Annotated in this window: 101 protein-coding genes (2 of these 101 running past the window's edge); 39 read left to right on the forward strand and 62 right to left on the reverse strand. The window is 50.2% G+C overall.

Annotation, left to right across the window (positions count from 1 at the left end):
* Positions 1–695, reverse strand: partial view of a LuxR C-terminal-related transcriptional regulator gene (locus tag JFL75_RS13775; protein WP_215627252.1) — the 5' portion only. The gene continues 1 nt to the left of window position 1, outside the view; the window shows 695 of its 696 coding nt (coding positions 1–695); its start codon is at positions 693–695; the stop codon is cut by the window's left edge — 2 of its three bases fall inside, at positions 1–2.
* A 26-nt stretch (positions 696–721) separates the two neighbouring features.
* Between JFL75_RS13775 and JFL75_RS13780 the strand changes: the two genes are divergently transcribed.
* Both JFL75_RS13780 and JFL75_RS13785 read left to right on the forward strand, forming a co-directional pair.
* Positions 722–2005 carry a sensor histidine kinase gene (locus JFL75_RS13780; RefSeq protein WP_215627253.1) on the forward strand — a complete coding sequence of 428 codons (1284 nt, stop codon included), beginning with the start codon at positions 722–724 and terminating at the stop codon, positions 2003–2005.
* A gap of 21 nt (positions 2006–2026) precedes the next feature.
* Positions 2027–2707 carry a response regulator transcription factor gene (locus JFL75_RS13785; protein WP_215627254.1) on the forward strand — a complete coding sequence of 227 codons (681 nt, stop codon included), beginning with the start codon at positions 2027–2029 and terminating at the stop codon, positions 2705–2707.
* 37 nt (positions 2708–2744) lie between these two features.
* On the opposite strand, the gene JFL75_RS13790 is transcribed toward JFL75_RS13785, so the two are convergent.
* Positions 2745–4649 (reverse strand): response regulator, encoded by a 1905-nt coding sequence (locus JFL75_RS13790; RefSeq protein WP_215627255.1) that lies wholly within the window; start codon positions 4647–4649, stop codon positions 2745–2747.
* Between the two features lie 238 nt (positions 4650–4887).
* On the opposite strand from JFL75_RS13790, the gene JFL75_RS13795 reads away from it, so the two are divergent.
* From JFL75_RS13795 to JFL75_RS13815, 5 genes are all read left to right on the forward strand, one after another.
* The gene (locus JFL75_RS13795) at positions 4888–5952 is read left to right on the forward strand and encodes a hypothetical protein (RefSeq protein WP_215627256.1); all 1065 of its coding nucleotides are present in this window, start codon (positions 4888–4890) and stop codon (positions 5950–5952) included.
* Between the two features lie 22 nt (positions 5953–5974).
* Positions 5975–6973 (forward strand): M48 family metallopeptidase, encoded by a 999-nt coding sequence (locus JFL75_RS13800; RefSeq protein WP_215627257.1) that lies wholly within the window; start codon positions 5975–5977, stop codon positions 6971–6973.
* Positions 6974–6993: 20 nt separating this feature from the next.
* Positions 6994–7968 (forward strand): ankyrin repeat domain-containing protein, encoded by a 975-nt coding sequence (locus JFL75_RS13805; RefSeq protein WP_215627258.1) that lies wholly within the window; start codon positions 6994–6996, stop codon positions 7966–7968.
* A gap of 83 nt (positions 7969–8051) precedes the next feature.
* Positions 8052–8828 carry a DNA alkylation repair protein gene (locus tag JFL75_RS13810; RefSeq protein ID WP_215627259.1) on the forward strand — a complete coding sequence of 259 codons (777 nt, stop codon included), beginning with the start codon at positions 8052–8054 and terminating at the stop codon, positions 8826–8828.
* Positions 8828–9805: a hypothetical protein gene (locus tag JFL75_RS13815; protein WP_215627260.1), complete on the forward strand. Its 978-nt coding sequence runs from the start codon at positions 8828–8830 to the stop codon at positions 9803–9805. Before JFL75_RS13810 ends, JFL75_RS13815 begins: the two co-directional genes overlap by 1 nt.
* A 10-nt stretch (positions 9806–9815) precedes the next feature.
* Here the strand turns inward: JFL75_RS13815 and JFL75_RS13820 are convergent, their stop codons facing one another.
* From JFL75_RS13820 to JFL75_RS13845, 6 genes are all read right to left on the reverse strand, one after another.
* Positions 9816–13523 (reverse strand): ATP-binding protein, encoded by a 3708-nt coding sequence (locus JFL75_RS13820; protein WP_215627261.1) that lies wholly within the window; start codon positions 13521–13523, stop codon positions 9816–9818.
* A 110-nt stretch (positions 13524–13633) separates the two neighbouring features.
* Positions 13634–14857, reverse strand: a complete 1224-nt coding sequence (locus JFL75_RS13825) for a VWA domain-containing protein (protein WP_215627262.1) — start codon at positions 14855–14857, stop codon at positions 13634–13636.
* Positions 14854–17346, reverse strand: a complete 2493-nt coding sequence (locus JFL75_RS13830; protein ID WP_215627263.1) for a DUF5682 family protein — start codon at positions 17344–17346, stop codon at positions 14854–14856. Before JFL75_RS13830 ends, JFL75_RS13825 begins: the two co-directional genes overlap by 4 nt.
* Positions 17307–18404: an AAA family ATPase gene (locus JFL75_RS13835; protein ID WP_215627264.1), complete on the reverse strand. Its 1098-nt coding sequence runs from the start codon at positions 18402–18404 to the stop codon at positions 17307–17309. Before JFL75_RS13835 ends, JFL75_RS13830 begins: the two co-directional genes overlap by 40 nt.
* Before the next feature lie 10 nt (positions 18405–18414).
* On the reverse strand, positions 18415–20016 hold the full coding sequence (locus JFL75_RS13840; RefSeq protein WP_215627265.1) for a HEAT repeat domain-containing protein: 1602 nt from the start codon (positions 20014–20016) through the stop codon (positions 18415–18417).
* Positions 20017–20025: 9 nt separating this feature from the next.
* Entirely contained in the window at positions 20026–21474 is a 1449-nt protein-coding gene (locus JFL75_RS13845) for an SWIM zinc finger family protein (protein WP_215627266.1), read from the reverse strand.
* 256 nt (positions 21475–21730) lie between these two features.
* On the opposite strand from JFL75_RS13845, the gene JFL75_RS13850 reads away from it, so the two are divergent.
* Positions 21731–22213: a pyridoxamine 5'-phosphate oxidase family protein gene (locus JFL75_RS13850; protein WP_215627267.1), complete on the forward strand. Its 483-nt coding sequence runs from the start codon at positions 21731–21733 to the stop codon at positions 22211–22213.
* Here JFL75_RS13850 and yqeK read toward each other — a convergent pair.
* The 5 genes from yqeK to JFL75_RS13875 are packed head-to-tail and all read right to left on the reverse strand — an operon-like array spanning position 22206 to position 25760.
* Positions 22206–22811, reverse strand: coding sequence for a bis(5'-nucleosyl)-tetraphosphatase (symmetrical) YqeK (gene yqeK / locus JFL75_RS13855; protein WP_215627268.1), 606 nt, complete (start codon positions 22809–22811; stop codon positions 22206–22208). The two genes, JFL75_RS13850 and yqeK, sit on opposite strands and share 8 nt — an antisense overlap.
* A gap of 12 nt (positions 22812–22823) precedes the next feature.
* Positions 22824–23585: an SDR family NAD(P)-dependent oxidoreductase gene (locus tag JFL75_RS13860; RefSeq protein WP_215627269.1), complete on the reverse strand. Its 762-nt coding sequence runs from the start codon at positions 23583–23585 to the stop codon at positions 22824–22826.
* Between the two features lie 58 nt (positions 23586–23643).
* Complete coding sequence (locus JFL75_RS13865) at positions 23644–24234, reverse strand: Crp/Fnr family transcriptional regulator (protein WP_215627270.1); 591 nt, start codon at positions 24232–24234, stop codon at positions 23644–23646.
* A 29-nt stretch (positions 24235–24263) separates the two neighbouring features.
* The gene (locus JFL75_RS13870; RefSeq protein WP_215627271.1) at positions 24264–25214 is read right to left on the reverse strand and encodes a hypothetical protein; all 951 of its coding nucleotides are present in this window, start codon (positions 25212–25214) and stop codon (positions 24264–24266) included.
* A 57-nt stretch (positions 25215–25271) separates the two neighbouring features.
* Positions 25272–25760 carry a hypothetical protein gene (locus tag JFL75_RS13875; protein WP_215627272.1) on the reverse strand — a complete coding sequence of 163 codons (489 nt, stop codon included), beginning with the start codon at positions 25758–25760 and terminating at the stop codon, positions 25272–25274.
* A gap of 201 nt (positions 25761–25961) precedes the next feature.
* On the opposite strand from JFL75_RS13875, the gene JFL75_RS13880 reads away from it, so the two are divergent.
* Positions 25962–26894, forward strand: a complete 933-nt coding sequence (locus tag JFL75_RS13880; protein ID WP_215627273.1) for an AraC family transcriptional regulator — start codon at positions 25962–25964, stop codon at positions 26892–26894.
* Here the strand turns inward: JFL75_RS13880 and JFL75_RS13885 are convergent.
* Positions 26885–28102 (reverse strand): GNAT family N-acetyltransferase, encoded by a 1218-nt coding sequence (locus JFL75_RS13885; protein WP_215627274.1) that lies wholly within the window; start codon positions 28100–28102, stop codon positions 26885–26887. The genes JFL75_RS13880 and JFL75_RS13885 overlap by 10 nt on opposite strands.
* A 254-nt stretch (positions 28103–28356) precedes the next feature.
* On the opposite strand from JFL75_RS13885, the gene JFL75_RS13890 reads away from it, so the two are divergent.
* The 3 genes from JFL75_RS13890 to JFL75_RS13900 all read left to right on the forward strand — a co-directional run bounded on the left by JFL75_RS13890 (position 28357) and on the right by JFL75_RS13900 (position 37016).
* Positions 28357–34089, forward strand: a complete 5733-nt coding sequence (locus tag JFL75_RS13890) for an alpha-2-macroglobulin family protein (protein ID WP_215627275.1) — start codon at positions 28357–28359, stop codon at positions 34087–34089.
* The gene (gene pbpC / locus JFL75_RS13895) at positions 34082–36433 is read left to right on the forward strand and encodes a penicillin-binding protein 1C (RefSeq protein WP_215627276.1); all 2352 of its coding nucleotides are present in this window, start codon (positions 34082–34084) and stop codon (positions 36431–36433) included. The genes JFL75_RS13890 and pbpC overlap by 8 nt, the downstream gene beginning before the upstream one ends.
* Before the next feature lie 82 nt (positions 36434–36515).
* Positions 36516–37016 (forward strand): hypothetical protein, encoded by a 501-nt coding sequence (locus tag JFL75_RS13900; RefSeq protein WP_215627277.1) that lies wholly within the window; start codon positions 36516–36518, stop codon positions 37014–37016.
* Between the two features lie 7 nt (positions 37017–37023).
* On the opposite strand, the gene JFL75_RS13905 is transcribed toward JFL75_RS13900, so the two are convergent.
* Positions 37024–38400: a mechanosensitive ion channel family protein gene (locus JFL75_RS13905; protein WP_223292656.1), complete on the reverse strand. Its 1377-nt coding sequence runs from the start codon at positions 38398–38400 to the stop codon at positions 37024–37026.
* Between the two features lie 220 nt (positions 38401–38620).
* Here JFL75_RS13905 and JFL75_RS13910 point away from each other — a divergent pair, with 220 nt between their 5' ends.
* Positions 38621–39865 (forward strand): right-handed parallel beta-helix repeat-containing protein, encoded by a 1245-nt coding sequence (locus JFL75_RS13910; RefSeq protein WP_215627278.1) that lies wholly within the window; start codon positions 38621–38623, stop codon positions 39863–39865.
* Between the two features lie 118 nt (positions 39866–39983).
* Here the strand turns inward: JFL75_RS13910 and JFL75_RS13915 are convergent, their stop codons facing one another.
* The 3 genes from JFL75_RS13915 to JFL75_RS13925 form a co-directional block, all read right to left on the reverse strand.
* Positions 39984–40442, reverse strand: coding sequence for a GNAT family N-acetyltransferase (locus tag JFL75_RS13915; protein ID WP_215627279.1), 459 nt, complete (start codon positions 40440–40442; stop codon positions 39984–39986).
* A gap of 159 nt (positions 40443–40601) precedes the next feature.
* Positions 40602–41189 carry a hypothetical protein gene (locus tag JFL75_RS13920; protein WP_215627280.1) on the reverse strand — a complete coding sequence of 196 codons (588 nt, stop codon included), beginning with the start codon at positions 41187–41189 and terminating at the stop codon, positions 40602–40604.
* A 39-nt stretch (positions 41190–41228) separates the two neighbouring features.
* Entirely contained in the window at positions 41229–42335 is a 1107-nt protein-coding gene (locus JFL75_RS13925) for an Acg family FMN-binding oxidoreductase (RefSeq protein WP_215627281.1), read from the reverse strand.
* 134 nt (positions 42336–42469) lie between these two features.
* Here JFL75_RS13925 and JFL75_RS13930 point away from each other — a divergent pair, with 134 nt between their 5' ends.
* From JFL75_RS13930 to JFL75_RS13940, 3 genes are read left to right on the forward strand one after another with little or no spacing between them, the layout of a single operon-like run.
* Complete coding sequence (locus JFL75_RS13930; RefSeq protein ID WP_223292657.1) at positions 42470–43084, forward strand: TetR/AcrR family transcriptional regulator; 615 nt, start codon at positions 42470–42472, stop codon at positions 43082–43084.
* Positions 43081–43530, forward strand: coding sequence for a DUF2141 domain-containing protein (locus JFL75_RS13935; RefSeq protein WP_215627283.1), 450 nt, complete (start codon positions 43081–43083; stop codon positions 43528–43530). The genes JFL75_RS13930 and JFL75_RS13935 overlap by 4 nt, the downstream gene beginning before the upstream one ends.
* A gap of 11 nt (positions 43531–43541) precedes the next feature.
* Positions 43542–44303: an EFR1 family ferrodoxin gene (locus tag JFL75_RS13940; protein WP_215627284.1), complete on the forward strand. Its 762-nt coding sequence runs from the start codon at positions 43542–43544 to the stop codon at positions 44301–44303.
* 7 nt (positions 44304–44310) lie between these two features.
* Here JFL75_RS13940 and JFL75_RS13945 read toward each other — a convergent pair whose 3' ends face one another.
* On the reverse strand, positions 44311–44907 hold the full coding sequence (locus JFL75_RS13945; RefSeq protein ID WP_215627285.1) for a YkgJ family cysteine cluster protein: 597 nt from the start codon (positions 44905–44907) through the stop codon (positions 44311–44313).
* A 169-nt stretch (positions 44908–45076) separates the two neighbouring features.
* Between JFL75_RS13945 and JFL75_RS13950 the strand changes: the two genes are divergently transcribed.
* Both JFL75_RS13950 and JFL75_RS13955 read left to right on the forward strand, forming a co-directional pair.
* The gene (locus tag JFL75_RS13950) at positions 45077–47155 is read left to right on the forward strand and encodes a serine hydrolase domain-containing protein (protein WP_215627286.1); all 2079 of its coding nucleotides are present in this window, start codon (positions 45077–45079) and stop codon (positions 47153–47155) included.
* Between the two features lie 55 nt (positions 47156–47210).
* Positions 47211–47966, forward strand: coding sequence for a DNA/RNA nuclease SfsA (locus tag JFL75_RS13955; RefSeq protein ID WP_215627287.1), 756 nt, complete (start codon positions 47211–47213; stop codon positions 47964–47966).
* A 26-nt stretch (positions 47967–47992) separates the two neighbouring features.
* On the opposite strand, the gene JFL75_RS13960 is transcribed toward JFL75_RS13955, so the two are convergent.
* Positions 47993–49192 (reverse strand): MFS transporter, encoded by a 1200-nt coding sequence (locus JFL75_RS13960; protein ID WP_215627288.1) that lies wholly within the window; start codon positions 49190–49192, stop codon positions 47993–47995.
* Between the two features lie 124 nt (positions 49193–49316).
* Here JFL75_RS13960 and JFL75_RS13965 point away from each other — a divergent pair, with 124 nt between their 5' ends.
* From JFL75_RS13965 to JFL75_RS13975, 3 genes are all read left to right on the forward strand, one after another.
* The gene (locus tag JFL75_RS13965) at positions 49317–50228 is read left to right on the forward strand and encodes an AraC family transcriptional regulator (protein ID WP_215627289.1); all 912 of its coding nucleotides are present in this window, start codon (positions 49317–49319) and stop codon (positions 50226–50228) included.
* Positions 50229–50346: 118 nt separating this feature from the next.
* On the forward strand, positions 50347–51267 hold the full coding sequence (locus tag JFL75_RS13970; protein WP_215627290.1) for a hypothetical protein: 921 nt from the start codon (positions 50347–50349) through the stop codon (positions 51265–51267).
* Between the two features lie 89 nt (positions 51268–51356).
* The gene (locus JFL75_RS13975; protein ID WP_215627291.1) at positions 51357–52145 is read left to right on the forward strand and encodes an esterase/lipase family protein; all 789 of its coding nucleotides are present in this window, start codon (positions 51357–51359) and stop codon (positions 52143–52145) included.
* A gap of 62 nt (positions 52146–52207) precedes the next feature.
* Here the strand turns inward: JFL75_RS13975 and JFL75_RS13980 are convergent, their stop codons facing one another.
* From JFL75_RS13980 to JFL75_RS14015, 8 genes are all read right to left on the reverse strand, one after another.
* On the reverse strand, positions 52208–52903 hold the full coding sequence (locus JFL75_RS13980) for a hypothetical protein (RefSeq protein WP_215627292.1): 696 nt from the start codon (positions 52901–52903) through the stop codon (positions 52208–52210).
* Between the two features lie 34 nt (positions 52904–52937).
* A complete protein-coding gene (locus JFL75_RS13985; RefSeq protein WP_215627293.1) occupies positions 52938–53333 on the reverse strand; it encodes an SRPBCC family protein in 396 nt (131 codons plus the stop codon).
* 56 nt (positions 53334–53389) lie between these two features.
* Positions 53390–54184 (reverse strand): class I SAM-dependent methyltransferase, encoded by a 795-nt coding sequence (locus JFL75_RS13990; RefSeq protein ID WP_215627294.1) that lies wholly within the window; start codon positions 54182–54184, stop codon positions 53390–53392.
* A complete protein-coding gene (locus JFL75_RS13995) occupies positions 54181–54870 on the reverse strand; it encodes an SH3 domain-containing protein (RefSeq protein WP_215627295.1) in 690 nt (229 codons plus the stop codon). Before JFL75_RS13995 ends, JFL75_RS13990 begins: the two co-directional genes overlap by 4 nt.
* 3 nt (positions 54871–54873) lie before the next feature.
* Positions 54874–56049 (reverse strand): MFS transporter, encoded by a 1176-nt coding sequence (locus JFL75_RS14000; RefSeq protein ID WP_215627296.1) that lies wholly within the window; start codon positions 56047–56049, stop codon positions 54874–54876.
* Between the two features lie 167 nt (positions 56050–56216).
* Entirely contained in the window at positions 56217–56837 is a 621-nt protein-coding gene (locus tag JFL75_RS14005) for a hypothetical protein (protein WP_215627297.1), read from the reverse strand.
* A gap of 39 nt (positions 56838–56876) precedes the next feature.
* Complete coding sequence (locus JFL75_RS14010) at positions 56877–58190, reverse strand: hypothetical protein (protein WP_215627298.1); 1314 nt, start codon at positions 58188–58190, stop codon at positions 56877–56879.
* Positions 58191–58238: 48 nt separating this feature from the next.
* Positions 58239–59396, reverse strand: a complete 1158-nt coding sequence (locus tag JFL75_RS14015) for an acyltransferase family protein (RefSeq protein WP_349629687.1) — start codon at positions 59394–59396, stop codon at positions 58239–58241.
* 134 nt (positions 59397–59530) lie between these two features.
* On the opposite strand from JFL75_RS14015, the gene JFL75_RS14020 reads away from it, so the two are divergent.
* From JFL75_RS14020 to ccsA, 5 genes are all read left to right on the forward strand, one after another.
* Entirely contained in the window at positions 59531–60385 is an 855-nt protein-coding gene (locus tag JFL75_RS14020) for a glycoside hydrolase family 16 protein (RefSeq protein WP_215627300.1), read from the forward strand.
* A 194-nt stretch (positions 60386–60579) separates the two neighbouring features.
* Positions 60580–62454 carry an FAD-dependent oxidoreductase gene (locus JFL75_RS14025; RefSeq protein WP_215627301.1) on the forward strand — a complete coding sequence of 625 codons (1875 nt, stop codon included), beginning with the start codon at positions 60580–60582 and terminating at the stop codon, positions 62452–62454.
* Between the two features lie 291 nt (positions 62455–62745).
* The gene (locus JFL75_RS14030) at positions 62746–63279 is read left to right on the forward strand and encodes a cytochrome c3 family protein (protein WP_215627302.1); all 534 of its coding nucleotides are present in this window, start codon (positions 62746–62748) and stop codon (positions 63277–63279) included.
* Positions 63272–64066, forward strand: coding sequence for a cytochrome c biogenesis ResB family protein (locus JFL75_RS14035; RefSeq protein WP_223292658.1), 795 nt, complete (start codon positions 63272–63274; stop codon positions 64064–64066). The genes JFL75_RS14030 and JFL75_RS14035 overlap by 8 nt, the downstream gene beginning before the upstream one ends.
* Positions 64063–64854: a cytochrome c biogenesis protein CcsA gene (gene ccsA / locus JFL75_RS14040; RefSeq protein ID WP_215627303.1), complete on the forward strand. Its 792-nt coding sequence runs from the start codon at positions 64063–64065 to the stop codon at positions 64852–64854. The genes JFL75_RS14035 and ccsA overlap by 4 nt, the downstream gene beginning before the upstream one ends.
* A gap of 9 nt (positions 64855–64863) precedes the next feature.
* On the opposite strand, the gene JFL75_RS14045 is transcribed toward ccsA, so the two are convergent.
* The 10 genes from JFL75_RS14045 to JFL75_RS14090 form a co-directional block, all read right to left on the reverse strand.
* Positions 64864–65253: a Sec-independent protein translocase subunit TatA/TatB gene (locus JFL75_RS14045; protein ID WP_215627304.1), complete on the reverse strand. Its 390-nt coding sequence runs from the start codon at positions 65251–65253 to the stop codon at positions 64864–64866.
* Complete coding sequence (tatC, locus tag JFL75_RS14050) at positions 65253–65969, reverse strand: twin-arginine translocase subunit TatC (RefSeq protein ID WP_215627305.1); 717 nt, start codon at positions 65967–65969, stop codon at positions 65253–65255. The genes JFL75_RS14045 and tatC overlap by 1 nt, the downstream gene beginning before the upstream one ends.
* A gap of 50 nt (positions 65970–66019) precedes the next feature.
* Positions 66020–66202 (reverse strand): twin-arginine translocase TatA/TatE family subunit, encoded by a 183-nt coding sequence (locus JFL75_RS14055; RefSeq protein ID WP_215627306.1) that lies wholly within the window; start codon positions 66200–66202, stop codon positions 66020–66022.
* Positions 66203–66292: 90 nt separating this feature from the next.
* A complete protein-coding gene (locus JFL75_RS14060; protein WP_215627307.1) occupies positions 66293–66454 on the reverse strand; it encodes a hypothetical protein in 162 nt (53 codons plus the stop codon).
* Between the two features lie 20 nt (positions 66455–66474).
* Entirely contained in the window at positions 66475–67362 is an 888-nt protein-coding gene (locus JFL75_RS14065; protein WP_215627308.1) for a DUF4421 family protein, read from the reverse strand.
* Positions 67349–68548 carry an AI-2E family transporter gene (locus JFL75_RS14070; RefSeq protein WP_215627309.1) on the reverse strand — a complete coding sequence of 400 codons (1200 nt, stop codon included), beginning with the start codon at positions 68546–68548 and terminating at the stop codon, positions 67349–67351. The genes JFL75_RS14065 and JFL75_RS14070 overlap by 14 nt, the downstream gene beginning before the upstream one ends.
* 59 nt (positions 68549–68607) lie before the next feature.
* Positions 68608–68907: an MGMT family protein gene (locus JFL75_RS14075; protein WP_215627310.1), complete on the reverse strand. Its 300-nt coding sequence runs from the start codon at positions 68905–68907 to the stop codon at positions 68608–68610.
* An 80-nt stretch (positions 68908–68987) separates the two neighbouring features.
* Positions 68988–72917 carry a transglutaminase domain-containing protein gene (locus JFL75_RS14080; protein WP_215627311.1) on the reverse strand — a complete coding sequence of 1310 codons (3930 nt, stop codon included), beginning with the start codon at positions 72915–72917 and terminating at the stop codon, positions 68988–68990.
* Positions 72895–74124 (reverse strand): DUF58 domain-containing protein, encoded by a 1230-nt coding sequence (locus JFL75_RS14085; RefSeq protein ID WP_215627312.1) that lies wholly within the window; start codon positions 74122–74124, stop codon positions 72895–72897. The genes JFL75_RS14080 and JFL75_RS14085 overlap by 23 nt, the downstream gene beginning before the upstream one ends.
* Positions 74093–75040: an AAA family ATPase gene (locus JFL75_RS14090; RefSeq protein ID WP_215627313.1), complete on the reverse strand. Its 948-nt coding sequence runs from the start codon at positions 75038–75040 to the stop codon at positions 74093–74095. Before JFL75_RS14090 ends, JFL75_RS14085 begins: the two co-directional genes overlap by 32 nt.
* Before the next feature lie 147 nt (positions 75041–75187).
* Here JFL75_RS14090 and JFL75_RS14095 point away from each other — a divergent pair, with 147 nt between their 5' ends.
* Positions 75188–75919 (forward strand): hypothetical protein, encoded by a 732-nt coding sequence (locus JFL75_RS14095; RefSeq protein ID WP_215627314.1) that lies wholly within the window; start codon positions 75188–75190, stop codon positions 75917–75919.
* 76 nt (positions 75920–75995) lie between these two features.
* Here the strand turns inward: JFL75_RS14095 and JFL75_RS14100 are convergent, their stop codons facing one another.
* The 6 genes from JFL75_RS14100 to dnaA all read right to left on the reverse strand — a co-directional run bounded on the left by JFL75_RS14100 (position 75996) and on the right by dnaA (position 83592).
* The gene (locus JFL75_RS14100; RefSeq protein WP_215627315.1) at positions 75996–76640 is read right to left on the reverse strand and encodes a peroxiredoxin; all 645 of its coding nucleotides are present in this window, start codon (positions 76638–76640) and stop codon (positions 75996–75998) included.
* Positions 76641–76908: 268 nt separating this feature from the next.
* The gene (locus JFL75_RS14105; RefSeq protein WP_215627316.1) at positions 76909–78993 is read right to left on the reverse strand and encodes a methyl-accepting chemotaxis protein; all 2085 of its coding nucleotides are present in this window, start codon (positions 78991–78993) and stop codon (positions 76909–76911) included.
* Between the two features lie 175 nt (positions 78994–79168).
* Entirely contained in the window at positions 79169–79648 is a 480-nt protein-coding gene (locus JFL75_RS14110; protein ID WP_215627317.1) for a DciA family protein, read from the reverse strand.
* 147 nt (positions 79649–79795) lie between these two features.
* Positions 79796–80878, reverse strand: coding sequence for a DNA replication/repair protein RecF (gene recF / locus JFL75_RS14115; RefSeq protein ID WP_215627318.1), 1083 nt, complete (start codon positions 80876–80878; stop codon positions 79796–79798).
* A 4-nt stretch (positions 80879–80882) separates the two neighbouring features.
* Positions 80883–81986 carry a DNA polymerase III subunit beta gene (dnaN, locus tag JFL75_RS14120; RefSeq protein ID WP_215627319.1) on the reverse strand — a complete coding sequence of 368 codons (1104 nt, stop codon included), beginning with the start codon at positions 81984–81986 and terminating at the stop codon, positions 80883–80885.
* A gap of 208 nt (positions 81987–82194) precedes the next feature.
* Positions 82195–83592 carry a chromosomal replication initiator protein DnaA gene (gene dnaA, locus JFL75_RS14125; protein WP_215627320.1) on the reverse strand — a complete coding sequence of 466 codons (1398 nt, stop codon included), beginning with the start codon at positions 83590–83592 and terminating at the stop codon, positions 82195–82197.
* Positions 83593–84045: 453 nt separating this feature from the next.
* Here dnaA and gyrB point away from each other — a divergent pair, with 453 nt between their 5' ends.
* The 7 genes from gyrB to JFL75_RS14160 all read left to right on the forward strand — a co-directional run bounded on the left by gyrB (position 84046) and on the right by JFL75_RS14160 (position 93806).
* Entirely contained in the window at positions 84046–85953 is a 1908-nt protein-coding gene (gene gyrB / locus JFL75_RS14130) for a DNA topoisomerase (ATP-hydrolyzing) subunit B (protein ID WP_215627321.1), read from the forward strand.
* A 335-nt stretch (positions 85954–86288) separates the two neighbouring features.
* Complete coding sequence (gene gyrA, locus JFL75_RS14135) at positions 86289–88844, forward strand: DNA topoisomerase (ATP-hydrolyzing) subunit A (RefSeq protein ID WP_215627322.1); 2556 nt, start codon at positions 86289–86291, stop codon at positions 88842–88844.
* 141 nt (positions 88845–88985) lie between these two features.
* Positions 88986–89969 carry an extracellular solute-binding protein gene (locus JFL75_RS14140; protein WP_215627323.1) on the forward strand — a complete coding sequence of 328 codons (984 nt, stop codon included), beginning with the start codon at positions 88986–88988 and terminating at the stop codon, positions 89967–89969.
* Entirely contained in the window at positions 89957–90733 is a 777-nt protein-coding gene (locus tag JFL75_RS14145) for an ABC transporter ATP-binding protein (RefSeq protein ID WP_215627324.1), read from the forward strand. Before JFL75_RS14140 ends, JFL75_RS14145 begins: the two co-directional genes overlap by 13 nt.
* The gene (locus tag JFL75_RS14150; RefSeq protein ID WP_223292659.1) at positions 90730–92313 is read left to right on the forward strand and encodes an ABC transporter permease subunit; all 1584 of its coding nucleotides are present in this window, start codon (positions 90730–90732) and stop codon (positions 92311–92313) included. The genes JFL75_RS14145 and JFL75_RS14150 overlap by 4 nt, the downstream gene beginning before the upstream one ends.
* Positions 92313–93209, forward strand: a complete 897-nt coding sequence (locus JFL75_RS14155; protein WP_215627325.1) for a phosphocholine cytidylyltransferase family protein — start codon at positions 92313–92315, stop codon at positions 93207–93209. Before JFL75_RS14150 ends, JFL75_RS14155 begins: the two co-directional genes overlap by 1 nt.
* 108 nt (positions 93210–93317) lie before the next feature.
* Positions 93318–93806, forward strand: a complete 489-nt coding sequence (locus JFL75_RS14160) for an META domain-containing protein (RefSeq protein ID WP_215627326.1) — start codon at positions 93318–93320, stop codon at positions 93804–93806.
* 75 nt (positions 93807–93881) lie between these two features.
* On the opposite strand, the gene JFL75_RS14165 is transcribed toward JFL75_RS14160, so the two are convergent.
* On the reverse strand, positions 93882–94472 hold the full coding sequence (locus JFL75_RS14165; RefSeq protein ID WP_215627327.1) for a nitroreductase family protein: 591 nt from the start codon (positions 94470–94472) through the stop codon (positions 93882–93884).
* 249 nt (positions 94473–94721) lie between these two features.
* On the opposite strand from JFL75_RS14165, the gene JFL75_RS14170 reads away from it, so the two are divergent.
* The 5 genes from JFL75_RS14170 (at position 94722) to JFL75_RS14190 (ending at position 100045) form a co-directional block, all read left to right on the forward strand.
* Positions 94722–95228 (forward strand): ClbS/DfsB family four-helix bundle protein, encoded by a 507-nt coding sequence (locus JFL75_RS14170; protein ID WP_215627328.1) that lies wholly within the window; start codon positions 94722–94724, stop codon positions 95226–95228.
* Positions 95229–95670: 442 nt separating this feature from the next.
* Positions 95671–97491, forward strand: coding sequence for an FAD-dependent oxidoreductase (locus tag JFL75_RS14175; RefSeq protein WP_215627329.1), 1821 nt, complete (start codon positions 95671–95673; stop codon positions 97489–97491).
* 130 nt (positions 97492–97621) lie between these two features.
* The gene (gene trpB / locus JFL75_RS14180) at positions 97622–98830 is read left to right on the forward strand and encodes a tryptophan synthase subunit beta (protein ID WP_215627330.1); all 1209 of its coding nucleotides are present in this window, start codon (positions 97622–97624) and stop codon (positions 98828–98830) included.
* Between the two features lie 127 nt (positions 98831–98957).
* A complete protein-coding gene (locus JFL75_RS14185; RefSeq protein WP_215627331.1) occupies positions 98958–99479 on the forward strand; it encodes a hypothetical protein in 522 nt (173 codons plus the stop codon).
* 14 nt (positions 99480–99493) lie between these two features.
* Positions 99494–100045, forward strand: coding sequence for a hypothetical protein (locus JFL75_RS14190; RefSeq protein WP_215627332.1), 552 nt, complete (start codon positions 99494–99496; stop codon positions 100043–100045).
* A 51-nt stretch (positions 100046–100096) separates the two neighbouring features.
* Here JFL75_RS14190 and JFL75_RS14195 read toward each other — a convergent pair whose 3' ends face one another.
* The 17 genes from JFL75_RS14195 to JFL75_RS14275 form a co-directional block, all read right to left on the reverse strand.
* Positions 100097–101464: a hypothetical protein gene (locus JFL75_RS14195; RefSeq protein ID WP_215627333.1), complete on the reverse strand. Its 1368-nt coding sequence runs from the start codon at positions 101462–101464 to the stop codon at positions 100097–100099.
* A gap of 124 nt (positions 101465–101588) precedes the next feature.
* The gene (locus JFL75_RS14200) at positions 101589–102116 is read right to left on the reverse strand and encodes an NUDIX hydrolase (protein ID WP_215627334.1); all 528 of its coding nucleotides are present in this window, start codon (positions 102114–102116) and stop codon (positions 101589–101591) included.
* Between the two features lie 770 nt (positions 102117–102886).
* Positions 102887–103660 (reverse strand): glycerophosphodiester phosphodiesterase, encoded by a 774-nt coding sequence (locus tag JFL75_RS14205; RefSeq protein WP_215627335.1) that lies wholly within the window; start codon positions 103658–103660, stop codon positions 102887–102889.
* A 117-nt stretch (positions 103661–103777) separates the two neighbouring features.
* Complete coding sequence (locus tag JFL75_RS14210) at positions 103778–104419, reverse strand: hypothetical protein (RefSeq protein WP_215627336.1); 642 nt, start codon at positions 104417–104419, stop codon at positions 103778–103780.
* A gap of 61 nt (positions 104420–104480) precedes the next feature.
* Complete coding sequence (locus JFL75_RS14215; protein WP_215627337.1) at positions 104481–104858, reverse strand: hypothetical protein; 378 nt, start codon at positions 104856–104858, stop codon at positions 104481–104483.
* Positions 104859–105163: 305 nt separating this feature from the next.
* Entirely contained in the window at positions 105164–106759 is a 1596-nt protein-coding gene (locus tag JFL75_RS14220; RefSeq protein WP_215627338.1) for a vWA domain-containing protein, read from the reverse strand.
* Between the two features lie 106 nt (positions 106760–106865).
* On the reverse strand, positions 106866–107723 hold the full coding sequence (locus tag JFL75_RS14225; RefSeq protein WP_215627339.1) for a class I SAM-dependent methyltransferase: 858 nt from the start codon (positions 107721–107723) through the stop codon (positions 106866–106868).
* Between the two features lie 62 nt (positions 107724–107785).
* Positions 107786–108505, reverse strand: coding sequence for an SH3 domain-containing protein (locus tag JFL75_RS14230; RefSeq protein WP_215627340.1), 720 nt, complete (start codon positions 108503–108505; stop codon positions 107786–107788).
* Between the two features lie 56 nt (positions 108506–108561).
* Complete coding sequence (locus JFL75_RS14235; RefSeq protein WP_215627341.1) at positions 108562–108921, reverse strand: hypothetical protein; 360 nt, start codon at positions 108919–108921, stop codon at positions 108562–108564.
* A gap of 11 nt (positions 108922–108932) precedes the next feature.
* Positions 108933–109097 carry a hypothetical protein gene (locus tag JFL75_RS14240; protein WP_215627342.1) on the reverse strand — a complete coding sequence of 55 codons (165 nt, stop codon included), beginning with the start codon at positions 109095–109097 and terminating at the stop codon, positions 108933–108935.
* Between the two features lie 59 nt (positions 109098–109156).
* Positions 109157–110668: a M26 family metallopeptidase gene (locus tag JFL75_RS14245; RefSeq protein WP_215627343.1), complete on the reverse strand. Its 1512-nt coding sequence runs from the start codon at positions 110666–110668 to the stop codon at positions 109157–109159.
* Between the two features lie 197 nt (positions 110669–110865).
* Positions 110866–111255, reverse strand: a complete 390-nt coding sequence (locus JFL75_RS14250) for a hypothetical protein (protein ID WP_215627344.1) — start codon at positions 111253–111255, stop codon at positions 110866–110868.
* A complete protein-coding gene (locus tag JFL75_RS14255; RefSeq protein WP_215627345.1) occupies positions 111252–111827 on the reverse strand; it encodes a YcxB family protein in 576 nt (191 codons plus the stop codon). Before JFL75_RS14255 ends, JFL75_RS14250 begins: the two co-directional genes overlap by 4 nt.
* 11 nt (positions 111828–111838) lie before the next feature.
* Entirely contained in the window at positions 111839–112567 is a 729-nt protein-coding gene (locus tag JFL75_RS14260; protein ID WP_215627346.1) for a hypothetical protein, read from the reverse strand.
* An 84-nt stretch (positions 112568–112651) separates the two neighbouring features.
* Complete coding sequence (arfB, locus tag JFL75_RS14265) at positions 112652–113068, reverse strand: alternative ribosome rescue aminoacyl-tRNA hydrolase ArfB (protein ID WP_215627347.1); 417 nt, start codon at positions 113066–113068, stop codon at positions 112652–112654.
* A 29-nt stretch (positions 113069–113097) separates the two neighbouring features.
* Positions 113098–114267, reverse strand: a complete 1170-nt coding sequence (metK, locus tag JFL75_RS14270; protein ID WP_215627348.1) for a methionine adenosyltransferase — start codon at positions 114265–114267, stop codon at positions 113098–113100.
* Positions 114268–114425: 158 nt separating this feature from the next.
* Positions 114426–115343: the 3' portion of a helix-turn-helix transcriptional regulator gene (locus JFL75_RS14275; protein WP_215627349.1), read on the reverse strand. Its footprint extends 12 nt past the window's final position; 918 of the gene's 930 nt are visible here — the last part of the coding sequence; its start codon lies off the right edge, out of view; it ends in the stop codon at positions 114426–114428.

The following is a 115343-nucleotide window of genomic DNA, read 5'->3' on the forward strand; positions in this document are numbered from 1 at the left end:
CATTTGAAGGGAAAAGTACTGCTCAGGGACTTTCCCAGTTCAGCCGCCTGGGACCGTCTGCGGATTCCGAGTTTCGTATATATAACACTGATATGGTTTTTTATGGTCTGCTCCGCCAGACTGAACCGCTCCGCTATGGCTTTGTTGTCCATTCCGGCGGCAATGCACACGAGGATTTCCCGTTCCCGGGGCTGCAGCGTATCAAGCCCGGAACTGCTTCGTTCCGGTTTCCCGCTTTGGTCCTCCGGAAAATCCGTAAAGGCTGCCCCCACCCTGAATGGCAGGGCAACAAGTATTTCCCTGGACACTACCAGGATCCTGCTGCTGGCCAGGGTGATAATATCTATTAATTCATTTAATGGAATATTTCGCAGAAGAAAGGCGTATACATTCTCTGGCATATCATGGGGGGCGTTCTTTGCGTCCTCCGCCTCAAGAAGCATAATGATTTTCGTATCCGGGCATTTCTCAGCGACCGCCGCCGCTGTCCGTGAGCCGCCGGCGCCGGGGATATGCATATCCAGGATCAATACGTCGGGATGCTCCTTTTCCGCGGCGGCAACCGTATCGCCGCTGTTCTGTACGGCGCCAACAATCCTGATGTTTCCCGCAGGATTTTGAATTGCGGTCTTGAGACTGTCGGTGAACAGCTTCTGCCCGTCCGCGAGCAATACCTTGATAGTTTTATCTTCCATTATATATAATTATAACCGTGATTTAGATGAATTTATACAAATTTTTCTGCAGGCTGGTCCCTGCGTTATCCGCGGCAGTATTTCTATTTATTGCCTGTACTGCGTTTACGGCTATTTACGCCGGTCCCGCCGCGGGAGAACTCCCGCTTTTTGATGCGAAAACCGAAACAAACCGTTTTCTCTTTTATATGAATTTTTATGTCTCCTTTGGAGTGTGCACGGCGTCCATATTTCTGTGCCTGCTTTCCCCGGACCGTTTCCTGAAGGTTGTGTTCTTTCCCATAGGATTTGTGGCGGCCATTATTTCCGGATATATCCTGGATGAACTTTTTACAATAAAGCTGCCAACCTACAGTGCCTTCATTATTATGGCTTCGGCGGCGTTTCCTCCGCCGAGGAATTACGTCATCACCGCCGGGTCAATTATTTCTTTTGTGGTATTTCTGTTCCATCCGTTCTTTCTCGGTTCCGGTTCCGGCAGTTTTATCCTCAGGGACCCCAGCTTCTTTCAGACCATCATGGTAATAATATTCCTGGGCTTTCTTTCGGTAACCTTCTTCGCAATCCAGTACCTTGTCGGGAAAACCCTGGATTCGGCTGCTACCGCGGAACATCTGAATTTTGTGAGCAATTCCATGGTCCTGTTCAACCACCGGCTCCAGGAATACGCCAAAAACTCCGGAAGCGAAGCGATAAAAAAGGACCGTCTGCGGTTTACCCGGGACCTCCATGACAGCTCGGGTTACGTTTTTACCAATATTATGGCCATGACCAACGCCGCCATAAGCTGCGGAACCATGGAAACCGCCCGGGCCCAGGAAATATTTCAGAAGATACATAACCAGGCAAAAGAAGGGATGCGCCAGACCAGGGAAACCCTGTACATGATCCGGGAAATAGAAGACCCTCAGCCCGACAGCATCGATTCAATTTTCCGCATGAAGACAATCTTCGAGGAAATCACCGGCATAGCGGTGAATATTGAAGCCGGCAATATGAAGCAGGATTACGGACGGACGGTAAATAAAACCCTGGCCCGGATACTCCAGGAGGCATTTACCAATGCCATCCGCCATGGCAAAGCGAACCGGATTCTGATACACTTCTGGGAATTCCCTTCGGAACTGACCATGACCGTTACGGACAACGGCAGAGGAATCCGCAGGATCGTAAAGGGAATAGGCCTCGCTGGTATGGAAGAGCGGCTTGATTCAATCGGCGGAACTTTGGAAATCAGTTCCCCCGAAGAAGGGGGATTCCGGCTCATTGTCAGGATTCCCCTTACCGGCGCCGAACAAACCAGTTACTGACTGCGGCCACAGGAGAGTCCCATGGAAAATCCTAAACTGAAAATACTCCTCGCCGATGACCAGGCCCTGTTTGCCGACAGCCTGTGTACCTTTCTCAACAACTATGCCGACGACATGGAAGTGGTCGGCATCGCCAGGAACGGAAAGGAAGCGGTTTCCATGGCTGCGCAGTTCCGGCCGGATATAATTCTCATGGATGTGAGAATGCCGGTAATGGACGGCGTGGAAGCCACCCGCATCATCAGGAAAAACCATCCGGACATCAAGATCATTATGCTTTCAACCTACCACGAAGATGAATTCGTCCGTTCTTCACTGCTTTCCGGCGCTTCGGGTTATCTGCTTAAGGATATTTCCCCCACGGAACTGATCACCGCCGTCAGGGCGCTCAAGGGCGGTATCATGCAGATTTCACCGGACATCGTCCAGCAGCTCATCCACGAAAAATACAGCGCCCCGGCGGGCAATACGCCGGAAGCCTTCCCCGGGGAGGAACAGTTTGAATGGCTGGAAACCCTGACCAACCGGGAACGGGAAATATTCATCCTTATCGCCACGGGGTACAGCAACGAGGAAATAGCGGAAAAACTGAATTTAAATTTACAGACCGTGATGAACCAGGTAAGCACCATTTATTCAAAACTGGAAGTGAAGGACCGCTTCGAAATAATCCGCAAAGCGAACCGCCGACCCGGTACGTGACGGAAACGGCGGAGCGGCGCACCAGGACTGTTAAACCCTATACGGCAGAAAGTTTATCCGACAGCAGCCGCAGTACCGCCTGTATGTCCACGGGTTTAGCCAGATGGCCGTTCATGCCGGATGCCATGGCTTTTTCAATATCCTCCCGGTACGCGTTGGCGGTCATGGCGATTATGGGGACCGACGCAGCATCCCCCCTGCCGGAAGCGCGGATTTGCCGGGCGGTTTCATAGCCGTCCATGTTGGGCATCTGGATATCCATAAAAATAAGATTGTAGTAATTCTCGGGGGAGGCGTTGAATTTATCCAGGGCCTGAACCCCGTCTTCCGCTTCTTCGATTGCCATGCCGGTTTCGGCGAGCAGTTCCTTGAGGATAATCCGGTTTATTTCTATGTCCTCAACTATCAGGATCCGCCGGCCCTTCAGATCGGGAACCTCCTGCCCGTCGTTTTCGGGAACCTCTTCCCGGCCCGCGATGGTGTCCAAGGTAATGCTGAAGGTAAAGATGGAGCCTTTCCCGATCTGGCTCTGAACCGTTATCTGTCCGCCCATATTCGTGATAAGACCGTGGCTGATGGCCAGCCCCAACCCGGTTCCGCCGTACCGGGCGGCGATGGCGCTGTGGGCCTGTTCAAAGGCAACAAAGAGTTTCGATATCTGCTCCTCTGTCATACCGATGCCATCATCGGCCACGCTGAAGGTAACGGCAATCTTGTTTTCCGGCTGGCTGTCCAGGACAAGCATAAAGCCAACATGGCCCCCTTCGGGGGTAAACTTAACCGCGTTCCCGAGGAGGTTGATCAGTATTTGCTTTAACCGCAGCTTATCACCCAGGACACAGACGTTGGGGATGGTCTCAAGGTCGGTGGAAAAGCGGATATTTTTTTCGCGGCACCGAAGAATGATGATGGCCGCGACTTCCTCCAGGGCGGACCGCAGAAAAAAGGGTTCTTTTATCAAAGTGAATTTTCCGGATTCGATTTTCGACATATCCAGGACATCATTGAGCAGCCCCAGAAGGTGGGACGAAGCCGTAAGGATTTCATCAAGGGAATCCGCGGTCTTGCGGTCCTCCGCGGTCTTGCGGGCGATCTGGGCCATGCCGATTATCGCATTCAGGGGGGTGCGGATTTCGTGGCTCATGCGGGCAAGAAATTCACTTTTTGTCCGGGACGCGACCCGCGCTGCTTCGGTCTGTTCCTCAAGCTCCGCGGTACGTTCCCGGACCGTCGCTTCCAGGCCTTCATTGGATTTCTGCAGTTCCATGCTTTGCAGAAAATTCGAGACATACATATTGTAAATAAAAACCGAAATACAGATGATGAGCCCGGTGATGATAATAAGGTTGGCCCAGGTATCGGTAAGCAGAATCGAATCCCATGTTCCGGAAATATTCCGGGTATAGTACATGGCGGCAAGCAGATACGCAAAGGAAAGGCCGATGGTCAGAATGCTCCGCAGGGGCCGTACTATGGGAAACAACCCTACAATAAGAATGGCGATTATGTAACTGTTAACCCCGCCGGTGGAAATGATATTGAGGGTACAGAATACCAGCTGGATACCTATATAGATATACAGAAGGCTCTGGGTCAGAAAAAGCCTGATTCCCCGTCCGGTGATCTTGTCTTTTTTTACCAGGAACAGGAGAACCCAGTACACTATGCCCAGCGTGAGACTTGACAGGGAAAGCAGAACGTAGATCATAATATCGCCGGATTTGCTGTCCCCGGGTTTGAGTATATTGATAAGATTCAGGGCAATCTGTACGGCAATGATATACACCGACAAAGCGAACATGCGGTCAACATTTGTACTGAGACGCTGTTCCTCAAACCGGCTGCGGTATATCCGCGGAACCGCCGCGAACAGTCTGGGCAGAATTCCCTGCGGGCGGGATGTGCCGTCCTGCGTATTAGCCAAGGTCTTTTTCATCTTCATTTTAAATCCCGTTTGAGATATTATTCACCGCGGAGTGATTTTAATCCAGACCCCTATGGTATGGTTTTTTCGGGTAAAAAATAAAAAATAAACCAAAACAATTGAAAAGAATCCGTTGACAAAGCGGAAATATGAGCTTTAACTGAATTTATACCCGGAGTGACAAGGGAAACCGCGCTTAGGGACTTTTCCATTGCCATTTCAAGTGGATATATTTAAAATTCCATGGAGGCTATCAATGGAAAACGGCAAAAACCTGGAGCTGCTGTATCAGTACGCCTCGGGATACAATTTTACAGCCTTTGCCGAATTATTTGCAGAACTGGTATCAGCGGTTCCGGCTGAGGAACTTGCGGACGCGTACATGATGCGGGGGCAGATCAAGCTCTTTGCCGCGGATGAATCCTTCCAGAAGGATCTGGATACAGCCGGTGATATCCGCGGGGAACCCCGGTTTCCGTGTCTTAACATACAGTGGCAGCCCGGCGGACCGAACCGGTTCGTTGTGTTCAGCAAAGCGCCGGAAGCGCTGCAGCGTTTTTCGCGGACGCTTCCCCGGGGTTATGAGAAACTCACCTCCTGGTACGGTGAAGCCGGCGGCGGTATGGTCCGCCAGATGCAGAGTGAAATCCTTTATTTTTCCGGCAATTTCAGTGACGCGGCGGTTCTTTCCCAGGAGCAGTATGAAAGAAACCGGGAACAAGGTACGGACGCGTTAATGTCGCTTTATGTACTGTTCCGCTGCTATCTGGCCACCGGCGCCTTTGAAAAGGCAAAACTCTGCATGGCCGAAATGGCGGGCATCGCGGAAGCCCATCCTGATTGTATTGATTCCTACGAGGTTATCCGTGACTGGGTTAATCTGACCACCGGCTGGAGCGGGGACACTCCCCGGTTCCATTACGTTCCCAATGGGGAATCTCTGCCGGTTCTGGAGGACCGGCTGGCGGCAATCAGGAACGGCATTTCCCGGCTGGGCCCTTCGGAGGAACCTTTCGCGGAATTTGCCCGGACCAGTTATCCGGAATCGTATACTATGCGGCAGTACTATATGGACATCTTTCAATCCATGCACTGGCTGAAGGTAGCGGACCACACCCAGACGGAATTCTATTTTCTGCGGGCGTATCATGTAGCTGCGGCAAGCGGATTGATAATGCCCTTCGTGGAATACGGCAAACAGATCATACCGCTTCTGCAGCACATCCGGAGCAGCGGTACTGACTGCCCCGAAGATTGGATATCCATGATCCTCTCCCTTGCCGAACAATATGAAAAATGTCTCAATGTATATAGAATATAGGAAATAGGAAAACGGAGGCAGCATGCTGGTGGCGGGCACAAAAAAACTTGAAGGAATCGATCCAAAATCCTGGGAACATCCGGCGGACAAAGCGGCGTTAAGTGCCCTCAAACAGATGAAAGGCCTCAGTGAACTGATAAAACTGCTCATATCGGTGACCACCGAGCGGTCCCTTAAGCTGATGGCCCTGGCGTCAAGCATTAAGGTCACCGAAAACCAATACCCCGGGCTGCATACCATAGCCCGGCGTGTGACGGAGATATTCGACTGGGATTACACCCCTGACTTGTTTGTGACCCAGAGCCCTTTCTGGAACGCGGGGGTCATCGGTGTGCAGGAACCCTTTATAATTATCAACAACGCAATGCTCAACGGCCTTGACGAAAAAGAACTGACCTCCGTGGTGGCCCATGAAATGGGGCATATCATGAGCGGCCATTCACTGTACAAAACCCTGCTCTGGATGCTGACCAACATATCGCTGCAGGCAATTCCCATGGCCGGGCTGATCGTCCTGGGAATAAAGGCCGCCCTGTATGAATGGGACCGGAAAAGCGAACTGACCGCCGACAGGGCGGGCCTCCTGGCGGTCCAGGACGGAACTACCAGCTACAATCTGCTGATGAAAATGGCCGGGGCGCATAACCCCGGGGATGTAAATCTGAATGAACTGTTCGCGCAGGCCCAGGAATATGAAAGCAAACAGACACTTCTCGACAGCGCCCATAAATTCCTGAACCAGCTTTGGGAGAGTCACCCCTTTCCGGTGGTCCGCCTGCAGGAATTAAAAGCCTGGGAGGCGTCGGGACAGTATAAAAGCATCCTGGAAGGTAATTATATACGGAAAAATTCCGCATCCGGGAATACAGCGGAGGACATTCAGTCGGGATTTGAGTATTATAAGGAATCCTGGAAAAAGAACGGCGATCCTGTATCGAATTTCGTTAATGATGTCAGCGACGGCCTCGGAAAGGCGGCGGATACCATCAGCGAAAAACTAAAGGATTTTCTGAACCAGTAAACCAAATACACGGACAGCCTATGGCAGCGAAACACCGTATTGGAATAGCCTTCCTCCTGGTTATAATAAAGGTCCAAATACCGCCAGTATCCGGCAATGAATTCCGGTGGGAGTTAATCGAAGCCATTGCGGGCAATAATCCCGTAAAATTTGAAAAGACCTTAGAAAACGGCGCCCTGCGGTACACCGATCAGCGGCTCGCGGTAAACTTTGTCCTCTCTTATTCCAGGGGAGACAATACCCTGACATTCCTCAGAATCTTAAAAAGCCGCGGCATCCATGGTATACCCTTTGATCTGTATACCGCGGTAAACCTGAACCACAGCGACGAAGTAATAGATTTTCTGCTGGACGACGGAATACTGCCGAACGGGGAAATCGCGCTCACAGCGGCGGCAAAGCGCAGATTCGCCTATGTCCGGAAATTTGCGGACATGGGAATAGACATAAATTACTCGTATTCCCCGGATAAAGATTACTACGACGGGATGACCGTATTGATGTACGCCGCGGAGTCCGGGGACATGGAAACCGTGCGGGTACTCGTGGAACACAAAGCCGATATACACAGGCGATCAAAAAACGGGAGCACACCCTTATTGCTGGCGGAAAAGCACAATCACAAAGAGGTATACGATTATCTCATCGAACAGGGCGCCGCTGACACCGGACCGGCGGAAACAGTCATTGCCGTTGCCGCCGGAGAAACATCCGACGCCCAGGGTATTTCCGGATTGCTGTATGACGGATCGAAATCCATAACCAGCGGAACGTACCGGCTGCAGGGCGGAACCTCTGAAATAAAACTTGAAGGCAGCGGCTCGGCGGGATATGTGTACTACAAAAACAGACAGGGATCAGCGGGGAACGGATTATACTACACCGACGAAAATAAACTGGTACTCACCATGGAAGGGGTTGTATTCAGCTACACCGTGGAAAAAACCGGTGTCTTCAGCGGAAACGGTGAGATATGGGTACGGGCCGGCGACTGATCGGCGGTAACGTACAGTCAGCAAGAATCGTACTTTTTGCTGTCCTGCGCCGCCGCTGTACAAGAAATTAGGGGAAAGGGCCAATGGCGGAAAAACTGAAGGACCATTATAATACCGAATACGCGGAATTCCTGGGTAGAAAAATCAGGACAGTTTACGCGGATTTTCCCGAAAAACAATTCACCGCGTATATAAAACAGAATATTAACGGCAAAGAATTTATCGAACGGCAGGATGTTTTTGCCGACGCCCTGGAGCTTACCCTGCCTCCGGAGTACCCGGAAGCCGTCCGTATCTTTTCCGGTATCCTGGGACCGGAGCTCGAAACCGAAACCGGAATGTTTTCCGACGGCTGGTGGCTGTGGCCCGTGGGCAGATACGTGGAACGGCACGGGATACAGGATATCCCGGTTTCTCTGGCTTTTATAAAGGAGCTGACCAAACGGTTCACCGGCGAATTTGCTCTTCGGCCCCTGCTCGCCCAAAAACCAAAACAGATTCTACGGACCGTACAGAAATGGAGCAAAGACAAAAATGTCCATGTACGGCGCTTATCCAGCGAGTGCCTCAGAATACGGCTCCCCTGGGCAAAAAAAATCTATATCTTTGCGGATGAGTTTGAAACGTGCAGGGAGATCCTGTCGAACTTGCGGCACGACAAGTCACGGTTCGTCCAGAAAAGCGTAGGGAACAATATCAACGACCTGTATAAGGAGTTCCCGGAAAAAGCGGAAGCCATAGTGGAAGAATGGCGGTCGGACAATCCCTCGGAAGCGACCTTATGGATAATCAATCACGGTCTCCGAAGCACACGGAAAAAGCAGACAGGTTCCGCAGCGCAAACCCACAAGGAGTTTTGATGAAAAAGACCGCCTATCTGCTCATAACCGTACTGCTCACCGGCTTTCCGGTTTTTGCCCAGGACAAGCAAATTGATATTGAACACTATTCGCTGATAATCAACACCATTCTGCATAACCTGGACATCATAATGGCAGGGTCCGGGTACAATAAGCATGTGGCCGAAACTTATTCCGTTGCCAGTGAACTCATAAAAAACGGAACCATCGCTCTTCGGATAGATCCTGAGAGCGCTACTGTTCTCGGGGGGATGTCCTTCGATTTCAGTGCCGATACCGGAGAAGCGAAACTCGTATTCGGACTGCGGTACCTCGATACCTTCAAAAATGACAGCAGCATCCATTACGCCATTCTGATGCATGAACTGCGGCACCTCTACGATTATACCGTACAAAGGGACGCGTTTGTTTCCGCGAAACAGGCCAATGATGAAAAAGAAATTTACTGGTACGAACTGGACGCGATCCGCATTGAGGCGGAATTCATCAAGGAATATTTATCCGGAGAGTATACCCTGAGTAAATTTGAGCAGTACCTGGTCAACAGCCTCAGCAACGACAACCTGGGTTCAATCTCAATATTTCTGCAGCGGGAAAGCATGGAAATATTTTTCAGCTTTAACAGATGGGAAGAAGAGTACCGGAAGAACAACGCGGAAAAGGACAGGCTGGTCCGGACAATTATCGATACGGGCAGCCGGCTGCTGGAACGTTACGGGGCGGTGGATCCGTCGAATGAGATCGCGTATTACGATGCCTTTATCCGGCTTTCTACTTTCAGAAAATATATGTTCAGATTTCTCCGGGTAAGCAATACGGACCCGAAGGCCACCTGGGAAAGTGTTTTTTCACAGTATCCCGGAATAGAGTCCCTGAGCGAAGCCATCCTGGAAATACAGAATCGGGACGCGGAGATTCATTTCCAATACCTGATGTCGGTCATCGATTATTGGGAGGCGGATATTCAGAACCGCTGATATTCCGGTTTCATGAAGAAGAAGGGCCGCATGCTTTCCGGTATATTTTTTGAATTTCCTCATTACCGGGATTTGCCGCGGCTAATTTTTCCAGCCGCAATGCGGTGCCTGCCGCATCTTCCCCGCTTTGTTTGCCTAGAAGAAATTCCAAACCCCGGGCATAGGCAGTCTGAATATCCTGGTTATCGGGATTGGCTGCCGCAGCCGCTTCCATCAGGTTAATTGTTTCAGCGGATGCGCTTAAATCCTGTTTGCTTAAAAGAAATGCCAGTCCGTACATATAGTAAGACTGGGCCTCACTATTCCCGGGGTTCGCCGCAGCCGCCGCTTCGGCCGCCGCTATGGCAGCCGTCAAATCTCCCTTTTCATGGCCGACGGATAAATACAACAAACCTTTTGCATATTCAAATTGGATTTCCCGGTTTGTCGGATTCGCAGCGGCAACCGCGGAAAGACGTGCCATAGTATCTGCTGCCGGATCCGGCTGCTGTTTTGATAAAAGTCTGAACAATCCATAGGCATAGGCAAACTGGATTTCCTGATTGCCGGGGACATTTGCTGCCAGGGATTCCACAAATTCAATTGTCTTTTCTCCCTGTTCCATCGGCTGGATATTTACAAGATCAACAAGCCCCTGTATATACCGCAGCAGCAATTTCTCATTCTCTGGATCTGCCGCGGCGAGTATCCCCAGCATTTTTACGGTTTCTTCTGCATCTTCCAGCGGCTGTTTCCAAGAAAATAAAACTAACCCATGGGCAAATTCGGCACGGATTTCAGGATTCTCCGGATAATTGATGACCAGGGCTGTCAGTTTCTTAATTGTTTCAGCCATCTGTTCCAGCGGCTGTTCGGCGGCGAGTTTTCTTAAAATCTGTGCGTAGGTTGCCTGGTTAGCCTGGTTTTGGGGATTTGCCTCCGCAGCCGCTGTCAGCCTTGGAATAGTATCTGCTGCCTTTTCCGCGTTCTGTCTGTATGCGAGAAAAAATAAACTTTTTGCATATTCAAATTGGATTTCTCCGTTACCGGGGTTCCGTAAGGCCAGCTTTTCTAGCTGTGCTACGGTTTCGGCCGCCGGATCCTCATCCTGCTGCTGTGAAAGATTGAAGAGCGCCTTTGCGTAATCATGCTGTACTTTCTGATTTTCACTATTCGCTGACGCGATTTTCTCGAGATGACTGACAGCTATTATCGCTTTATCTAAACCACGGCCCACAGTAAGATAAAACAGAGCATTCGCATAGAGATGCTGGAGTTTACTATTCTCCGGGTGAGCGGCGGCGAGAGTTTCCAATTGAGCTGTAGTCTGCATTGCCGCATCACTACCCTGTTTAGAAACAATAGTAAGCAAACCTCTGGCAAAGGCTTCCACGATTTCTTTATTCCCGGGATAAGCGGCAGCCAGAACTTCCAACTTCATTACGGCATTAACGGCTGCCGCTGTTTCTTCCGCAAATGAGAGATTGACTAAGCCCTTCGCAAACTCAAACTGTATCTCTTCATTCCCGGGGTTTTTCACTGCCGCGGCTTCCATCCTCGCTACAGTATTTTTAATTGATTCCGGATTCTGTTTGTTTAATAAATTGAACAAGCTCCGCACATAGGCAAGCTGTATTGCCGAGTGACCGGGATACCGTGCGGCAAATTTCTCAAGCCTCGCCACAGTACCCGCTGCGGATTCGGTATCCTGGTTTCCCGACAGATTAACCAGCCCGTTTGCGTAGAGAAGCCGCAGTTCTTCATTCCCGGGATTTGCCGCGGCTAATTCTTCCAGGCGCGCGGCGACACCCACGGCCGCTTCGGTATCCGGACTGGCGGTAAAATTGAATGAGCCTCTCGCATAGGCAAGCTGCATTTCTTCATTCTGAGGATACCGGGAAAGAAGTTTTTCAAACCGTTCTTTTGCCGCCTCCCAGTCTTCCGGAGTGCCCTCAAACATGATAGTCGTTAATAAAATGGAAAACTGTTCTATATTGTTTTCATTTTCAGGAATAAATAACTCCAGCCCGTTTTTAAAGAGCTCTTTATATTGTGGGGCTCCGTAATAATCGAGAATACACCGGTAAAGGAAATCCTGAAAACTGCCGCCCGCAGTCCAGAGGCTCTGAATGATTTGGTTCCTGTAATCGCTGAAATGATTTCTGAAAAAATCCAGAACAAAGACCTCACCGACGAGATCAGGCTCAAGAGGATAAAAAGTACTGTTCTCCGGTATCCGGCTGTACAGTCCCATTGCAATTGTATTCACGGTATCCCTTCCCCTGGCGCATATATAGTCCTGGGCAAGCCGAAAAGGTCCGGGGAGTTTTGTTTCGGAGACGGATACGGAACCGGCTGCAGTAGCGAAAACAATCAGAAGTTCAAGATTTTTATACAGCTCCCCGTCGTTTCCGCTGAGAGTCTCCTTCCAGTTTTTTCGGTTCCGTTCAATAATATTTTGCAGAAGTTCAATGAGAGTCGATTTATGAAAGTTACCTTCTTCCAGATACGCGCTGGTTACGAAAAGAACCGTCAGCGGATATGATAGATGGCTGTTCATTGCCGTTTCCTCAGCATAGCTGACAATGGTATCCTTTTCCTCCTCCGAAAGCATCCGGTTTTTGTCTTTCGCGTAGTCGCCGATGAGAAAATAATAATCATCCCTGCTGAGACTTGTCAGTTCGATTCCCGAACCCTCATTGGAAGTAAAAAAAGTTTCTTTGATTTTTATGGCCCGTTCTCCGGTACCGAAAAAATCCTGGAGCCACTGGGGATATATGATTTCTTCGTTTTGAATTTTTATTCCCTGCCGGTCCAGCAGAAGAAGCCGGAGTTTCGGAGGCCGGGATGAACAGCTGCAAATCATTTCATACCAGATACCCAGAGGTCCGGAAACCGAACCGGCGTAATCCGCTATTAGCAGGAGTCCGCGGTCGTAATCCCATTGCGTAAACCGGGAAAGATTCCGGATATGGCCGGTACTTAGATATACCATCTCCCAGTCAGGTCTGTATTCATTGGCGGTCACAAACGAATGAACCAGTTTGCTTTTCCCGGCGCCGCCGGGTCCGGTAACCGCGGTGAAGAGTATTTCCCGGGGATCATCAAGGAAGTCACTAAGAAACGCTGTTTCCCGTTCCCGGCCGTAAAAACCGAAGATAGGATTGAGATAATGGAATTCAATGGCGTTGGCTTTTTTGGGTTCAATCGAATCCACCATCTCCGCAAAAGAACCGGAATACCGTACGCGCCCTTCGAGAAAGGTAATGCGGTTTTCGAGGCTGCTCACCGTAGTTTTGATAATCCCCTTGATTTCTTCTACAAGAAGATTCTCCTTGAGAAAATCCATATCCTCATCAAAAAGCGAAGATTTCAGGATATCAAAAACCATAGCCATGTACTGATAGACAATCCGTTTGCTTTCCGGAGAGGCGGCCTTGGCAGAAAAGTACGCGTTTTGAAGTATATGCTTTTTTATTCTTTTCCGTTTTTCCTGTTCCGGAATATAGAAATATGAAATGATACTGGAAAAAAGTTCCTTCCGGATAAAATCGTGCAGTCCTTCCGCGTCGATTTCTTCACTCCGCGTAAGGGACACGGTTTTTTCCCGGGAGAAACGTTCCACCGCGGATTCGATTTTCTTCCGAATCTGTGCTTTCTTCCGCAGAGAAAAAGCTTTATCTTTGATTTTCTCAAAAACGCCGCCGCTTATTGTATCGATCAGGGTATCAATTAACATACAACCATACCGAATCATAGACTTATGGAAAATTAAATTAGTATACCACAAATTTCCGGAAATACATCATTAAATGAATGAATACTATACAAACCGGCTGCGGATATTTTTTACACTCCCGGGTCTTTGCCCGCGCCGATCTTTACCCGTTCCGCCAGGGCGTGGAGGTCGTCGCCCTTAAGGGCGCCCCCGATGAGCTCGGGAAGTTTATTCGGGGTACAGCCGAAAGCCGGAATCCCCAGGCCGCTGATTTTTCTGGCCAGGGCTTCGTCGTAGGCAGGAACACCCCGGTCGGACAATGCCAGCAGAACCAGCACGGTAACGCCGGATTCCTTGAGGTCCCCCAGCTGCCGGAGGAGCCCCGCTTCAACACCGCCTTCATACAGATCCGATATGAGGATGAACATAGTCTTCTTGGGGTTTTCCACAAATTGGGAACAGTATTTAACGCTTTTGTTGATATCCGTGCCGCCGCCGAGCTGAACCCCGAAAAGGATATCCACCGGATCATCGCCGCAGCTTTCCGTAAGATCCACCACTTCGGTATCAAAGGCAACGATCCGGGTGTCCAGGGCGGGCATGGACGCGAAGATAGATCCCATGATGGAGGCGTAAATGATGCTGTCCGCCATGGAGCCGCTCTGGTCCATATCCAGTATAATCTGCCAGTCCTTGGTATGCCGCCGGTTCTCGAAAAAATAGAATTTCTCCGGGATGATCCGTTTCTTTTCGCGGTCGTAATTTTTCAGATTCTTCCGGATGGTACGCTTCCAGTCGGTATTGGGCAGTGAAGGAATCGGGGAATGCTGGCGCCGGTTGAGAGCGCCGGTTACCGCCCGCTTCAGGTCATGCTCCATATACTGCATGATCTCGTCCACCAGGGCTTTAACGAGCTGCCGGGCCTGTTCCTTGGACTTTTTTGGGATGTGCCCCTGCAGAGACAGGAGGGTACTTACCATGTTGATGTCCGGCTTGACCGTGGCCAGGGTTTCCGGTTCAAGGAGAAGCTGCTTGAGGCCTTTCCGCTCAATGGCATCCCCCTGGATGACACTGACCACATCCGAAGGAAAATAAGACCGGATGTCCGTGAGCCATTTCGCCAGATTCGGGTAGGACGGCCCAAGGCCGGCACCTTTGCCGCCGGATTCTTCCTTTGTTTCATCGTAGATCGCCGCCAGAGCCTGGTCCATGACGGTCTCCGTGTCTCCCAGGAGGGCTCCGCCGCTTCCCATACTCTGGAGTTTATCCTCCGAGGCTTTTCCCAGGATGAGGCGCCATCGCCTGAGCTGTGTTTCATTAACCGCTGGCGCGGCCGGTGTTTTGGTTTTGTTCATTCCAGGTCTCCGAAATCGAAATCGTTGAGGTCACTTAAAGCTTCCTCCTCCTGGTCGGTCAGTTCCTCCCGGAGGAATTCCGCGGCGCTTCCGGCGTCCACTCCCCAGAGTTCCGCCAGGATTTCGCAGATGCCGTTCTTTTCGTGGGGTTCAAAACCCGAGAAGACCCGCCGCAGACATACCAGGGCGCGCTTGAATTCATCATCCTCCAGTTCCGCGAGATACGCGTCGAGCTGTTTCCACAGCATGATCCGGGAAAGCAGCACGTAGCGGTTCCGCCGGCTGAGACCTTCGAACCAGAGGGCTCCTGCCTCGGGGGTGTTCCCCGCGGACAGGTGCCGGGAAACTTCGGTGAGGAGTTCATCCTCGGTAACGCTGCCCCGCTCCATGAGGATGGAAAAAGCGAACCCTGAAAGCAGGGGGCTGCGGTCGTCCGCCTTGGCGAGTGCCGCAAGCTGACGGAGCCAGATATCGTCATTCACCGTTCCATGGTGTTCCTGGGTGATGTAATGGAGACCCGCCATGTCGTCGGCGATTTCCCGGGCTGTGTCCTCGCTGCAGGATGCCGATCCGTACAGAAGCAGGGCCGCCTTGAGAAAGAGCTGCTGGAGTATCGGTACTATTGCCTCGGTATCGAAACGCCGGACACTGCCGTACTGAACCAGGAAACTCATTTCCCGCCCCGCCCGGGCTGCCCCGGAAAAACTTTCGGTTTCGCTGGCCAGGGCCTGGAGTTTCTTAATGGCCTCCAGGATTGAGCCGGTGAGCCGGCATTCACAGGTCTGCCGCACAAGACCGGCCACTTCCAGGACATCGGCGCTTTTTTCCAGCCGGTCCTTCATCACGTAGGACGCGGCGGCTTCCACGGTATCCCCGTAGAGAACCGATTCCACAACCTGGATTTCCGTTTCCGGAGTCCAGCAGAGAATCCAGTCCTCGGCCCAGGTGGCGCTGTCCTGGCGGCGTCCCTGTTTCCGGGCAAAACCGATTCCCAGGAACGCCAGCCGGTTGAGGAACACCGACCGGTCCAGATCCAGGAAGGCAGCTTCCTCGTTTTTTACTTTCAGATTTTCCCGGAGGTCCAGTTTGAGGTCCTGGGCTACCGCGGATTTGAATTTCTCCAGTTTAAGCTTTTTCAGCATCCGGTTCATGTCGTCCTGGATGGGCGTCTGGCTGACCCCTTCGGGGAGCGTCCCGATCCGGGTACCCACATCCAGGGACGCGAAGGCTTCGGCAATTCCCGTGACTTCCCCCCCGGCCATGGCTGCCACGGCGCTGTCGTGGAGATCCTTTAACGTGGGCAGAGTTCCGCCGTGGATGTACTGCAGAGATTTGGCCAGCCGGACCGCCTCGATGGCCGAAGCCGTGGAGGAGTATCCCTGCTTAGCCCGGTACAGCCGGGACAGTTCGGTGATGTACTGTTCGGGGAGGTTTTCCAGCCGGCCTTCCTCCATGGCGCTGTACATCATCTCGTAGTAAAAAGGCGCGTGGTTCCCCGCGCCGTAACCGGAGAAGCTCCCCAGGCGGTAATAGGAATAGGGCATAAGCGTCATCCGGGTTTCCGCCCGGGGAAGGGCTGCCAGTTCCGCGTCGTCCATGGGTTCGGTTTCCATGACCCCTTTCACATGATAGGCGCCCAGGATAACCGCGATTTTGTCCGGCGGAGTACCGCCGGCAATAGCTTCGGTGATGCAGCGCTTCATGTAGGATTCCCGGAGGTAATTAATGGAAGCCGCCAGGGGATCGGCGTCCTTTTCCCCGGCTTCGGTCATGGCCCGCATTTCCGCGGAATGGAGTGCCACCGCCCTGAGGTACGCGCCGGTTTCCGTGTTATGTTCAAAACTGCGTTCCCAGTAGGTATCGTAATCCGTCTCGCCGCCGAGCTCGGCTATTTTTTCGTAGAGTCCATTGCTGTACCGGTAGAATTCCGTCCGCTGCCGGACCTGTTCCTCTTCGGCTCCGGATGCCGGCTGCGGAGCGGTACTGTCCGTTTCACCATTGGATTCACTGTCTTCCTGCGCCTCAAGTTCCTGCTGCCGGGAAAATTGTTTGACCCGGATTTCCTCCTGGAGCCGGTACAGGGGTGTTTTCACATCCGACGGCAGGTCAATAAAACGGCTCTTTTTTTTATGTTCCTTTGCCCAGAGCAGAGCCTGGTATTCCGGGGAATAGGATGCCAGGGGATATACGATGGAATGTACCGGTACATCCGCGGTATAGCAGAGCACCGCCACCGGCGGCTGTACACCCCGGCGGGTAAGGTCTTCGATGAGGACACTGGTATCCGACGGGCTTTCGATGAGCACCAGATCCGGACGGATTTCGTCCAGGAAACGGCGGACGTGCCAGGCTCCGGCGGCGGAAAGATGGCGTATACCAAAAAGATGCACCCCTTCGGGTGTGCGCCAGGGCTGTTCCGCCGGCGGGATTTCCCCGGAAGCCGGGCCGGTTACGCCAGGTCCCTGCATGCTTTGTACAGCGGCTGCCACGCGAGCCCCCTCTTCTTCATGATGTTTTCCAGATATTCGCTCCAGGCGACCTTGTCTTTTTCCTCGTCCTTTATAACCGCGCCGGTGAGGCCCGCGGCGATATCCGCGTCGCTGACGGTGCCGTCCCCGAAGGAGCCCGCCAGGGCCATGGCGTTGGTCAGGAGGGAAATAGCCTCGGCGGTGGAAACCACCCCGGTGGGAGGTTTGATCTTCTGCTTGCCGTCCAGGGTCTGGCCGCCCCGGAGTTCCCGGAATACCGTGACCACCTTGGCCACCGCTTCTTCCGCCGGCACCTTGGAGGTGAGATTGTAATTTGAGGAAATTTCCCCTACCCGTTTTTTGACAATCTCCACTTCGGTTTCCAGATCCGCCGGAGTGGGGAGCACCACAATGTTGAACCGCCGTTTCAGGGCGGCGCTCATATCGTTGACCCCTTTGTCCCGGGTGTTGGCGGTGGCGATGATGGAGAATCCCCGCCGGGCGGAAACATCCCTAGCCAGCTCATTCACGGCGATGGTTTTTTCCGAAAGAATTGAAATAAGGGCGTCCTGGACTTCCGACTGGCACCGGGAGATTTCCTCGATCCGGGCGATACCGCCGGACTCCATGGCGGCCATGATGGGGCTTTTGATCAGAGCCTTATCGCTGGGACCTTCCGCCAGAAGCAGGGCGTAATTCCAGGAATACCGGATCTGCTCCTCGCTGGTGCCGGCGGTTCCCTGGACGACCTGGGTACTGTCGTTGTAAATCGCCGCCGACAGGTTTTCCGAGAGCCAGGACTTGGCGGTTCCCGGCTCGCCGATCAGGAGCAGCGCCCGGTCGGTAAGCAGCGTGGCGATGGCCACCTCCACAAGCCGGTTGTGGCCGATGTACTTGGGAATAATATCCGTACCGCCGGCTTTTCCGCCGGTGATAAATTTGAGAACCTGCCGGGGGGACATCTGCCAGCCCGCGGGAATCGGATCCTTGTCTTCCTTCTTAAGTGCCTCTATCTCATGGGCATAGAGTTTCTCCGCGGGAAGCCGGAGAATATCCTTCGTTTCGTTTTTTTCAGCCATGGTGCACTCCTTACTGTATTGTTCCGGGGTTGTTGGTATTGATGGTAAGCATCAGCTCTTCCTTGGCATACCCCGCCTTTATGAATTTTTCGTAATACTTCATCGCTTCGGGATGTTTGTTCGCGAAAGCCCGGGACAGGATGTCGGCGTAATAATTTTCCCGCCGGTTGGGCCGGTCCTTGATCTGTTTCGCGCAGATTTCCAGAAGCTGCTTCCAGGTCTTCACATCATTGTTGTAAATATACCGGTAAGCCAGATAGGAATCCCCCCGGGCAACAAAGAAACCTGCCCAGCGGGGGTCCCAGGGTTTCCGGTCGTCGGGGATACGGCTGTCCCAGTCGAGGCCATAGACCCGGTTGAGCAGGTTGTAGGAATAACCTTTGGACCGCATCACGTCCTTGCAGCGTTCAAACACTTCCTCACGGGAAAAGAGCCGGATACAGGCCACGAGCTTATAGTATCCCAGGGATTCATTTTTTTCCGAAGCCGCCAGGAGAAGCCGGTTTTTCCGTTCCGTATTTTCCTCCGCGATAATACCCAGAAGGTTTTCCAGATCCAGGAGGTACACCGCGTCGGCGTAAAACTTCGGATCGGCGTAGAGTTTTTCGATCAGGACCAGACCCGCTTCCTCGTTCCGCCGGGCCAGAACCCGGAGGAGCACCGCCAGCCTGGTGTGGCTTTCCTTAAACGCCGGAAGGATCCGTTCAGCTTCCTCCTGGACTTTGGCAGCCACATCGGGATTCTTTGAGGCAGCCAAGGCTTCTTCAAGATGGCCGATATTCGCCTTGCCCAGGCCTTCCAGAATCAGTTCGTCCCCCCGGGCGGAACCGAGCTTTACCAGGGCGGCGAAAGCAGCGGCTTTGACATCTCCCTTTTTGTCCTTGGTACAGGACAGGAGAGTTTCTTCATACTTCGGATCTTCCCCAAGGGCATGGATGGCTTCCACCGCCACGTGGGACGCGCCCTCCGCCAGGGCGGTCTCGGCCAGGGGAAGGATGGCCTTTCCCGTAAGGTGATAGAGAATTCTGAAAAGCCGGGCGTGCCGTTTGCTTCCTTTAATATCCAGGGATTCCTCGATAAAAGGAACCATATCCTGCCCCACCGCGGGAATGATCACATCCGCAATATAGTTTGAAATAAAGCTGCGGTTGTCGGTAACGGCCGCGGCGTAGGCGGCAAAAAGCCGGGGGTCCCGGAACAGGCCGGATTCATAAATCTCGCGCACAAGATCGGAATGGGCCTGAGACCCCGATGTAAGAAGGGTTATCAGTTCATTCAGTTTTGAATAGGGCGTCCTGGCCACCGTAAGGGGCTTTGCCGCGTAAACCATGTCCCCGGGAGTTTCGCCGGTATCGGTGCTGCCCTGGGTATACCGGATTGAATACAGGAGCATTCCCGCTTCCATGAGCGCCTCCGGAGTGGCGCTGCCGTCGCCTCCGGTAAGAGCAATAAGGCGCTCCGCCAAAGTATTAAACACCGGGGCTTTTTCCCCGAGCTTCTGCAGGGCGGGAATGTATTTTTTAATCCGGGGATCGTCCCTGCCCAGGGAGCTTCCGGCGATATACAGCCGGGTAATTTCATCGTTCAGTTCATTTAAAATCGGTATAGCCATGGTGTCCCCCTAGTAGGTGAAGCGGATGAGTTCATCCCCGGTGATGAGCGCCACCGGCACCGCGTAAAGCAGGTCGGTCTTCATGTCCTGGGAAAAGCGGCAGACCAGGGTCTGGCCTTCCGCCTGCTCCCGGGTCAGTTTTTTCATGAGAAAGCCGAAGTCCTCCGGATTCAGGGGAATTGATGTTCCCGCTTCATCGACTATATAGAGAGTCCCCTTCCCGTCCTGGCCCAGCCGGGCAATCTTTAACGCGAAAATAGGTCTCTTGTCCGCCAGAGGGCTTTTGATCTGGTTTTTTACGGCTTTGATGACTTCGGCGAAATTTCCGGCGCCCCGGTCACGGGCTTTCAGTAAATCGGCCTTTTCCGTTTCCCGGTGCTCGGACTTTTCCCACCGTACCCGGGGATTCCGGTCGCCGGGGTATATGTACAGGGCACTGGTGGTAAGCACCGGGAAAAAGCTGTCTTCCTCCCGGACGTATTTCTGCGCCCTGAAGGGCCGGAAATTCTCGGTAAGGTAAATATCTCCGGTACCGAGGGAAATCCAGATACCTTCATCGGTAAACTGTTTTTTTGCCTGATCCTCAAAGACCGAAAAACCAACCTGGAGGAGTTCGGCGTTTTCCGCGTACCGTCCCTTTTCCCGGAGCTCCGCCAGTTTCCAGGCGTATCCCATCTGCTCTTCAATGGATGAATTAAGCATGGCGTCCTCCGCGGTGTTGGGTGTTTGCGGAAACGCCTCAAAATCAGCGGCCTTGCTTTCGGTATAGGTTCTGCTCTTTTTGAGCAGGGCGTACAGGTAATTGATGCTTCCCACTGCGTCGGTAAAATCCTGGTTCTTCTGGGCCTCCGAGGCCTGGATGAGCAGGTCCGTCATGGCCGCCTGGATGCCGCCGATGTAGTAGTTGCCCAGTTCCTTAACCTGTTCCCCGTAGAGTTTCTCATTTTTCCGGTCAACACTGTGGAGCCCCGCAAGCACGATGTTGTGCAGGATTTTTTCCGCCAGGGCGATACCCTCCAGCTGGGTGCGGCACTTCTTGGCCGCGGCGGAGGCTTTCGCCTTGGTCATTTCCTTGGGCCCCGGATCCTCCGCCTCCTTGGCGGCTTTCTTTTCCTCCCGCTGCTGGATCTTGCTCCGCTTCGCCGCGATGTCCTCGGGAACCTCCGCGGTTTTAAATTCCTTTCCCTGGACCTTGCAGTAGAGAAGCCCCGCCGCGTGTTTGCAGGGAATCTGCCGGCTGGGGCAGCTGCACCGGGGAACGGGTTTTTCCGGATCCGCGAAATCCACGGAACACAGATACGGAGTCTTTCCGCTTCCTTTGCAACTTCCGAAAAGCAGGGTCCCGTCATCGCTGACAAAAAGCCCCTCGAAGCTGCCCTTGGCAGCCAGCCCCCGGCCGTTGGCCACGGTGGAAGCGTTGCCCGTAAAATGGATAATGAAGTCTTCGGTAATATTCATGGCCCCTCCCGGCTGTATGAGAAAATTAACTGAATACCGTTTTGAAATAGACCGTACGTTTACATAAAAGATAGCGTGAAAAAAGAATAAATCCTTGATCCGGATTTATTTTTCCCTTTCATACTACCCGTGAAGAAAGGATTAAGTAAAGCAGGTTCCCGGCAGCCGCGGCCGGGAAGGTACCGGCCGCGGCTGCCGTCTGTCTATTTCAACGGATTTGGTTTTGCGTTATGCTGATAGCAAGGAGATGAATTGTATGAGAAGAAAAGACCGGGAAATAACGGATGTAAACGAAATTCTCGAAGTCATCAATTCATGCAAAGTCTGCAGGCTCGCCATGGCAGACAATAACCGGCCGTATATTGTACCTTTGAATTTCGGATATACCTTTGAAGGGGACCGGATGGTTCTGTATTTCCACAGCGCCAAAACCGGCGAAAAAATCGATATCATGAAAAAGAACGGCACTGTCTGTTTTGAGATGGACGGAGACCATACCCTTATCGAAGGGCCCCACGCCTGTGACTACGGATTCGCCTACCGGAGTGTGATCGGGTTCGGGACGGTATCATTTATTGAAGACGACAAAGAAAAAACCTTTGCCCTGAATACCATCATGAAACACCAGACCGACGACTCCCGGGAGTACACCTACGGGGAGAATCATCTGCGGAACGTGTGCGTGTACAAAGTCATCTGCTCCTCATTCACGGGAAAACAGAAACGGTTCTTTATCTGAACCACTCATACGCCTCAAGCAGCCAGGGATGCATTACTTTTAATGATGCTTTGTTTTCGATAAGGTAATTCACAAACGCTTTTGTACCGGCTTCCAGGGATACCTTCAGATTGTCTTCCACCAAATCCAGATACGGCGGCCTTCCGGCCTGGTCCCATCGAATTTTATCGGAGATGAAAACGATCATGTCCAGCTTTGACGGGTTCGCCTTTAATGTCGTATGGCAGCGTACGGCGCTCAGGATTTCAGTGTCCCGGATTCCGAATATTCTTTCCGCGATTTCGGCGGAAAGTTTCTGATGCAGTATCATCGGAAAAACCCGCTCTTCTTCGAAGATCTCCAAATTGAATCCTTCGGCGACACCCAGCCGCTGATCATTGGGAATGACACAGCTGACATCGTGGAAAAAGGATGCCAGTTCCGCCTTATCCGGATCCGCGTCAAACAGTACGGACAGTTCCCTGCTCTTTTCCGCGACGTTTTTTACATGCTGAATAAGTTCGTCTTTATGGTAACTTTCAATCAACCCGACAATGTCGGCAGCCGTATCTCCCGTTGCTGTATACCGGGCCGTTATCTCTTCAAACATGGATCCCATCCAAAACCTCCGTCACCGGGTCGCTGCTTCTGGGGCTTTGCTCCGGGCCACATACACCATCTTCAGCCTTACCGGAAATTGTACCATGATTCTATTCAGAAAACCGGGAATAATAAACTCCCTGTTTTTCATCAGCTGCCGGTACGCGTACCGGGCGGTTGTCTCCGGGTCCATGGCGTTTGATGGTGTTTCCGTTCCTTCTTTTCTGAAAAAACCGGTCCGGGTGGCCCCCGGACACAGGATGCATACATCAATGTTTTTCTTCCGCGCCTCAAACCGTACGGCCCGGCTGTAGCTTGTTACGAAAGCCTTGCCCGCAAAATAAGAAGCGGTGTACGGCCCCGGCTGGAAGCCGCCGATGGAGGAGACATTCAGTATTTTCCCCGATCTCCGTTCGTACATATCCGTCAGCGCCAGTCTCGTCAGCTGGGAGAGGCTGATCATGTTCAGGACCATCATCCGTTCTTCATGCTCAAAATCAATGTTATCCGCGGCGCCGGCCAGCCCGAACCCGGCGTTGTTTACCAGCACGTCAGGGGTTATACCATCCGCCTTTACCCGGCTGTATACCGATACCGCCGCTCCGGGCAGGGAAAGATCCTGCTCGTACGCCGTTACCGCGGCTCCGAATTCCTTTTCCAGTTTTCTTTTGGTATTCTCCAGCCTTTCGCTGTCCGATGAGACAATAACAACCCCGCAGCCTTCACGGCAGAAAACCCGGGCCAGTTCGTATCCGATCCCGCCGGTCGCCCCGGTGATCATAGCGTATTTCATACAAACACTCCTTCCTGTTTTTTCCAAGGTACAGAAACGGAGCGGCGCTGTAATTCACCTAGGTTAATTCGGAAGTGTTTTTCTGAATTTTTTTCCGGATCCGGCTCAGCGAGGCCGGCCTGATCCCGATGTAGGAGGCTATATGCAGCAGCGGAACCCGGGACAGCAAGCCGGGGTATTCCCGGCAGAAATCACGGTACCGTTCTTCGGCATCCAGCACCATCAGTTTCCGGGCCCGGGTTTCAAGTTTTTCCACTTCCCTGAGAAAAAGCGTATTCACCGTGTTCCGTATTCCTTCATCCTCTTCCATGCATCCGCGGATAAGGGTATATGGGAACCGGATACAGGTGCAGTCTTCCAGGCATTCCACGGAAAACGACGAAGCCGAATCCGTCCTGAATCCCTCGGTGGAGAAAAACTCTCGCTCAGCGCTGAAGCACTTGGTAACATCATTGCCGTCGCTGTCAATGTAAAAACCCCTCACGAGTCCGGACACAATTCCGTACAGATTCGAAGCCCGGTCCCCTTCATGCAGAACAATAGTGCCCCGGGGAAAATCAACCGGAAAGGCGCCCTTGCCGATCAGCGCCGCGGCGTTCCGGGTCAGTGTAATATTGAACTGCTTTTCCAGGTAGTCACTTACGGTCATAGGGTTTTTCCGGCCTGTTCCGTGGTACATCAGGTGTTTATAAAAACAAACAGCAGCTGGAAGAAAAGGTAATTGAATATCCTGTCTCTCCCGGCAAAATGGATATTTTTTGGGGAAAAGTTCATAAAATAGCTGACTTCGTACAGGATTTCCGTTTCTCTGTCATAGAGGTACACGTTAAAAGTTCCGGTTTCGATGGTTTCAATTATATCGGGACCGAGCCCGTGGCCGATAATAATTTTTTCCGCCCCGGACCGTTCCAGAATCCCGGCTAAGGGGATGTCCGTCATAACCCAGTTTTCCTTGTATTTTTCCCGGTAAAAATTTTCGTTGATTCTGGAATTAATTTCCTCTTCTTTTGTTTCGTAATATTTTTTAAATTGAATCGTCATGGAATTTGTCCCGCCGCCGTAGATTAAAAAGAAGCTTTCCTCCTTCTCTCCCGCGGCTTCGGGGGTTATGGAAAGCATTGACCAGTCATTGTCATGCAGCAGCAGTCCCAGCTCAGTGCCGAAGGCGGAAACTTCTTTGAATGAAAAAAGATTGATGTTTTCATCGAATTCCGAATCGCGGTAGTTGTATTGTATAACGTCCCGGCCGTCCTGGGTTCTGATAGTTTTTTCCGCGGCGTAGAGTTTGCGCAGCGCGGCGGCAAAGGTATCGTTGATGCCGTTCCCGTCGAAGTAGCTGAGTATCCTGTTCTGTATATTTTTGTTTTTGGTAAACCGCAGAAACGTCTCAAACTGAAGGCTCTGGAGAGAATCTTCGCCGATATAATTCACGCATAATGCGTTCAGCTGTTCATCGTTAACGGTTACCTGATTTTCATCCCACGCCTTCAGGTAGGCGTTCATATTAAGAAAATCAGTCATGTCTTCCTCAAAGGGAATGTATAAAAAAAGCTGATTCCTGTTTTCCTGGGAAAACACCGCCGCGGTTATTGATAATAAGAGAATGATGAACATCTTTCTTAAAAACATCCGAACCTCCCGCTTTTATCCGGTAAATTTACGGAATCCCCGGCGGAGATTACTGCTTTACTGCATATCCCCGATTTTAATCGATACATGGTCCCGCTTTAAGACTTTGCTTGTAATTTTTTCATCCCGTTCCAATAGATAGATGTCCAGATACTCGCCGCCGTTGGGATAATAAATAAAATACTTTTTCCCCGCCTCAAAATTGTACTGCAGTTCCAGATCGCCTCCAAGTATCGAGGTGCTGATATAACCGCCGCTGCGCATATAATGCAGGTCAAACGTAATATGTGTCTCTCCGGCGGGAATGACTATTTCCCCGAATTTTCCCATCAAAGACAGTCCTGTGGACCAATCCACGGTTATACCATTGTAACTGGTAACACTGATGTCGGTGAGGGGCAGTACCAAAGAAGTGGTTTCGCTTTGCGGCAGAGCGTCGTCAAAGGTATAAAAGACCTTGGGTGTGGCGGTACAGGAACTCATTGCCAGCAGCAGAAACCCGGCAGTCAAACACAGAATACAGTTACGGATCTTACTCATTATCATACATCACTCCTTTATTGGCTGCGACCGGCGGTTAATTTTTTCTAGAAAAAAGCAGAGAATAAAGATGATATAAAATTATTATTGAATAAAATTCAACCGCTTGAACCCATCATCGTAAATCCGCGGCAGCGCCTGACAATCTCCGGCACAAATTGTCAGGCAGGTTTGACGGAAAGACGGTATTATTTGAAGGGAGAAACCATGAGGGACTGGCGCAGAAAAATACGGGATACCGCTTTCAGCGGAGAGGATGCCCGGTGGATAGAGCGGATGAACAACGCCGTGGCGTATATCGAAAACCATCTCGGCGGGGATATCCATATCCGCAGGGCGGCGGCCCTGGCAAACTGCTCAATCCATCACTTCCAGCGGATTTTTTCGTTTATGGCGGCCATGCCCGTGTCCCAGTATATCCGGCAGCGGCGGCTTACCATGGCGGCATTTGAACTGCAGGGCGGCGGCCCGAAGATCATAGACCTGGCGGTAAAGTACGGCTACGATTCGCCGGAATCCTTCGCCAGGGCGTTTAAGGCCATGCACGGTGTGACCCCTTCGGAAGCCAGGAAGCCGGGAATCCCCCTGAAGTCCTGCCCGGTCCTGGGTTTCCGCGTATCAATTCAGGGAGGAACCCCAATGGATTACCGCATTGAGGAACATGAAGGATTTTTACTGTTCGGAGTTACACGGGAAATCAGCACCCTGGACCGCCGGAATCTCACGGAGGTTCCGGCATTCTGGTACGAAAAACTGAAAGACGGTTCCATAGACCGGATCAGGGAAGCGGCGGGAATTTCCGGCGCCGTGCCGGTCCATTCCGCCATATACCGCTGCACCGATTCGGGCTACACCTACCTCATCGGCTATACCGCGGCGGACGGTACCGATACCCGGGATTTTACCGTTCTGGATGTGCCAGGAGGAACCTGGGCGGTATTTGAGATTAACGCTCCGGACCGGGCCGGTGCCGCCGAAAAGGCCGCCCCGCTGTGGGAGCGAATCTTTACCGGGTGGTTCCCGGTATCGGGATACGAACTGGCCGATGCCCCGGAGCTGGAGCTGCACTACAGAACCGGGTCCGGCGGATTCCGCACCGAAATCAGAATCCCCGTAACGGTTCCGCGGAATCAGATGTAATCGGAAATATTCGGTTTTTCCCGGGGAATAATTCCTTCAAGGAATTCTATTGTTTTAGAATCCGCTTCGATCCGCTCCACGGTGTGCAGATAGCCCGGCCGCTTATACCCGAGCAGCATGGTTGTCAGGGTGGCGATACTCAGCCCGACGGTCCTGCCCTGCCCGCTGCCGCCGATCTCCGGAGCGGCACCCTTCCCCAGGGTAACCGTAAAGGTCCGGCTGTTCCATTCCAGGAAGTCGTCCTTTACGATAAAGGAAATTGTTTCCTCCCGGCCGGGATTAATAAACCGGTACTGCCCGAGGAACCGTTCCGCGTCGATGATACGGCCCATAATATAGGGACGGACCGTTTCCTTGATATCGCTGTCCTCAAGCCAGAACGCTATGGTTTCCCCGGAATAGTTGTTGCCATCTACGGCGTCGATCATGGAATCATGGGCTCCGATGTATTTCCACAGCCCCTTCCACGCTTCCAGATCGAGGTACACCATTTCCTTGATATGCATGATGTCGTCCTTGAGCATGTAGACCATGTACCCCGCGGGCTTATCTTGTTCCGTGTAATAAACGGCGATTTCCGTATCATCCGTATCCCAGCGCCAGTACTCCTCCCAGGCAAGTTCGTTCCGGAGGATGCAGCCGTGGGTCTTGAGGGCGAAATCCCGGTGGAGTTTCATAAAATCGGGACTGTCGTCGTCGACCCTGCGGACATACCCGGGAACGGCGATGTTTTTCGGGAGCTGGGTATCCTTTATGTGGAATGACATTTTATCGGAAATGATTTCCCAGCCCCGGTGGCGGTACAGGGGGAATGAATAGGGATACAAAACGGCGATGCACTGGCCGTTATCCCGCATCTCCGTAAGACTCTGCCGCATAAGCCGCGACATGAGCCCCATACCGGTATACTCGGGGTAGGTCGCCACACTGGTCACGAACCCCATATCACAAAGCGCGCCGTGGATGTTCATCTTCAGGGGATACACCGCGAACTGGGACGCCAGTTTGTCACCGTCAAAAGCCCCGAGGACACTGGCCCGTTCCAGAACAGGAAATTTCGACTGCCGGATATCGTCATCTTCCCAGCCGAGTTCCTGGAGTTCCTCCTCGGTTACCTGGAACGCGTAGCGCAGCAGATCATTGTACTGCTCCAGATCATCCGGACCCAGTTTCCGTACACGCATATTTTCATTGGTACTGCCGGACATACAATCTCCCCATGGCAATTATAATCAAATAATTACAATTATTTGATTATTTCCGATTCTACATGTTCCTGATGGAAAGAATTAGCTAATTCTTTCCATCAGGAACTGAATTTAATGACTTTAACTACCTTTTCATATATTAAAGATTATATAATAATCCATGATATTTACAGAAAATATCACTATATATATGTATGAAAATGAATAATAATTACTCTACGGAAGACTAATCCATCAGGGAGGGAAAAACAACTATGGCCGGTAATTCTGATAAGGAACCGAGAAACTGGATACATTTTTTCTTGGGGAGGTATTCTCCTCCGGAATTCATAAAAATCGCGGTAAACCGGATAAAGACCTCCGTATTCCCATGGATCAGGGAACATTCCAAAACAATCAGAAAAACAGCCCTCATTGCCGCGGGTGTGATTATTGTGTTTTTTGGGATCCTCGTGGGTTATTCATTTTACCAGTCCCGCAAACCCCAGCCGATCGTTATACGGTCTTCCGTTTCCAGTCCTTCCTTTATACTCGACGAGCAGACATGGGAGCCCCTGGTCATCCGCTTTAACGGATCCGCGGCGGAGCTCGAGATGATAGACAAAGAAGTTGAAACCGGAATAACCGTGAATCCTTCGATTCAGGGGACCTGGCGCTGGGATGGTGATACGTCATTGGTTTTCACCGCGTCGCAGCCCTGGGCTATCGGAAAAAAATACACCGTCAGTTTCGGCAAGGATTTTTTCCCTTCCCATATAAAAACAGAAAATTCCGTATCTTTTACAATAGATGATTTTGAGCTGTATATCGGTTCCGCAGAATTTTATATCGACCCCGAAAACAGCAGCATTAAACGGGTCCTGTTAACCGCCACCAGCAATTATCCTATGGATCCCGCCACCATCGAAAACAGCATCGTCATAGAACCCCAGATTACTTCCAGCTCCGGCCAGCTTCAGAAAAAACAGTATTCATATACCGTCTCTTATAATAAAACCTTTACCGCCGCGTATATTGTTTCGGAACCCATCGGCATGCCCGCGAAAACCGTACCCATGAAGATCACCCTTCAAAAGGGCGTCACCGCGTCAGGCGGCCAGGGCCGCCCCGCTGAAATGCGGACCGCGTCGGTAGAAATTCCCGGAATGACCTCTTATGTAAATGTTCAGAATGTTTCCCATGAGCTGATAAAAAACAGCGAACAGCTGTATGACCAGGTGTTTATTCTCACCACCCAGGGATCAATAGACCAGGAGGAACTTTCCAAAAACATCTCGGTGTGGGAACTCCCCGTGGACCGGCCGGAACTGCCGGGAATAAAAGAGGCGAAAAATTACCGGTGGGGCTCTACCGACGAAATGGTTCCGGAGGTGCTTACCATCTCCCGGAAAGTCGAACTCGAACCTATTCCGAACGAACTCAAATACAATTCGGTAAACAGCTATAAATTCTCCGCCCAGCCCGGACGGTACCTGTACGTCAAACTGAATAACGGCGCTCAGTTTTACGGAGGATATTTCCTGAATGATCCCTTCGGGACAATTTTCCAGGTACGGCAGTACCCCAAGGAACTGGCCATCCTTTCGGAAGGATCTATTCTTTCATTTACCGGGGATAAACGGCTGTCCATGCTTACCCGGGGCGTGGATAAAGTAAAATACACCATCGGTCGTATCAGGCCGGATGATATCAACCACCTGGTTTCACAGACCAGCGGGGATATGACCAATATACGGTTCAGAAATTACACGTTTAATGAATTCAATATAACCGAACAGTATTCCGAATCGGCTTCGGTTGTTCTGGGCAGCGAGCGGGATATCGGATATTTCTCATTTGATTTTACGCGGTACCTCGAGACCATACCGTCAAAGAATCTCCGTCACGGACTGTTTATTTTTAAAGTCCAGGGCGAAAACCCGAATTCCCAGTTCTCCGACCGGAGGCTCATCATGGTCACCGATCTGGGATTTTTCGTTAAGACCAATACCGACGGAACCAGGGATGTATTTGTCCAATCCATCGCGACCGGCAATCCCGTGAGCGGCGCGGAAGTCTCGGTCCTCGGACTCAACGGAAACGTGCTGGTTTCGGCCGTTACGGGACAGGACGGCCACGTGCAGATTCCTGGCCTTCAGAATTACCGCAACGAACGGGCCCCCACGGTATTTACGGTCCGCCGGGGTGACGATCTGTCGTTTATGCCCTTCAGCGCGGCCGGACGCGGCCTCGATTATTCGGGATTTGAAACCGGAGGAATCCAGGGAGCGGCGGACCCGAAAACACTCCGGGCATTTCTGTTCTCCGACCGGGGTATATACCGGCCGGGAGACGAAGTGCGGATCGGAATGGTTATCAAATCCGGCGACTGGAGCGCCAACCTCGCCCGGACGCCGCTGGAATATAAAGTTACCGATTCCCGGGGCACGGAAATAGTAAACCAAAGAATATCCCTTTCCCGGGAAGGGGTTGAGGATATCCGGTTCAGCACCCACGCGTGGTCCCCCACCGGAACCTATACGGTTTCGGTGTATGTGATCAGGGATGAACGGAAGGAAGAACGGGTCTTCCTGGGATCCCAGACCGTAAAGGTCGAGGAGTTCCTGCCCGATACCCTGAACGTATCCGCGGTCTTTGATCCCCTGCCCCGGGGCGGGTGGATAACGCCGTCCCAGCTTAACGGTATCGTTTCGGTGCGCAACCTCTTCGGAACACCCGCCGCGGGGAACGAGGTAAAAGCGCAGATTACCCTTGCCCCCGGCCATCAGAATTTCCGGCAGTACCAGGATTACCGGTTCCAGGATCCGTTCCTCGGAAAAAACACTTTCCAGGAATTTCTGGGCACCCAGCAGACCGACGCCGAAGGAGCCGCCGAGTTTGAACTCAATCTCCAGAAATTCGAAAAAGCTACCTACCGATTATCGTTTTACGCCGAGGCCTTCGAAAAAGGAAGCGGCCGGAACGTATCAACCCAGACATCGGTATATGTCAGCCCGCTGCAGTGGCTCATCGGCTACAAACCGGACGGCAGTTTAAACTACATCCAGCGTGATACAACCCGCATGGTTTCCTTTATCGCGGTCAATCCCGGACTGGAAAAAACAACCGTACCGGATCTTACCTTTACGCTCACGGAACTCCGCTACGTATCGGTGCTGGTAAAGCAGCCCAACGGTGTGTATAAATACCAGTCGGTGCAGAAGGAATATCCCATTTCATCGGAAAAGGTAACCATCCCCGCCCAGGGGCTGCAGTACAAAATACCATCGGATAAGGCCGGGGAATACCAGCTGGTCATCACCGGCCCCGACGAACTCGAATACAACCGCGTCGCGTTTTCCATCGCGGGAACACAAAACATTGAACGGAGCCTCAACCGGTCCGCGGAACTGGAACTAACCTTAAACCGAAATGACTTCGCCGAAGGCGAAACCATCGAGGTAATGATAAAAGCGCCCTATGAAGGCGCCGGGCTGATAACCATTGAGCGGGATAAGGTCTACGCCTATAAATGGTTCCAGGGTACCGGGGAAACAACCATGCAGACCATCAGGGTTCCCGCGGGGCTTGAAGGCAACGGATACGTAAATGTTACCTATGTCCGGTCACAGGATTCCCGGGAAATATTTATGTCCCCCCTGAGCTACGGATCGGTTCCGTTCTCCGTAAGCAAGGAAAACAGGACCAACCATATCAAACTGACCATTCCCGAAGAGGCAAAGCCGGGCAAAGACTATACCATTAACTATTCATCATCCCGGCGGGGCAAGATAATTATCTACGCGGTGGACGAAGGCATACTCCAGCTCGCGGGATACCAGACCCCGAATCCCCTGGGTTTCTTCTTCGAAAAACGGGCGCTGGAGGTAAAAACAGCACAGATCCTTGACCTGATACTGCCCAGGTATTCCATCGTCCGTTCCATGGCGGCCATGGGCGGCGGCGAAGGCTATGAGGAACTGGGCCGGAATCTCAATCCCTTTAAACGGCGGCAGAACGAGCCGGTGGCGTACTGGTCGGGTATCGTTGATACGGGCCCGGAATCCCGGTCCGTCTCATACCGGATACCGGATTATTTCAACGGGACTCTCCGGGTAATGGCGGTCTCCGTCTCGGACGATGCCGTGGGCGCCGCCGAAGACCGGTCCCTGATCAGAAGCACCTTTATTATTTCCCCGAATTCTCCCATGATGGCCGCGCCGGGAGACGAGTTTGAAATCTCCCTGACTGTGACCAATAACCAAAAAGACAGCGACGGACAGGTTCGTGTGCAGGTCTCTCCCTCCGAACACCTTACCATTGAAGGCAAAAAAGAATTCAACCTCACTATTCCGGAAGGCAAGGATGAAACCATAGCCATCCCGGTTAAGGCCGCCGGTCCTGTGGGCGCGGCGGAAATTCGTTTTGCCGCCTCCAATAAAGGGGAAACCTCCGAACTGGCTTCTTATATGAGCGTCAGGCCCCAGGTTCCGTACCGGGTGTCCCTGTACAGCGGGGCTATTAAAAACACCTCCGCGGAAGTCCCCATTGACCGGCAGGTTTACGAGGAATTCCACACCCGGGATGTTTCACTGTCGTACCTTCCGGTGGGCATGGCCAAGGGACTCTTCTTCTTCCTGGACAACTTCCCCTACGGCTGCACTGAACAGTTAATCAGCTCCGTATTCCCCTTTCTGTATCCGGAATTGTTCCGGGAGCTGGGTTTCACCAAAGACCAGGCTGAAGAAGGATTGAACCGCGTTATTGGGATAATCCAGTCTCGGCTAAAGGAAGATGGAAGCATCGGCGTATGGACCGCCAACTCGCCGTCGTCTCCCCTGGTAACCGTGTACGCCGCGCATTTTCTGATTGAAGCCAGGGACAAGGGCTATTACGTTTCGCCGGTGTTTATGAACCAGGTCCTGCAGTCCATCCGGACCATCGCCGGCGGATCGGGAACCTCCATGTACGACCTCGCGAACCGGGCGTACGCTATCTACGTCATGACCCTCAACGAAACGGTCACCACTTCATTGATAGAAAACCTTAAGCGGGATATTACCAGGAGCAACAAGGACGCGGAAACCGATCTGCCCGGCCTGTACCTGGCCGGCAGCTACGCGCTCCTCAAAAAGGATTCCGACGCGGGATCGCTGTTTTCAAAAATAAAATCATCCATGAAGAAAGACAGCTCCCTGCGTTACTTCGATGACCTTATGTACAGTTCCGTATACCTCAACATGCTGGCGCGGCATTTCCCGCAGCGGCTCCGGGATGTTTCCGAATCCCTGTTTACATCCATGGCGCAGCAGCTGGAGCAGCAGTCATACACAACCTTCTCCGCGAGCTACGCCCTGATGGCGGTGGACGCGTATCTCAAAGCGGTGCCCACCGCGGAGACCGGCAGCTTTACCGTGGTAGAACTTCTTAAGGAAAAACAGACCAGAGCTCTCACGCCGGCGGGAACAAAATTGTTCAGCGTTCCTTTCTCCGCGGAAGCCCAGGGGATAAAACTGGAAAACAAGGACCGGCTTAACCTGTTCTACCAGATAACCCTGGCGGGATTCGACCTGGAAGCCCCGAAAACGGAAACCAAAAACGGTATCGAAGTGTACCGGGAATTCCTTAATGAAGCGGGCCAGCCCGTAAATTCGGTCAAAATCGGCGACACGGTTCTGGTAAAGCTGAACTTCCGGACCCTGAATAACCGGGACATCCACGACGTTGCCCTGGTCGACCTGCTCCCCGCGGGCCTGGAACCGGATATTGAGTCTATCCGCGCGGCGGGCTCAGGCTCCTCATGGCGGCCGGATTACGTGGACATCCGGGAAGACCGCCTCGTGGTTTTCGGTACCGTAAGACCAAGCATCGGCAGCTTTACCTACCGCACCAGGGCTATAAACAGCGGCAACTTTACGGTACCGCCGTTATTCGCCGAAGCCTTATACGACAAAAGCGTATGGGCCATGAGACCCCAGGAGAACCTTAGTATCCAGAAAAATGAATAAACCCCGGAAGATATCGAAAAAAAAACTGGCCGGAGCCGCCGCGGCGGTTCTGGCTTTGTTTCTGCTTTTTCTCGGATATAATGTCCTGTTTTTTACGGTCTATAAAGGAATTTCCTTTTCACGGACCTATACCGACAGAAACGGCGCGCTCATGCATATCTTCCTCACCGGGGATGATAAATACCGGATCAAAACTTCCCTGGGAGAATTTCCGCCACAGCTTATAGAAGCGGTGCTGCTCCAGGAGGACCGGTATTTTTACGGCCACATGGGAATCAACCCTGGAGCCATGCTGCGGGCGGGCTGGGAAACCTATGTAAAAAAAGACCGGAGGATGGGCGCCTCAACTATTACGATGCAGCTTGCCCGGCTAAAATACGGACTGCATACCCGTTCCCTGCCGGGAAAAATCAACCAGACCTTCCGGGCGTTATTCCTGGAAATCTGCCTTTCAAAACAGGAAATTCTGGAAGCCTATCTCAACCTGGTTCCCTGCGGCGGAAATATCGAAGGATATCCCGCGGCGGCCTGGTATTATTTCCGCAAGGATATAAAAGAGCTGACCCTGGGCGAAATTCTGACCCTCGTAGTTATTCCCCAGAATCCCGTCAAACGGGCGCCGCTTAATAAATACGTTTCCCCGGAACTGCTCAGCGCGCGGAAAAAGCTGTACGAATCATGGCTGGCGCAGCATCCCGAGGATATACTCCTCAGCACGGAAATGGAAATGGCCCCCGCCATAGAAGCCCGGTTTCCCTACCGGGCGCTCCATTTTACGGAATACCTCAATACCCGTTCTCTGCCTCCGGCCGACCGGTACCGGACCAGCATTGATATACAGCTCCAGAATATCTGCGAGCGGGAACTGGAATCCTACCTCGTACGGAACCGGAACTGGGGAATCACCAACGGAAGCATCCTGCTGCTTGATTTCACCACAATGGAAGTACTGGCCGCGGTGGGCTCGGCGGATTATTACGACGACGCGATCCACGGCCAGGTTAACGGAACCAGCGCGAAACGGTCTCCGGGTTCAACGCTGAAACCGTTTATTTACGCCCTTGCCCTTGAGCAGGGATTGATCCATCCCGAAAAAATGCTTAAGGACACCCCGGTCGGATTCAACGAATACACCCCGGATAATTATAAAAGTGAATTTAAAGGGCCAGTTAAGGCCTGGCACGCGTTAACGGACAGCCGCAATATTCCCGCGGTACAGCTGGCCAGGGATCTTGATTCCCCCGATCTCTACGATTTCCTTATATCCGGCGGCATTACCGGTCTTAAGGAAAAAGACCATTACGGCTTGTCCGCCGTATTGGGCAGCGCGGACCTTACCATGATGGAGCTGTGTTCTCTGTACGCGGCCCTGGCTAACGGCGGCATAAAAAAGGAACTGCGGTTCCTTCCTGATTTTCCCGCGAAGCCGGGGAGCAGCACGGCGGTGCTGAGCCCGGAAGCGGCGTGGATAACCCTGCGCATGCTGGAACGGAACCCGGCGCCGGACACAACCCATCCGCAGGGCGGCCGAAATATTCCGGTGGCGTATAAAACCGGCACGTCCATCGGTTTCAAAGACGCCTGGTCCATCGCGGTATTCGGCCGGTACGTCCTCTGCGTCTGGATCGGGAATTTTTCAGGAGAAGGAAACAATGCCTTTATCGGACGGCTCACCGCCACCCCGCTGCAGTTCAGAATTATCGACGCAGTGCTTGCCGGCTACCAACCCGACGCGCGGGATATGCACCGAGCCCTTCCGCCCCGGACGGTCTCAAGTGTGCGGGTGTGCGCTGTTTCCGGGGATATCCCCGGAGAAGACTGCTCCCAGACAGTTTCAACCTGGTTTATTCCCGGCACTTCGCCAATAACGAAATGCCGCATCCACCGGAAAATATACATCGATACGAGAACCGGCTACCGCACCGATGAAACCGAAAGAGATTATATCCGCGCAGAGGTGCGGGAATTCTGGCCCACGGATCTCCTGGAAATTTTTAACCAAGCCGGGCTCCCGAGGCTCACCCCTCCGCCGTATCCGCCGGACGAAAATACCCCGGGAACAATAAACAGAGGATTTCCGCCATCGATTGTCTCACCTCTGTCGAATACCAACTATGTCATACAGCCCGGCAATGACCGGTATAACCGGCTGGTGCTGCTGGCCGGCGCGGACCAGGACAGCGGGGAACTGTTCTGGTTTGCCAATTCCCTTTTCCTCGGAAGGGCCAAACCGGACGAACGCTTTGTCTGGGCGCCAAGCCCGGGCACATGGGATCTGACGGTGGTTGATTCCCGGGGAAGATCTTCGGGAACCCGCATACTGGTAACGGAATCCGGGTTATAGCGGCGTACAGAAACCCCTTCAAAAACTCCGGTTTTCCCGCCTTCCGTCCGATACTGTAGTCATACATACGCAAGGAGTTCCCATGATACGGAAATTTGCCGGACTGGCAGTGCTGATGATTCTTGTTTCCGCCGGGCTGTACGCCGCGGACCTCTCCGGCATAAGCCGCCAGAAACCGGTGCACGTCGGTGAAGTATCGGTGCTGGTAAGCAGCGAAGTGGACAGGAACAATACCGGCAGAGCGTTTCTCATATCATTTTATTATGACGGAATCGAAGCGATTAAGGCCATGGTTTCGGAACAGCAGGGCCTCGAACTGGACGATGTCGCCTTCATCACGGAAATGGAAAACGGCAACCTGGATGTAAGCCTGGATATTGAGGAAAGCCCCGGCCAGGAAACCATGAAGCGGTATACCTGGAGATCGGCGGTGCCCGCCGATCTCAGGGCATCCATGACCCTCCATTTCGGACTCCGGGAGGACGGTTCCCTGCTGCTGTCGGTGACTGTGGTAAACGACGACAATTCCGAAGAAGGACCGTCGGAGCTGTCCTTTGACATGCCGCTGTACCTGGAAGGATAAGGTCTGCTTATCCCTTAAAGGGCATAAGAATCTGGTATACCGGCGATCTCATATCAATCTTCGCTTCGTTAAATCCGGTCTGGATGTTTTTATATAAATCAGAATAGATAGAAATTAGCACGGCCACGTCCTTGGTGTAGGCGTTTATTTCATACCTCGCGTAATAATCGTCCAGGGCGGTCTGGTGTACATAGGGTTTGGGTGAAGCCTCGATGTGAGCGGTTTTTTCCGCGGCGGCGATCAGTATTTCATGTATTTTGGGCCAGGGAACATCGTAGCCCATGGTCACGCTCACATGGATGATTAACCCGTTTTCATTTTCCTCCGAAGAGGTGGTGTAGTTAACCACATCCGATGTGAGGATCATCATATTCGGAAACGTCACGTATTCGTTTTTAAACGTCCGTATCCGGGTCACAATGGCCGACTTTTCAACCACAAATCCCGTTATCTCGTTCAGCTTTATCAGGTCCCCGGCTTTAAAGGGGCGCATATAGGTAATGACGATACCGGCGATGACGTTGCCAATGGCTGAGGTCGAACCAAGGGATATGATAAGACCCACAAACACCGAAATCCCCTGGAAAACCGGGGAATTCGAACCGGGCAGCAGGGGATAGATAGCCGCCGCCATGAAGGCGTACAAAAAGATCTTGAGAATATTGAATGTCGGCTGGGCCCAGTCCGCGTAAAACCCCTTTATCACGAGTTTGCCGTTCTGGATCTGGGCCTCGAAAAACTTAAGACTCCGCAGTATATATCTGGTAATCAGAACAATAATAACTATGGCGAAGAGATTCGGGATGAATTTAAGAATCCCCAGTCCAATGCTTTTCAGGGGAGTAAGGATATACCCGAACAATACCGAGGCAAGATTCTTTGTCAGCGGGAAAAGGCTGAAAACGATGGGTATGGTGATGTACAGCTGGAAGATGGTGATAAGGTATTTCAAAATCCGCAGCAGCAGCAGGACGGCGCTGGTAATCTGGCTGGTATTGAGGATCTGGTACTTCCTGAACATCAGCGGCTTGAAGCGGGTCTGCCCGTAGCTTTTCAGCTTTTTTCCCAGCCATTTAAAGAACAGCCAGAGCAGCCATATCAGCAGGGCCTGTCCGGCGACTATCGCCGCGGCGATTCCGAGCCGGACGATAAAAGTCATTTCCCGGGTATCGCCGGAAACCGTTTCTTCGATATTCTGGGTAATCTCCGCCGCCGCCCCCTGATCGCCGGCGGCCGGTTCCGCTACCGGAGCAGCAACTGGCCCCGCTTCCGCAGCTGCCGGCTCAGTCACGGCATTGCTCTCCTGGGCGCCGAGAGATCCCGGGAATCCTGACGTCAGCAATATGGAACACATGAGAAACAGCAGACATTTTTTTCCATTCATTTTTAACTGTCCTGTTTTTATATAATCTTAAATTATACAGCAGAACGGGAAATACATCAAAACAGAAAGGCCCAGAGGAAAGGGAGCCTGTATGTGTTATGAGTTGGGGGGAAGGCTGTAGAAGTAGATTTTATAGAAAAAATAAGTATACGTGATATATTTAGGACGTAGGTACTGTATAAACATAGAATAAAAAGTGCCCGACATAGGAGACATGAGTATGGTTGTTTATTCAAGCGGTTTTTCCATAGCTTCATTCTTTCACAGATCTATCGGGACAGCACTTTCAATTCTTTTAGTAACCTTTGCTCTTGCTTTTACAGCCTGTTCCAGCCCAGCAGGCGGAGACAATACCCCACATACCCACACCTGGGGTGAATGGACGGAGACAAAAGCCTCCACATGGACAGAGACCGGCGAAGAAACACGGATCTGCGAAATAGACCCCTCCCACATCGAAACACGCACAATAAATAAGGGCGGCAATGTTCAAACCACCAATGACTGGAATCAAGCCATAGAAATTATCAAAAACGGCGGAAACAACCAGGATTATACCATCACTGTCAGCGGGACTGTCCCGGTTCCCGGCAGCACCGGCTCTACCTTTGGTTCGGTAGACAAACTGACCGTAACACTAACAGGGGACGGTACGCTGACCCTGAGCAGCACGGGTAACATGTTCTATATACTAGGAACTTCTCTCACACAAACCCTTGTAATAGACGGCCCGGCCCTTCAGGGACGAAGTGTTAATGACAGCTCATTAGTGAAAGTTTCCGATAGCGGTGCGGCACTGGAACTAAAAAGCGGAACCATCTCCGGCAATATGGGAGGCGGTGTGGATGTTAGCTGGAATGGGAACTTTACCATGAGCGGCGGAACCATCTCCGGCAATACTGCTAATAATGGCGGCGGTGCGACTCTTGGCGGCGGTGTGTATATTAACACGTATGGAAACTTTACCATGAGCGGCGGAACCATCTCAGACAATACCGCTGATCACGGTGGTGGTGTGACTTTGAACAACGCTGCAATTCTCACCATGAATGGCGGAACCATTTCAGGCAATACTGCTAATGATGGCGGCGGGGGTGTGTCCATGACTAACGCTGCAACCCTCACCATGAATGGTGGAACGATATCCGGCAATACTGCTAACAGCAGCAATGGCGGCGGTGTGTCCATGAGTAACTCTGCGGTTTTTACCATGAGCGGCGGAACCATAAGTAACAACACTGCTGGCATGAATGGCGGAGGTGTGTCCATGGCTATCATTTCAACCTTCACTATGAACGGCGGCACGATTTCCGGCAATACTGCTAACAGCAGCAATGGCGGCGGGGTATTTGTGTCTTTTCAGGACGAATTTAACGGAACCGCCGCAACCGGTTCTTATCCGAATAGCTGGATTAAAAACAACTTCGCCCCTGCGGGAACCCCTAATCAAGTAGTAGTGCAATAGTAATGTTAAAAAGCGGCAGTATTATACCGCCCTGTGTAACGCGGGGCGTTTTTTATCGCTGAACCGGCAGGCGGCCCGGATTTTACTGTAACCATAAACGTGATACCATGTATCTGAGTTAATTTTTCCTGAATCCGATTTTTTCATATAATTTTTCAGCGGGAATGTTGCCTTCCAAAATATCCAGCTCAGCTGTTTTATATCCGTTATCAAAAATAGTATTCACCGCGTATTTTATCAATTGTTCGCCGTATCCTTTTCTCTGATATTTTTTCAAAACAGATAATGATGAAATATAATTTTTCACCCAAAGAATACTGCCGATAATTTCCTCTTTATCAAATAAAAAATAAAATGTTTTTGTATGTTCAGAAAAATAACGCTTAATAGTTTCCAATTCTTTTTTGCCGCTGTCACTAAGTTTATACGGCAGGATATTATTTCGTTTTCTTAATTCAAAAAACAATTCTGATTCCATTTCAATTTCTATCTGAAAATACTCCTGTTTATATTGTACCGGAGTAATAAAAACATCAGTAAACTTCGGACCGTCATAAAAATATTTTATGTCGCTCATTTTATTTTTTCTCCCGCGGTTTACATAGTTTTTTATAATCCCTATTGTATCAAAATATAAATAACAATCCGGATACGCGCCTGAAGCATTCTATATTTACCATTCTTTTCCGGCTAGATCCCAAAAGGCAATACGGCTCCGCGTTTTCAATGGCTCTTTTCACTTCCTGTGCCGTATAAAAATTGATATTCCCGCCGACCCATAAATTTTGCCGCTTCCGTAGCCTAATGGGTAGTCAGGGTGTTTACTGTTTCTGGCCAATCCATAATACGTATATCCGATTTCCGCGTAAGCGCCTATCACTGGGGTGAACACATACCTTCCGCCGATATTAATCCCGCAAACTATACCATTTGGAACCGCGTCTTCATCTAACTGCGGTCCCCATACTCCGAACGCCCAGCCGATTTTCCCGAGAAGAAAAATATCAATACATTCACTTCTGATGAACTTCGGGTGCCAGCCAAGGCGGAAAATTACGGGGATACCGAAGACAGCGGTGTCCCCGGTTTTACCGCCGCCCAGCCCCGATTCAATGCCGTAGGAAATACCGGTCTTTCCGCTGGGAATCCAGTCTGCCGACAGGGAGCCTCCCCAAAAAACAGAACCATCATCGTGTTCTCCGGCGCTGAATGTTCCGGCGCCAAAGGCGCCGTTAAAAATTACGCTGTTGGCGGGGTATTCCATGGACGCGGCCGCCATACTAAACCCAAGGAACAATAACGTTCCTAAAGCTAAAATTTTCATAGGGTGTCCATATATAAATCCGGGCGGGCAGCGCCGGTTTTACGGTTCAAGAAAAACAAATTCCCGCAGGGGCCGGCGGATCCGGTTGTTTTCGCCGTAATCCTTTACGTAACCCGCGCGCATTACCATCTGAAAAAATTCTCCGCCGGGGATTGCCGTTGGCAGCTTCTCCCGGGTTTCAGTTTCCTCCAGGGCCTGGCTCATGGGATGCAGTGATATTCCTTCCGCCGCGGCCCGGAGCCAGACCGCTTCCATGTCCATCCCGGCCTGTACGTAACCCCGGGGTGTATGTCCGCCGGTGACGACAAAAAATCCGGCGCAATTATAGAGCTGTTTTTCCGCCGTGTTTATCGAGGTCTTGCCGAATTTTTCGGAGGCCGCCTTTTCCCGGTCTGTGGTCAGGTAATACAGTTTTTTGACAATCCCCGAAAGTCCAAGCTGTTCCGCCGGGAGTCCGTCGGCGGTCCGGGCCGCTTCGTCATCGGAGAACCGGAGCCATTCCGCCAGCTCTGCCCGGGCCGCGGGGGAGGAACTTTGGATCACGTTGGCTTCCATGGTCAGATCCCTGAGCGCGCCGAATTCTTCGGTGCCCTTGGTGTAAATCCGGAGCGTTCCCGGAACGGACGCCTCAAGCCGTTCAACGGCCCCGGCATCCAAGGGCCTGTCCAGGTATTTGCTTTTGTCCGTATGGCGGATTTCCATAACTTTAAGAATTTCCGGATCAGCAGTTTCCGCGCTTCCTCCGGTAACAGTCACCGACGCGACCAGGGGATTTTCCTGTACGGCGATGGTTCCGGGGATTTCAATATCACCGGTAAACCCGTACGCCCCCAGCGCCTGCCGCAGATTTTCCAGGAAAGCCCCGGCGGATATAAGCGACTCCCGCCCTTCAGGGTCCACCACCGGCAGAAGCCGGGAGGAATCGAGATACACATTCAGGGTTTTACCGTCCCCGCTTACGCCTACTTTCCACATCTGGGTGTTGTGGCCGTTGGGCGCCAGGGACGCGTAGTACAGGACCTCCCGCAATTCCCGGGAAAGGGTAAACTCCGTGGCCGTATCCTTTTCAACCAGGCGCTGGGATGAGGAGCATCCCGCCAGAAGCAAAACCACAATTCCGTATAATACAATCTTCATTGTTTCCATAGTTTTCTCCGCCAAATAACAGATAAATACTCACAAGAACCAGAGAAAACTCTGGTTCTTACCCATGAGGACCTTGACTTTTCGTGTTTAACAATGTTAACATAACACTGTTAAGTTAACATTGTCAAGTAGGAATGGAAACAGTGAAAGAACCCAATACCGAACTTGCCGGAGAGATCCGGAGAAAAACTTTGAATCTGCTGATCAATAAAGAACCCGAAGAAATATCCATGCGTGAAATCGCCCGGGAATGCGGGGTAAGCGCCACCACCCTTTACTATTACTATACCGACCGGGAAGCCCTGTTCGAGGAGGTAAAACGGGACTGCCTCGCGGCCATGGACCGGTACATCGCGAAGAAACTGCGGCCGGTCAGCGATCCTGCCCGGGGGGTCCGGAAAATGCTGGAAGCCTTCCGGGACTGGTGCCTGGCGTATCCGAGGATCGCGCTGCTTGTGATGGACCGCTTCAAAGCAAACCGGGACGCCGGGAAGGAGGAACTCAAATTCTACTACCGCAGTACCCAATTGGGAAAAGAAATCCTGGACCGCGCGGTCGCGGCGGGACTGTCGAAAAGCACCGATACCCTTCTGGACACATCCCTATGCATTGCCGCTATATGGGGAGCGGTCCAGTCGGTACTGCTCAACAGGACAATCCCGGAATACTGGGACAAGGGAAAACAATTCACCGACCGGATGATTGACCTCTGCTGCGGCGCGGTGCTGACCGGCGGCGGGAAAAAATGAACAGCCGCTGTACCATGAGAAGAAGGTTCCTTCTGTTTTGCTGTATCTTCGGTGCGGGTTTCTATGCCCATCCGCAGGCGGGCGGCGCCAAAGGCGTTGTGGTGGAAATACACAATGTAAAACCCTCCGGCGGTACCGTGCATATTTCCGTTTCGCTGAGCGAGGCATCCTACAAAAACCGCAGCCCCGATTTGCTTTTTGAAGTTTCCCCGGCGGATACCGTGATACGGCGGGAAATACCCCTCCCCATGGGTGAATGCGCCATAAGCGTATATCAGGATACAAACCAAAACGGAAAGATGGATACCGGGCTGTTTGGGATTCCCAAAGAACCGGTGGGAATTTCAAACTGGAACGGCAGCGGACCGCCGGGGGGATTCAGAAAACAGTCGGTAACCATAAACGCGGAAACAGCCGCGGTGAGAATAGATCTGCATCAGCTGTAAAAGGTGGATATATGATAGGAATTTATTTCAGCGGAACCGGAAATACGAAATACTGTGTCGAACGGTTTGTACATTATTTTGACAGCGCCACTATGGCGGTCTCAATAGAACAGGACAATATCGACGCACTGCTGGCGGATCACGGTACGGTTGTCTTCGGGTATCCCGTTTATTACAGCAACATCCCCAAAATTGTCCGGGACTTCATAACGGATCATAAAAACAGTTTCGCCGGGAAGAAAATATTCATCATCGCAACCATGGGCCTGTTCAGCGGGGACGGAGCGGGCTGCTCCGCGCGGCTGCTGAAAAAATACGGGGCGTCGGTAACCGGCGGTCTGCATATAACAATGCCGGACTGCATCGGTGATGTAAAACTGCTGAAAAAAAGCCTTGAGAAAAACCGGGCCCTGGTCAGGGCGGCGGAGAAAAAGATAGACGCCTCCGCGGAACGTATGAAACAGGGAAGGCCGGACCGGAATGGGCTGAATATCTTTTCCCATGCCGCGGGGCTTTTCTGCCAGCGGCTTTGGTTTTACGGCGAAACCAATTCCTACAAGAGCAAACCAAAAATTGACCGGGATAACTGTATTGTCTGCGGGATCTGCGTAAAAAACTGTCCCATGAAAAACCTCAAGCAGATAGAAGGTTCAATAATTTCCGGAAAAAAATGCACCCTCTGTTACCGCTGTGTAAGTACCTGTCCGGCTAAGGCCCTGACAATTATCGGAAAAAAAGTATACGAACAATGCCTTCTCGATAAATACGCGTAATTCACCGTTACGAAACCTGGGGAAAAAGCGGCGCGTCATCATCGGGATCTTTCGGCAGCCCGGAAGCAGTATACCCCCTGAGATGGAGGAGAAACCGGATTTTATCCAGCGCGGGAGGCAGCGCTTCCCGCAGCGGTATGGTATCACCGGCGGAATCGGGAAGCAGGAAATCCGCCTCCCGGGCCAGGTCAGCCATTACCGGAGGCAGAGTATGGTACCGCCACTGCAGTTCGGGTTCTTCCATGGTCCGGTGTTCAACCTGCTGCATATATTTGCAGGGCTTGTACCGGATTATGTTGTTCTTTCCCCGGTCACCGGAAAACGCAAACAGCCGGCAGATAAGCGGCCGGGCCGGATACACCGGGCATTGGTACGCGCTGGAAGCATTGTGGTACACACAGCCGGTTCTGTCCGCGGGGTACGGATGGAGAACGGTCCCGCTGCACACGATCCATGACGCAAGCAGCAGGGCTTCAACTTCCAGAATGGCCGGCTCAAATGTTCTGCAGCATTCACCGCAGCCCGAAGGGCACCGGAACGGACTGGCCGTGATCCACTGCCGCTGAGCTTCGTCAATTCTCCGGTATATACCCAGCAGACCCAATAATGGCCCCTTAAGGGCGGTTCCTTCCAGCAGAGAAGGGATAGAAAAAAGTAATGGTTCCATGGTGTGAAGGATGGCAGTATATATTTTTATCAGCCGATTGTCAAAGACCGGAAATTTCATTGCCTAGGGCATATAAAAATGCTAAGCTCCCCGCCAAGGAGAACCAATGACCTCAAGAAAAATCTCAGGATTCCTTCTGGCATTTCTGTCCACGTTCCTGATACTTTCCTGCGCCACCGGAAGCGTCCGGGAACGCGGACCCCGGAACAGTATAGAAAAAGCCGCGGCGGAAGGCGCCGCCGAGCTTCTGAAATACAACAGCGCCAGCGTCCAGTACGCCCTTATCGACGGGGATACGGTCGTCCTCTCCGGACAGGCCGGCGTGTACGAACGGGAATCGGATAAACCCCTGAGCAATACCACCATGTACGGCATAGGTTCCATAAGCAAGATGCTCACCGCCGGCAGCATCATGATGCTGGTTGATGAAGGTCTGATAGATCTCGAAGCTCCCATAATAAAATATATTCCCGAGTTTACCATGCGGGATGAACGGTACAGAGCGATCACCGTCCGGATGCTGCTGAACCATTCCTCAGGGATTCCCGGAACCACCTTCAACGACGGATTCCTCTTCGACGTACCCACCATGGCGGCCCATGACAATCTGCTGGCCCACCTGGCTCAGGCCCGGCTCATCGACGAGCCCGGAGCCTTTTCGGTGTACTGCAACGACGGTATCACACTCCTGGAAATCATCACGGAACGGGTCAGCGGGAAAAGCTTCAGCCGGTTTTTCGCGGAACGTATCGCCGAACCCCTGGGCCTAAAAAATACCAAAACCCCGGCGGATAATTTTGACCGGGCACAGCTGGCGCGGATCTACGGCCCCTTCTACGACAAGGCCCTGCCCAACGACGTGGTGAACGTCTTCGGTTCCGGGGGCTTCTACTCCACCGCCGAGGAAACAAGCAAAATCGGCCTCCTCCTGGCGGGTAAATATCCGGAGCTTCTTTCGGAGGAATCGGCGGAGCGCATGATGGCGGAGGAATACCGCCGGGGCGTCTGGTTTGCCGAGGACGAGAATACCTTTGCCTACGGCCTGGGCTGGGACAGCGTCCGTTTAAGTTTCTTTGAGAGCCGCTACGGCATCAGGGCCGTCACCAAAGGGGGAAGCTCCCTGTTCAGCAATTCCGCGCTGGTGGTGCTCCCGGACTGCGGCCTGGCCGCCGTGGTGGCTACCTCCGGGGGCTCGTCCCTGCTGAACACCATCCTTGCCTCCCGGATTCTGGAGGAGGCCCTGCTGGAAAAGGGGATCATCTCCGAAATCATCAGGCCGGCCCCTGCCTTGCCGCCGGCTAAGCAGCCTATGCCCGAATCCCTGGCCGCGTTCAGCGGCCGCTACGCCACCGCCCTGGGCCACGATATTACCATCGATATCCGGGACGGCGGATTTACCCTGGCCGACACATTGGGCCTCAGCGGTCTTCTGGGACTGCAGGCGGTAAGCGAGTATGTGTATACGGGAAACAACGAGTTTACCAGTACCGACGGTTCCACGGTGGTGAGCTTCGACCGCCCCGGAAACGGCGAGACCTACCTCAAGCAGGACGTCCGCTTCGGCCTTCCCGGAACCGGGGATTCCCAGCTCATTTACTATTCCGGCCAGAAGCTGCCCGCGGGAGCACCCCTCGCCGGGACGACCCGGGAAGCGTGGCAGGCGAGAGACGGCCAGCGGTACTTTATCCTGGACGACCACCCCGCATCCCAGCTGTACTACATGCCCCTGGTCAGCATCGATCTGGAGGTGAATCCGGACAGCGGATTCACCTTGGGTTGCCGGATCACCGGGCCCGACACAGCCGAAAGTATTACCCGGATTCCGGTGATGTTCGGATCCATGGTTTCGGATATGGAGTTCTTTACCCAAAACGGCACGGAGTATCTCAAGGCCAAAGGTTTCACCTGGATCGGCGAGCGGAGTATTCCCGGTTTTGAGAATACCGGAACGGTTACCATCGGGAGCGGCGGCTTCGCCCGGTATTTCAAAATTACCGAGGCCGACGCGGGAAAACAGATCACTGTCTCCGTCCCCGCGGGTTCTTCCTTTGCTGTGTACGGCAAGGATAATTTCTGCCGCTACTTCTCCGTGGTAAACCATGAGGAAAGCGCTGTCCTGCCTGAGGGCGGGAAAATCGCCTTTATTGGGAGGCCGGGGGATATCTTTTTCACGGATATCCGCTGAGCCCGGAAGGGCCGGCGCGGGATGGTTACTATCAGTAAAATGGATTGATGGAAAAATGGAAAAGAAAGAGACAGTACCTGGTGATATACAGTTTGATGTACCTCTTAAAGAAGGCCTTATCCTGGAACGGGAAAGCCGGTTCACCATGCGGGTACAAATACGGAAGGAAGCCGTCTCCTGCCATTGCCCGACCACCGGAAGAATCGCGGACATCGATGTTTCCGGCCGGCCCTGCCTGCTTTCCCGCAGCAAAGACCCGAAACGGAAAACACCCTACACGGTTGAGGCCTTCTCACTGAACAAGCCGGGAGACAAGGCCAAATCCTGGATTGGAATCAATCAGAATGCCGTGAACCGCTATGTTGAGCATTACCTGGCGAACGGCGGTTTTTCCGGGATTGTCGGGACCGGCAGAACCGTATACCGGGAACAGTTTCTTGGGGAGTCAAAGCTGGATTTTCTTGTGGACAATATTTATCTGGAAGTTAAAACTCCTCTCCAGCAGCTTCAGATTGAAATCCCTCCCTATGTAAAGCTAAAAAAATCCGCCCCCTTCAGCTCCACGGACCGTTTTGTCAGACACATAACGGAGCTGGCCGGGAGTCTTCAGAAAAACCAGCGGGCAATTCTTCTGACCTGTTTTATCTACGACAATCCGGGATTTACGGTCATTGAAAAAAGCACAAACTATGAGCAGGTGCAGGCGGCGGTGGCCCGGAGCCAGTCCCTGGGAGTTGAGATCTGGCAGGCCAATTTCGGAATCAATAAAAACGGTGTCAAATTGGAAAAATATTTTCCCCTGGAAATTTAACTCTTTGCTTATATGTATCCGGCAAATCAAATACCGGCGGCCGTCTGCGGTTCCGCGTTCGGGGCTTTCCGGTTTTTCCTGTATATCAGGTGTACCGCCAGGATCATCACGATCAGCAGGGCGCCGAGATAAAACGGGAACAGGCCGTACCCGGTCCGGGCGCCGAGAACCCCGAAAAGCGGCGGCATAAAGGTTGTTCCGATATACGCGCAGGCCATCTGGATTCCCATAACGCCCTGGGACTGTTCCGTTCCGAAGGTGTTTGGTGTTTCATGCAGAAGGCTCGGATAAATCGGCGCGCATCCCAGACCGATCAGGAAAAAACCGGCGGTAAGCGCCGCTTCAGGTAAGGGTATTACGATGCACAGAATGCCAAGGGCAATACACAGCTGCCCCAGGCGGATCATGTTCTTCTGTGTAAGCTTCATTGAAAGAAAACCGGAGAGAAACCGTCCCAGGGTTATACCGATATAAAAGAGCGATATCCATCCCGCGGCTCTATCCGCGGGTACGTTCCGCACCACCACCAGGTATGTGCTTCCCCAAAGCCCGGTGGTCGTCTCCAGCCCGCAGTAACAGAAAAATGAAATCATGGTGGACTTGGCTTTGGGCAGTCTCAGAAGCCCCGGAATTCCGGCGGACTTACGTTCCTCCGCGTTACCTTCCGCGGAAACGGATCCCGGTACCCGTTTCCAGAGAGGCAGGGAAGCAATGAGGACCGCAACCAGGGCAAACTGGATAATACTGACTCCCCGGTATCCCGATTCCCACATGCCGGTTTTACCGAGGAGGTACGCCAGCAGTATCGGCCCCAGGGACGCGCCGATTCCCCAGAAACCGTGGATCCAGTTCATGTGGGAGGCCTTATAATGGACGGCCACAAAATTATTGAGCGCCGCGTCAACGGAACCGGCGCCGAGGCCCAGGGGAACGGCAAACAGGCAGACCATCATAAAGGAATTGGAAAATGAAATCCCCAGCAGGGCAAAGGCGGTCATGGCGACACTGACCAGGGTAACGGAACCGGTTCCGATTTTCCGGATCAGGGTGTCGCTGAACAGGCTCGATACGATGGTTCCGCCGGCGATGATCATGGAGATAAAACCCGCGTAGGATACGTGAACACCGAACCCTCCGTACATGGAAGGCCAGGAACTTCCAAGCAGGGAATCGGGAAGGCCCAGACTGATAAAAGCGACATAAATAATAACCGAGAGAACTGCCATAGCTGTTTCCTTTGGGGATTACTTGACGGAATAATACCGTAACTATGATAATAGTATTGAAAATGAAGCGATAATAGCATTATTACCCAAATATATATAAATATAGTACCAAAAAGGTGATGATATGGAATTACGGCGGATAAAAGTGGACCATACGTTCAGGGAACGTATACAGTACAGGGATATGTTTTTTCCCGTGGATATCTGGACCGATGAATACCGTATGTTTGTGGACCATACCATGAACTGCCATTGGCACAGTGAATTTGAGTACGGCGTCGTTCTTTCCGGGAAGCTTGATTACTATATCGGTGAGACATATATTCCCCTGTCCGCCGGGGACTGCGTATTTATCAATTCCAACGCCATGCACATGGCAAAACAGCCCGCGGGCCGCACCGATGCGGTAATGTTTACCATTGTATTTCCTCCCGCTTTGTTCACCGGCACGGCGGGCAGCACTGTGTACGAAAAATATTTCCGGCCGGTGATTGACGCGCAGCTGCAGGGTTTTAAAATATCCGTAAAAAACATTTATGGAAAAAAGATTCTGGATGATCTCCGGGAAACCTACGGACTGGATAATTCCGGTTTCGGATATGAACTCCGCTGTCTCAGTCTGCTCAGCCGAGTCTGGCACAATACGGTATCGTATATTGCGGCGGAGAATATTCCGTTATCAACGAAGCGTACCAGTCCGCAGTATGAGAAACGGGTAAAGGAAATCCTGTCGTTTATCCATGAACATTATTCCGAGCCGCTGACCATTGATGAAATTGCCCGTGCCGCCGGTATCAGCCGCAGTGAGTGCTTCCGCTGTTTTAAAAAATTCATAAATAAAAAACCCGTCGAGTATATTATTGAATACCGCCTGGCCCAGGCGGCGAAACGGCTGCTCGGCGGTGACGATACCATTACGGAAATCTGCCTGGACTGCGGCTTTTCCAGTCCCAGCTATTTCGGAAAACTTTTCCGGGAAAAATACGGTGTCGCCCCCCTGAAATACCGGAAGAATTTCCGCCGCGTCCCGGCATAGGCCATATACCGATTAACCGGCGCAACCGCGGCCTGGCTTTGTATATATTGTGAACTTTACCGTGATATAGTAGTAATAAAAGACAAATAATAGTAACACCGGCGGAAGGAGGTCCTTGATGAAACGTACAGTACTGTGGGCGGCGGTGCTTCTCTGTGCCGCGGGCCTCAACAATCTGCGGGCGGAAAACGCCGTCGAGAGCTCCACCAGCCTCAATCTGCAGGCGTCCACCCGGCCGGAGGCGCGGCTCAGCCTGATCCAGGGTTTTACCTTCCCGATCCTGCGGGGGGAAAATCCCCTTTTCGCGGGCAACAACATCGCGGCGTCCGCGACGGCCGAGATTTCTCCGGTATCGGTCAACGCGGTGGGCCGGGTTTCCCTGACTCCGGTGGCGTTTCTGCAGGTAAACGCCGGCGGCCGGGCCGGCTCAGGGTGGAATATGCCCCTGGGGACAGGGATCGGCATTAACCGGCGCACCGGCCAACACGACGCGGAAACAGACGGGTCGGCATTTAACGGCCTCCTCTGGGCGGCCTGGGCGGGGACAACCCTGCAGTTCGACCTGGCCGCGGTCATACCCGGGGACTGGAACCACGTGGTCGCCATGGCGTACAACGAAATCAATTACCGGGGATACAGCGCCGCCGAAAAAGATGAAGCATGGTACTTTGAAAACGACGAAGGCGAAAACATGAACGGATTCACCTTTTACGGCAGCTACGTCCTGGGTTATCAGATGCCGATTTTCTTTAATATGGCGGCCTTTATGGCGGAGCTTCACATGTCCTTCTACGACACCCCCGGGCGGGATCTCTGGGGAGACGACCTGCCCCGGTGGGTTTTTTCCGGTCTCTTCAATTTCAAAATTATAGAAAATCTCGAAGCCGCGCTTATTGTCCAGTTCAGGACCATGCGGAATTTTACCAGCGAAACCGAGGACTATGAATTCTACCAGGACCGCCGGATGGTTAATTCCGGGAGCAAGTACCATCTGGAATTCTACCGTGTCGCCCTGAATGTAACCTATAAAATCCGGTAGCGGACGTTCTATGAACGGCAGGCGGTTCGCAAACACGGCGCGGTATCCGGAATTTACGGCGCAACTATTCAGGCTGGAATAAACCGTTTATGGAAAAAATTGACTTACAGTATCCATTGGTACTGGTACACGGAATTGTTGCCCATGACAGAGGCGGCATAATTGATTTTTGGGGAAGGATCCCAAAGGTTCTAAAATCATACGGAATTGATGTATATTTGGGCAACACGGATTCATGGGGAGATTATGGATCCAACGCAAAATTACTAAAACAAACTATCGATGATATATTGGCGGGGACCAATAAGCAAAAAGTAAATATTATAGCCCATTCAAAAGGCGGTTTGGATTCGCGGTATTTAATCTGGAAATATAATTTCGGGGAAAAAATAGCGAGCCTTACAACGATTGGAACGCCCCATCATGGGGTTGATATTGCGGAATTAATAGATAAACAAAAAATTGTTCACAGCAGAATAGCGAAAAAAGCCTTACACGCATTCGGAAAAATATACGGCGATAAAGACCCCAATTTATATAACGTTAACACCCAATTAACACCAAAATATATGAAAGACTTTAATGAACAGGTCCCTATGGATAATAGCGTCTATTATCAAAGTTATTATACAACCATGAGAAATTCTTTTGATGACCTGATGTTTTTTTATTTGCATTTGTTCACAAAAATAAAAAACGGAAGCAACGATGGGGTGGTAACCAAAAAGTCAGCGGATTGGGGAGAAAATGTTTTTGAGATAAAAGGCGGCATATCCCACGCGGAAATACTGGATATAAAGAAAAAGAAAATATCCGGGATTGAAATACCGGAAATATACGTAGATATAGTACAATGTCTCAGTAAAAAGGGATTCTAAAATAGTTGAATATGTATTAAATAAATGTTAACCGCTGCGCAACGAGCCGCTGGATATAAAAACTACATCCGCTGACTTTCGTCTATTTCATTAAGTAATTCTTCACATAAACCATAATCAGATAAAAACCGTAATTTATTCCGCTCGGATAGAAAATACTGGTAATACTTATAATAATTACCGGTAAAGTATTTATTCCAATATGTTTCCTGTTTTTCCTTAATAAGAATTTTCTCACAGGATAAAAGCACCAGAAAATTGCAGTCAGGATATGATTTTGTTTTAAAATAATTAAACGCTATTTCAACAGCATTACTTTCCCATTCAATTATTTCTTTATATAAATAATTCGCGCCAATACTCGTAAAGGTTTTGCATTTTTTTATATGGCCGCTGCTTGGATTTACTTTATTAACGGAAAAATGTTTTACACCCATTGCCCGGATTACTACGGGGAATTTGAGTCTGTTCTGGTTTATTTTTATATCTTTCTTTTTTATTAATGCCAGCGCAAAATGCAGCGCCGCGTAATCATTTAAGTAAATGATTACATCATTTTTAGTTCTTCTCTGGGATAATATCTCACTGTCATGTAAATGTCCGAAAAAATACTTATTCGCTGTTCCCATTCTATTTCTTAAAATGTCTTTCTTTTTATTATACTCATCACATACTGATGGATCGGCGGTCATATCCGTGAATTGTTCGATAAGAGTTGGAGCGATATCCTTGATGTTATCCTTTCTGTCAATCTTCATAATCGTTCTTTGCTATTCTTTCCAGCGCAATAGGTTATTTCTTTTCCACCGCCGTTTTAAATTTATGCAGCGCTTCCTGAAAGGCTTTCCGGGTCGCGGTTCCTCCGTCGGAAAAGGACGCGCCGCCTTTTGTTTCCTGGGCGATTTGAAATTCCAAACCCGAGGCGAAGGTATCCGTCAGTTTAAAACTGATAGCCTCAAATTTACTTTCCAGGGTAATAAAGCTTTTTCGTGAATCCGCCACGAACCCTGTCACCTTGCTTTGCGACCCGTTTTCCCACTTAACATATCCGGGAAAAAACCGGCCGGGATACAGCCATTTTGCTTTTTTTATTTTACTCCACCACTGTTCCCAGTTCTGGGGATTCAGTAAAAAAGTCCACGCAGTCTCCATGGATACATCAAGATTAATTTCCTGGTACACAGTCATACTTGCCTCCGGTAACAGCTTTAATTATACCATGCCAAAACGAATTCCGGGTCTTATTATCTTTTTATTAATCTTGCCCTTAAACTGAAAGTAAACGGCAGCTTGCTGTCAAAAAACGGATAATGGTAATACCCATTACCGCAGTTTTCCATTTCACCGGTATTAAAAAACAAACAGTCATACTCATTGAAGTTTTCTATGGTTAATCCGGCGCCGGCCAGCGGATTTATTATATCACTGATTTTGTACATCCATTCATAGGTAACCGCTTTCTTTTCATCAGACGCATATCCGCCAATTGTATCAAAACAATCAGGCTCCCGGACAAAATACGGATATTTTATCTCCAGTTTATTATCCTTGAGCTTTTCTTCATCAAAGGTTAAAAAGAAAGGGTGCGAATCCAGCAGATATAATTCACCGTTTTCATTGAGCAGATGCTTTACTGTTTCGGCCCATTTATTCAAATCGGGAAGCCAAATCAGCACGCCTTCCGTTGTGAATACCATATCATATTTTTTATTGTGGTTTTCTTTTAATTCCATAATATCCGATTCAAAGAAATCAATATTTTTAATACCTAATTCCTCTGCCATCTTTTTTGCGTAATATATATTTTCCGGGACTAAATCCACTCCGGTAACTATTGCTCCTTTCCGGGCCAATGAGATACTGTCAGCTCCGGTATTGCATTGAAGATGGATTATTGTTTTTCCCGATATATCTCCCAGTTCTTTTTCAACAACACTGCTTAACAGAGACTCATTTTCCATTAACACTTTTTTAAAATGTTCATAATGGTCTTTTGATAATAATCCCCAGGCGGTTTTATTTGACTCAATTTCTTTCATTCGGTATCACTCCTTTCTGCATAGGGATTAAGATTTATTACCTCTAAGGTACTTTGTTTTCTATCTTTAAAAACTATTTCCCCATCCATGGTAATTTGTAAAACAACGTCAATAATACTATTATGTTTCTCAAAAAAGCTTAAAAAAATGTTAACTGAATTATTTTCTTCTTCAAAATCACAATCAGTATACCAATAATCTATAGATGGATTCTCAATAAGACTTTCAAAGCATATTCTCCGTTTATTTATATAAATAACAATATCCTTATCTATTCTTAAATAGTTTCTTGATTCCGAGTTTGCAATTCGATATTGAAAATAATCTACGATACCATTTTTATCTATATCATACAGAACTGTTTTTACAGCTATTCCCCCGCCCCAGATATACCCTGTTATCTGGTTATACTTTATCCTGTACCAGCAAGATCTCACTCCATCAAATGTTTGAGTATTATGAACATCTTCTAATAGAGATATTTCATCATGCATTGCTAACGTCAGTAATACCTGAGAATCAATATCCGGATTAGAATAAACTTTTACATTGTCTTCTATTAAAAAATAATTTCCGGGTTTAAATGAAAAGTTCAAATGAATATTTTCAATTTCATTCAGGTCCTGCCCAAAAATATTTGAACATATTAAAATAGAGAACAGTACCATAAACAGGTTTGTGCGCAAAATCTATATCTCCGCATTCTTAATCTTTTTCGTGATAATTAATCCGCTGACTGCTCCTAATATACTAAGCAGCATTACAATAATTATTATGCTGTTTTTTCCATATACTAAAAAATACGAAAACACAGGCGGACCCAATGTTGAGCCAAGATTCCCCAGCTGAGCAACAACCCCGTTCGCGTTTGTCTGCTCTTCTGCTGATAACGATATTTTCGGTATTAATGAAAATACCGATCCCTGGATTATTCCGGAAAATAAAATCAATATCATGGACGCAGCGATAAACAATATATTGTTATTGAAGGATAATTTAATTACACAAATTAACAGCAGCAGGGATATATACGCAAACACACTCAGCTTCGAAGGCGAAACAAAATACTGCGACACGATTCCCGCAGCCATTGTACCGCCAATGCTAATTAGCGGCAGGATAATCAATAGCATGCTTTTTGTTTTCTCGTCTCCGGACAATCCGGGCAGAAAGGTAAACAACGCGATAAACATAAAAGTATGAAAGAAAAAGATTATCCCCGGAGAAACGGTTCTCCAGTTTGAATATACTTTTTTGTGAGCAGTTATAAATGATACTTTGTTATCTTCAGTATGCGGAATATGTATTTTCCGTATGGTAAAGAACAGGATTACAAAAATACTTATCATTATTATGGCATGGGCCAAAAACAATCCCGAAATGGAAAATAATTCCATGATTGGTTTTCCGGCCCATGCGGTAACCGAAAACGCGACACCAAAAAAACTGCTCCATAATCCCATAACAAGTGAATGGTGCTTTTCCGAGCTTAAAAATATTATGATCGCCGGAGCCGTAACTATGATACCTAAATGAGAGATACCTTCCATTATTCTGGAGATGAACAATACCGGAAAAGCCGGATTTGACGCCTGAATAAGAGAAATAACCGCGCCTAATAATAAGCTGATTAATAAGATTTTATTTTGTCCGATTTTCGGGACGTATATACTAACCGTTATTCCAAAAACCAAACCAATTAAACCAACAATAGATAATGACAGGCCAATCCAGAAAGGATTTACGGTATATTGGTTTTTGAGTGAATCAAAAGCAAAAGAGAATTTTGCAAACTGCATAGCAGCCGCAATTCCGGCAAACCATAATACAATAACTAAAAACCAATTTGTTTTTGCCTTATCCATTTTTTCCTTTTTTCAGCATGTGAATACACGATTATATCCAAATGTGCCGCATTGCCGCCCCAATGGCAATGCAGTTGAACGGCTGTCCTTAGGTAAAATAAACCAAAGCCGTCATCGGCGCAGCGCATGACATCAGTTTCTTTTTGACGAAACTTCCCTTTGGATAATTACATAAATGAATATTTTGTATATTCTGTATCAATTTCTTCCGGGAAAATATAGTTAACCTGTATTATCCTGAAACGTTTATCTTCTAATTCTATAAACTCACCTACTTTCTTATATTGCGTCATACCCGTTTTTCTTATTTCGGTATAATCAAAATCATCTGCCAAATTTTCTAATTTAATTTCATTATATAATGATACCGCCTGATAAATATCATTTTTGTAAATAAATCTGGTGGTATAAAAACCTTCAAAATCATTATACGGTTCTATATAAAATATTTCTTCCAAGGAATCTATTTCTTTATTGGGTCCGATGGGGGTACGGAAAAAATAAAAGACTATTCGTTTTTTAGTTTCACTATACAATATTTTATAATTTACTTCACAGTTTTCATAATAATCATATTGATAGTGAATAACAGAGATTCCGGTTATTTTTCCGTATGGGTATATTTTATCTTTGGTTCCCGTTAAATCAATATTGCCATTTGTCGTGGATATTCTTGTCTCAACTTTTTTTAGCATATCTCTATTTTGCTGGTAAATTTCCACAGTAGTATAATCTTTGCCGCAGGACACAAAAATAGTAATACACAAAAGATATAGTATGTTTTTCATTTACTAAGTTTTCGTCCTTTTACTATAATTTATATCTCTCTAATCGAGAATTTTTCCGCTAGGTGATATAACGGCGGCTGTCCCTTGATGGCCATACCACTCCCATGTCTGAAATTCCGATGCATTCCAGAAGAGAACCGTATCACCTATAAAATGCCATAGAATTGTTCTGCCGTCAGGAAGCAGGATACATCTTGAGTATTTTCTGCCTGGTTCCATAATAACTAAAAAACACGCTTCGTCTAATTGGCTTCTAACTTCATTAACTAAGTCGGTTTTACCATGTTCCACCAAATCGTCAATAAACTTCCCCTGAACGTAATTGCTCATGGATTTATCATTTACAAAGCGTATCTCGATTGTATTCTCGGAATTATCAATGATTTTTATAAGCCACGGAGTATCCAGAACTCTAGCAATTAATCCATCAATTTTACTGTAAAATGGAAGCAGACTCCCAAGAGTTTCGTTTTCATAGGCTATATCAAGTCCGACAAATAAATTTTCAAAGGTTCCTTTGGGAATTAATTCCGCGTCCCAGACAGATTCAGTATTTAAATCAATTGAACCAAGATGCCTAAAGGCAGACTTTTTGAGGAAAAAAATTTCCTCAATTTGCGAAATTGTATCGCCGATTTTGCCGCGGGTCCCCAGCATAGACAACTCATCCTTGATTATCCATTCAGTTCCTTGTGCAATAAAAGATATTATATCCAGCCCGGAAACCCTTTTCTTATTGGGAAAATCTTCAGGAAGAAGAGCGGAAACCGCGGTGCTTATTTGAGCGTTATAGGTTTGCGCGGTTTTCCCGGAATGACTGATGTACCATGGAAGCATAAACGGCAACTGCGATTCTGATTGTATAGTTATGGTTTCGCCGTTTTTGAAGAATATTTGAATTTGGAAGTATGGATAATCATCAGTCCAATGTATACGGTCAGGTAAATACTGTTCACTCAGAAGCCTATATGTTGTTTGCATATTACAGACTGTGTTTATAAATAATTCTTTCTGGTTTTCATCCCACCGTGATTTATCGTCCGCCCAGATAGCAGCGTTTGTATTTAACCAATCCTGGTCTATTCCAAAATTCTGGAGTTCAATGGCAGAAAATGCGGGATCTTCAATCACGGAAAGAAAATGTATCAGCAATTCCATAAACTCAGAACTTGCGGTTTGATTATTTATACACAAAGTATTATTAACCGTATTTATAATCAGTTTACTTTGGGTATATCCCCATCCGGACCGGGACGATTTAATAGTAATTTTATCAACGGCTTCTATATTAAATGCTCCGGCAAACGTTGCTGTTATAAAACATAAAAACAGAATACTGTATAATTTCTTCAAACTACATTCCTCTGATCTGCCAATAAGATGCAATCAGGCGAAGCACCGTTATTTAGCCGTTTTTATTCCGCATATATACCGCAGGAACGGAATTCTTTTAATTACCAATTCAAATAAAACAATAAACAAAACGTATACAAGAATTATTCCCAAAATGTACATGAGATAATGATTCATGTTCAGCCGTATTAAATAATACATGACTAAATTTACCAGTATAAAATGGAACATATACAATGAAAATGAAGTATTGGATAAGTAATCATATACTCTGTTTTTAAAATTAAGAACCTTTTTGGCAATTCCGGTAAACAGCATGACCAATGAATACTCCGCTGCTCCCTGGAAGAAGGCGGTTATTACTTTGTATTGGTATTCTTTCGTATTGTACAGCCGCGCGAAATAGTCCGTATAATTCTGCGCGTATTTTAAGAAAAGCACCCATGTAGTCGCAATAATACCGATACCCAAAAAAACGGGGATGTTCTCTTCAATTTTATCCAAACATTCTTTTCTGCTGGCAAAAAGATATCCCAGCATAAAAAACGACAGATACACCATAATATTAGCCCAGTCATCAACAATATTCTGAATGCCGGGAAAGAAAGGCCGGAGAATCATTTCGAATACGATAAAGAGCACTATCGGCAGAATTATATTTTTCTTCCGCGCGAGGAAGGTCCCAATTTTTTCTTCCGGTCCGGCGCTGTTTTTTATGAGCACCCGTAGGAGGAGAAACACCATGGAAAACATAAATAAATATATAAGAAACCAGAAATGCGCCCATCCTAAATAGGTTTCGAATTTCGTAAAGAAAACAGGGTAAAACTTAAACAGTGAACCTTGGAACCCATTCAGATTGAGCGCCCTAAAATATGCCATCACGGGACAAACAGCAATAATCGCAAAAACAGCCGGCAATAATAATCTTTTGCATCTTTCCAGGAAATATTCTTTATTGGTCCTCTTTTTCAGCGCGTAGTAGGTTGAGATTCCCGAAACAAAGAAAAGCATCCTCATGAACCACAAATTCAAAAAGGTTGACTGGATGAAAAAATACAGCGAATTGTCTTTTACCGGCAGAAACACGTAGGCGTCGCCAATGTGAGAGAATGTTATCGCAATATGGTGCGGCACCAATAGAAGCACGACAATAATCCGCAGCCAGTCTAAATAATATTCCCGTTTATTTTCTTTCATACCCATACTGAATTTACCACACAAACCGGAATCACACAATTTGGGATCTCCGTTGACGGCGCGGCGCTTAACCGGGCAGGACCCGGAGGTATGAGGTATTATGAAGGAAAATTCTATACGCTTTTTTGTGCTATACTAAGATGATGAAGAAAATCCTATTCGGCATGGTTCTGCTCCTGGCCGGAAATATCTGTATCCATTCCCAGGACCCCGGCCGGCGAAAAGACGGTACCATTACATCCGGCCGGGTTAACACTTCCGGCAAATTCTCTTTCCAATACGGCAGGATTGAGGCGGGAATCAAATTCCCAAAAACAGCCGACGGCCTCTGGCCCGCCTTCTGGATGCTGGGGGATGATTTTTCCTCGGCGGGATGGCCCCAATGCGGCGAGATTGACATCGTGGAAATGGGGAACAAAACCGGCATCGATACCGGTACACAGGAACGGTATTTCAACGGCGCCGCCCACTGGGGCGCCCTGCAGGATGGGGGCCATCCCAATTACGCCCGGGCATCCGTCAATGGCTACAGCCTGCAGGACGGGGAATTCCATGTATTCGCCATGGTATGGAATGAGAAATTCATAGCCATGTATCTCGACGGAAATTCCGACCCCTATTTCATAATGGATATCGAAGCCGAATCCGTCAGGGACTATTTTCATAAACCGTATTTTATCATCCTCAATCTGGCGGCCGGCGGGGATTTTCCGCGGATATACGACAGCGGCGGAGTAACCGCCCTCAACGCCGAAAACAACTTTACCGCAGCTATGTACGTGGATTTTGTGCGGGTCTACGGAAAAGACGGAATCCTGATCTGGGAGGACGAATTTGATGCCGGAGTTTTGGACGCCGGCAAGTGGAATACCGAAGAAAACAGCGGCGGCGGCGGAAATCACGAACTGCAGGAGTACCGCGGCCGGAATATTTCCGTGGAAACTGACCGTGAAACGGGAAAATCATGCCTGGTTATCACGGCAAAAATGGACTAGCATTTTTGCCGGCCGGCATCCCGCCCCGGACTCCAATGTACGGCAAGACTTACTTTTTACAGAAAATTCAAGAATAACGGCGTTTAATATATAAAAAAATAGAGATATCCAAATTATTCATCTTGACACCTTAAGAATGGAGGAATAATCTAAAATATAGTAATTAATTATTATTTTCCTTAAAGGAGAAAATCTTGAGCAAGGAAACTGAAAAAAAAGACGGAATTTCCAGGCGTGATTTCGTCAAGGCCGTCGGAGCCGGTGCTGCTGTAGTAGCCGGTACCGCCATCGTACAGCCTCTTTCCGCCCAGGGAAAGAAAGACGGCGCTGCCGGTTCACAGCCGGATCCGACGCAGACCCCAAAAAAATGGGATCTGGAAGCCGATGTGGTTATCATCGGTTCCGGCGCGGTGGGACTCCCCGCCGCAATCCGCGCGGTGGAATCAGGCGCTTCTGTAATTGTGGTTGACACCAACTACGATATCGGCGGCCACGCTATTACCAGCGGCGGCAACTGCCCCATGGGCGGCGGTACATCCTTCCAGAAAAAATATGGTATCCAGGATGATCCTGATACTTATTTCAAGGATCTTACCGACTGGTCTGTTGTTGAAGTCAGCGGCATGCCGGACTATCGCTACAATGACCCCTTGGTACAGCGGGCGCTGGCTGACAACATGGCTCCCGCCTTTGAATTCCTTCTGGCCAACGGTGTTCCCTTTGTGGACCAGGAGCCGGACAATTCCGGCGCCCACGCCACGGGTATTTCCGCCAAACGGGAACACCACACCCGGTGGACCCAGGGTCAGAGCGCGGAAAGCCCCGCCGGCGCCGGCGGAACCAGCCTGATGCGCGCCCTGGAGGACAGCGCCCGCAAGAAGGGTGTAAAGATCCTTCTGAACTACCACATGGACGTGATCTTCCGGGAAGGGATGAACAGCGGCAAGGTTCTGGGTATCCAGGCCCATTACACCCCGACCATCCTCCCCGGCACCTCCACCCCGCTCCAGAGTTTCCGCACCGAAGGAAACATTGACATGTCCCAGGAAACGGTTTCCATTAAAGCGAACAAGTCCATTATTATCGGTACCGGCGGAAGCACCGGAAACGTGGATTTCCGCAGAATGTTCGACCACCGGCTTGACGAAACCTATCCTCTGGCGGCGGATGAATATTCACCCCAGGACGCATCCGGCGAACTCGCCGCCATGGCCATCGGCGCCAGCCTCTGGGGAACCACCAACCAGACCATGGACCGGAACGGATACCTCCGGAAGCGGCCCATCATCGGAACCAGGACCAACTATATCGGCTGGACCGCGGACAGCCCCCTCTTCCCGAAGATCAAATACACCGGTCTTCGGGTGCGGACCTGGCAGGATGCCATCATCGTCAACCAGGCGGGAAAACGGTTCTACAACGAAATGCAGGACGGCTACCCCAATGGTACCCATGAAGGGTTCTACAACAAATTCGGCGGGTACGTCCGCGGCGACTGGCGGAACGCCACCAAGATCGATTACAAACCCCAGAACTACTGTGACGCTGCTTTGGCTATCAATGAGGGCTCGGTGGCTCCGAACTTCTCCGCTGGTCCCCAGTGGGCGATTTTCGACAGTGAAACCGTCAGGCGGGAACGCTGGAACGTGGATGATCCCACCGCGGCCAATCCCGAGCTGTTCTTCAAAGCTGATACTCTGGAAGAACTGGCGGACAAAATCAACACCTGCCCCTGGCAGAAGCACAAGATGTCCGGCCAGATCCTCAAGGAAACCGTTCAGCGGTACAATTCCTTTGTGGACGGCGGCGCCGACACGGACTTTGACAAGCCGAAACCAATGTACAAGTTCGAAACCGGCCCCTTCTACGCTGCCTGGGCGACCTTTGCGGTTCATGACACCTATGTTGGCCTCCGGATCAACGACAAGTGCCAGGTACAGACCATGAAGGGCGATATCATCCCCGGCCTGTACTGCGGCGGCGAATCCGCCGGCGGCTGTTCCCAGCACGGTCTGGCCCGCTGTCTCTGCCAGGGCTATATTGCCGGCAAGGAAGCGGTCAACGCATAAAGTTCACCCGGTATTCATAAAATACCAATCAGGCCCCCTGAATTTTCAGGGGGCCTTTTCTTTGGGCAGACGCCTGCAACAGCAAAGAAACCGCGCGGCTTTCCTTAGCGGCGCCCTTTCATGCTGAAATATCGGGAATTTAATAGAAAATCCGGTATAGAAGCATGGCAAACCAAGGTGTTCCGGGGTGCCGGATGAAAAAACGTTTTCCGAAACGTTTTTTGGACCTTTTACTTTTTTATAGAATTGTGATATACTTGTACTATAGAAATGATCCCAGGGGGTACACCCATGAAACACCAGAAAATACAATCAAGCTGCACCATTTTAATTATTCTGGCCGCAGGAGCGCTGTTTTTTACGTCATGTTCCGGAACAACGCGGACGGAGATGAATGTCGGGCAGATCAACGCCGTATCCCGGCTGGTTCCGGATATGCCCAAGGTAATGTCTTTCCAGTCTTCATATAAAACCGGAAACGGGAACCAGGCTGTGCCTGTGATGCCCTTTGAAAAAGTACAGACCGCAGCCGCGGATCCCATCACCAACGCCTGCCTCCAGTGCCATGGTCCCTTTGAAGAACTTATGGAACGGACCAAGGATTACGTGAATGAATGGGATGTTACGGTTAATCCCCATACGTATGTGGATATAACCAAGGGAAACCCCCACGATACGACTATGATCGCAACCTGTACGGAATGCCATGAGCAGCATCCGATTCCGCCTACGGCCAATATGAACATCAAACAGGCGAATCTCCAGTACTGCTATACCTGCCATCATGATGAGGAATTCATCTCCTGCAACACCTGTCATGGCTGATAATGGAGAACCGCTGACCCAGGACAACCGCAGAATGCCGCCTAAAAAAGGCGGCATTTTTAGAAAAATCTTCGCTGCCCTGCGTTCTTTACGTTTTACGATTATTATTATTGCCTATATTGTCGTTGCCGGGGCGGTTTCCACGTTAATACCCCAGAATATGGATACGGAGTATTATTATTCCCTGTATTCACCGGGGCTTGCCCGGTTTATTACCGTATCCGGACTGAGCCATTTTTTCAGTTCTCCGGCGTTTCTGGTCCCGGTGGGTCTTTTTTTTATCAACCTGCTGGCGTGTACCCTGTTCCGGTTTACCCGGGAACTTAAAAAAAAATCAGGCCGCAATTTCGGGCCGGATATTCTCCACGGCGGGCTTATCCTGTTTATAATCGCCGCCTCCCTGAGCGTATACCACCGGATGGATGGTTCCGTGATGCTGGCGGTGGGGCAATCGGTGATCCTTCCCAACGGCGACATCATGACCCTGGAAGACTTTGAATTCCAGAAATACGAGGACGGACGGCCGCGGGCATGGATCAGCTATGTAACGGTCTCCAGGAACGGCGAGAGTTACCTTGAATCCCACCCGCTGGAGGTTAACCGCCCCCTGAAACTCGACGCTTTTTCGCTATACCAGGTATCCTACGGAAATATGGGCGGCCGGGATTATTCGGTAATCCAGGCTGTGGGCGATCCGGGATATACCTTTGTGGTGGTTTCACTCATAATAACCGGTATTGGAATCTTTGTTACTTTTATACCCAAACTGAGGAAAAGAAAATCATGATTAACCTGGCAACCATTGCGTGTATATTGCTCGTTCCCGCAGTAATCATCCAGATAGTTTTTCTGTTCAGGAAGAAATCCGATCCGGATCCGGTCTCTCATTGGCTGATACTTGCGGCGGCTGTTCTGCTGCTGGCGACCATGGTCTGGCGCAGCATCCAGATATCCTTTGTGGCCCTTACCGGCACATTTGAATCCCTGATTTTTTACTCCGCCGTGGTCTGTATACTGGTTTTTATTTACCGGCTTCAGAAAAAAATACCCTACATAAAAGGTATTGCCTTTGGCGCGACTTTTATCGCCCTGGTTCTCCTTGCCGTTGCCAGTTCACCCCTGGCGTCAAAGGATGTGCTTGCCCCGATTCCCGCGCTGCGGTCTTCCTGGCTGCTGCTCCACGTTTCGTTTTCGTTCATCGGGGAATCTTTTTTCGTGATATCCTTCGCCTCCGCTTTGGCGACACTCATCACGAAGAATCCCGAAAAACAGAAAAACTATGACCGCATAACCTATACCTGTATTGCCGTGGGATACCCTATTTTTACCGCCGGGGCGCTGATATTCGGCGCTGTGTGGGCCCAGAAGGCCTGGGGACGGTGGTGGGGCTGGGATCCCAAGGAAACCTGGGCGCTTATAACATGGCTGGTATATACGTTCTATCTGCACCTGCGGCTTATTTCAAAGAAGTCCGGGAAAATGCCCGCCCTGGTGGCGGTGATCGGATTTCTCTGTACGGTGTTCACCTTTTTCGGGGTTAACTACCTGCTGCCGGGGCTGCACAGCTATAAGTAGGCAATCCGCTCACGGGTTCCGGACGGCTTCCTGCTCGGCTTCCGCGGCCGGGACAGCGGCGTTTTCCTCGGGTTTTACCACTTCGTAGGTCACGGTTTCCGTGGCGGAAACGGGATTGTTTTCCGAGGCCGGGGCGGCAGTATCGGTTATCGCCTTGGGCGCATCCGCCGGGGCGGCTTTAGCGGCGGTTTCGGCGGCTTTCTTTTCATCCAGCGACGCGGCCTCATCAATTTCCTGAATTATTTTATCCTTGACCGCGATTACTTCGTTGTATGTCTTCTTGAATTTGCCGTATAAACGCCCCGCGCTGCGGAAGAACTTGGGCAGATCCTCGGGTTTGATAAAGACTATGAGAATGAGACAAATTATCAGTATTTCAGAAAACCCGATTCCGAACATCAGCCCTCTCCGAATTTAAAGATTTTCGCGATCAGCAGGGCAAGGAAATAAAAGAAGACCAGCGGCAGGGCCACCCCGAGCTGGCTCACAAAATCAGGCGGCGTTATGATGGCCGCCACAATAAAAATACCGACAATAATATACCGGCTGGCCTTAAGGACCTGTTTCCGTTTGAGCACGTTCATGATCAGCAGAATTTCCATGAGAAGCGGTGTCTGCAGGGCCAGAACCGACCAGAGGATAAAGCTAAACACGTAGAAAATATTGGTCTGGTAATTGAGGAGGTACCCCACGCCTTCGGGCACAAAGTAGGGATTGGTCAGGAAGGCAACCGCCAGGGGCACGACCTTGAAGTACGCCAGATAGGATCCCACCACGATAAGTATGAGACTGAATACGAGGAAGGACATCACAATCCGGCGCTCCCGAGTGGTAAGCCCGGGAAAAACGAATTTTATGATACCGAAAATATGAACCGGCAGGGAGATGATAAATCCGGCGATCACCGTCATCTTAAGCTGCGCTACGAATCCTTCCGCGATGGAACTTACCACCAGGGTCTGTTCCACAACGCTTCCCACGCTTTGGAACTGGGCAGTGAAGAGAGACAAAATGTGATCGGAGAAAATGAAGCTGACGACACAGGCAATTAAAAAGGCTACGAGGGAAACTATTATCGAATTGCGCAGTTCCCGGATATGCTCGATGACGGGCATAACCTTTCCTTCATTTTCTGCATTACCGGAAGGATCCATTTACGGTACGCTTACGCCTTTTTTTCGGTAGAATCTTCAACCTGCTTGTTTTCTTCTGCGTCCCCTTCCTTCATGGCCTTGGTAAATTCCTTTTTGGCCTGGCCCAGAGAACGGGCGAACTTCGGGATCGCCGTGGCGCCGAAGAGAATCAGAATAACCAATACAATAACGAGAATTTCGGTATGTCCAAGCATAATATGCCTCCTAGAATAAAGGATTACTTATTTCCATAAGCATATCAGAATATCTCTATTCCTGCCAGATATCATTGCTGAAATACCAAATTATTTCTGCATCATAAGAAAAATGCTGCCCGCAATAATAAAAACCGCGTCCATGGCCGCCATAAACAGGAGGGTATATTTGAGCTTAAATCCCCCCACAAAATACATCTGGACAAAAACAACGACGCTCATAATAAGGACACCGACGGCGATTATTACCATTTCCTGCTCCAGGGGTAAAATTAAAAACGCTTTGAGAATGTTATACTGGTTTTTCCCGATAAAATGGAATCACTGACCGAGCTGTCCCGGATAATGCCCAAAAAATTGCCCGTAAAGGCGACATTGACGGACCATGTACCGCCGTGGTGGCCGGCGGAAAACTTCGGCAGAACCTGGGGGGAGAAGAACCATTCCCCGTTGGTAACACAGACCCCGGCGTTAATCCCGATAACCGCGTTGATGTTTATAAAAAAATTATTTTTAAAAATCCAGGTATAGGAATATCCGGCGTTGGGCCCGAAATGGATATAGTGCATTTTTTCACTGTACCGTCCAATAAGTCCATCCTCCGAATGGATGGATGTATAAAACATGCCGAATCCGAGGAGGGCGCCCCCGCTGGAGACCGTCTGCATCCGGTTAAGGGTGTAGGCGGCCCGGAGGGAATGGACTTCGTTGTTGAAAATATACATACCGCTGACCCCGGCGGAAAAAAGCGCCAGATCGGTTTCGTCGATATTGGCGGTTCCCTCTTCCAGGTGGAACCCTTCGTATTTCCTGCAGAAAGCTTCCACCGCCAGGATGTTGCCGAAATAGGAGACGGAAAAATCAAAAGAATCGGTCTTGGAAAATTCATGATTGTAGAGGAAGGGTATGGAAATCGAGAAACCCAGGGAAATCCGTTTGTAGGTAGCGCCTATTCCGATATCGATGGGTCTGTTCGAAGTGTACTCATCTTCCGGCTCACGGTGTTCGGTAAAACTGAGAAAATTGTACTTCAAAGAAAATCTGACGGCAAAATCATTTCCAAAGGATTGAATCGGGGCGTCCTGCGCCCGGAGCGCCGGCAAAGATACAATGAGGAAAACAAAAATCCCCGCGGCGCGCCGCAGCTTACTGGGATTCATCGGGTTTCCCCTTTTTTCTGCGGGAAGGAAGGCGGATTTTTTTCCGCCGCGGAGGATCTTCTGCCGGGGGCTCTCCCGCCAGAGGGCTGCCCGCAGCCTTAAGCCGGCTATTAACCTGTTCCCGGAGCAGGGCGTATATCACCGAACAGAGGGGAACGAAAATGAGCATCCCCGCAATTCCCATGAGATCGCCGCCGACAACAACGGCCACCATAACCCAGATGGACGGCAGCCCCACGGAGGTTCCCACCACATGGGGGTAAATCAGGTTGCCTTCTATCTGCTGGAGCACCAGGAAAAGAATGACGAATATCAGCGCCTGGACCGGGCTGATCATAAGGATCAGAAACCCGCCGATAAAACAGGCGATAAAGGCGCCGAATATGGGTATCAGGGCGGTGATACTCACCAGAACGCTGATCATCAGCGCGTAGGGGAGCCGGAGGATATTCATGGAGATGAAGAACATCAGGCCCAGGATACAGGCTTCGAGACACTGGCCGGAGAGGAACCGGGAAAAGGTGCCGTTTGCCAGGGACGCGACGGAAAAGAACCGGTCCGCCCTTTCTTTGGATAAAAACGCGTAGACCAGTTTTTTTGCCTGGAACCCGAGTTTTTCCTTCTGAACGAGAATATACATGGCAAAAACCAGGGCAATAATAAATGAACCGATGGTGCTGACCGCGGACACGGCGGCGTTTACGGTGGAATCGAGGAAACTGCCCACACCCACCCTGAAAAACCCGAAAACGTAATTCCGGATTTCATCCCAGTTTATTTCAATTTGAGAAAGCCATTCGATTATCCGCGGATTGCTGCTGAAGAAATCATTCCCCCAGGTCACCAGCTTTTGGATAAACGCGGGAAAGGCGGTTCTGAGGGTATCAAAGGTCCGGCCCAGTTCGGGGATAACCAGAACACCGGCCAGTACGATTATACCGGCGAAAAGCACCAGGGTCAGGACCAGACTTACAATCCGCTTAAGCTTGAACCGCCGTTCCAGCGCCGCCATGGGAACATGCACAATAAACGCGATACAGGCGCCGAGAATAAAAGGAAAGACCAGACTGAAGAGCCGGCCGATGAGCGCCGCAAAACGGTCAAAATACGTGACCGCCAGCAGGGCGGCTCCCGCGATCAGGGCGTATCCGGCAAATTTTTTAAATGATGTATTATCCGTATTCACATGAAACCTCAAGTTTTTTAAACCCGTACCGGGGTGATTTTTGCACCCCGTTCACGGTATCAGCACCCGTACCGGGTCATATCCACCGATCCGGCATCGCTTACCGCCACACCTTCGCCGCGCAGAAGCAGAATCTGATCTTCCCTGCCTTCTCCCGGGCGCAGGGCGATCCTGCCGTCGGCCTTTATGATCCGGTGCCAGGGCAGGTTCTGGGATTCCGACATGGAGTGGAGTATCCGGGCAACCTGCCGGGCGCCGTTGGAAAGGCCCGCCTTCCACGCGATGTTCCGGTAGCTCGAGACACGGCCCGCCGGAACCGCCTTGATTGCCTGGATTATGCAGAAGGTCGTCTCGGTCATACAGCAACAGTATGCCCTGTTCAGCCGGTTTTTTGAAGTATCCCGGGCGGAATTACCAAAACATGGGGCGCCCTGAAGCCCTACCGCGCCGTAAACAGGAGATTCCCCAGATTTTCCGCCAGCCGTCCCATGGCTTTGGATGAAAGGTCCCCGGCGGGAATGGTATGCCGGGCCGCGGATATTCCCCTGCCCGCATCGAAGAGTTCACAGAGGGCTTCCGTTCCCTGCAGCGTAACGGTCAGCCTGAACCGCGGCGCTTCTCCGGAAGGCCGGATATCGAACCCGGCGCCGGAAAGTGCCCGGACGAGCCGTCTTTCGGCAGACCGCGGACCGCTTCCGGAATCAACGGTCAGTCCCACCGGGAAGGCTATGCCGTGCTGTCTGAGGGCGCCGGCATTGAGAGCGTACAGCCGCTCCGCCGCGTCCCGGGATACCGCCGCTTTGTCCCGCCCCGCGGCGTGCCGGGCGATTACCCGGTAGGCTTCCGCAATCATATCCCGTTCCCAGAGGGAATCGAATTCCACCAGGGCGGCTTCGGCGGGAGCGGTTTTTTTCAGCAGCCGCCCTTCTTCCAGCTCATAGGAGGGAGCGGATTCCGGTATCAGGGGGACTTCAAAATCCCGGGCACCCCTGAGGTACGTCAGCCCCCGCCGGGGATACGCCGCAAAGGCGGTATAGTAGTTTGACAGGGCATCCAGGGTCTGTCCCTGGGCGGCGTAGGCGTCCGCGGCAATGAGGCTGTACTTCTGGAACAGAAGTTTATTAACTTCCGCCTTGAACCGGTACGAAACGCCCCGGAAGATATTTTTGACACCCTCTCCGAAACCGGTATAGGGTTTAAAAGCCGCGGACTCGGCCAGGCCCCGGTAGCTGTCATATAAAATTTCATGGATATCCCGTTTATAGCGGTTGGGGTTGATCCCGTAATTGATCATCCACGATAGGTCATTGGAGGAAAGTGAATCCTCGGCGTACAGCCGGGCTTCCTCCAGGCGTCCGGCGATCCGGTACGCCTGGGCAAGGCTGATTTTCGAAAGCGGCGACCGGTCCCGTTCGTAGGCTTCTCCGTATTCGATAAAGGCCTGGGGAAAATCGAGCCGCCGGAGGAACAGCTCTCCCCGGGCCAGCCGTCCGGAGGCCCGGTCCGCCGCGGCCAGGGACGCGTTGGTCCGTTCGTAGGCATCGGCAAAACGGTAAAAGCGCGTTTCCAGTATGGAAAGGTTGTAATTAGCCACCGCGGTAAACACCCGGTCACCGGTCTCCTCACCCTCCGCGATTGCTTCGAGATAGCGTTCCTTGGAGTCCCCGTAACGGAACATATCGGAATAGACCGTACCCAGGGTCATGGAAAAATTCATGTCCGGACCGAACCGCTCCAGGGCGCTGAGGAGCAGGGCTTCCCCCTCCGCCAGACGGTGGAGTTTATAGTACATCCAGGCCAGATCCCCGATAGCCGCGGGGCTGTCCGGATCAAAGATAAGGAGCCGTTCAAGGTAAACCACGGACAGGGCGTCGCGGTTGAGATGGCCCGCGGTCCGGGACAGCCGGTACAGGAGATCGGGATCATTCGGGGTTATCCGTTCCACCGACCTGAATTCATCCCAGGCTAGGTTGTACAATCCCCGGGAGTAATACAGCGAACCCAGGGACCAGGGGAACCGGGTATCCTGGGGATACAGACCGGAACCGCGGGAATACAGCTCTATCGCCCGGTCCCAGTTTTCCGCGTTCTGGGCGTTAAGGGCCTGAAAAAACAGGGTATCCGCGGATTCGGAACCATCCTGGGATTGTATCCGGTCACCGGTGAGGGGAATAAGCAGGAGCAGCAGTACCATGAATGCCGTTCCGCCGGAACGGGGCCCTGCGGACCGGGAATTCTTTTTCGGGGGAAGGACAAGGCTCAGGGGCGGAAGAAGCCAGGCCAGAGCCCTGCGGTACCAGGGAACCAGTCCGCGGTAATTCCCCGAAAAAACGGTGTACAGCGTCCGCATCTGGCGCCACTCATCACGTCCGTACTGCGGAGAAAACCGGGCGGCGGAAAAAGCCTGGTACAGCCGGTACAGCCCAAGGCCGGCCCGGCCGTCGATGCTGAACGACCATTCACCGTCGGTTTCGGAAATGCTCCTCCGGTATCCCGCCAACGCCAGCCGCCGTTTCGCGTGGATCCAGCAGAAGGAAGATTTTTTCCGCGGATTCTTTGAAACCATTGAAGCAATCCATGATCCCGAACGCATCAGTATACATACAAGGACGTACCCGAATAAAACCAGAATAACCCAGCTTCTGCGGAGAAAACGCTGTACTTTTCTGCCCAGTGCCGCCAGGGAGGATCCTGAGGAATCGTCCTCACCGGTATCCTTGGCCTGGAGACCGGAACGGTTCTGGAGTATCTCCCGCATAAGCCGCTCGAAAAGGTCCCGGGAGGTCCCTTCGGAAAAACGGTATTCTTCGCCTTCGGCCAGAAAGTTTGTGGTAGGATCGTACTCAATCCAGCCGTAACCGGGATAACGGACTTCGACCCAGGCATGGGCCATGTCGGACCGGACCGGAAAGTAGTCAAAGGTATTGGTCTCAGGATCAACGAAAAAACCAACCGCCACCCGGGCAGGGATGCCCAGGGAACGGAGCAGGAGGGTCATGGAAAACGCAAAATAAGAACAATAGCCCTTTTTCGATTCAAAAAGGAAATACCCGAGCTGATCGCCGTCAGGGGCAATACCCGGTTTGAGGCTGTACCGGTATTCACCGTATTTCAGCCGTTCATAAACCATCTGGATTTGGTCCCAGTAACCCCGGACATTTCCGGTCAGCTCCCGGGCGTATTCGGCAATCCGCTGGTCCCCGCCGTAGTCGGTATAGTAAGCGTATTCTTCGGGGGAAAGTCCCAGTACGCCGGGGCCGGGCTCGCCCCGCACGGAATCGATCAGTTCAAAAGGCATAGCTTCGCTGACCCGGCTCCGGACGGCATAGGCTGATTTAAAGGACGAAGCGTCCCAGGTGCGGAAGGGAGTAACCGATACCGGCTGGTTCAGGGCAATAAACGCGGACGCGTCAAAATTAACGAGAAAATATTCCTGATCGGTAAACCGGGCTTCGATGGTTTCCTCGTGGCTGAGCTCCCGGGAACTGTCGGGAAGCCGCTGGGGGTGGATCGCCTCGTCCCGGGTTTCATCAAGAAAGAACCCCTTTTTCGGACCGTAACCGGAAAGAACGAAACGGCGGAGCAGAAGGTGGAAATCCTCAGGATCTTTCCGGACAATAAGGACAAGATCGTCATTGAGGCTTATTTCGCTCTCCAGGCGTAGAAACTGGGAAAAATCAAATTTGAACAGATTTGGCTGCAGAAGGCCGCCGCCCTGATTCACCGCCCGTTCCTCGGAAGGTTTTATCAGAAGCAGACCGCCGATAAAAACCAGGGCCAGAACCGCCAGAATACCCTGTACGCGTTCCATCCTGCGTACCCGGAATACCGGATCAGTTGTCAGGATAAGAGCGATCATCTGGAGGAACAGGATCCCCCCGAATACGAGGATCATCGTAACCGGCATGCGGTACAGTTCCATCTCCGATGTTTTAACCGCGGAGAAAATTACCAGGAGGAGCGCATCGGAAGCAATAATATCCCCCCGCAGGAACGAACGGGAACGGCAGGCAAAATAACTCGTCAGCGAAGCCCAGTAATACGGAACCAGGGAAACAAAGTTATTCCTGTCCATACCCAGCAGGAGGGAATCAAAAAAAACAGTGTTCCCGGTACGGAAAAATCCCGGAACCGTAATAAACAGCCGCGCAACCCATGGAATAAGAACAAGGACAAAGACGGCGGGCAGAACCGGAAGCCGCTGTTTTTCCAGGGTCCAGGCCGCGCCCAGGGCAAAAAGAACATTAATCAAAAAAAAGGAGGTATCAGCCAGATCACCGGCAATGAGCCGGAACTGGTAGAGTATGCCTAACAGCGCGGCGGAACGGACTATAAATGCGGCGGTACTAGGCCTTGAACGAACGGGCATGAACCCCTCCTTTCCGGCCGTAAATCCCTGCGCACAGCTCCGCCGCTTCACGCTGGCGGCCGCTGCTGTAAAGGAAAACCAGCTCAGTTCTGAGCCTGTTTCCCCGGGTTTCCATAAATTTATCCAGTACCGAGGCTCCGCCGTATTCCCTGGGCAGGGCAAAGAGAACAACCCCCCGTTCATCAGCGGCGCCGGGAAGTTTCCCCGCTTTCTCAAATGGTTCCGCCGCCGGGAAAGCGAGAACCGCGGCAGCCTCGCCGGCTTCCCCGCCCCCGGCAAGGCCGCTCCCGTTGTATCCGATAAAGACATCCGCACCGCGGCGGCAGTAATCAAGGATAAGCGTCAGGGCATGGGAGCAGAGCAGATCCACTCCCCTGCGGGCCTCTTCAGGGGTATACAGCGCCGGATCCGCCGAAGCGTCCACCAGTAAAATAAGTTTCGACCGCGGCGGCGGTTCCGGTTCGCCTTCACGCACAAAGAGGTCCCCGGCATGGCTGTAAAGTTTCCAGTTAATTCGCCGGGGATCGTCACCCGGAATATACGGTCTGTGATCAATGAGATCGTCGGAACGAATAAAGCTGGGCTCCGTACGGTCTTCCCTTCCTCCGGATTGAACGGAAACGGGAAGTAAATTTTCCGCCGCCCGGGGCGAAGCAAGGATACGCACATCCGTATCCGCCGCCGCAGGGAGGGCGCCCCGGAAAAATCCAAACACATCCAAAACCGATAAGGCGTCGTCCCTGCCGGAATAGGCGCCCCGTTCAGGAACCTCCAAGGCCGGCAGCGCGTTGGCGCGCCCCGGATCAAAGGCGTGATGCAGCTGCCTCCCATCCCTGGTAGAAAGAAAAAACTCATACCGGATGAGCAAACCCGGAAGCCGGACCAGCCTCCGCCGGCAGCCCCAAGAAAAAATAAGTTCCGCGGCATCCCCGGCGCGGAGCTGTTTCGGCATAAACCGCACGGTCATGGCCGCAGGGCTTTTCCGGTGAATGATAAGAACTATTACTATCCCAAAAAAACAATACCCGAGAATGCATACCAGAACCGCCCCCACTAATGTGAGAGCCAGTTCACCGCGAACCGTGCCGGCGGTGAATGCCAATATTGTAATGAGCAGAATAAACAGACCCAGAGTTTGAGGAACCGGGATAAAGCGCAGAAGTTTCCGGATCGGATCAGACTTTTTTAAGCCCATTGATTCTGGCAAGGCCGATCTCCCGTATAATTTTTTCAGCCTGCGCCCGGGGATCCCGGAGTTTTACTCTGTGGGCGAGAACCGGGACAACCAGGGAAACCAGATCTTCATCGGTTACAAAATCCCTTCCCCGGACCAGGGCCAGGGATTTAGCCGCTTCCAGCAGATGGAGTCCCGCCCGGGGGGAAGCACCCAGAACAAAAGCCCGGTGTATCCGGGTATCCCTCACAATATCGGCAATAGCCTCTTTGAGGTTCTGATGGCAGAAAACTTTTTCCGCCGCGGCCCGGGCCTCAATAAATTCCGACACCGTAAGCGCCGGCTCAAGTTTTTCCAGACAATGGCCCGAAGGATCATCCTCCAGGATGGAAAGCTCCGCGTCCCGGTCGGGATATCCCAGGGTGAGGCGCATCATGAACCGGTCAAGCTGGGCCGCGGGGAGCGGGAAGGTTCCTTCACTTTCCACCGGATTCTGGGTGGCCACAACGAAAAACGGCTGGGGCGGATAATGGGTCGCTGAGCCGATGGTAACCTGGCACTCAGCCATAACCTCCAGCAGGGCCGACTGGACCTTCGGGGTTGTCCGGTTTATCTCATCGGCCAGTACTATGTTGGCCAGAACCGGCCCGGGAACGAAACGGAACGAGGCCGTTTCCGGATCAAATACATCCACCCCGGTAATATCATACGGCAGAAGATCCGGAGTAAACTGAATGCGTTTAAAAAGAAGCCCGCCGCCGTTATCAGCGGATATGAGCTTAGCCAGGGTCTTGGCCACCGTGGTCTTCCCGAGACCGGGATTATCCTCAATAAGGACATGGCCCTTCGCGAGAACCGCCGCTACGAGGTATTCCAGAAATTCCCGTTTACCCCGGATGATCTTTTCCGCGCCCCGGATGAGCCTTTCCGCTGTATCTTCGATTTTCATGCTTCTATAAGCATACCACCATGTACCGGCGGTTTCAATGACGGTGACGGTAACCTATGGCATGGCCGATGTTTTACTTAGTATATACCATCACGCGGATATGCTATCCTGGGATGACTTGATATACTAAAAAACAAGGGGCTATGAATGAAACAGGCGGTATTCGGACTTATTATTGTGGTGTGTTTTCTCTCGGGGTGCGCGTCGATGGGAAAACCGAAGGACATGTCCGGGTATGCCCCGGTCGGTATTGTTGCCGTAACATCGAATTACGATATTCTGTGGGTTGGGGAGCAAGCGCGGTCCAGTTCCAAGGGTGTCGAAACGGTGCGGAATACCCTTGGTTTGAGCGCTGATAAGGAAGATGTATATAACTCGGATGCCGAAAATCTTATTAATGAAGCCGAAACCATTCTGCGGAGTCTGTTATCCCACTCAGGTATAGGGGAATTCGCCGACAAAAATACGGTCATCAATTCGAGATCCTATCAGAACGCGGAACTCGATTCCCGGGCCGTAAAAAACAACGATACCGCCGCCGAGGGTTATAAATTAATAAACAGCGGAGACAAGCAGCTTGCGGCGGACCTTGCCGCGGAAACAGGGATCGGCAGCAGTATGTTTGTGCGGTTTAATTTTTCCAAGGATCTTTCTTCCGGTATCGGAAAAACCGGGACCATGAGGGCAATAGTTACCATGGCGGTTACAATTATCAGCGCCGATGGTAAAACCGTTTATAAAAAATCCGGAGATTATACCAGCAGGGCAAAAATATCAGTTTCAGGCGGAGCGTACGATAACGATGAACTGATGGATCTTTTTTACGCGACCATCAGCGACGCCTGCTACGACTTTACGGATCAATTCACGCAGCAGTAAGCCGTGTCCAACCGAAGCCGATAAAAAAACCGGGAACCTTGAAGGTTCCCGGCATTAAAAAGAAAACGTCCGATTTTTACAGCTGTTTATAGCTGAACCACCAATCGTAGCCTTCATATTTCTTTTTGTATTCCTCGGCGCCTTCCACCGTCTTGGGCGGGGGAATAATAACCTTATCCTTGATCAGTTCATTATTGGGCCAGTTGGCCGGCATGGCGACACCGTTTTTATCGGAAATCTGGAGCGCCTTCACCGCCCGGAGGATTTCATCCATGTTCCGGCCGATTTCCTGGGGATAGTAGATGGTAAGTCTGACCTTTCCTTCGGGATCCATGATGAACACGGCCCTGACCGTATTCGTTCCCTTTCCGGGATGGAGCATACCGAGCTGCATGGCAATCGCGTCATTGGCGGCGATAACCGGGAAGGTAATATCCACCTTGAGATTGTCCTTAATCCATTCAATCCACTTTATGTGGGCCGTGATCTGGTCGATTGACATACCGATAAGCTTGACCCCCAGCTTGTCAAATTCCGGCATAAGTTTCTGAAATCCAACAAACTCTGTGGTACAAACCGGGGTAAAATCCGCCGGATGGCTGAATACAATAAACCAGCTGCCTTTCATGTCATGGGGAAGGTGCATCGGTCCCTTGGTGGTCTGGACCTGCAGTTCCGGAAAAACATCCCCCAGAAGAGGCATATTCATGTGCTGTTCCATTTTTTTCTCCTTATAATTTTGGTCTTTACTTAAATAGTAATAAATTCCCCGGTCGGATTCAATTTTTTTTGTTAAGCAATTATAACAAATATCTGGATTTTTTCCGGAATCCGGCCTCACACCATTCCGGGAGAGACCTCCCAAACCCAGCACCCCTTCCATGGCAGGGTAACCGCAGTTTGGACCGGGGAACAGCAAAGAAGCATGGTACATACCGGTAACATGCTTCTTTGCCGGGGACTCTGTAAACTACGGTTACCCTGACACATCACTCCCGGGTTTTAAAATTCTGGATTGAGGTGTTTAGTTCCTGAACGCTGGTTTTCGTATGGAATACGGCTTCAACCACGGCTTTGGAGTTTTTAGTCAGGGATTCAACATCGTCTTCACATTCCGTGACCCTGGCATCCACATTCCGGCTCAGCTCGGTAAGGTTCCTGCACGCCGTCATGGCCTCATCCGCGCCGTTCTGCATGGAGGCGGCGCCGTTCTGTACATCCGATGTAATTGTATTAATAGCGGCTATGGACTCCAAAAGCTGCTGTGAACCGGAACTCTGTTCCGCTGTGGCATTTTTAAGATCCGCGATGATTTTTTCTATCTGCTGAATCATCCCGATCATGGTGTCAAAAGACTGCTCCACCCGAAAGGAGGAATCCGCGATCTCGATTATCCGTTTCTGGATCGACAGCAGGGCGTCCCCGGAACTCTTTACCTGGCTCGCGGTGGTTTCCGCAAGCTTCCGTATTTCCGAAGCGACCACGGCGAATCCCCTCCCCGCTTCTCCGGCATGGGCGGCCTCAATGGCCGCGTTCATGGCAAGCAGGTTGGTTTGGGTTGCCACGTTAGATATAACCGAATTCATCTCAGCCAGGGCCTGGGATTCCTTCTCCACCGCTTTCATGGCCTCGGCGTTCTGGGAAAGCCGTTTCTTCTCCTCGTCCGAGGAAAGCACGAGTTCATTCACATGGCTGTTCGCGGACGCGGTGCTGTTTTCTATGGAATGGATACTGGCGACCAGCTGCTCAATCGCCGCGGAAGCGCCGCTGATCTGGGCTCCCTGGGCCTTTATTTTCTCGTTCAGGTTTTCGATTTCCTGGACAACGAGATTTACCGCGGATTCTGTTTTTGCCACGGACTCGTTTTCCCTGCCCACATCCGCCCGGATCGCTACCACCGCGTCCTGGACATGGGCGATGGTTTTCTGGGTTTCAATGGTTGAAGCGGACAGATCATCCGCGGTCCGCTCAATTCCGTGGGAAGCGGTTTTGATTTTTACTACCAGAGCACTGATTCCCTCGGCAAAATGGTTGAAACCCCGGGAAAGCATGAACGCTTCTTTTGACGCGTATTCCGGGGAAACCACCGATAGATCGCCCCCGGAAATGGTATTGAATGAAGTGACCAGCTGCTTAAAGGGCGACGTCAGGGAATAGCTGAAAAACAGCGCCACCAGGGATGAGACGGCGGCCAGGACAAGGACGATAATAATTACCAGTACAAAAACCCGCCGGGAATCAGCCTGGAGCACACTTAACGGTCCCGTGGATACGAGATACCAGTCGGTTCCGAGAACCGGAGCCGTACAGATATACCGGTTATCCTGAAAAACAACCTCCACGGTATTGGTTAAGACACTTTCCCGCCGCAGTGAAGCGCCGTCTTCCTCAAAATAATTCTTCTTCAGTATTTTTTCCGGATCCGAATGGACCAGATACAGGCCGTCGGAACCGATCATAAAAGTCGTTCCCCCCTCGGCTATTGTCCTGGTACTGACAATATCGGTGAGCACATCGAGGAACACGTCTGTCCCCACAACCCCGGCTATGCGTCCGGCGCTGGTTACCGCGGTCCGGACCACGGTTATACAGATCCGTCCGGTTTGGTCGTCCACATAGGGGGCGGTAATCACCGTCCGTCCGGGGTTTTCCATTCCCATTTTAAACCACGGCCGGAGAATCTGGTCCCAGGGCGGAGCGGGATTCCATCCGGTACCGGCCACAAAATACCCGCCCGGATCGTACCGGGAAATAACCGTTCCGTAATAAATCTCAAAGGCGCTGGGGTTTTCCGACAGCATGCTGCGGAGCAAAGTCTGCATCAGGTTAAAGTCTGTGACAGAATCGGCAAAGGACGCGGCGAAATTCGTCATATCAAAGGACGGCGACAGGGCGTACTGTATGTCCGTGTCGAGATATTTCATGGTGATTTCTGCGGAAGAATAAAGGTTTGCCGTAGTAATCCTGTTTATATTGCTCATAAAAACAGCGGAAAGAATAACGGAAATAACGATTACCAAACTTAAACACAGTATCAGAATCTGCACCGATAATGATACATGCCTCTTTTTCATACACTGCTCCTGCAAAACAATGTTTTAATTTTCGAAGGCATCCAATTACAAGAAGATACGCCGAAGAATATCCCAGAATGAAGTTAAGCACAATCGAAATGGTTGCATTTTTACATCGGTTTAAATTGTAATGCTCTTAATATTTACATACAAGGGAAATACTTATTCTTTGCGGCTATTTGCCTTTTTTTGTTTTTTCATGTATGGAACGTTCCAGACGTTTGAGGGCATCCTTAAAATTTCCGTCTTCTATGGTTTCATAAAGTTCAGCGGTTTTCTTTCTGACATTGGCAGTAGTTTCCGGATCCGGTTTATCCGGTTCGGCGGCGTCCGGAGCGGTCTTATCCCGGGGGGCGGCGAATGACAGAGGATCCCGGCAGAGGCAGAAGGATATTCCCGCGATGGAAAGGTCCGGGAATCTGCGGCGCACCGCCTTAAGCAATTCACTCTGTCTCGTCTGGAGTATCTGTATCCATCCGGGGTGGTCGGCTTCGACCAGGAGAATGGACCGTTCCAGTTCCCTGACCCGGGAATGGCAGGCCGCGGATTCTCCCGCAATGGAAGCCCAGGAATTAAACAGTTCCGAATAACCCTGCGCGTTTTTCAATACCCGCTCATCCATAAAGGATGAAAGAAGATCCCCTGCTTTTTTCATTCACATGTGGGTTTGATACCCCGCTTTTTAAGGCGTTTTTCCTAAATAAAGAATTGTTCATGAGGGTATCAAACCCACGACAATCCATTCCTTACAGAACCAACATACCCCGCCAACCCGGAGGTTCAGCGAACTTTCAACTCAACTTCAGGGCGGGGTTGTTGACTGTTTCAGTATACCGCCGTTTACATAATATACCAACGTATCGTCCCTGCGGTAGCGTTCGTAGGGTTCTTCCGGAAGAAATGTATAAAACGCCTGGTCGTATCCCGGCATAACACTGAGAAACCGGCGGCGTTTTTCGGGGTCCAGTTCAAGCAGCACGTCATCGAGTAGCAGCACCGGATTTTTTCCGGTCATATCGGAATACCGCTGGGCCTGGGCAATGCGGAGCAGCAGCGCCAGAAGACGCCGCTGCCCGGTGGAAGCCTTTCCCGCGAATTCGGTTCCGCCGCAGGAAAAAATATACCGGTCCCGGTGAGGTCCCGAAAGGGTTGTCCCGAAGGCCAGATCCCCCGCACGCTTTTCATACAGCGCCGCAAGGGCCTCTTCCTGATTTTCCTGTTTCCACGACGGCGCGTACCTGACGGAAATCCCGGAAATTCCCGCCACTTCCTCGTACAGAGGACCGAAGATCCGGGAAAATTCCGCCGCCGCGGTACGCCGTTTTTCCATGAGCGCCAGGCCGTAGGACACAAGCTGCGGATCCAGGGAATCGATCATATACCCCTGGTTATCTTTTATTACGGTGTTTCGCGTTTTCAGCACCCGGCGGTACCGCCGGAGTTCATCCAGGTATACCGGGTCGTAGAGGCTTAATGACTGGTCAAAAAACCAGCGCCGCCGTTCCGGGGTACCGGCGATAAATTCCATATCCTCATGGCAGAAAACAATCGACGGGGCCACCGAAAGAATCTCCTTCCGGTCGGCTATTTTTTTCCCATCCATGGAAACGGTTTTTTTTGAGTTTTCTATCTTAACTGAGATGGAATCACAGAGGCTATCCGACAGGGTTCCCGAAACGGAACAGGATTTTTCTCCATTCCGGATAAGGTCGCCGTCCCGGACGCCCCGGAAGGACGATCCATAGGAACAGAAATACACCGCTTCCAGGAAATTGCTCTTCCCCTGGCCGTTTTCGCCCACAAGAAAAACATCCCGCCCCCGGGTGTTAATTTCCCCGTCGGCGAGATTCCTGAAAGAGTATGTCCGCAGGGCTCCAAAGAGCATAGGGTCAGTCGAGCTGCATGGGCATTACGATATGGAAGAAGTCCTTTTCCGGCACCGGTTTGATGGTAATCGCCCGGTTCGCCTCGGTAAAGTAAATCTGGATTTCCTCTTCGTTCATTACTTTAAAGGGTTCTTCGATGTACCGGTAATTGAGAGCAATGGAAACTTCTTCCCCGTCGTAACGGCAGGGTATTTCTTCCTTGGCGGTTCCGATATCACTTTCCTCTGACGAAATCGTCAGTACCCCGGGACCAACACCCATGTACACCCGGCGGGATTTCTGTTCCACCAGAAGGGATACGCGCTTTAAGGCATCCAGCATCTCAAGGCGGTTTATGGTGAAGGAAAAACTCTGGCTTTCGGGAATTACCCGGCGGTAATTGGGGAACTGTCCTTCAATAAGAACCGAAGACAGATGGTAGGATCCGAACTGGATAAAAATGGTTTTATCGGTTACGGAAATAGATACAGGACCCTCATCGCCGGCGCGCTTCATGATCAGGCTGAGAATTTTCGGGGGAATAATAATGCCCTCAAAATCCTTGATGTCGCTTCCCGCTTCCTTGGATATATACGCCAGCCGCCTTCCGTCGGTGGCCACCATGGTAAGATGGCTGTCCTGCTTCTCAAAGAAAACACCGTTCATAAAGTACCGGGTTTCGTCGTCGGAAACGGCGAATACCGTCTGCTGGATCATATCCTTAAAGTCCTTTACGGGCAGTTCAAAGGAATTGGCCTCATTGGGGACCGGAAATTCCGGGAATTTATCCGACGCGATGCTTTTGAGCTGGAACTTTATCTTTTTGAAGGTGGGACGGATGGTAACCTTGGTATCGGTCTGCTCAAACTCCAGTTCCCCCTCGGGGATGGAATTGAGGATCCCCAGGAATTTATCGCCGAACACCGTGGTGGATCCGCTTTCCTGGACATTGACCGGAAGTTTCGTCTCAAAGTTGACCTTGATATCCGTCGCCTTTATGGAGAGGGTATCGTTCTCAGCCTCGAGGTATATATTTGATAGTATGGAGATAGCGTTTTTGGATGAGATTATTTCCTGGGCAATGGAAATTTCCTTTAACAGTACACTGCGTTCGCATGTAAACTTCATATTATTAAGATCTCCTCTTATTATTTATTATTAATATAAAATAGTAATAGTAGTAATAGGGTGCAATGAAAAGTGGAAAACCCGGTTAATTATTTATACAGCAATAAATAAAATAATTAACAAACTCTGGATAAATTGGATTTTTTGTCCACAGTATCCACAGGCATCACCGTTATGCACCGTCCGTACCATACATATTAACACGTTTTTAAGATTTAGCGCTATATTCCTTTATCATTCTGATTAAAGTTTGAATCGTCGACTCCAGGGAAGGATCCGCGGTGATCCGTTCTTCAATCTTCTGGCAGGCGTGCATAACCGTGGTATGGTCTCTGCCGCCGAAGGACTGTCCGACTTCGGTGGTGGAATATTCGGTTATTTCCCGGGCGATGAACATGGAGAGCTGCCGGGGAAAGACAATATTCTGGGTCCGTTTTTTGCTTTTTAAATCGTTGTGGGAAAGGGAGAAATAATCCGCCACCACCCGCTGGATGGTTTCAATGGACATATTCGTCTGCCGGGGGGAGGCGAAAACATCTTTGAGCTGCTGCTGGGCGGTTTCGACGGTGATGGGTTTGCCCACCAGTTCAGCGTAGGCGATAAGTTTAATCAGCGCCGATTCGAGGTCCCGGATATTACTGGAAACATTCTTGCTTACCAGGGCAATGACTTCATCGGGGATATTGACGCCCCGGGCTTCGGTTTTCATTTTAAGGATAGCGAACCGGGTTTCGTAGTCCGGAGGCTGAAGATCCACGTTGAGGCCTTTGCCGAAGCGGTTGCTCAGGCGGTCGGAGAAGTTCTTGAGTTCCGACAGGGGCCGGTCGCAGGTAAACACAATCTGTTTTTTGGCGTCGTAGAGGGCGTTGAAGGTGTGGAACAGCTCTTCCTGGGTTTCGTACTTTTTCTGCAGGAAGTGGATGTCGTCGATCAGGAGCACATCGGCGTACCGGTACTTGTTTTTGAACGCCGCGGCCTTGGAAGGGCCTTCTTTTATGGCATGTATGAATTCATTGGTAAAGCTTTCGGCGGTTATGTAGATCACCTTCTGGTCGGAATTTTCGTAGATATAGTTGCCGATGGCCTGCATGAGATGGGTCTTTCCCAGGCCGACCCCGCCGTATATGAGGAAGGGATTGTACGCGTCACCGGGGTTCCGGGCAATGGCCATGGCGGCGTTTGACGCGAAGTTATTGTTGTCCCCGATAACGTAATTGTCGAAGATATAATCCTTGCGCAGCTGGGAATGGTTCTGTTTTGCGGATTTTTGGGATTTTGTTTCCCGGGCCGGCTTTTTCTGTTCCGGAAGGGATTCCGTTTTTTCCGGCGCCGCCGGTGTTTTAGGGGGATCTTTTTTTGACTGTACCTCAAACTGGATGGATAAATCCTTTCCGGTGAGTTCGCGTATTTTGTTTTCTATGTAACTCTGGTACCGCTGCTTTACCTGGTCCCGGTAAAATGATGACGGTACGGCGACAATCAGTTCCCTTTCGGTGGACCTCAGATATTCAATATTAAACCACATGGCAAACTCCTGTTCTTCCAGTTCGCCTTTTATGTGTTTTATTGTTTCTGTCCAGAAAATTTCGTAATCCCAATCTGCCATGAAGAGAGTCCTTTTTTCCTAATATATTAACATATTATCCACAGAATTAAATCATAATGTGCATTTAAAGAATAGACATTTGTCACGTTTTAATCCCCAATACCCTTAATAAATGAATAGTAATTTGCATATATTTCTTTGTAATATAATTAATTATATAGGATAAAAATGCTATTTACATAAAAATAATCAAAACCCTTTTCTGCTTAAATTCTCTGTCAGTATATAATTAGCAGATTATACACAAGTTATCCACAGGGTAATAGCATTATGAATTAGTCAGCAAAGAAGTATGGCCGGTCCGGGCCCGGGGCAGTTACCGCAACACGCACCTCCCCGTCCATGCTGCTGTGCTGCCGGTTTACCCCGATTGCTTTACATTTTTATTCAATAATATTATACTAAATTAACGGTTTTCGCCGTACTGTGTTATTTAACCAATCAGGAAAAAAAATGAAATCAAGTTATTCGGCCCAGAATATCCAGGTACTCAAAGGCCTGGAGGCCGTCCGCAAACGGCCCGGTATGTATATCGGCTCCACCAGCATCGACGGTCTTCATCATCTGGTTTACGAAGTAGTTGACAATTCCGTTGATGAAGCGATGCAGGGATTCTGCGATACCATTCTCGTTGTACTGGAACAAAATGATGTTGTCAGGGTTGAGGATAACGGCCGGGGAATACCCGTTGATATCCATCCCACGGAAAAAGTAAGCGCCCTGGAACTGGTTATGACCCGGCTCCACGCGGGGGGCAAATTCGATAAAGATTCATATAAGGTATCCGGCGGTCTCCACGGGGTCGGCGTTTCCGTGGTAAACGCCCTTTCCGAATGGTGTGAAGCCTTTATCCATAAGGACGGCAAGCTCCATTGCCAGAAATATAAAATCGGTATTCCCGACGGGCCGGCGGAAGTCATCGGCGATACCGACCGCCGGGGTACCGTCATCCGGTTTTTGGCGGACAGTTCCATTTTTGAAACCACCACCTACAATTTTGATATCCTGTCAAACCGGCTCCGGGAGCTGGCCTTCCTCAACAAGGGTATCAGCATCACCATTGTGGATGAACGCCTTTCTACCCCCAAAAGCCATGAATTCAAATTTGACGGCGGCGTAAAGAGCTTCGTGGAATACCTCAACGAGAATAAAACCGTACTTCATAAAGAACCGATTTACATAGAGTCAACCCGGGACAACGTGGAGCTGGAATGTGCCATCCAGTACAACGACGGGTTTAATGAGAACATGTTCTCCTTTGTGAACGACATCAACACCCGGGAAGGCGGCACCCACCTGGTGGGGTTCAAATCCGCCCTGACCCGGACCCTGAATGAATTCCTCAAAAAATCGAAACAGGCCAAGAAATTCGAAGAAACCCTGTCCGGCGACGATGTCCGGGAAGGGCTCACGGCGGTCCTGTCGGTAAAGGTGCCGGATCCCCAGTTCGAAGGCCAGACCAAGGGGAAACTGGGCAATTCCGAAGTCAAGGGCATTGTGGAATCCCTGGTGAACGAACAGCTGGAGCTGTATCTGGACCAGAATCCCGATGTGATCAACAGTATCCTGGATAAATCGATCCTCGCCGCCAAGGCCCGGATCGCCGCCCGGCAGGCCCGGGACGCCACCCGCCGCAAAAACCTTATGGAAAGCGCCGGGCTTCCGGGAAAACTGGCGGACTGCTCCGAAAAGGATCCCGCCAAGTCGGAACTCTTTATCGTGGAAGGCGACTCCGCCGGCGGCTCCGCCAAGATGGGACGGAACCGGCAGTACCAGGCTATCCTGTCCCTCTGGGGCAAGATGCTCAATGTCGAAAAGACCCGGATCGAAAAAGTCATCACCAACGAAAAACTGCAGCCCATCATCGCCAGTATCGGCGCGGGGATCGGCAAGGATTTCAAAGTCGAGAAGATCCGGTACCACAAGATAATAATCATGGCCGACGCCGACGTGGACGGTTCCCATATACGGACCCTGCTGCTGACCTTCTTCTACCGGTATATGACCGATATTATCGAACAGGGGTATGTGTACCTTGCCATGCCGCCGCTGTACAAGATCACCTATGAGAAGAAAGTTTTCTACGCCTATGACGACCCCGAAAAGGACCGTATCCTGGCTGAATCGGGGAAAGACCCGGACAAGGTGGGGGTCCAGCGCTACAAAGGTCTCGGTGAAATGAATCCCGATCAGCTCTGGGATACCACCATGGACCCGGAAAAACGGAACATAATCCAGGTTCACCTGGATGACGCCGTGGAAGCCGAACGGATCTTTTCAACCCTCATGGGCGAACACGTCGCTCCCCGGCGGGAGTTCATCGAACAAAACGCCTTGTTGGTTACCAACCTGGACGTCTGACGGGTCCGGAAAGAAAAAGCCTTTGCTGTTACTGGAGATATTTCTCTGTGCATAGGGTCACCTCCGGGATCAGCCTCCCCCACGTTGCCAGAAGTGGTTTCCCATACCCAGCATCCCTCACAGACAGAGCGCCTGCATTATTTTAATGTGACTGGACCCTCGGATCTGGTATCTCCATGCTGCGGGCCTAACATAAAAATATAATGCGGACGCCCTGATTACAGACACCTACACTATAGAAATAATTTGCTTAAAATGGTATGATACCTTTGGTATTTATTGCTGTATATAAATAAGAAAATAGTCATACCCACGAAAACGAAGGAAATTGAACCATGGCTGAAACAGGAAAAATAATCCCCGTAGCAATAGAGGATGAAGTAAAAACCGCTTATTTGACGTATGCGATGTCGGTAATCGTCAGCCGGGCTCTGCCGGACGTACGGGACGGTCTTAAACCGGTCCACCGGCGGTTAATGTATTCCATGGATGAACTGGGACTCCATCCGGGTTCGGCCACCAAAAAAAGCGCCCGTATCACCGGGGACGCCATGGGAAAATACCATCCCCACGGCGACGCTTCCCTGTATGACGCCTTGGTCCGCATGGCCCAGGAATTCTCCCTGCGGTACCCCCTGGTTCAGGGCCAGGGAAATTTCGGTTCCATCGACGGCGATCCGCCGGCGGCTTCCCGGTACACCGAGGCAAAGCTGTCCAAGGTCGGGGACGAGATGCTCACGGACCTCAAGAAGGAAACCGTCGACTTCGTTCCCAACTACGATGAATCCCTTATGGAGCCTTCGGTGCTGCCGGCGGCGCTGCCCAATTTGCTGATCAACGGATCCAGCGGAATCGCGGTTGGTATGGCGACCAACATGGCGCCCCACAACCTGCGGGAAGTCTGCGCCGCGGTCTGCGCGTTTATCGACAATCCGGAAATGTCCATTGATGAACTCATGACCTATGTGACCGGGCCGGATTTCCCCACCGGAGGCATTATCTTCGGCCGCCGGGGCATTAAAGAAGCCTACAGAACCGGCCGGGGCAAGCTCCTGGTCCGGGGTAAATTCGTTATAGAAACCAATAAATCCGGCCGGGAAGCAATCATTTTTAACGAGATCCCCTACGCGGTCAACAAGGGTTCTCTCCTGGTCCGGCTGGGCGAACTGATCCGGGAAAAAGTGATCGACGGTATCTCCGAGCTCCGGGACGAATCCGACCGGGACGGCCTGCGGATCGTGATAGAGCTTAAACGGGGCGCCATTATAAAGGTGGTGCTGAACCAGCTCTTTTCCCACACCACCCTGCAGTCCTCCTTCGGGATAATCAACCTTGCCCTGGTAAACAACCAGCCCAAGTGCCTCAACCTCAAGGAACTTATCCATTATTTCGTGGAGCACCGGGTCGACGTGGTCACCCGGCGGACAAGGTTCGACCTCCGCAAAGCCGAGGAACGGGCCCATATTTTGGAAGGACTGGTTATTGCCCTGGCGAACATCGACGAGGTGGTGGCCATAATCAAGGCTTCCCGGGACATCAATATCGCCAAGATGAGTCTCCAGGAACGGTTCCTGCTTTCCGAGATCCAGGCTCAGGCCATTGTGGACATGCGCCTGGGACGTCTCACCAGTCTGGAAGTTGAAAAGCTCCAGCAGGAACTGGCGGAGCTGAAGACGCTCATCGCCTACCTTAAATCACTCCTGGAGGACGAGAAAAAACTCCGGGGTGTTATAAAAGATGAAACCCAAAGCATCTCCGACCGCTACGGGGATGACCGGCGGACGGAAATCGTCAACGGCGAAGTGGAAAATATCAACATCGAGGATCTGATCAAAAAAGAAGAGATGATGATCCTTATCTCCAACCTGGGATACGTTAAGCGGGTGCCCTGTTCTTCCTATAAACATCAGGGCCGGGGCGGCAAAGGTATGAACAGCGCCAAACTGACCGAAGACGACTTTGTGGAGCAGATCTTTGTGGCTTCCACCCATGAATACATCATGTTCATTACCAGCGCGGGAAAGGCCTACTGGATGAAGGTCCACGAACTCCCCGAGGGGACCAGGACGTCCAAGGGTTCCCATATCAAGAGCCTTCTGACGGTTTCCCCCAACGAAGACATTACCGCCATTGTGGCGCTCAAGGAATTTTCCGATGACCAGTACCTGTTTATGGGAACCGCCCGGGGGGTGGTCAAGAAGGTAAAGACCTCGGAATTCTCCAACGCGAAAACCCGGGGCATCATCGCCATCCGCCTCGATGAAGGTGACAAACTGGTCAGCGCCCTGCTCACCACCGGCAAGGATGGGGTGGTGCTTATTTCCCGCAAAGGCCAGGCCCTGCGTACCGAAGAGGAGTATGTCCGGCCCATGGGGCGGTCTTCCCGGGGTGTGGGCGGCATGCGGCTCAGCAACGATGACGAACTGACCGGGGTGCTCCGGGTGGATGGCGCTGAAAAAATGCTTATCCTTTCGGAATACGGCTACGGCAAGCGGGTTTCCTTTGATGAATTTTCCCCCCACGGCAGAGGTACCGGCGGGCAGAAAATCTATACGGTAAGCGAGCGGACCGGAGAAATAGTCGGCTGTGTCACGGTGCTTGAGGACGAGGAAATCATGTGCATCACCAGCCAGGGCAAATCCATTAAGCTGGCGGTTTCCTCGATTCCCATTATGGGCAGAGCCGCCCAGGGTGTCCGGATCCTTACTATTGACCAGCCTGATTTCGTTATCGGCGTCGACCGTATCGCCCAGGAAGAAAAGATGATTGAAATAAACAATGACGCCTGCGCTCCCGAGGCTTCCGGCGGGGATGAAACTCAGGATCCCGAAGAAGATGAAAATTCCCTCCGGGATGAGCCGGATGAGGATGAACAGAATTCCGATTCCTGATTGATTTTTTGTGCCGGTATAAGCCTTTCCCGCATGACCCGGGAAAGGCTTTTTTTTTCACCTATACGGATGTCCTGTATTACCCCTTGCCATCGTTCAATTATGACTATATATTCTTCTAAATTGAACAAAGGAAATATTATGGCAAAGAAACTATGCGCTGCAGGAATTATCCTGATCGCCCTGCTGGGGCTCGGCTCGTGCGGTAAGAAAAATGATAACAAAGTCGTTATTTACGCCAGCACCGAAGATTTCAGAACCGAACACATTCAGAAACTGCTCAAGGAGCGGTTCCCTGATTATGACATCACCGTCCAGTTCCTGTCCACGGGAAACCACGCCGCCAAGCTCAAGGCCGAAGGCACCTCAACGGAAGCGGATATCAGTATTTGTCTTGAGGAAAGTTATCTGGAAAACGTAAAGGATGTGTTTGCCGACCTTTCATCCTATGATGCATCGGAATTCCTGCCGGAACTCGTTCCCGCCCACCGCCGGTATCTGCCCTGGGACCGGGGCAGCGCCTCCATTATAATAAACCGGAAAATGCTTAATGACCGGGGCCTGCCGGTTCCCACGTCCTACGCGGATCTTCTGAAACCCGAGTACAAAGACCTTGTTTCCATGGCGAACCCCAAAACATCAGGGTCCGCATACTCTTTCCTCAAAAGCCTGGTCAACGCCTGGGGCGAAGACGAAGCGCTTGCGTATTTCGACAAGTTTGCCGAAAACGTACTCCAGTTTACCACCTCCGGTTCGGGGCCGGTCAATGCCCTGATACAGGGGGAAGCCGCCGTAGCGCTGGGTATGACCTTTCACGCGGTAGAGGTTATGAATAAAGACGGCGCTGATCTGGAAATACTTTTCTTTGAGGAAGGCGCTCCCTACAATATCACCGGCATGGCCATGATAAAGGGCAAGGAAACGCGGCCCGCAGTTAAGGAAGTTTTTGATTTCACCATGACCAAACTGGTCCGGGACGACAAGGAATTATTCTTACCCGAACAGATAATGGTTAATCAGACAAATAACATTCCCAATTATCCCCGGAATATCCCCTATGCTGATATGACCGGCGCGCAGGACATGGCCGAAAAGGAACGGATTCTCAATAAATGGAAGTACTGACGCCTCCAAAACTCCGGGCGGAAAATCTTGTCCAGGTATTCAACCGGCAGGAAGTGCTCCACGACATCAGTTTTGATGTTAAGGATGGTGAATTTCTTTCCATCCTGGGGCCGTCCGGGTGCGGAAAAACAACCATACTCAGAATACTGATCGGCCTTTTGGAGCCCATCTCCGGCAGGATTATCAAGGATGGTGTTGATATAACCAAAACCAAGCCGTCAAAACGGAATATGGGCATTGTGTTCCAGAATTACGCCCTGTTTCAGAATATGACGGTTCTCGAAAATATTGCCTATGCTCTCCGGTTTAATCCGGAACTCAGGACCAAAGCCCGTTCCATTGCGGAAGATATAATTGAGCAGGTCGGGCTGACGGAGCACATTCAAAAAAAACCGTATAAGCTTTCCGGCGGCCAGCAGCAGCGGGTCGCCATTGCCCGGACCCTGGCGCTTAATCCGGAGATCATTCTGTTTGACGAGCCCATGTCCGCCCTTGACGCGGCCACCCGGCTTCTGCTCCGGGAGGAAATAAAACGGATACAGGGTAAATTCCGTTCCACCATGGTCTATATAACCCATGACCAGGAAGAAGCCTTTGCGCTTTCCGACCGTATCATGGTCATGAATACCGGTACAATCCAGCAGCTTGGCACGCCGGAGGAACTCATCCGGAATCCCGCAAACCAGTTTGTCAGGGAATTCGTCATTGACAACCTCCAGAGAAAAATTGATTCCCTGGTAAAATACGTAGAGGCTGGCAGGTGAAGTTCCAGAGAATTACCGCTGTCAAACTCCTGATAGCGTGTTTTATGCTGGTAACGGTTGTTTTTCCGCTGATCACCATGCTGGTAAACCTGGCCGGCACGGATGTCGCCGGTATAATTACCAGCGTCCAGTTCAGGCAGGCGCTCAGGCATTCCCTGGTTTCGGCCGCGGCCGGTACGGTTATTTCAATTGTTATAGCGTATATTTTCGCGCTCTGTGTCGCCCGGACGAATATGCCCCACCGGGGCGTCTTCAGTGTTCTGGCTACGGTACCCATGCTCATACCGTCCATTTCCCACGGGTTCGGCCTGCTCATACTCCTGGGCTCCAACGGCATACTGACACGGTTTTTCGGATGGTCCGGATCGGTGTACGGGTTCGGCGGTATCGTCATAGGAGCGGTGCTGTACGCCTTTCCCGTGGCCTTTCTTATGCTTGTGGATGTGCTGAAATACGAAGACGGATCCCCCTACGAAGCCGCGGCGGTCCTCGGGATTCCCCGGAAGAACCAGTTTTTTTCCATCACCTTTCCGTATCTCAGAAAACCGCTTATCTCGGTGGTTTTTGCAACATTCACCCTGATTTTCACCGACTACGGCATCGCGCTTATGATCGGCGGCCGGTATATGACCCTTCCGGTATTTATGTACCAGGAAGTCATCGGGCTGCTGAATTTCGGCAAAGGAAGCGTGGTTGGCGCCGTTCTGCTGATTCCCGCGGTTATTGCCTTTGCCTTTGACCTCATGAACAAGGACCGGGGCAATCAGTCCTTTGTGGTTCAGACCATATCGAAACCGGAAAACAAATCCCGGGATATGGCAGCCATGGTTTACTGCGTCATTATCTGCGCCGCCATTGCCCTGCCTATTATCGTGTTCGCGGTTATTTCCTTTGTCAGAAAGTATCCCCTGGATATGCGGTTTTCCTTTGACAATGTGCTTAAGACCATGAATCTCGGCGCGGGGAGGTACCTTCTCAATTCCCTGGTTATTTCTCTGGGGGTATCGGTGCTCGGCACCATAGTGTCCTACTTTACCGCGTATTTTACCGCCCGCACCCCGGGGAAATCATCGAAGTTCCTGCACCTTATTTCGATAACCTCCCTGGCGATTCCCGGGATGGTCCTGGGTTTGTCCTATGTGCTCTTTTTTAAGGGATCCTTTATATACGGAACCATAGCCATCCTCATCCTGGTAAATACCGTGCATTTTATGGCCTCCCCGTACCTTATGGCATACAATTCCCTGGGAAAACTCAACAGCAATCTCGAAGCGGTGGGCCTTACGCTGGGCATCAGCAGACGCAGCATTATCAAGGATGTGCTGATTCCCCAGACAAAACTTACCATACTTGAAATGTTTTCCTATTTTTTCGTAAACTGTATGATGACAATTTCAGCGGTATCCTTTTTAAGTACGGTCCGCAACAAACCCATATCCCTGATGATTACCCAGTTCGAAGCGCAGATGCTCCTGGAAAGCTCCGCCTTTGTCTCACTAATCATCCTGGGATGCAACCTTCTGATGAAAACAGCCGTGTATCTTATTGACCGGAAAGTGAAGAAATCCGGAGAGCTGTAATGGATCTCAGCAGAAATCAATTTGATGTGCTCACATTCCTTGAAAAAACCCACGAAACGAAAGATCCTACCCAGCGGGCGGTTGCCCGGGGAACAGGCCTTTCGCTGGGAACCGTCAACAAAACGATTTTCCAGCTCACCGAGCTTGATTTTCTCGACGGTCTCCGGGTCAGCCAAAAGGGGCTCAAAGCCCTTGAGCCGTACCGGGTAAAGCGGGCGGTTTTTATTGCCGCCGGGTTCGGATCCCGGATGGTTCCCGTGACCCTCAACACCCCAAAGGCGCTGATCCGCGTCAAGGGTGTCAGGATAATTGACAGCCTCCTTGACGCGGTGGTTGCCGCGGGGATCGAGGAAATCGTTCTGGTCCGCGGATACCTCAGGGAACAGTTTGACCAGCTGCTGCTTAAATATCCCATGATTTCGTTTTTCGAAAATCCCAGCTATAATGAATCGAACAATATCTCCTCCGCCACGTGTGTCCGGAATCTCCTGAAAAACGCCTACGTTTTCGAAGGGGACCTCCTGCTGAAGAACCCGAAATTGATAACGAAATACCAGTATACCAGCAATTACCTCGGGGTTCCGGTGGAAGTTACCGATGACTGGTGTTTTGAGACAAAAAACGGCATCATCACCAAAATCAAGGTCGGCGGCCGCAGCTGCTACCGCATGTTCGGGATTTCATACTGGAATGAGACGGACGGGGCCAAGCTGGCGGAGCATATCAAACAGGTTTATGAAATGCCCGGAGGCAAAGAACGCTACTGGGACCAGGTTCCCCTCGAATACCATATTAAGGATTATAAAGTTGAAATCCGGGAATGTACCGTCGACGATATTACGGAAATCAACACATTCTCCGAGCTCAGACAGCTCGATGAAACCTACCGGGTATAGGCTTTGATCTGTCCGCTAAAAAGCGGTATATTGTATGTATATTCTGCTTTTTACAGCCGGAAGTATCCGAATTTCAAGTTAAAAAGCGTATCAATGCAAGGAGAAATTATGCGTTCAATTGGTAAAATTCTTATTTCCGCGGCTGCCGCTGCCTTGGTTTTTGCGTCCTGCGCAAGCGGGCCCTCCGCCGGAAAGACTACGGTCAATTTCAGCGAAATCCAGGGGAAGGAATGGAAGCTCGTGGAAGTCAAAGATCCCGCCGTTCCGATAACGCTGAACCGGTCCAAAATGGAGTCCGATAGCATGGGCAATATGTACACCATTGAATTCCTGACGGACGGGAAAATCAGCGGCACCGGTGCGCCGAACCGGTATTTCGGACCCTATGAACTCGGTGACGGACAGGCGATCAAATTCGGGAATGTGGCCAGTACCCTCATGGCAAATATCGTGGATCCCTTCGGTCTCAGGGAATACCAGTACTTCACCTACCTCGGCAGCGTAACCCGGTGGAACGTGAACGGCAAGGGGCAGCTCGAACTGTACACTGCCAATTCCGCCGGCACGGAAACCGTGCTGGTATTTTCGGATAAATAACCATCCCCTGACCCTCCCCCGGGCGGGTCAGGCAGAAAAAAGGCTGTTCCGTCAAAAGGAACAGCCTTTTTTAATTCAGTACCAATTCCATTTGTTTTCGCGTTTTCCCGATGAGGCGGCGCTTTTCGCGTCAACCGTATCGGATTTTCCCACCAGAACAAGCTCCATGGGAACGTACCCTTCGGGGATACTGAAACGCGAGAAATCCGCTGCCGCCAGTGCCCGGGCGGGCTGACCGAACATGTGGGTCCCGTATCCCATAGCCTTTGCCGCCAGTGAAAAATAACCGTATGAGATTCCCATATCAACGGTACTCCCGTTCTGGGGAACACTGATTATAAGCAGTACGGTCCCCCGGGTCGGTTTAATCTGCGGGGTGGTGGCCAGCTTCATCTGTTCATTGTAATCGGTCACCACGGTATACCAGTATTTCTGGGTGCTCGATCCGTTTTCGGGTTTCATGGCCGCTTTGAGCATGGTCTCGATTTCGTTTTTCGTCGGCTGGGTACTGTTCGCGTCGAAAGTCAGGATCGTATCTTCCGTTGAGAGTATCCACCGGGGAATATCCATCCCGGATGTACCGGCTTGACCAGTTGATTTTGCCGTACATCCCGGAATGCTGAAAACCAATACCGCTGCCGCGATAAAAACTCCAAATCTTCTCATTTCTTTACTCCTTCCGAGTGTTTTAGTTAACTATACTGACGGCGATTCCCCGTGAACAAGCGAAATTTTGTGCTGAGATGGATTTTATGCGATAAAACCAGTATAAATCTGAATAATATACTATGAACTCCGGATGCAGGGTTTTTATTATGTATCTGTGCCTCAAAGAATTTATAAATGGTTTTATATCATGACATTCGGTGTCATGTTATATGTGGTATTCTGAAAAAAATCAGAAAGGAGATTAGTATGCCGAGACCGACCAATAAAACGGAACTCCTGGCCCTCAGTGACGAAAATCTGGAAAAACTTCTGGTGTTTATCGATTCGATTCCCGGAGATATGCGGGAAAAAACGTATGAACTGAATGAACGGGACAGGACCATCAGCGATGTGGTCTGCCATCTCCACGAATGGCACAACCTGATGGAACACTGGTATACCGTGGGCATGTCCGGAAAAAAGCCGGCGATTCCCGGAGAGGGATATACCTGGCAGACCCTGCCGGCGTTCAACCGGAAGATCTGGGAACGGTACAAGGATACCGGGTTAAAAGAGGCCATTGCCCTGCTTAAGAAGAGCCATAAAAAAATAATGAAGCTTATCGAAAAACACAGCAATGAAGAGCTCTTTACGAAAAAGCAGTACCCCTGGACGGGAACCACATCCCTGGGGGCGTATTTTATCTCCAGCACTTCCAGCCATTACGACTGGGGCCTTAAAACTATCAAGCCTATAAAAAAGCTTATTGCATAGGCGGGGAAGCGCAGAGTCTGACAAGCCGGAAAGCACCCGAGGAGTACCGGGGCCGCGGGTCCTGTCGTATAAAAATGGGTTTGGCTCCTCAGCGGCCTACGGCCTCGAAAGTCGCTCAAACCCATTTTTATACGCCACCCGGCGTTACTAGTCCTGCCCGGGTGCTTTCCGGCTTAACCGGCTCGGTGCTGCCCTACGTGGGGGCTGCTCCCTCACCCAGCCGGCACAGAAGCATGGTGTAAAAAGGTACCGCGGGGTGTCGGGTAAAAGGGTGAAGGAGCGACTTTCGAGACCTTTAGGTCGACGAGGAGCCCTTCATCCTTTTACCCGACGGGACCCGCAGAATTGCTATATCCATGCTTCTGTACCGGGCGCCCTGCGCTTTACATGGTTTTCTCTATAACCTATAATTTTAATAATCTATTATTTTTGAGGGGATTGTATGCGTACAATTGCTAAAAACATCGGTACCGCCCTGCTTGCCATGGCGGTACTTATCGGCTGCGGTACGGCACCATCCAAGGGGCCGTCCTATGATTTTACTCCGGGTACCTATGAAGGCGAAGGCCAGGGCTTCGGCGGGCCGGTAAAAATTACGGTTACGGTCAGCAGTGACCGCATCGAATCGATTACCATCACCGAACACAGTGAAACTCCCGGTATCGGCAGTGTCGCTGTGGAGCAGCTGCCGGGGAAGATTATTGAGGCCCAGTCCCTGGGAATCGACGCGATCTCCGGCTGCACGGTAACGAGTAACGCCATATTCAGCGGCGTCAAGGCTGCCCTGGCTTCATCCGGAGTCAACCTGACCCAGCTTACAGCGGCGCCTTCAAAGGCCGGAGCTGCCCGGGGACAGAGCATTGATATGAACGCCCAGTATGTGGTGGTCGGAGCCGGAGGCGCCGGGCTGACCGCCGCCATCGCCGCGGCCCAGCAGGGCGTCCAGGTACTGGTGCTGGAAAAGATGACCTACCCCGGAGGCGCCACAGCCATGTCCGGAGGGGGAACCGCCGCCACCGGATCGAAGTGGCAGAAAGCCGCCGGGGTTACCGATACGCCGGAATGGCTTTTTATGGATATGCTTTTAAACGGCCATTTCTACAATGATCCCCGGACAACCTGGCTTTTCGCCAATACCGCGGGCCCTTCCTTCGACTGGCTGGTGGATCCTGCCGGCGCGGCGGTGCCCTACAGCGACAGGCTCAGCGGCCCCTCGGCGGAACACCGGGTGGGACGGTCTTATTCCGCGGTGGGCGGCGGTCCCGGTATGGTGGATGCCCTGGTAAAGCGGGCCGAAGCCGTGGGGGTGGAGTTTATGTATTCCACCAGGGCGGAGGAATTAATTGTTGAAAACGGCAGAATCACCGGCGTTATTGCCGGCGACGGCGCGGGCAACCGCTACCGGATCACCGCCGGCGCGGTGCTTCTGGCAACCGGCGGTTACGGGGCCAACGACAAATACGTCCCCGCGGAAGTCCGGAAGCTCCCCTATGCCGGATCGGTGTCCGCCACCGGAGACGGCCTCGAGATGGCTATAGCTGCCGGAGCAGCCACCTTCAATCTCGATAAAATCAACATCCAGCCCCACAGCATCAGGCTTCCCGACGGACGTGGCCAGCATACGTTCCAGGGGTGCCGGTATGTGTACTCCAGCACCGGCGGTATCCTGGTTTCCCAGGACGGAGTCCGGATCGTCAATGAGAACGCTTCTAATTACGACATCCTCCAGGCCATGCTGCCCCAGAAGCAGTGTTTTATGATTATGGACGATCCGACCTATAAACAGTACATCCAGACCGCCATTGCGTCGCGGAACTTTACCCAGGCCCAGGCGGACGAATGGCTTGCGGCGAACGGCACCATGACCCCGATTTTCGCTTCCGGGGACACCCTGGAAGCCCTGGCCCGCACCATCGGTGCGCCTCCGGCGGCACTGGCCGGCACCGTTGCGAACTACACCAAGTATGTGGCTGCCGGAAAGGACCCGGATTTCGGCAGGACCCCGGCGAAAGCCCTGTCCTCAAGCGGTCCCTATTACGCGGTGGCCATGGATCTCCGGTATTACGCTACCCTGGGGGGAATCCGTATCAACGAGCTGCTGGAGGTGGTGGATTCCAGCGATAAAACCCTGCCGGGACTGTATGCCGCCGGGGAAATCGTAGCCGGTGTGAACGGCGATATCTATACCAGTTCCACCTGTGTGGGCTGGGCGGTAACCAGCGGGTACCAGGCGGGACTCCAGGCCGCGAAGGCGCTTAAATAGCGATTCATTTCTTAATTGCAGCAATCGGGGCTGTCCGGGAAATATTCCGGCAGCCCCGTTATTTTTTATTTGTGTTTCTATTGACAGAAACAGATCTGCCATATATGATGTTTCTTCAAGGAGAAACATCATGGGCAATTACTTTAAGGATTTTCCAGACGGAAAAGGATATTTCGGTGAATACGGCGGATCATACGTACCGGAGGTGCTTCAGCGGGAAATGGATAAGATCAATGACGCGTACTTTTCCATAAGCAAATCCCATGAATTTATTTCCGAACTCCGGAATATACGGAAACATTTCCAGGGCCGGCCAACGCCGGTGTATTTCTGCAAAAACCTTTCAAACCGCTGCGGCGGACGGATTTATCTTAAACGGGAAGATCTCAACCATACCGGAGCGCATAAGCTTAACCATTGCATGGGAGAAGGTCTCCTGGCAAAGTATATGGGCAAGAAAAGGCTGATCGCCGAAACCGGCGCCGGCCAGCACGGTGTGGCCCTGGCAACGGCGGCGGCGTATTTCGGGCTGGAATGCGAGATCCACATGGGCGAGGTCGACATAGCCAAGGAACATCCCAATGTGGTCCGGATGCGGCTTCTGGGGGCCGAGGTTGTCCCCGTTTCAAAAGGACTCAAGACACTGAAGGAAGCGGTGGACTCGGCCTTTGAGGCGTATCTCCAGGATCCTGAAAACACGATTTACTGTATCGGAAGTGTCATGGGCCCCCACCCGTTCCCCATGATGGTCAGGGATTTCCAGCGGGTGGTCGGCATTGAAGCCCGGGAACAGTTTTTTGACATGACCGGGGAACTCCCCGACACGGTCACCGCCTGTGTGGGCGGCGGCTCCAACGCCATGGGGATTTTTTCCGGATTCCTGGATGACGAAGCGGTCCGCCTGATGGGGGTCGAACCCGCGGGCCGTTCCCTGAAAATCGGGGACCATGCCGCGAGTCTCACCTTCGGCAAACCCGGAGTCCTTCACGGATCGAAGAATTACATGCTCCAGGATGAAGCGGGAGAACCCCAGCCGGTATATTCCATCGCCAGCGGTCTGGATTACCCCGGGTCCGGCCCGGAACACTGTATGCTCAAGGATCTTGGCCGGGTGGAATACACCACCGCGGATGATGAGGAATGTCTGAATGCGTTTTATACCCTTTCCCGGGTGGAGGGAATCATCCCTGCCCTGGAGAGTTCCCATGCCCTGGCCTACGCCATGAAGTACGCGGAGCAAAATCCCCGCAAATCAATTCTGGTTAATCTTTCCGGCCGGGGAGACAAGGATATTGATTTTGTTGTTGAGAATTACGGGGTCAGGGAAATAGCAGAGTAATTGAATCCCTACTCATCAGCGGCAGCGTACCCGCAGTATGCAGAAGGATCCATATACTGCGGGCACCCTGGGATTTATTGCACCTTTCACTGATTAACGGTACTCTGAGAACAGTGCGGAGGTGTTTATGAAGAACCATTATCCTGTGATCTGCATCCTGCTTTCAGTTTTCCTGGCAGGATGCGCGGCCGTGCCTGACGCGGTCTCGGATAATTCAACCATGTTAGTCGGGGAAGTGTACTTTACCGGAAAAAACCTCACCGGAACACCGTCATTAAACAGCGGATTATCAAAGAATGCCACGGAAGTAACCATCGCCGATGGTAACGGAAATGAGTATCTGCTCAAGACTGACCGGGCCGGAATATTTTACCTGCCCAATATCCAGGAGGGTCCGTACTATTTAGTAAAACTGCTCAAGCGGTCCGACCGGGGCGGATGGGTTTCCGTTACCCTTAATCCCCGGTTTGAGTTTCCCGTAACCGGCGGAAGAGTCAACAATGCCGGCAGAATTGAATGGCACAGGGATGGTAAAAAATCAAGCTTTACCTATAGTGAGACCTATGAACCGGTTAAAAGCGATTTTGGAAAAAGATATAAAAAATCAAACTGGAATACCATGTCCTGGGTAAATGTGCCGCTGAAATAATAATCATTCAAATTATGGCAGGAAATACAATTCAAAGGAAACGCTATACAAATACTATAAAACTCAATCTGGCGGACGAAACCCAAATATTTGATCCTTTTTCAATCTCACCGAAAGGATTTCTCAGTATCAGCGGTACGGCGGCTGATGAAAATTTAAGAATCAATAATGAAATAATCGAATACTTGAAACGTGAAATAGAGTACATCCCAATCATTAACAATTTAAGTATAGAGATAGAAATGCCCCCGCAGAAAACAGAAATTTTAAAACAGTTAATCAATAAAAAATTAAGGCGGGAAATCGATAACCTCCTGAAAGAGAATAAGCGGAAAAAGAGGACCGCGGGTATATTAACTTTTTTTGGATTGGCTGTATTTTCAATATACACTATAGTACCGTATTTTAGGGACAGAGCGGCCCTTAATGAACTGTTTGTAATAATGAGCTGGGTGCTGATATGGCGCGCGGTGGAATTATTCTTTTTCGAAAGGGCCGGAAATAATCTTAAAAGAAGAAGGCTTTTACAAATCTATTCAGCGGATTATAAAAGAAAAAACCCCTGAACCCGGCGGCCGGTATACCAGGCTGCCGGGTCCCGCGGCGTTAGGTAAGCCTTACTGGTCAGTATTCTGCTGATTCACGGTTTTGTATTTTTTTGTATCGGGATCCCATACATAGGTATTCCAGGCCAGTTCCAGATACTCATCATCAATAATTTCCAGTATGGTAAATCCGTTTCCGGTATATTCCGCGGGCGGAAATATTGATTCAAAATTGATGAACACGGGAACCGCGCACAGTTCTTCAAAAATATTTGCCGGGGTATTAAATCCGTAAACACAAAAAACATAGCCAACATTCTGATTCTGTGAGAATAACGCTATTTCATTAATCCCATCATGATTAAAATCACCCATTGAGATTGCTTCGTTTCCAAGGATGGTTCCGCCTATTTTTTCCATTAACGCCTGCTTGTGATGTAAAAGCAGCGCGATTTGCCCGCAGAAAAAACTGCCGGTGATTTTTTGATTTTCATCAAAGGTATACAAATAAAAAATTTGGCCTTTCTGATTATTCCAGCATACGAGAAATGTCAGCAAATCCGGGATTACATTGTCCGCCGCCGCGATTGCGGATATATTCATGAGGTCGGTGATCTTCATGGAAGTATTTTCAAATCCGTAAAAGTCACTCTGGTATTTTTCAATCTCATTCCGGTAGTACTCAACCGGGAAAACCATCCGCGCCGTGTTTTCATTTTTGCGGGAGGATTCCCGGTTATGGGTATTGCCGGATGATTCTCCGGCGGCCGCGTATTTTTCCGCGTTAGTAAAGAATTCGTTGGGTATGGCCAGATCAACACCCAGTACGGCGTTTAATCCGTTGATTTTGCCTATATGCTTGGCAATGGTTACGAACATTCTCCCCGAAAAGTAATCCTCATAGTATTCCGTTGCGACCGCCGCCCCATCCGCGTCCATGGCCAGTATATACCAATACCGTTCCGTTGGGTTCCAATTACCGTCGGGGATCCAGCCATCGCTGAAGACAGCGGTATTATCGGAAAAAGCGACGTATACTATTCCTCCATCGGTTTTATCATTGGCAAACCTGACGCATGCATCTTCAACGGCTTTTTTGGTATCAAGTATAATTAGCGTACTGCCGATTTCATCAAGTAATTTCTTCTGGCTGTCCAGCCAACTGTCGTACGCGGCCGCGTTTTTTATTTCCGCGCTGTTTATCGAATAATCTATTTTTAAGCCGCCGTTTTTTACTTCCAGATCATCCTCAAGTATTTTGATTTCCACATCATGCTTTGACGGAAACCAATGGTCATATTCATTTACCGTTATTTCCGCTTCAATGGTATCATTCCTGAAATATATCTTCTCAAAATCCCCTATTACCGCGTCTGTCCAATAATACTGCCAGCCGGCTTTTAATTCAAAGTCATGAGTAATGTTTTCTCTGTCCGTCACCAGCAGTACGGCGTTACTTGGGCCATTCAGAATTTCCAGTGACTTTCTGCATGGGACAGAAAAACAGCCGGATACTGTCAGGCACAATACAGTCAGAGAAAAAAGCATTACACAGGTCCCCGTTTTATTTGCCACTGCGAATTTCCTTTTTATGGTCCCCGGTGCCGCAGTATTTTTCCAGGGTTCCGATATGCATTGGATAAAACATTTCTTTGTTTTCCAGGAGTTTTTTCAATTCCCGCTTTTTTATCCACCGTATGTTTTTTGACTCATCGCTTTCTTTTTGTACGGACCAGCCGTTCTGTACGGTACACAAAAATATCTGGACAATTACCGGATAATACCCTTCCAGATTCTGAGCGTTGCTGTATGTTTCATAGCTTAATACTTTGTATCCGTTTTTTTCTATAACCGCGGATTGGGCTTCTCCGTCAATTTTTGCAACAGTTAATCCCGTCTCCTCAAATATTTCTCTGCGCAGACAATCATAGATATTTTCGTATTCCCGTACTTTGCCGGCGGGTATTTCTATCAGGCCCTTTTCAGCCTCAAAATCATTCTTCACCCTATCCTGGATCAGGATATATTCTTCCCCGTTTTTTTCCGTAACAATAATTCCGCCCGCCGCGGGGATAGAAAATCTTTCCTTCATTATTTCTCCTGATTTTTCAGATGCCGGGTCGAGGCCGCACACGTTTTGCCGGTTTAATCATATTAAAAAAGTATTATGCCAAATAACTCGAACGCGATTTTATAGCTCGCGAATACTAGTATCACCGGTATTATCAGTAATTGATAATATTTTGTCTTCTTCTTCAGCGCGTATCCTTTAATAATACATAACAGCGGCAGTAATATAAAGTTAGCTTTCCAAATGGACGTAAAATATTCAAAACTATGTATTGACATGACAATGGTAAACAGCAAATACAGACTATTAATTGCGGTCAGTATTATTCCCGCAGGCAGCTTATTTTTCCAAAAGATATGTAAATACTTCAGATTAAAAAATATGGGTGTTATGAATAACGTCAAGAATGTCATGAATAATGATCGCTGGAGTATATATTTTCTGTACGCAATATCACTGTTCTCAATGGTCCCGGTATTATTATTTTCTATCGGAAATGTTTTCTTTAAATTAAGCGCGATGCGTTCGTCTTCATCCCTGACATATACGCGGATCGGTCCGACTATTAAATCATCGCCGGTATATAATTTTGACCCGCCGAATAAGTTTTGAACATCCAGATTTTTTATAAAATACGGAATGGTATGTCTCTGTAATATTTCCGCAAACTGCAGCGCGCGGGTTTCACTGTTTGTTGAAAATACGCATTTTTCCATCAAGCCCTGCCTGCTATTCGAGTCTGTTTATTATTACCGGACAGCCATATTGGTACGCCTCCGCGGGATATACCGCTAGCCACTGTCCAGCTCTTCGGGGTTATCAATGGTGAACGTATCAATACCGTACGACATTAATCTTTTTGCCGTTCCGAGATTCTGCCCTGTCCCCCAGGCGCCGCAGATAAACCCGGTGGCTTTTACTTTTTCGATTATTTCTTTCGCCTTAATCCTTGGTCCGCATAATAGTATTGCCGTGACATTGCGGGAAGCCGCTTTTTCCAATATGCCGTCAATTTCATCTTCGGAATAATTCGGCAGCGCGTCCGGATTCGCAGAAACCAACGCCGTTAAATCGGCCGTTCCTTCACTGCCGTCTTCCTGCTCCGGCTTTACGATCCATCCAACGGGTATACCGCTGTTGTGTTCTTTGATTTCCCGGATCATCTCCAAATCAAAAGAAGTCAGAATATAATTTTTAAGGGCGCTGAGCTTTTCCGGGAGCGTATGAACCGTTTCTTTGTTGTTTCCTTTTATATGGATCTGCTGGAAAATATGGCCAGGGATTATTTCCTGAATTTCTTTAAAAGACGCCGCGCGGCAAGGCCCGTATTTCTCATTTCCGGTATTGATTTTTTCCAGCTCCGGCCATGACAGATTATCAATATCGAGGTTATGCTCTTTTAGTAACCGGGGCTCGATAAGCACGATTCTTCGGTCTTCGCAATAGGCGACATCGTATTCGATGGCCTGTGCCCCGTAACCGACGGCCCATTGTATGGTCAGCAGGCTATTCGGCGGATACCCCAGTGATCTGCCGCCGCCTCTATGATAAACAGGTATACTCATTTATTTCTCTTAAAAAGCTTTCCCGCCCGGACCAATTTGTTCCGGACGGGAATTATGGAAAAGTACTGATTTTAAAATGATAAGCTATAGATCTTTTATCCGTCTACCCGGATAAAGTTAAAAGGCGTAATAGTCGTCGTGGTTAAAACTTGCCCGGCCATTTTCCCAAACAAACTGCCTTTCACTCCCGTCTGAACTATTAATAATCTTATTCAACCTACCGTTTCCATCATATTCCCGGGTTGTTCTTATGTTTCCGTCCGAATCTGTCGTGGTGGTCCGTTTCCCTGAGCGGTCGTATTGGAAATCATAAGCAGATCGTAATATGTCAGGAGCATTATATCTTTCCTGTCGGATTTTTCTTCCGTCATCAAAAAAATAATGTGTATATGCCAATAACGTCCCATCTGAAATACTTACCTCATTTAATCTTGTTAAAACATTATCGCTGTCATATTCATACTGTGCTTCGCCTATTTTAGAATTGAACTCATTATAATATTCTTCTTTAATGCGCTGACCCCGCGCATTGTTGGTATAGACATTCACACTAGTAAGTTCGCCTGAGGAAGTATCTAATGTTTCAGTTCTTGATAGAGAGCCATTGTCGTTGTAGTAATAGACCCACTGCCGCGATGTTGATGGTTCAGTCTGTGTTTTAATTCTCATCGGACCGCCACCTGAGCCGCTGCCTGAGTCGCAGCTTCCAATAAAAAGAGCCAGCAGCAGTATCAAACCGGTCTTTATTATTTTTCGCATAATCATCTCCAAAGAATTGATTTCCACCGTTATATCAATGGTATACAAAAAACGCGGATGGTTATTCTTTTATCCACGTACCATTAAACCCCGATGTATTGGAATTGGGATAAGAAAAATCAGAAATGGTCAGAGTTTTTTTATCACCTGATAATTTAACTGTAGCCGTAGCCGTAATTGATGGAGACCAATTAAAGCTTATAATATCTCCATTTAATGAATAATCCCTGGTATATTGAACCGCACCCGAATATTCATAACTGTACGTTGTTTCAGCAAATATAAGTTTAGTTGATGAAGTACCCTCCTTTGCCCACGTTCCCCGCAATGAGCTCGTTGTGACTTTACTGGAAGACGTTGAACCATTATCACATCCCAAAAGCACGGTTAACGACACTAAACACGCGATTCCAACCAGCGCCAATTTCCACTTCTTCATTGTAGCCTCCTTTAGGTGAAAAAGATTGATATCCTTGTACCGTGATTATACCACCGTATTCCTTTTTTTCCGGCTTTTTTAGATTTTTCCCTGGGAAATGATATATTAAATTCTTTAACGTTAAAGAAATCGAAACCGTGCGAGTAAGTTGACGATACCAATGTGAAATGAGTATCTGCCCAAAACGGACAGCTTCCAATGCCGCCAATTTTCGGGACAAAGCTAACGCAGCCGGTGAATGAGTCCGCAATGCCGGCAGCGTTAACTTTGTCCCGGGGAAAGTCATCTTCCCCAAACATAAGCGGTTATTTTTTCGTCTTTGTCTGTATGGATTCCGCTTCATCAAGCAGTGTTAAAAAACCGCCGCGGTACCCGTCGGCATCGTCGCCTTTGGACTGCCGGGCCATATCCCTGACCAGACTGTACGTTGCGGTTCCTTTATACGGACTGTCCCGTAACAGCATACCAAAGGCGGCGACCGAGGCCGCGAAAGTAAAATCATCGGACGCTGTGTTTTCTGCAGCTATGGAATCCGTTTTTACCGGAAAACTGATAAATTCGCTTACCGTCTCATTGGGATTTTTATACCGCATCTTTACCGTTAAAAGCTCATCCCAATACTGGTTTGCGGGTTGTTTAGCATTCGGTACTGAATATTTAAGGGGATCAACCTGTGGCAGACTATCCGCTTCCCGGCCGGGAGGGATCAGTTCATAAAACGCGGTGACCCTGTGGCCGGCGCCTATATCGCCCGCGTCCACCGTGTCGTCATTAAATTCCTCCGACCGCATTACCCTGTTCTCGTAGCCGATCAGCCGGTAGGCGCCGACAAGCGACGGATTGAATTCAACCTGAATTTTTACGTCGCTGGCTATGGTGATAAGTGTTCCGTCCAGCTGTTTTACGAGCATCTTCTCGGCTTCTTCCATGGTATCGATATACCCGTAATTTCCGTTTCCTTTCGACGCTAACTGTTTGAGCATTCCGTCTTTATAATTATACATACCGAAACCGAGTACCGTTAACGAAACGCCGGTTTTGGCTTTTTCCTCGATAAGATCGGTAAGGTCGCTGCGGTTTGAAATGCCGACATTAAAATCTCCGTCGGTGCACAGAATTACCCTGTTAACGCCGCTGGGATCGAAATTTTCCTCGGCGAGTTTATAGGCAAGCTGTATTCCCGCGCCTCCCGCGGTGGAACCTCCCGCGGAGAGTTTACTGAAAGACGCCAGTATGCGTTCCTTATTGTCACAGCTTGTGGGCGGAAGCACCACCCCCGCCGCGCCGGCATACACGCAGATCGCGACCCGGTCCGTTCCTTTCAGCTCATTGAGAAGGGCTTCCATCGCCGATTTAACCAGGGGCAGCTTATTGGGTTCATCCATGGAGCCCGATACATCCAGCAGGAAAACCAGGTTTACCTTCGGACGCTGCCCGGCGGGGAATTCTTTTCCTTTAACGGCGATCCTGGTTAAGAGATGATCCGTATTCCAGGGGCATTCCGCTGTTTCGGTATAGACCGCAAAGGGAGCACCGCTGTCAGGCGGCGGGTAATCGTAGTCAAAATAGTTTACCAGTTCTTCTATCCGGATGGCCGATTTCGGAGGCATTGAGCCATTCGATATGTACCGCCGCGCAATAGCGTACCCGGCGGTATCGACATCAATTGAAAACGTCGACAGCGGATTATTCTTCACGAGAAGGAAGGGGTTATCTTCAATGTGGTCAAAACCTTCCGTATTGAATTCTTCCTCCCCGTCAATTGTGTCAAACACCACATTGGCCGCGTACATTGAAGCGTAATCGGCCTCTTCATAGAGCGCTGTTTTCGGCGAATAGGAAGAACACGCGGAAAGAATGAACACCGCCAGAATGGTTTTCAGTAATTTCAAATTCTTCATATTAACCTCTTCCATGCTAAAAAATTGAAATCCGTGTACCGTGATTATATCACCGCATCCCGTTTTTTCCGGGGTTTTTGGGTTTCCCTTGGGAAACTGTGATCTGTCAGCGGAAACCTATACCCTTCGGAACATTGTTCTTTACCGTATATACGCAGATAAAATCCATGGAATTACGGCCGCACGCGTCCTTCCGCATGGATGAATAAAAGCCCGTTTGTCCCAGCGGCAGATCATGGTGCAGCGTACAAGCGAAGCCGTAATCGACGGAGCCTATCGTAAAATCGTCCGCCGCTGTCTCTTCCACAAAGCCGTTCATCCAATTTATATCACGCAGCTTCAGCCGGTACTTAGTAACTTCCCCATTGTCACTGAGGAATTCATTAAATCCGATAACCATCCTGTCTTTGACGGGAACGTGTTTATACAGCGACTCAATGTAGCTGACGGCGGAATTATAAAAGGCGATTCCATTCAGGGTTTCAGGCGTGGTTGACAGCCTTTTCTTTGAGTCAAAAAGGGTGATGATTATTACCGTTCCGTCATGGCTGTACTCTAAGGTTCTTCTGAGCTGATCTTTTATGGAACTTCTGGGAAGGCATTGAATTGACTGGCCCGGGTACAAAATTAAATCGTATTTTTTATCGGATTGAAATTCTTCCATTGGAGACTTAATTATATTGATGCTCTTTGTATACGTCACCGCGCCGCTCAGATAGGCAATCTTTTTTCTGAATTCATCCAGCATCTGATCCGATATATCCACACAATCAAACCGGGTTTTTCTTGAGAATCTTGCCAGCTCTAATGATATTTGCCCGGTTCCGCATCCAAGCTCCAGGACATCGTAATTCTTTTTCAAGAAGTTTTTGTAAAAGCCTATTCTTTCCGGGTTGATGGGATTCAGATAATCGTAGTATTTAGCGGTCGCCTCATACCAGTTCATTTTGTTTTCTTGGGGCATATCGGCGGATCCCTCCGGATTAATCGTCTCGTGCGTTTGCTTAGCCAAATGAGGCGGTTATTTTACGGCGGGGATAAATACATTTCGATAACATCCTGAGGAGTCCGGTACTTTGCCCCGCCCCGTTCAACCGTCGTATACCCGCCGAATATCCAGCCGGTTCTGCCCTGGCTGTCTTTTATTTTTATCCAATGATCGGTTATGCCGTCAATGGCGGCTTCCTCTTCGATTATGGCAGTGGTGGTAACATTCTCCCAGGGGTTCAGCTGAAAGAGCACTTTCCCGGATAACCCGGGGTTATCCCGCGCGTTTAACCGGGTCGTCGAACTTAATCCCTGTTCCAGTTTTCTCGCCGTCAGTTTCTTTCCGTCCAGGGTTATTGTTTCCAGAATTGACCACACCCCGTTACTGTAAGGATTATAATATCCGCTGGTTTCTATCCAGCCGGTTCTGTTTTGATCATCCCGGATTTTTATCCACAGTTCAAAATCATCGGTTCTCTGTTCGCAATACGCGATCGCTTCCGTAGAAACACGCATAGGATAGCTTAAGACAAAGAGCGCTTTGCCGCCTGTTTCTCCGAGATTTTCATAAGCGGTAAAACTTTCCCACCCAATCTCGTTATCCGGGGTTTCATGTTTCGTAATTACCCAATTTTTGCCGTTTATGGTTTTTGTTTCCAGTATTGTACCGTTCCCGCCATTGTAAGGGCCGGTCAGGGATTGCGCATAAACAGAAAAAGCCCCAAGATACAGAACGCAAAAAAGCAGTAGCTTTTTCATCGCCGCACTCCTTATGTCAATATTATATCCCATGAAGTGAAAAATCGTAAACGCGCCTAGAATTTAATAAACGTGCTGTTGTATTCCAGTGAATCAAAAACTATCCAGACGCCGTTTTCTTCTTTTAGCCAGATAATCAATCTCTTGCTGAATTTTTCCCACACTAACCTTCGTACCGCTGCTCCGACCCGTAATTCCGCTTCGCTGAAATATAACGCAAAATGGGGTTCTATTTCTGAATACTGATCAAGGTCATCGGTAACGGTATATATGGTGTCATAGTCCGGGAGTCCGTTTTTTTCTATTACCCCGTCATAGGTGTAATTATTATACGCGCCTTCTTTGGGCACGGAAAAACATGAAGTCAGCAATACAATTGCGGCTATACCCGCCGGCAGAAATTTCTTTTTACTCATACATTCCCAGTTCAAAAATCCCTGAAATAATTCTTTAAATGAATTAAACGGCATTGATCTTTTTTCCGATTGTGTGGGCAGGTTAATTCTTCAGGACCGCTTCCAATAATGGGATTGATCGATTCAGCTTTTTTAATCTGATAAGCGGTTCCCAAAGCGGTTCCATCTTCTTCCATCCAAAGGCGTACGCAAAATTGGATAGTTTCTTGCCGTCATACTATCCTTGGGTCTTTATTTACTCAACTTGCCATCGCAATATAGGATATTCTGAAATCCGGGTATCCATTATCCAGGTATTTGGAAAATTCCAAGAAAGAGCCGAATATGCAGACTGATTTTTCAAATTACTCAGTGTTTCATCTGCTCCGTGCATAGTGTTGGCTCCGGTAGGGGTAGCCGGTATAGTATTACCAGCTTTTTTTATAATCATAGCGTTATTTGCCAAATTCCCGGAAAGAGGGCCATCATATGTATTAATGGCTACAATACGGGAGGCGAAAGACGTATTATGTCCAGAGGATATCTCATCGTTAAGAGCGACACAATTTATTATTTCTGATGAATCCATCCAATTGATACCGGCGATACCTCCAGCCCCGGCTACTTCAGGTTTTGCCGCAAAGGCAGCGCTAATCGATCCGGTACTATAACTAGTATTAATTGAAGAATTATTCCTTCCGGCGATACCGCCGGCATAAACATTATAAATATAGGTATAATTAGCCTCACAAACCGCAGATATTTTGCCAAGAGAATAACAATCTGAAATTACACATTCTCCGGATCCTAAGATACCGCCGGCGATGACATCATAGCCCTTATTTACAGCCTTAATATTCCCGGAGAAAAAACTTTTTTCTATGCTTCCTCTTAAGCTTCCTGCCAAACCGCCAATATCAAGATACGAAGAACCCCCTGGAGGGTATTCATGGGTTACTTCCATTTCAGCCGATGAACAACTATTGGTAAGGACTGTCGAGCTGCCATACCCAACTATACCCCCAATATTTAAAAATGAATGCCGATTGGGTGAAATGGTAATAATCATCTTACCTGACACAGAGATACGATCAAAGGTGTCGTTTTCTCGTGAATACCCTACAAGGGCTCCCAAATAATAACACTTTTCTATTTCTATCGGAGTATCAATCAATACAATATTCAAATTTTCTATATACGCTCCGGATGTATGTCCAAATAAACCTCTTCCTAGATTGTCTGATATGGTTCCTCCCAAATTAAGTCCCTTAATCGTATGTCCATTGCCATACAATTTACCTTTGAAGGGATCCTCTGAACTTCCTCCAGCATTATATCCAATAGGTATCCATTGTTCTCCTTTCAAATCTATATCGGAAACAAGTATATAGGTACCGGTCATAGGATATTCCGGATCATTGCCAATTTTGCTCAAATCGTCCTTACCGCTCAACAGTATTTCATCTGTATTAACCGGAATGGGCACAAAGACCAATCCATCGGCCGTAACCTGGGCAATCCAATTACCATTTTTCTGCATGCCCCAGACTGTATTATCATTAAGACCAGAAAAACCCTGACTGCCTTTTACCACTGAACCAGGAGAAACGGTTATGGATTTCTCTGTACCGTTGTAACTGAGGGTAAGGGTATAATTAACCGCTGGCTGAGGCTCCTTGCTGGATCCTGCAGGATTTGAACAACTCAGAAATGGAATAACAATGAAAACAGAACATAAACAAAATATTCGTAGTTGGGATGCATTCATAATAGCCTATCCTCTTTGGAAGTATTAGAAACCATCTCAGCTTGTTGTTGTTGTAAAATATAGAATGGTCCATTTACAAAACTATCTCAAAGATGAGCAAAAATCTTAAAAATCGACAGAAAAACAATTTAATTTATTTTCTGATCCCGCCTGGCACACCGTTTACCCTGGACCGGCCCGTTCGGGCTATCACGGTATCAATAAATTTCCAAATCTTCTATCTGGATAGAACCATCATCAAACGTAATAATTAATACTTGTCTTTCAAAATCAATGGAAATATCTGTATAAGTATTTATTTCCTTTCCATAGGCATCGGTTTTATTGTTTATATAGAACTCATAAATTTCATTACCGGAAATAATATGGTTGGATTTATCAATTTCACATTCATTTAAAAAGACATCTGCAAAAAATACTTTTTCCTGAAACCCGCTTACTTTTACGCCAATATAATAGATATCACCGTTATAAGGGATTTCCTTATGAAGAATAATATAGTCCAGTGAAAAATCATCCGGCGTTCCCAATGAGAATAGTTGGGCGGAAAACATCAAAATAAATAGTATACGCAGTATGTTTTTCATGTTTTATTTCCCCGGCGTTTTTTAGGTGAAGTACAGGCATAGATAAGGTTATTTTTATAATTTGATTTTATAAAGTTTATTAACTGAGTAAAATCATCTTCATTTTCAAGAAATCTTTTTTTTAAAATATGTCCAATATTTATTCCTTCAAAAATATAGATTGAATCTTTATCAAAAAGAATATTTTTTATCTGAGATTTTGTTAGATTATTTGTGTAAGTTTCTCCGGCAATTGAAATACATTCCTCAGTTATTCTAATATTCTGAGTTTCTTGCAATTTTTTATTAGCATAATAATGTCTTCTATAAATTATTGGTAATATTATAGTTTTTAGTACTATTAAAAATAATATAAAAATGATTATGGGCATAAATGTCCTGATAATAAAAAAAGGGGATTCTCTTAACACGGCTATTAAAACATTATAATTCTGGTAAAAAGTATACAGTAAAAAAACTACTAATCCTGAGTACAGGACACAGCTGAATACCCTGCCAGTCTTTTTTTGATATGTTTTATTAAATTGAATATAATCAGCTAAACTTATCTTTCCTTTCAGGTTATATTCCATTGTTCTATCCGCTACCGCGAAACATCCGGTATGGCCGCGGGATGTTCTTTCTGCTTTGACTTCCATTTGAAGGCGTTATACAGGGTGCACCATACGCTTATCCGCAGCGCAATCCAGATTACCATGGTCATGCCGTTTGTTCCCGAAGCTATGCTGCCGGGTACCGCAAGTATATAGTCAAGCATTTCGATTATCGAAACAACCATTCCCGCGATAAGAGCAAACCGCGTCCACTGCGCGTATTTTACAGCCGCGGCTGCTATCAGTAACAATGGAATGAGATAGAGCGTACTGGAAATACCGGCCACTAAATGGGATGAATATTCACTGAAAGTACTGAAGTAAGTAAAAAGCGACTTTACCGCCAGAATGAACAGTAAAGCGTATAACGCTGTCCGGCCGTTTTTGATATGGGTCCCGGGGTCAGTTACCGTATGCTGAACCGGGATGCCGTCAACCTCAATACCGATTCCGTTAACTTTTCCGATAAATACTGAATAGGCGGCATTTTCAATCCACAGAGTAATCTTTACCGGGGTCGAGCCCTTCTGTATTTCATACGTAAATCTGGTGTTTGGTTTATCCGCGGTCATAACCGGGGTGCCATTATAGAGCAATTCCAGACTGGGATTTTTTCCTTTGAAATAATGGGCCTCAAAGGTTTCGTTCTGGACCGAAAAGGAATATATTATTTTCTTGGTTTGTTTTTCCTTCGCGGCCGCGGCTTCGATTACGTTCATTGTTCCTCCGGTGGTTTTGTCTGCAAAATTGGCTGGGTACACCGGGAAATGTTTCACGTGAAACATTTCCTCCGGATTTCTTGGTTAATCTTCGGCGGAAAAACGGCGGCCGGCCTTTTTTTGGCTGTGGAGCCGCTTCGATTGGAGCCGCTGTTCCTTGGCCGCTTTGCCCGGCTTGGTGGGTTTCCGGTACTTTGGAATCCGTACGGCTGAGCTTATTATGGTCTCCATCCGGGAAAAAGCCCGTTCCGTATTGGTCCGCTGGGACCGTTCCTCACTGGAATTGATTACGATTTCGTCCTCATTGGTGATCCGTGAGGCGAGAACCGTCCTGAGCCGGGCCGTTTCCTGTTCCGTAAGGCCCTCCAGGCGGTCAAGTCTGACCCTCAGGGTTACCTTGGTATTCAGTTTATTTACGTTCTGTCCGCCGGGGCCGCCTGACCGGGAATGGGTAATTTCCGCGGCGGCCCGGATGGAGTCATGAAGAAGCCGGGGATCCATGGTTCAATCGGTAAAACACCGGACCGTCATCAGTCCAGCGCCGCCTTGAGGGCGGCTGTTTTATCGGTCTCTTCCCAGGGGAATCCGCTTCTGCCGAAGTGGCCGTAGGAAGCCGTTTTCCGGTAAATGGGCCTGCGGAGATCCAGGGCCGTGATGATACCCGCGGGGGACAGGTCGAATACCTTGGGAATCGCCCGGGAAATACTGCCTTCATCCACCGTCGCGGTCCCGAAGGTGTCAACCATGACCGAGACAGGGAAGGGGACGCCGATGGCGTAGGCCAGTTCCAGCTCGCACCGTTCCGCGAGTCCCGCCGCAACAATGTTCTTTGCCACGTAGCGGGCCATGTAGGCGGCGGACCGGTCGACCTTGGTCGGGTCTTTGCCGGAGAACGCGCCGCCGCCGTGGCGGCCCATGCCGCCGTAGGTATCGACAATGATTTTCCGTCCCGTCAGTCCCGTGTCGCCGAAGGGGCCGCCGATTACGAACCGTCCCGTGGGATTGATGAAGAATTTGGTGTCTTTATCCAGCAGTCCCGTGGGTTCCAGTATGGGTTTAATGATTTCGTTGATTATGGTTTCCCGGATTACCTCATAGGAAATACCGTCGTCATGCTGATGGGATACCACCACCGCGTCGATCCGGACCGGTTTATGGCCGTCGTATTCGACGGTAACCTGGCTTTTCGCGTCCGGGCGCAGCCAGGGTATGATTTTTGATTTCCTGAGAACCGTTGCCTTATCGAGAATTTTATGGGCCAGAATGATGGGCATGGGCATGAGTTCCGGGGTTTCATTGCAGGCGAACCCGAACATCATACCCTGGTCGCCGGCGCCCTGCATGCCCCGGTACTCCTCCAGGCCGGTTCCGGAAACCCCCTGGCTGATATCCGGTGACTGGCTGTGGATCATATCCAGAACAGCCATGGAATCGCAGTCGAGGCCGTACGCGGGATTTGTATACCCGACATCCCGCACTACGGATCTGACAATATCCTGAAAGTCAACAAAGGTATTGGTGGTGATTTCACCGCCCACCAGCACCATGGCGGTTGACGCGAAGGTCTCGCAGGCGACACGGCTCTGGGGATCATCCTTAAGGCAGGCGTCCAGAATGGCGTCGGATATCTGGTCGCAGAGTTTATCGGGATGGCCTTCTCCAACGGATTCGGAAGTAAAAAAGTAGCGGCGTTTTTCCATAATACAGCTCCTTTGAAATAATAATAACGATTATACCCCGCGGGAAAGCCTTTTTTGCGCAGAGCAGCGGGGCCTATCCGCGGTAAAAAAAATAATTGTATATAATATATAGAATTACTGGTTAATTCTGTCCGGGATATTCGACGTTTATTATACCATTATTCATAGCGGTTGTATATACGGCGGACCAGTTCCTGCAGCCGCTGCCGCATGTGCCGGGGTTCGATGATTTCGCAGGAATCACCGAAACTCAGCAGGTAGCCGTATGCCCACTCATTGTCGGGGAGTTCAATGTCCGCGGTGTATCCGCCGTATTCATCGGGATATACCGCTTCATCCCCGTATACCGAGGCAATCTCCTCGGCGATCCGTTTATCGATCCTCAGGATAACCCGTTCCCGGCGCTCGTCACCGCCGGGGGAATGGTCCAGCGCCTCCCATATCCCCTCCCGGTATGAAAAACGCTCCCCGCTGATTTCCAGGTCCCGCATCCGGGACAGCTTGAAGGTCCGCGCTTCCTTTCTGGTACGGCAGTAACCCTGCACGAACCAGTCGATCCCTTTGAGCAGGAGCCGGTAGGGCTCGGCTTCCCGCCGGCTTTTTTGGTACAGCCGGTCCCCGTAGGTAAAGAACAGTACCCGCTGTTCTTCTATGGCCGACCGGGCGGTATCCAGGGCCGGCTGGAGATCCCGCCGGGTATGCCATGGGCTGAGATCAATTTTTATACGGCGCACATCGGACTCAATGCGCTGCTGTTCCCCTTCGGGGATCATTCCCCTGATTTTTGCTAGGGTTGTGACGATTTCACTGTCATCCATTGATGTACGGATACTGCCCAGCCCCAGGAGCAGGGAAGTGATGTCCGCCGTGTTGAACAGACGTTTTTCGACCTTATAGGAATCCAGAATGCCCACACCGCCGCCGGGGCCGGTATAACTTACAATGGGAATTCCTGCCATATTTATGGCATCAATATCCCGGTAAATCGTTCTGGTACTGACTTCAAACATTTCCGCCAGAACCGGGGCGCTTATTTTTTCCCGCTCCAGAAGGATCATTATAATCGCTATGAGCCG

It is taken from the genome of Breznakiella homolactica, assembly GCF_016616095.2.
Lineage (GTDB): Bacteria > Spirochaetota > Spirochaetia > Treponematales > Breznakiellaceae > Breznakiella > Breznakiella homolactica.

Bases quoted from the DNA above. Each gene is read 5' to 3' on its own strand.
- JFL75_RS14080 (WP_215627311.1), bottom strand. From the start codon at position 72,917: ATGCCCGTTCGTTCAAGGCCTAGTACCGCCGCATTTATAGTCCGTTCC.
- JFL75_RS13970 (WP_215627290.1), top strand. From the start codon at position 50,347: ATGAAACGTACAGTACTGTGGGCGGCGGTGCTTCTCTGTGCCGCGGGC.
- JFL75_RS14170 (WP_215627328.1), top strand. From the start codon at position 94,722: ATGCCGAGACCGACCAATAAAACGGAACTCCTGGCCCTCAGTGACGAA.
- JFL75_RS13925 (WP_215627281.1), bottom strand. From the start codon at position 42,335: ATGGAAACAATGAAGATTGTATTATACGGAATTGTGGTTTTGCTTCTG.
- JFL75_RS13935 (WP_215627283.1), top strand. From the start codon at position 43,081: ATGAACAGCCGCTGTACCATGAGAAGAAGGTTCCTTCTGTTTTGCTGT.
- JFL75_RS14255 (WP_215627345.1), bottom strand. From the start codon at position 111,827: ATGGAATATAACCTGAAAGGAAAGATAAGTTTAGCTGATTATATTCAA.
- JFL75_RS14100 (WP_215627315.1), bottom strand. From the start codon at position 76,640: ATGGAACAGCACATGAATATGCCTCTTCTGGGGGATGTTTTTCCGGAA.
- JFL75_RS13910 (WP_215627278.1), top strand. From the start codon at position 38,621: ATGGTTGTTTATTCAAGCGGTTTTTCCATAGCTTCATTCTTTCACAGA.
- JFL75_RS14230 (WP_215627340.1), bottom strand. From the start codon at position 108,505: ATGAAAAAGCTACTGCTTTTTTGCGTTCTGTATCTTGGGGCTTTTTCT.
- JFL75_RS13965 (WP_215627289.1), top strand. From the start codon at position 49,317: ATGGAATTACGGCGGATAAAAGTGGACCATACGTTCAGGGAACGTATA.
- gyrB (WP_215627321.1), top strand. From the start codon at position 84,046: ATGAAATCAAGTTATTCGGCCCAGAATATCCAGGTACTCAAAGGCCTG.
- JFL75_RS13940 (WP_215627284.1), top strand. From the start codon at position 43,542: ATGATAGGAATTTATTTCAGCGGAACCGGAAATACGAAATACTGTGTC.
- JFL75_RS13985 (WP_215627293.1), bottom strand. From the start codon at position 53,333: ATGACTGTGTACCAGGAAATTAATCTTGATGTATCCATGGAGACTGCG.
- JFL75_RS13820 (WP_215627261.1), bottom strand. From the start codon at position 13,523: ATGTTAATTGATACCCTGATCGATACAATAAGCGGCGGCGTTTTTGAG.
- JFL75_RS13960 (WP_215627288.1), bottom strand. From the start codon at position 49,192: ATGGCAGTTCTCTCGGTTATTATTTATGTCGCTTTTATCAGTCTGGGC.
- JFL75_RS13850 (WP_215627267.1), top strand. From the start codon at position 21,731: ATGAGAAGAAAAGACCGGGAAATAACGGATGTAAACGAAATTCTCGAA.
- arfB (WP_215627347.1), bottom strand. From the start codon at position 113,068: ATGGATCCCCGGCTTCTTCATGACTCCATCCGGGCCGCCGCGGAAATT.
- JFL75_RS14250 (WP_215627344.1), bottom strand. From the start codon at position 111,255: ATGAAAAACATACTGCGTATACTATTTATTTTGATGTTTTCCGCCCAA.
- JFL75_RS14095 (WP_215627314.1), top strand. From the start codon at position 75,188: ATGAAACAGGCGGTATTCGGACTTATTATTGTGGTGTGTTTTCTCTCG.
- JFL75_RS14055 (WP_215627306.1), bottom strand. From the start codon at position 66,202: ATGCTTGGACATACCGAAATTCTCGTTATTGTATTGGTTATTCTGATT.
- JFL75_RS13805 (WP_215627258.1), top strand. From the start codon at position 6,994: ATGGCAGCGAAACACCGTATTGGAATAGCCTTCCTCCTGGTTATAATA.
- JFL75_RS13835 (WP_215627264.1), bottom strand. From the start codon at position 18,404: ATGGCTGAAAAAAACGAAACGAAGGATATTCTCCGGCTTCCCGCGGAG.
- JFL75_RS14035 (WP_223292658.1), top strand. From the start codon at position 63,272: ATGGCTGATAATGGAGAACCGCTGACCCAGGACAACCGCAGAATGCCG.
- JFL75_RS14240 (WP_215627342.1), bottom strand. From the start codon at position 109,097: ATGGAAGAAGATGGAACCGCTTTGGGAACCGCTTATCAGATTAAAAAA.
- JFL75_RS13930 (WP_223292657.1), top strand. From the start codon at position 42,470: ATGGAAACAGTGAAAGAACCCAATACCGAACTTGCCGGAGAGATCCGG.
- JFL75_RS14215 (WP_215627337.1), bottom strand. From the start codon at position 104,858: ATGAAGAAGTGGAAATTGGCGCTGGTTGGAATCGCGTGTTTAGTGTCG.
- tatC (WP_215627305.1), bottom strand. From the start codon at position 65,969: ATGCCCGTCATCGAGCATATCCGGGAACTGCGCAATTCGATAATAGTT.
- JFL75_RS14225 (WP_215627339.1), bottom strand. From the start codon at position 107,723: ATGCCCCAAGAAAACAAAATGAACTGGTATGAGGCGACCGCTAAATAC.
- JFL75_RS14200 (WP_215627334.1), bottom strand. From the start codon at position 102,116: ATGAAGGAAAGATTTTCTATCCCCGCGGCGGGCGGAATTATTGTTACG.
- JFL75_RS14005 (WP_215627297.1), bottom strand. From the start codon at position 56,837: ATGAAAAACATACTATATCTTTTGTGTATTACTATTTTTGTGTCCTGC.
- pbpC (WP_215627276.1), top strand. From the start codon at position 34,082: ATGAATAAACCCCGGAAGATATCGAAAAAAAAACTGGCCGGAGCCGCC.
- JFL75_RS14185 (WP_215627331.1), top strand. From the start codon at position 98,958: ATGAAGAACCATTATCCTGTGATCTGCATCCTGCTTTCAGTTTTCCTG.
- recF (WP_215627318.1), bottom strand. From the start codon at position 80,878: ATGCTCTTTGGAGCCCTGCGGACATACTCTTTCAGGAATCTCGCCGAC.
- JFL75_RS13885 (WP_215627274.1), bottom strand. From the start codon at position 28,102: ATGTCCGGCAGTACCAATGAAAATATGCGTGTACGGAAACTGGGTCCG.
- JFL75_RS13905 (WP_223292656.1), bottom strand. From the start codon at position 38,400: ATGAATGGAAAAAAATGTCTGCTGTTTCTCATGTGTTCCATATTGCTG.
- ccsA (WP_215627303.1), top strand. From the start codon at position 64,063: ATGATTAACCTGGCAACCATTGCGTGTATATTGCTCGTTCCCGCAGTA.
- JFL75_RS13795 (WP_215627256.1), top strand. From the start codon at position 4,888: ATGGAAAACGGCAAAAACCTGGAGCTGCTGTATCAGTACGCCTCGGGA.
- JFL75_RS14245 (WP_215627343.1), bottom strand. From the start codon at position 110,668: ATGAATGCATCCCAACTACGAATATTTTGTTTATGTTCTGTTTTCATT.
- JFL75_RS13810 (WP_215627259.1), top strand. From the start codon at position 8,052: ATGGCGGAAAAACTGAAGGACCATTATAATACCGAATACGCGGAATTC.
- JFL75_RS14220 (WP_215627338.1), bottom strand. From the start codon at position 106,759: ATGAAGAATTTGAAATTACTGAAAACCATTCTGGCGGTGTTCATTCTT.
- JFL75_RS14175 (WP_215627329.1), top strand. From the start codon at position 95,671: ATGCGTACAATTGCTAAAAACATCGGTACCGCCCTGCTTGCCATGGCG.
- trpB (WP_215627330.1), top strand. From the start codon at position 97,622: ATGGGCAATTACTTTAAGGATTTTCCAGACGGAAAAGGATATTTCGGT.
- JFL75_RS13825 (WP_215627262.1), bottom strand. From the start codon at position 14,857: ATGAACAAAACCAAAACACCGGCCGCGCCAGCGGTTAATGAAACACAG.
- JFL75_RS13870 (WP_215627271.1), bottom strand. From the start codon at position 25,214: ATGTTTTTAAGAAAGATGTTCATCATTCTCTTATTATCAATAACCGCG.
- JFL75_RS13900 (WP_215627277.1), top strand. From the start codon at position 36,516: ATGATACGGAAATTTGCCGGACTGGCAGTGCTGATGATTCTTGTTTCC.
- JFL75_RS14000 (WP_215627296.1), bottom strand. From the start codon at position 56,049: ATGGATAAGGCAAAAACAAATTGGTTTTTAGTTATTGTATTATGGTTT.
- gyrA (WP_215627322.1), top strand. From the start codon at position 86,289: ATGGCTGAAACAGGAAAAATAATCCCCGTAGCAATAGAGGATGAAGTA.
- metK (WP_215627348.1), bottom strand. From the start codon at position 114,267: ATGGAAAAACGCCGCTACTTTTTTACTTCCGAATCCGTTGGAGAAGGC.
- yqeK (WP_215627268.1), bottom strand. From the start codon at position 22,811: ATGGGATCCATGTTTGAAGAGATAACGGCCCGGTATACAGCAACGGGA.
- JFL75_RS14065 (WP_215627308.1), bottom strand. From the start codon at position 67,362: ATGAATCCCAGTAAGCTGCGGCGCGCCGCGGGGATTTTTGTTTTCCTC.
- JFL75_RS14145 (WP_215627324.1), top strand. From the start codon at position 89,957: ATGGAAGTACTGACGCCTCCAAAACTCCGGGCGGAAAATCTTGTCCAG.
- JFL75_RS14030 (WP_215627302.1), top strand. From the start codon at position 62,746: ATGAAACACCAGAAAATACAATCAAGCTGCACCATTTTAATTATTCTG.
- JFL75_RS14235 (WP_215627341.1), bottom strand. From the start codon at position 108,921: ATGAGTAAAAAGAAATTTCTGCCGGCGGGTATAGCCGCAATTGTATTG.
- JFL75_RS14060 (WP_215627307.1), bottom strand. From the start codon at position 66,454: ATGGTAATAATCGCCGTCGGTGTCCTTATTATGAGCGTCGTTGTTTTT.
- dnaN (WP_215627319.1), bottom strand. From the start codon at position 81,986: ATGAAGTTTACATGCGAACGCAGTGTACTGTTAAAGGAAATTTCCATT.
- JFL75_RS14110 (WP_215627317.1), bottom strand. From the start codon at position 79,648: ATGAAAAAAGCAGGGGATCTTCTTTCATCCTTTATGGATGAGCGGGTA.
- JFL75_RS13920 (WP_215627280.1), bottom strand. From the start codon at position 41,189: ATGAAAATTTTAGCTTTAGGAACGTTATTGTTCCTTGGGTTTAGTATG.
- JFL75_RS14090 (WP_215627313.1), bottom strand. From the start codon at position 75,040: ATGAAAATCGAAGATACAGCGGAAAGGCTCATCCGGGGCGCGGAAAAG.
- JFL75_RS13845 (WP_215627266.1), bottom strand. From the start codon at position 21,474: ATGAATATTACCGAAGACTTCATTATCCATTTTACGGGCAACGCTTCC.
- JFL75_RS13860 (WP_215627269.1), bottom strand. From the start codon at position 23,585: ATGAAATACGCTATGATCACCGGGGCGACCGGCGGGATCGGATACGAA.
- JFL75_RS13800 (WP_215627257.1), top strand. From the start codon at position 5,975: ATGCTGGTGGCGGGCACAAAAAAACTTGAAGGAATCGATCCAAAATCC.
- JFL75_RS14190 (WP_215627332.1), top strand. From the start codon at position 99,494: ATGGCAGGAAATACAATTCAAAGGAAACGCTATACAAATACTATAAAA.
- JFL75_RS14140 (WP_215627323.1), top strand. From the start codon at position 88,986: ATGGCAAAGAAACTATGCGCTGCAGGAATTATCCTGATCGCCCTGCTG.
- JFL75_RS14020 (WP_215627300.1), top strand. From the start codon at position 59,531: ATGATGAAGAAAATCCTATTCGGCATGGTTCTGCTCCTGGCCGGAAAT.
- JFL75_RS13990 (WP_215627294.1), bottom strand. From the start codon at position 54,184: ATGAAAGAAATTGAGTCAAATAAAACCGCCTGGGGATTATTATCAAAA.
- JFL75_RS14205 (WP_215627335.1), bottom strand. From the start codon at position 103,660: ATGAGTATACCTGTTTATCATAGAGGCGGCGGCAGATCACTGGGGTAT.
- dnaA (WP_215627320.1), bottom strand. From the start codon at position 83,592: ATGGCAGATTGGGATTACGAAATTTTCTGGACAGAAACAATAAAACAC.
- JFL75_RS13950 (WP_215627286.1), top strand. From the start codon at position 45,077: ATGACCTCAAGAAAAATCTCAGGATTCCTTCTGGCATTTCTGTCCACG.
- JFL75_RS14210 (WP_215627336.1), bottom strand. From the start codon at position 104,419: ATGCGAAAAATAATAAAGACCGGTTTGATACTGCTGCTGGCTCTTTTT.
- JFL75_RS13780 (WP_215627253.1), top strand. From the start codon at position 722: ATGAATTTATACAAATTTTTCTGCAGGCTGGTCCCTGCGTTATCCGCG.
- JFL75_RS14165 (WP_215627327.1), bottom strand. From the start codon at position 94,472: ATGAGAAGATTTGGAGTTTTTATCGCGGCAGCGGTATTGGTTTTCAGC.
- JFL75_RS13790 (WP_215627255.1), bottom strand. From the start codon at position 4,649: ATGAAGATGAAAAAGACCTTGGCTAATACGCAGGACGGCACATCCCGC.
- JFL75_RS13875 (WP_215627272.1), bottom strand. From the start codon at position 25,760: ATGATAATGAGTAAGATCCGTAACTGTATTCTGTGTTTGACTGCCGGG.
- JFL75_RS13915 (WP_215627279.1), bottom strand. From the start codon at position 40,442: ATGAGCGACATAAAATATTTTTATGACGGTCCGAAGTTTACTGATGTT.
- JFL75_RS13980 (WP_215627292.1), bottom strand. From the start codon at position 52,903: ATGAAGATTGACAGAAAGGATAACATCAAGGATATCGCTCCAACTCTT.
- JFL75_RS13815 (WP_215627260.1), top strand. From the start codon at position 8,828: ATGAAAAAGACCGCCTATCTGCTCATAACCGTACTGCTCACCGGCTTT.
- JFL75_RS13975 (WP_215627291.1), top strand. From the start codon at position 51,357: ATGGAAAAAATTGACTTACAGTATCCATTGGTACTGGTACACGGAATT.
- JFL75_RS14160 (WP_215627326.1), top strand. From the start codon at position 93,318: ATGCGTTCAATTGGTAAAATTCTTATTTCCGCGGCTGCCGCTGCCTTG.
- JFL75_RS13890 (WP_215627275.1), top strand. From the start codon at position 28,357: ATGGCCGGTAATTCTGATAAGGAACCGAGAAACTGGATACATTTTTTC.
- JFL75_RS14260 (WP_215627346.1), bottom strand. From the start codon at position 112,567: ATGAACGTAATCGAAGCCGCGGCCGCGAAGGAAAAACAAACCAAGAAA.
- JFL75_RS14155 (WP_215627325.1), top strand. From the start codon at position 92,313: ATGGATCTCAGCAGAAATCAATTTGATGTGCTCACATTCCTTGAAAAA.
- JFL75_RS13865 (WP_215627270.1), bottom strand. From the start codon at position 24,234: ATGACCGTAAGTGACTACCTGGAAAAGCAGTTCAATATTACACTGACC.
- JFL75_RS13880 (WP_215627273.1), top strand. From the start codon at position 25,962: ATGAGGGACTGGCGCAGAAAAATACGGGATACCGCTTTCAGCGGAGAG.
- JFL75_RS14045 (WP_215627304.1), bottom strand. From the start codon at position 65,253: ATGTTCGGAATCGGGTTTTCTGAAATACTGATAATTTGTCTCATTCTC.
- JFL75_RS13840 (WP_215627265.1), bottom strand. From the start codon at position 20,016: ATGGCTATACCGATTTTAAATGAACTGAACGATGAAATTACCCGGCTG.
- JFL75_RS14105 (WP_215627316.1), bottom strand. From the start codon at position 78,993: ATGAAAAAGAGGCATGTATCATTATCGGTGCAGATTCTGATACTGTGT.
- JFL75_RS13955 (WP_215627287.1), top strand. From the start codon at position 47,211: ATGGAAAAGAAAGAGACAGTACCTGGTGATATACAGTTTGATGTACCT.
- JFL75_RS13785 (WP_215627254.1), top strand. From the start codon at position 2,027: ATGGAAAATCCTAAACTGAAAATACTCCTCGCCGATGACCAGGCCCTG.
- JFL75_RS14075 (WP_215627310.1), bottom strand. From the start codon at position 68,907: ATGACCGAGACGACCTTCTGCATAATCCAGGCAATCAAGGCGGTTCCG.
- JFL75_RS14015 (WP_349629687.1), bottom strand. From the start codon at position 59,396: ATGGGTATGAAAGAAAATAAACGGGAATATTATTTAGACTGGCTGCGG.